Origin of the sequence: Paenibacillus hunanensis, from assembly GCF_014645615.1 — a bacterium.
GTDB classification, from domain to species: Bacteria; Bacillota; Bacilli; order Paenibacillales; family Paenibacillaceae; genus Saccharibacillus; species Saccharibacillus hunanensis.
Window position 1 is genome coordinate 230,686 of sequence record NZ_BMMB01000006.1, and the last position, 115,343, is coordinate 346,028.

Annotated in this window: 86 protein-coding genes, 2 pseudogenes, 2 riboswitches and 1 other annotated feature (2 of these 91 only partly in view); of the genes and pseudogenes, 72 read left to right on the forward strand and 16 right to left on the reverse strand. The window is 47.5% G+C overall.

The window, feature by feature from the left end:
• Window positions 1–971, reverse strand: the 5' portion of a protein-coding gene (locus IEX62_RS14605) for an FAD-dependent monooxygenase (protein ID WP_188776274.1). It extends 244 nt beyond the left edge of the window; 971 of the gene's 1,215 nt are visible here — the first part of the coding sequence; its start codon is at window positions 969–971; its stop codon lies off the left edge, out of view.
• A 245-nt stretch (window positions 972–1,216) separates the two neighbouring features.
• Between IEX62_RS14605 and IEX62_RS14610 the strand changes: the two genes are divergently transcribed.
• From IEX62_RS14610 to IEX62_RS23815, 9 genes and pseudogenes are all read left to right on the forward strand, one after another.
• Window positions 1,217–1,636 carry a GrpB family protein gene (locus IEX62_RS14610; protein ID WP_373289139.1) on the forward strand — a complete coding sequence of 140 codons (420 nt, stop codon included), beginning with the start codon at window positions 1,217–1,219 and terminating at the stop codon, window positions 1,634–1,636.
• A 180-nt stretch (window positions 1,637–1,816) separates the two neighbouring features.
• Window positions 1,817–2,167, forward strand: a complete 351-nt coding sequence (locus IEX62_RS14615) for a hypothetical protein (RefSeq protein ID WP_188776275.1) — start codon at window positions 1,817–1,819, stop codon at window positions 2,165–2,167.
• Window positions 2,164–2,556, forward strand: a complete 393-nt coding sequence (locus IEX62_RS14620; protein WP_188776276.1) for an oxidoreductase — start codon at window positions 2,164–2,166, stop codon at window positions 2,554–2,556. The genes IEX62_RS14615 and IEX62_RS14620 overlap by 4 nt, the downstream gene beginning before the upstream one ends.
• A gap of 148 nt (window positions 2,557–2,704) precedes the next feature.
• Entirely contained in the window at window positions 2,705–3,151 is a 447-nt protein-coding gene (locus IEX62_RS14625; protein WP_188776277.1) for a hypothetical protein, read from the forward strand.
• Window positions 3,152–3,175: 24 nt separating this feature from the next.
• Entirely contained in the window at window positions 3,176–3,865 is a 690-nt protein-coding gene (locus IEX62_RS14630) for a hypothetical protein (RefSeq protein ID WP_188776278.1), read from the forward strand.
• Between the two features lie 158 nt (window positions 3,866–4,023).
• Window positions 4,024–4,464 carry a hypothetical protein gene (locus IEX62_RS14635; protein ID WP_188776279.1) on the forward strand — a complete coding sequence of 147 codons (441 nt, stop codon included), beginning with the start codon at window positions 4,024–4,026 and terminating at the stop codon, window positions 4,462–4,464.
• Window positions 4,465–4,617: 153 nt separating this feature from the next.
• Entirely contained in the window at window positions 4,618–5,046 is a 429-nt protein-coding gene (locus tag IEX62_RS14640; RefSeq protein WP_188776280.1) for an NUDIX hydrolase, read from the forward strand.
• Between the two features lie 11 nt (window positions 5,047–5,057).
• Window positions 5,058–5,488: pseudogene (locus tag IEX62_RS14645) on the forward strand (NUDIX hydrolase).
• A 20-nt stretch (window positions 5,489–5,508) separates the two neighbouring features.
• Window positions 5,509–5,676 (forward strand): annotated as a pseudogene (locus tag IEX62_RS23815) (CPCC family cysteine-rich protein); the annotation flags it as partial.
• Window positions 5,677–6,382: 706 nt separating this feature from the next.
• Here the strand turns inward: IEX62_RS23815 and IEX62_RS14655 are convergent.
• Window positions 6,383–6,670 (reverse strand): SDR family NAD(P)-dependent oxidoreductase, encoded by a 288-nt coding sequence (locus tag IEX62_RS14655; RefSeq protein WP_229685807.1) that lies wholly within the window; start codon window positions 6,668–6,670, stop codon window positions 6,383–6,385.
• 242 nt (window positions 6,671–6,912) lie between these two features.
• Window positions 6,913–7,293: a winged helix-turn-helix transcriptional regulator gene (locus tag IEX62_RS14660; RefSeq protein WP_229685809.1), complete on the reverse strand. Its 381-nt coding sequence runs from the start codon at window positions 7,291–7,293 to the stop codon at window positions 6,913–6,915.
• A gap of 318 nt (window positions 7,294–7,611) precedes the next feature.
• On the opposite strand from IEX62_RS14660, the gene IEX62_RS14665 reads away from it, so the two are divergent.
• The 3 genes from IEX62_RS14665 to IEX62_RS14675 all read left to right on the forward strand — a co-directional run bounded on the left by IEX62_RS14665 (window position 7,612) and on the right by IEX62_RS14675 (window position 10,186).
• Window positions 7,612–8,163, forward strand: coding sequence for an NAD(P)H-dependent oxidoreductase (locus IEX62_RS14665; RefSeq protein WP_188776283.1), 552 nt, complete (start codon window positions 7,612–7,614; stop codon window positions 8,161–8,163).
• Between the two features lie 287 nt (window positions 8,164–8,450).
• Window positions 8,451–8,972, forward strand: a complete 522-nt coding sequence (locus tag IEX62_RS14670; protein WP_188776284.1) for a hypothetical protein — start codon at window positions 8,451–8,453, stop codon at window positions 8,970–8,972.
• 284 nt (window positions 8,973–9,256) lie between these two features.
• Window positions 9,257–10,186 carry a VanZ family protein gene (locus IEX62_RS14675; RefSeq protein ID WP_229685811.1) on the forward strand — a complete coding sequence of 310 codons (930 nt, stop codon included), beginning with the start codon at window positions 9,257–9,259 and terminating at the stop codon, window positions 10,184–10,186.
• A 230-nt stretch (window positions 10,187–10,416) separates the two neighbouring features.
• On the opposite strand, the gene IEX62_RS14680 is transcribed toward IEX62_RS14675, so the two are convergent.
• Window positions 10,417–11,313, reverse strand: a complete 897-nt coding sequence (locus IEX62_RS14680) for a sulfurtransferase (RefSeq protein ID WP_188776285.1) — start codon at window positions 11,311–11,313, stop codon at window positions 10,417–10,419.
• A gap of 597 nt (window positions 11,314–11,910) precedes the next feature.
• Between IEX62_RS14680 and IEX62_RS14685 the strand changes: the two genes are divergently transcribed.
• Together IEX62_RS14685 and IEX62_RS14690 are read left to right on the forward strand one after the other, a co-directional pair.
• Entirely contained in the window at window positions 11,911–13,542 is a 1,632-nt protein-coding gene (locus IEX62_RS14685; RefSeq protein WP_188776286.1) for a hypothetical protein, read from the forward strand.
• 80 nt (window positions 13,543–13,622) lie between these two features.
• Window positions 13,623–14,228, forward strand: a complete 606-nt coding sequence (locus tag IEX62_RS14690) for a restriction endonuclease (protein WP_229685813.1) — start codon at window positions 13,623–13,625, stop codon at window positions 14,226–14,228.
• Window positions 14,229–14,331: 103 nt separating this feature from the next.
• Here the strand turns inward: IEX62_RS14690 and IEX62_RS14695 are convergent, their stop codons facing one another.
• Window positions 14,332–15,522: a macrolide family glycosyltransferase gene (locus tag IEX62_RS14695; protein WP_188776287.1), complete on the reverse strand. Its 1,191-nt coding sequence runs from the start codon at window positions 15,520–15,522 to the stop codon at window positions 14,332–14,334.
• 250 nt (window positions 15,523–15,772) lie between these two features.
• Here IEX62_RS14695 and IEX62_RS14700 point away from each other — a divergent pair, with 250 nt between their 5' ends.
• Together IEX62_RS14700 and IEX62_RS14705 are read left to right on the forward strand one after the other, a co-directional pair.
• Window positions 15,773–16,765, forward strand: a complete 993-nt coding sequence (locus tag IEX62_RS14700; RefSeq protein WP_188776288.1) for an ABC transporter substrate-binding protein — start codon at window positions 15,773–15,775, stop codon at window positions 16,763–16,765.
• Window positions 16,762–18,810 carry an iron ABC transporter permease gene (locus tag IEX62_RS14705; protein ID WP_188776289.1) on the forward strand — a complete coding sequence of 683 codons (2,049 nt, stop codon included), beginning with the start codon at window positions 16,762–16,764 and terminating at the stop codon, window positions 18,808–18,810. The genes IEX62_RS14700 and IEX62_RS14705 overlap by 4 nt, the downstream gene beginning before the upstream one ends.
• Window positions 18,811–19,026: 216 nt before the next feature.
• Here the strand turns inward: IEX62_RS14705 and IEX62_RS14710 are convergent, their stop codons facing one another.
• The 3 genes from IEX62_RS14710 to IEX62_RS14720 all read right to left on the reverse strand — a co-directional run bounded on the left by IEX62_RS14710 (window position 19,027) and on the right by IEX62_RS14720 (window position 21,073).
• On the reverse strand, window positions 19,027–20,031 hold the full coding sequence (locus IEX62_RS14710) for a DMT family transporter (protein ID WP_188776290.1): 1,005 nt from the start codon (window positions 20,029–20,031) through the stop codon (window positions 19,027–19,029).
• A gap of 82 nt (window positions 20,032–20,113) precedes the next feature.
• Window positions 20,114–20,815, reverse strand: coding sequence for a response regulator transcription factor (locus tag IEX62_RS14715; protein ID WP_188776291.1), 702 nt, complete (start codon window positions 20,813–20,815; stop codon window positions 20,114–20,116).
• A 24-nt stretch (window positions 20,816–20,839) separates the two neighbouring features.
• Complete coding sequence (locus IEX62_RS14720; RefSeq protein WP_188776292.1) at window positions 20,840–21,073, reverse strand: hypothetical protein; 234 nt, start codon at window positions 21,071–21,073, stop codon at window positions 20,840–20,842.
• Window positions 21,074–21,393: 320 nt separating this feature from the next.
• Between IEX62_RS14720 and IEX62_RS14725 the strand changes: the two genes are divergently transcribed.
• The 3 genes from IEX62_RS14725 to sdaAA all read left to right on the forward strand — a co-directional run bounded on the left by IEX62_RS14725 (window position 21,394) and on the right by sdaAA (window position 26,198).
• On the forward strand, window positions 21,394–24,201 hold the full coding sequence (locus IEX62_RS14725; RefSeq protein WP_188776293.1) for an ATP-binding protein: 2,808 nt from the start codon (window positions 21,394–21,396) through the stop codon (window positions 24,199–24,201).
• Window positions 24,202–24,309: 108 nt separating this feature from the next.
• Window positions 24,310–24,420, forward strand: a riboswitch (glycine riboswitch).
• 3 nt (window positions 24,421–24,423) lie between these two features.
• Window positions 24,424–24,504, forward strand: a riboswitch (glycine riboswitch).
• 120 nt (window positions 24,505–24,624) lie between these two features.
• Entirely contained in the window at window positions 24,625–25,290 is a 666-nt protein-coding gene (gene sdaAB, locus IEX62_RS14730) for an L-serine ammonia-lyase, iron-sulfur-dependent subunit beta (protein WP_188776294.1), read from the forward strand.
• A gap of 14 nt (window positions 25,291–25,304) precedes the next feature.
• Window positions 25,305–26,198, forward strand: a complete 894-nt coding sequence (gene sdaAA / locus IEX62_RS14735; protein ID WP_188776295.1) for an L-serine ammonia-lyase, iron-sulfur-dependent, subunit alpha — start codon at window positions 25,305–25,307, stop codon at window positions 26,196–26,198.
• A 145-nt stretch (window positions 26,199–26,343) separates the two neighbouring features.
• Here the strand turns inward: sdaAA and IEX62_RS14740 are convergent, their stop codons facing one another.
• Entirely contained in the window at window positions 26,344–28,431 is a 2,088-nt protein-coding gene (locus tag IEX62_RS14740) for a glycoside hydrolase family 31 protein (RefSeq protein ID WP_188776296.1), read from the reverse strand.
• 172 nt (window positions 28,432–28,603) lie between these two features.
• Here IEX62_RS14740 and IEX62_RS14745 point away from each other — a divergent pair, with 172 nt between their 5' ends.
• On the forward strand, window positions 28,604–29,704 hold the full coding sequence (locus IEX62_RS14745) for a helix-turn-helix domain-containing protein (RefSeq protein WP_188776297.1): 1,101 nt from the start codon (window positions 28,604–28,606) through the stop codon (window positions 29,702–29,704).
• A 307-nt stretch (window positions 29,705–30,011) separates the two neighbouring features.
• On the opposite strand, the gene IEX62_RS14750 is transcribed toward IEX62_RS14745, so the two are convergent.
• The 5 genes from IEX62_RS14750 to IEX62_RS14770 form a co-directional block, all read right to left on the reverse strand.
• On the reverse strand, window positions 30,012–30,986 hold the full coding sequence (locus IEX62_RS14750) for a ring-cleaving dioxygenase (RefSeq protein ID WP_188776450.1): 975 nt from the start codon (window positions 30,984–30,986) through the stop codon (window positions 30,012–30,014).
• Window positions 30,987–31,410: 424 nt separating this feature from the next.
• Window positions 31,411–34,110: a right-handed parallel beta-helix repeat-containing protein gene (locus tag IEX62_RS14755; RefSeq protein ID WP_188776298.1), complete on the reverse strand. Its 2,700-nt coding sequence runs from the start codon at window positions 34,108–34,110 to the stop codon at window positions 31,411–31,413.
• A 446-nt stretch (window positions 34,111–34,556) separates the two neighbouring features.
• On the reverse strand, window positions 34,557–36,815 hold the full coding sequence (locus IEX62_RS14760) for a right-handed parallel beta-helix repeat-containing protein (RefSeq protein ID WP_188776299.1): 2,259 nt from the start codon (window positions 36,813–36,815) through the stop codon (window positions 34,557–34,559).
• Between the two features lie 328 nt (window positions 36,816–37,143).
• Window positions 37,144–39,453 carry a right-handed parallel beta-helix repeat-containing protein gene (locus tag IEX62_RS14765; protein ID WP_188776300.1) on the reverse strand — a complete coding sequence of 770 codons (2,310 nt, stop codon included), beginning with the start codon at window positions 39,451–39,453 and terminating at the stop codon, window positions 37,144–37,146.
• Between the two features lie 1,087 nt (window positions 39,454–40,540).
• Entirely contained in the window at window positions 40,541–41,614 is a 1,074-nt protein-coding gene (locus IEX62_RS14770) for a M42 family metallopeptidase (RefSeq protein WP_188776301.1), read from the reverse strand.
• Between the two features lie 451 nt (window positions 41,615–42,065).
• Between IEX62_RS14770 and IEX62_RS14775 the strand changes: the two genes are divergently transcribed.
• The 13 genes from IEX62_RS14775 to IEX62_RS14835 all read left to right on the forward strand — a co-directional run bounded on the left by IEX62_RS14775 (window position 42,066) and on the right by IEX62_RS14835 (window position 54,717).
• Entirely contained in the window at window positions 42,066–43,025 is a 960-nt protein-coding gene (locus tag IEX62_RS14775) for an AAA family ATPase (protein WP_188776302.1), read from the forward strand.
• A gap of 4 nt (window positions 43,026–43,029) precedes the next feature.
• Window positions 43,030–44,289, forward strand: a complete 1,260-nt coding sequence (locus IEX62_RS14780) for a DUF58 domain-containing protein (protein ID WP_188776303.1) — start codon at window positions 43,030–43,032, stop codon at window positions 44,287–44,289.
• A complete protein-coding gene (locus IEX62_RS14785) occupies window positions 44,286–46,508 on the forward strand; it encodes a DUF4129 domain-containing transglutaminase family protein (protein WP_188776304.1) in 2,223 nt (740 codons plus the stop codon). The genes IEX62_RS14780 and IEX62_RS14785 overlap by 4 nt, the downstream gene beginning before the upstream one ends.
• A 162-nt stretch (window positions 46,509–46,670) precedes the next feature.
• Window positions 46,671–47,198, forward strand: coding sequence for a YqeG family HAD IIIA-type phosphatase (locus IEX62_RS14790; protein ID WP_188776305.1), 528 nt, complete (start codon window positions 46,671–46,673; stop codon window positions 47,196–47,198).
• Entirely contained in the window at window positions 47,195–48,322 is a 1,128-nt protein-coding gene (yqeH, locus tag IEX62_RS14795) for a ribosome biogenesis GTPase YqeH (protein WP_188776306.1), read from the forward strand. The genes IEX62_RS14790 and yqeH overlap by 4 nt, the downstream gene beginning before the upstream one ends.
• Before the next feature lie 106 nt (window positions 48,323–48,428).
• Window positions 48,429–49,295 (forward strand): shikimate dehydrogenase, encoded by an 867-nt coding sequence (gene aroE / locus IEX62_RS14800; RefSeq protein WP_188776307.1) that lies wholly within the window; start codon window positions 48,429–48,431, stop codon window positions 49,293–49,295.
• A 29-nt stretch (window positions 49,296–49,324) separates the two neighbouring features.
• Entirely contained in the window at window positions 49,325–49,621 is a 297-nt protein-coding gene (yhbY, locus tag IEX62_RS14805; RefSeq protein WP_188776308.1) for a ribosome assembly RNA-binding protein YhbY, read from the forward strand.
• Window positions 49,622–49,722: 101 nt separating this feature from the next.
• On the forward strand, window positions 49,723–50,316 hold the full coding sequence (nadD, locus tag IEX62_RS14810; protein ID WP_188776309.1) for a nicotinate-nucleotide adenylyltransferase: 594 nt from the start codon (window positions 49,723–49,725) through the stop codon (window positions 50,314–50,316).
• Window positions 50,297–50,881: a bis(5'-nucleosyl)-tetraphosphatase (symmetrical) YqeK gene (yqeK, locus tag IEX62_RS14815; RefSeq protein ID WP_188776310.1), complete on the forward strand. Its 585-nt coding sequence runs from the start codon at window positions 50,297–50,299 to the stop codon at window positions 50,879–50,881. Before nadD ends, yqeK begins: the two co-directional genes overlap by 20 nt.
• A complete protein-coding gene (rsfS, locus tag IEX62_RS14820) occupies window positions 50,882–51,229 on the forward strand; it encodes a ribosome silencing factor (protein WP_188776311.1) in 348 nt (115 codons plus the stop codon). It abuts the gene before it with no gap.
• Complete coding sequence (locus IEX62_RS14825) at window positions 51,226–52,167, forward strand: CvfB family protein (protein ID WP_188776312.1); 942 nt, start codon at window positions 51,226–51,228, stop codon at window positions 52,165–52,167. The genes rsfS and IEX62_RS14825 overlap by 4 nt, the downstream gene beginning before the upstream one ends.
• 204 nt (window positions 52,168–52,371) lie before the next feature.
• Window positions 52,372–53,103 carry a class I SAM-dependent DNA methyltransferase gene (locus IEX62_RS14830; protein WP_188776451.1) on the forward strand — a complete coding sequence of 244 codons (732 nt, stop codon included), beginning with the start codon at window positions 52,372–52,374 and terminating at the stop codon, window positions 53,101–53,103.
• Window positions 53,104–53,604: 501 nt separating this feature from the next.
• On the forward strand, window positions 53,605–54,717 hold the full coding sequence (locus IEX62_RS14835) for a GGDEF domain-containing protein (protein WP_188776313.1): 1,113 nt from the start codon (window positions 53,605–53,607) through the stop codon (window positions 54,715–54,717).
• 275 nt (window positions 54,718–54,992) lie between these two features.
• Here IEX62_RS14835 and IEX62_RS14840 read toward each other — a convergent pair whose 3' ends face one another.
• The gene (locus IEX62_RS14840; protein WP_188776314.1) at window positions 54,993–57,083 is read right to left on the reverse strand and encodes a molybdopterin-containing oxidoreductase family protein; all 2,091 of its coding nucleotides are present in this window, start codon (window positions 57,081–57,083) and stop codon (window positions 54,993–54,995) included.
• 382 nt (window positions 57,084–57,465) lie between these two features.
• Between IEX62_RS14840 and IEX62_RS14845 the strand changes: the two genes are divergently transcribed.
• The 8 genes from IEX62_RS14845 to holA all read left to right on the forward strand — a co-directional run bounded on the left by IEX62_RS14845 (window position 57,466) and on the right by holA (window position 69,835).
• Window positions 57,466–58,365 carry a DUF4097 family beta strand repeat-containing protein gene (locus tag IEX62_RS14845; protein WP_188776315.1) on the forward strand — a complete coding sequence of 300 codons (900 nt, stop codon included), beginning with the start codon at window positions 57,466–57,468 and terminating at the stop codon, window positions 58,363–58,365.
• Between the two features lie 102 nt (window positions 58,366–58,467).
• Window positions 58,468–58,734: a binding site (T-box leader), on the forward strand.
• Window positions 58,735–58,846: 112 nt separating this feature from the next.
• On the forward strand, window positions 58,847–61,291 hold the full coding sequence (leuS, locus tag IEX62_RS14850) for a leucine--tRNA ligase (protein ID WP_188776316.1): 2,445 nt from the start codon (window positions 58,847–58,849) through the stop codon (window positions 61,289–61,291).
• A 265-nt stretch (window positions 61,292–61,556) separates the two neighbouring features.
• Window positions 61,557–62,285, forward strand: a complete 729-nt coding sequence (locus tag IEX62_RS23820) for a helix-hairpin-helix domain-containing protein (RefSeq protein ID WP_229685815.1) — start codon at window positions 61,557–61,559, stop codon at window positions 62,283–62,285.
• A 20-nt stretch (window positions 62,286–62,305) separates the two neighbouring features.
• Complete coding sequence (locus tag IEX62_RS14860; RefSeq protein ID WP_188776317.1) at window positions 62,306–62,812, forward strand: deoxycytidylate deaminase; 507 nt, start codon at window positions 62,306–62,308, stop codon at window positions 62,810–62,812.
• A gap of 434 nt (window positions 62,813–63,246) precedes the next feature.
• Window positions 63,247–66,114 carry a ComEC/Rec2 family competence protein gene (locus IEX62_RS14865; RefSeq protein WP_188776318.1) on the forward strand — a complete coding sequence of 956 codons (2,868 nt, stop codon included), beginning with the start codon at window positions 63,247–63,249 and terminating at the stop codon, window positions 66,112–66,114.
• A gap of 523 nt (window positions 66,115–66,637) precedes the next feature.
• Window positions 66,638–67,186 (forward strand): RNA polymerase sigma factor, encoded by a 549-nt coding sequence (locus IEX62_RS14870; protein ID WP_188776319.1) that lies wholly within the window; start codon window positions 66,638–66,640, stop codon window positions 67,184–67,186.
• A complete protein-coding gene (locus IEX62_RS14875; RefSeq protein ID WP_188776320.1) occupies window positions 67,183–68,556 on the forward strand; it encodes a hypothetical protein in 1,374 nt (457 codons plus the stop codon). The genes IEX62_RS14870 and IEX62_RS14875 overlap by 4 nt, the downstream gene beginning before the upstream one ends.
• Before the next feature lie 259 nt (window positions 68,557–68,815).
• Window positions 68,816–69,835 (forward strand): DNA polymerase III subunit delta, encoded by a 1,020-nt coding sequence (gene holA / locus IEX62_RS14880; RefSeq protein ID WP_188776321.1) that lies wholly within the window; start codon window positions 68,816–68,818, stop codon window positions 69,833–69,835.
• A gap of 567 nt (window positions 69,836–70,402) precedes the next feature.
• Here the strand turns inward: holA and rpsT are convergent.
• Window positions 70,403–70,675, reverse strand: a complete 273-nt coding sequence (rpsT, locus tag IEX62_RS14885) for a 30S ribosomal protein S20 (protein WP_188776322.1) — start codon at window positions 70,673–70,675, stop codon at window positions 70,403–70,405.
• 309 nt (window positions 70,676–70,984) lie between these two features.
• Here rpsT and IEX62_RS14890 point away from each other — a divergent pair, with 309 nt between their 5' ends.
• The 31 genes from IEX62_RS14890 to IEX62_RS15040 all read left to right on the forward strand — a co-directional run.
• Window positions 70,985–71,434 (forward strand): GNAT family N-acetyltransferase, encoded by a 450-nt coding sequence (locus tag IEX62_RS14890; protein ID WP_188776323.1) that lies wholly within the window; start codon window positions 70,985–70,987, stop codon window positions 71,432–71,434.
• A 169-nt stretch (window positions 71,435–71,603) separates the two neighbouring features.
• Window positions 71,604–73,418: a translation elongation factor 4 gene (lepA, locus tag IEX62_RS14895; RefSeq protein ID WP_188776324.1), complete on the forward strand. Its 1,815-nt coding sequence runs from the start codon at window positions 71,604–71,606 to the stop codon at window positions 73,416–73,418.
• Between the two features lie 489 nt (window positions 73,419–73,907).
• Window positions 73,908–75,089 (forward strand): radical SAM family heme chaperone HemW, encoded by a 1,182-nt coding sequence (gene hemW / locus IEX62_RS14900; protein ID WP_188776325.1) that lies wholly within the window; start codon window positions 73,908–73,910, stop codon window positions 75,087–75,089.
• A gap of 1,297 nt (window positions 75,090–76,386) precedes the next feature.
• A complete protein-coding gene (locus tag IEX62_RS14905) occupies window positions 76,387–76,857 on the forward strand; it encodes an N-acetyltransferase (RefSeq protein ID WP_188776326.1) in 471 nt (156 codons plus the stop codon).
• 355 nt (window positions 76,858–77,212) lie between these two features.
• Entirely contained in the window at window positions 77,213–77,770 is a 558-nt protein-coding gene (locus tag IEX62_RS14910; protein ID WP_188776327.1) for a MarR family winged helix-turn-helix transcriptional regulator, read from the forward strand.
• Between the two features lie 91 nt (window positions 77,771–77,861).
• The gene (locus IEX62_RS14915) at window positions 77,862–79,058 is read left to right on the forward strand and encodes an MFS transporter (protein ID WP_188776328.1); all 1,197 of its coding nucleotides are present in this window, start codon (window positions 77,862–77,864) and stop codon (window positions 79,056–79,058) included.
• 268 nt (window positions 79,059–79,326) lie between these two features.
• On the forward strand, window positions 79,327–80,358 hold the full coding sequence (gene hrcA / locus IEX62_RS14920; RefSeq protein WP_188776329.1) for a heat-inducible transcriptional repressor HrcA: 1,032 nt from the start codon (window positions 79,327–79,329) through the stop codon (window positions 80,356–80,358).
• Between the two features lie 171 nt (window positions 80,359–80,529).
• Window positions 80,530–81,129, forward strand: coding sequence for a nucleotide exchange factor GrpE (gene grpE / locus IEX62_RS14925; RefSeq protein ID WP_188776330.1), 600 nt, complete (start codon window positions 80,530–80,532; stop codon window positions 81,127–81,129).
• Window positions 81,130–81,223: 94 nt separating this feature from the next.
• Window positions 81,224–83,059, forward strand: coding sequence for a molecular chaperone DnaK (dnaK, locus tag IEX62_RS14930; protein ID WP_188776331.1), 1,836 nt, complete (start codon window positions 81,224–81,226; stop codon window positions 83,057–83,059).
• Between the two features lie 259 nt (window positions 83,060–83,318).
• Entirely contained in the window at window positions 83,319–84,437 is a 1,119-nt protein-coding gene (gene dnaJ / locus IEX62_RS14935) for a molecular chaperone DnaJ (protein ID WP_188776332.1), read from the forward strand.
• 320 nt (window positions 84,438–84,757) lie between these two features.
• Window positions 84,758–85,735 carry a 50S ribosomal protein L11 methyltransferase gene (gene prmA / locus IEX62_RS14940; RefSeq protein ID WP_188776333.1) on the forward strand — a complete coding sequence of 326 codons (978 nt, stop codon included), beginning with the start codon at window positions 84,758–84,760 and terminating at the stop codon, window positions 85,733–85,735.
• A gap of 2 nt (window positions 85,736–85,737) precedes the next feature.
• Window positions 85,738–86,421 (forward strand): site-2 protease family protein, encoded by a 684-nt coding sequence (locus IEX62_RS14945; protein ID WP_188776334.1) that lies wholly within the window; start codon window positions 85,738–85,740, stop codon window positions 86,419–86,421.
• 439 nt (window positions 86,422–86,860) lie between these two features.
• Entirely contained in the window at window positions 86,861–87,424 is a 564-nt protein-coding gene (ahpC, locus tag IEX62_RS14950) for an alkyl hydroperoxide reductase subunit C (protein ID WP_188776335.1), read from the forward strand.
• A 63-nt stretch (window positions 87,425–87,487) separates the two neighbouring features.
• The gene (gene ahpF / locus IEX62_RS14955; RefSeq protein WP_188776336.1) at window positions 87,488–89,017 is read left to right on the forward strand and encodes an alkyl hydroperoxide reductase subunit F; all 1,530 of its coding nucleotides are present in this window, start codon (window positions 87,488–87,490) and stop codon (window positions 89,015–89,017) included.
• 147 nt (window positions 89,018–89,164) lie between these two features.
• Window positions 89,165–89,659 carry a hypothetical protein gene (locus tag IEX62_RS14960; protein WP_188776337.1) on the forward strand — a complete coding sequence of 165 codons (495 nt, stop codon included), beginning with the start codon at window positions 89,165–89,167 and terminating at the stop codon, window positions 89,657–89,659.
• A 14-nt stretch (window positions 89,660–89,673) separates the two neighbouring features.
• Window positions 89,674–89,886 (forward strand): hypothetical protein, encoded by a 213-nt coding sequence (locus IEX62_RS14965; RefSeq protein ID WP_188776338.1) that lies wholly within the window; start codon window positions 89,674–89,676, stop codon window positions 89,884–89,886.
• A gap of 371 nt (window positions 89,887–90,257) precedes the next feature.
• Window positions 90,258–91,034 carry a 16S rRNA (uracil(1498)-N(3))-methyltransferase gene (locus IEX62_RS14970; protein WP_188776339.1) on the forward strand — a complete coding sequence of 259 codons (777 nt, stop codon included), beginning with the start codon at window positions 90,258–90,260 and terminating at the stop codon, window positions 91,032–91,034.
• Window positions 91,035–91,037: 3 nt separating this feature from the next.
• On the forward strand, window positions 91,038–92,381 hold the full coding sequence (gene mtaB / locus IEX62_RS14975; RefSeq protein ID WP_188776340.1) for a tRNA (N(6)-L-threonylcarbamoyladenosine(37)-C(2))-methylthiotransferase MtaB: 1,344 nt from the start codon (window positions 91,038–91,040) through the stop codon (window positions 92,379–92,381).
• Window positions 92,382–92,776: 395 nt separating this feature from the next.
• Window positions 92,777–94,144 carry a class I SAM-dependent rRNA methyltransferase gene (locus tag IEX62_RS14980; RefSeq protein ID WP_188776341.1) on the forward strand — a complete coding sequence of 456 codons (1,368 nt, stop codon included), beginning with the start codon at window positions 92,777–92,779 and terminating at the stop codon, window positions 94,142–94,144.
• Between the two features lie 296 nt (window positions 94,145–94,440).
• Entirely contained in the window at window positions 94,441–97,995 is a 3,555-nt protein-coding gene (addB, locus tag IEX62_RS14985; protein ID WP_188776342.1) for a helicase-exonuclease AddAB subunit AddB, read from the forward strand.
• Window positions 97,982–102,397 carry a helicase-exonuclease AddAB subunit AddA gene (gene addA, locus IEX62_RS14990; protein ID WP_188776343.1) on the forward strand — a complete coding sequence of 1,472 codons (4,416 nt, stop codon included), beginning with the start codon at window positions 97,982–97,984 and terminating at the stop codon, window positions 102,395–102,397. Before addB ends, addA begins: the two co-directional genes overlap by 14 nt.
• Window positions 102,398–102,677: 280 nt before the next feature.
• Window positions 102,678–103,877, forward strand: coding sequence for an exonuclease SbcCD subunit D (locus tag IEX62_RS14995; protein WP_188776344.1), 1,200 nt, complete (start codon window positions 102,678–102,680; stop codon window positions 103,875–103,877).
• Window positions 103,878–103,889: 12 nt separating this feature from the next.
• Window positions 103,890–107,366, forward strand: a complete 3,477-nt coding sequence (locus tag IEX62_RS15000; protein ID WP_188776345.1) for an AAA family ATPase — start codon at window positions 103,890–103,892, stop codon at window positions 107,364–107,366.
• 103 nt (window positions 107,367–107,469) lie between these two features.
• Entirely contained in the window at window positions 107,470–107,838 is a 369-nt protein-coding gene (locus IEX62_RS15005) for a histidine triad nucleotide-binding protein (RefSeq protein WP_188776346.1), read from the forward strand.
• A 322-nt stretch (window positions 107,839–108,160) separates the two neighbouring features.
• On the forward strand, window positions 108,161–108,334 hold the full coding sequence (rpsU, locus tag IEX62_RS15010; protein WP_005547957.1) for a 30S ribosomal protein S21: 174 nt from the start codon (window positions 108,161–108,163) through the stop codon (window positions 108,332–108,334).
• A 15-nt stretch (window positions 108,335–108,349) separates the two neighbouring features.
• The gene (locus tag IEX62_RS15015) at window positions 108,350–108,793 is read left to right on the forward strand and encodes a GatB/YqeY domain-containing protein (RefSeq protein WP_188776347.1); all 444 of its coding nucleotides are present in this window, start codon (window positions 108,350–108,352) and stop codon (window positions 108,791–108,793) included.
• Window positions 108,794–109,136: 343 nt separating this feature from the next.
• Window positions 109,137–109,976 carry an NfeD family protein gene (locus tag IEX62_RS15020; RefSeq protein WP_188776348.1) on the forward strand — a complete coding sequence of 280 codons (840 nt, stop codon included), beginning with the start codon at window positions 109,137–109,139 and terminating at the stop codon, window positions 109,974–109,976.
• 240 nt (window positions 109,977–110,216) lie between these two features.
• On the forward strand, window positions 110,217–111,221 hold the full coding sequence (floA, locus tag IEX62_RS15025) for a flotillin-like protein FloA (RefSeq protein WP_188776349.1): 1,005 nt from the start codon (window positions 110,217–110,219) through the stop codon (window positions 111,219–111,221).
• Between the two features lie 12 nt (window positions 111,222–111,233).
• Complete coding sequence (locus tag IEX62_RS15030) at window positions 111,234–111,899, forward strand: hypothetical protein (RefSeq protein ID WP_188776350.1); 666 nt, start codon at window positions 111,234–111,236, stop codon at window positions 111,897–111,899.
• A 182-nt stretch (window positions 111,900–112,081) separates the two neighbouring features.
• Window positions 112,082–113,053: a PhoH family protein gene (locus IEX62_RS15035; protein ID WP_188776351.1), complete on the forward strand. Its 972-nt coding sequence runs from the start codon at window positions 112,082–112,084 to the stop codon at window positions 113,051–113,053.
• 65 nt (window positions 113,054–113,118) lie between these two features.
• On the forward strand, window positions 113,119–115,343 hold the 5' portion of the coding sequence (locus IEX62_RS15040) for an HD family phosphohydrolase (RefSeq protein ID WP_188776352.1). 22 nt of this gene lie beyond the right edge of the window; only the first 2,225 of its 2,247 coding nucleotides appear in the window; its start codon is at window positions 113,119–113,121; its stop codon lies beyond the right edge, outside the window.

Below are 115,343 nucleotides of genomic sequence, written 5' to 3' on the forward strand. Positions count from 1 at the left end.
CTATCCACTACATTAGATTCTGCTTGCGACAGAAAGGCTGCTAGTACATAACCACCGATCAATGCCAGAGACGAGCCGCCACCACCGATTGGCGTTACACACCATGCCGCATCTCCTGTCACACATACTCTACCTTCCGAATACGTAGACATCTTAATCTGTGTTAAATAATCAAAATACACATCTTTCGATGTAGCAAATCCCTCAATGACTCGCTTATCCTGCCAGCCAGCACCTGTGAAAATCACTTTTAACTCCGCAAGTGCCTGCTCGGTAGGAAGGGATGCCAGATTGTGCTTATTATCCTTAAAGGCAAGCATCGCACGAATCGTTCCCTGATTATCTGGACGAAGCGAGATTTGACGGCCGCCTGTTGCGGTATACCAGCGCCACCAGCGATCGTCGCCAGCTTCGCGTTCAATCGTTCCATATGCAATATTTAGACCAAGCTCGTTACGTGCGACGCGGTCGCCAAACACCTGATCTCGTGTGCGAGAACGAATGCCTTCGGCGATGATGAGCAGATCATACGTCTCCGTTTGCCCGGAGTGTAGCTGGATATCTACATGATCTGTACCATTAGATACATGCTCAATCCAATCGCCATAACGAATGTCGATCGTGGATGGTAGTGCTTCAAGTACGATACGTGCCAGATCACCACGCAGAATCTCCAGCTCTGCGGTCATACCGTCGGAATCCTCTACTGGAAAAGCACCGACAACCTGCCCTTTTTCGTTAATAAATGCAGTACCTTCCTCGGTCGTCGTCTGCTGGCGAACCTGATCTTCCAGTCCCATCTTCTGTAGAACTTCGCGTGCGATGCCGCGTACATCGACATTTTGCCCACCATCTCTGAATGCGCTAGCACGCTCGATGATCGAGACCTCCCAGCCAGCCTTGCTCAGCCAGAACGCAGTGCTAAGTCCGGCAATACTTGCACCTGATATAAGTGCTTTTCGAACGTTCATGCTTTTGCTCCTCTCAGCACCTGATTGTGCCTATATAGATCTGATCAATATAGATAAGAAAACTCGTCAATCCTTTATATGGATGATGATGAATTAGGGTTGATTACAATTACCCGATGCGACTAAGTCGAAGCAGTAATACGCTAGTATGCGAAGTGGAAGGATGGAATTTGGGTGTTTTACTCTTTTGGAAAATGAAGTAAAGTTGTACAGAAGAAGTGTAGATAGAAAAGGGAGGGATTGGCATGCAAATTCGTTTATCCGACTACACGGCAGATTGGATACGAATGTATGACGAAGAAATAACTATATTGAAGCAAATCTATGGGGACGAGATTATTCAATATGAGCATTTTGGAAGCACATCTGTGCCAGGATTAAAAGCAAAGCCAATCATTGATATTATTTGTATCGTGCATGATACGACAAGAATCGATAGCTTCAATGATACGATGACAGCACTGGGCTACAAGGTAGCAGGAGAATATGGGATACCTGGCAGACGCTTATTTAGCAAAGGTGGAGAGAATCGTACACATCATATTCATATGTATCCATTCGCTCATCCAGAGATCAAGCGGCATTTAGTATTTCGCGATTACCTGAGAGTTCATCCTGATGAAGCGCAGCGGTATGCCAGGCTAAAGGAACAGCTTGCTCAGTAATTTGATAATACGGGAGACTATAGTGTAGCCAAAACTCCTTTTATAAAAGAGATGGAGAGAAAGGCGTTGCAATGGTATGAAGCACGTGGTAAAGATCCTTCGTTATGAAAAGCAAGCTTGTTAGCAACTTAAAGCTAATACTATGCGTCAGTATGTTGAATAACAGAAAGGGAGTGAACGATGGAAAAGATAGCTATTGATTCCTTAACTGGATTAATCGATTACATAGTGGAGCATGATTTGGATGATACAAGTAAGAGTCAGCTACGAGAGTTGGAAAATACAGTTGGTTTACATTTCTCGTTGGGGATGTACATACGTAATCATTATGAGCTTTCAGATCCGCACCAAGTTCCCAATTTGCTATCAGAATTTAAAATAAGCTGGATAGAGAGTAGGGTTGAACAATCGGATGGGAGCTATAAAGATGCACTAGATACGTATGAGTTTTGGTATGAGCACAGACCACTAGACGATGAAATATCGGGTCATATTGCAGAAAAGATATGGAGGAAGGTACGAGCAGAATGAACCATGTGCATCAATTTCAGGTGAAACGCTTACAGCCAAGCCCTGATTCCAACCATTATCCGTTTGGAGACAAAAGTGAATCTTTTATGGATGTGCTTATAGATGGGCGATCGATGTACGATATGCTAAAACAACATGATAGGATTCCATGCTTTGGCTGGGGCAATCATGAATTTCAGCAACAAAATATCGATTACTTTTTACTTGAAGACATGCATCCCTATTTGTATTATCGCTATCCGCTAATGGTATGCTCATGGTGCGGCGATGAAGATTGCGGCTTTATTTCGGTATTTGTGGAGCGCACAGGAGATTTGGTGACGTGGCAGGATTTTAAAATGGAGCCAGATGATCGTTCTCTTGCACTGGGGCCATTTACTTTTACATGAGACGAATACGAGCGTGAACTACGCAATACGTATACGGAAAATGAGCGGAGTCGTTAATGTCCGTCTCATACACTGCCAGTAACGTAGAGTTCGATTACTATTTTTATACATAGTAATGATAGATCGAAACAGAAAAGGGGCTCTAATTATGAATCATTTTAAACTAGGTATAGCGCTGATTGTAATGATCCTGCTATGCTCCTGTCAGGTAAGTGCTCAACCTAATGTGCAGGTAAATGGCTTACACGCCAAAAATTCGGCACTTGAGCTTACGATCGCGAGCTATTTTCAAACTTTTAATGAAATTAATCAATGGAGTACATTTGCTACAGATGACTTTGTTAAACGAGTGTATGAGTGGTGTTCCGGTGATCGCAGTGGGAATAAAAGCATCGCCGAAATGAAAAAGATATACGCACATATTAGTGAAAATACTTTGGATCTTGTTGCATGTACGATTGACGAGATCGATGAAGTGAGTGATACAGAGGTTCATATCTATGTGACAAGAAAGTGGGAAAATGAGGAAACGGATCAAACAGCGTATTCGATCATCAAGGTAAATGGAGAATGGAAGTTTGATAATCGATTTTAGCGAGTAGAAAAGGGAGGAATCAGCATGAATTTATTCCCTATGCAACAACCTATAATGCAGGAACAGCATGGCATCGCACCTCAAATACATACGACATTAGGCACCATTCAACTGTCCGTCTCGTTATCCGAGCAGTCGCTTCATCCTGATCGGAGCTATACGTTAAAGAACGATACGCTGTTGTATGTATACCATCAGGATACGCTGGAATGCGAGCTGATTCTTTGTCAGCTTAATCCTGAATTACCTGAAGGGATGAGTGTAGAAGCGTGCTGGGCAGCCGTATTTCGAATAAAGCCAAAGCTAGACGGAGCTATACCCGAGTGTACATTTGCTGCTAACTGGCAGGAGGGATATACATGGACAGACTACGGCTCAGATACAGGGCAAAATTTAGAAGCTGCTCAGTATAGTAACGAAGTATATCGACTGCATCTGGGTACACAGGATCGGGATATGCTAATGCTGCGGCGCGATCAGGGTGATGGTGTGCCGTTGTTGTTTGGTCAAGATATGCACGGTATAAGTAATACAGATAGCAAAGTGTGGAGCTCCAAGTATGGTTTACAGGTTCCGATGACGACAATTGCTGCTGGAGAGCTATGTCAGATTCATTTTGTAGTGGCATGGAGTAGGATGGTCGAAGACGATGCATCGACATGGTTTGCTGTGGATCAGTTGACGGAAAGTATAGTAGAGGCGGCTGGTTTGTAGGTTCCATCGATGTTTTGACAGTATAGCTTGCTTGGGTTTGTACATCGTGTAAAGTGAAATTTTTATTCGATTTCTGGTAGATGAGGAAAAAAATCAAAATTACAATTGAAAAGTAGAGATTGTCTGAAATTGCTGGATTGTGAGGGGAAAGCTTGCTAATGATTATGAAATGGAACCCGTGCTGGTATGGGCTGGATCAGTCGATCATTGTAGGTGACACGGATCTATTTTATTTACAAAAGGAAGAACATTCCTTTGCTAATGGAGCGCTGTCGATAGAAGATGAAGAAGTGAAAGCTATAATTTTGCAGATTACTCATCCCATTTTAGGTCAAATCAAGGGTGTATTAACGCAGGAATTAGACTATTCTATCTTTCTGGATGATGGAGAAATAGTGATCGTCAATGCCGAGGAAGAGCCTGGGAAGGTCTATAATCAGCATCTTAATATAAACGATTGGTGTATGGAAGTAGACTTGCAGATTTTGAAGAAAACAGGGTTGACTTCGTATGAGCGGATCAGTCAACTAACAGACTTTGAAAAAGTAGAAAAGAAACGAATGAGAGAGGCGAAATATAGAGAGCTGCTAGGGATTTGATCTGGAGCTAGCCTTTATAGTGGGATATGGTCAATCTTTTTATGTTTAGAAGCATAGGACGACTCCAATAGATCCCAATTTCAAAACAGTATCAAAGATTTGAAAGCTATATTTAACCATATGAATACATACAAATTAAAGGAGCACAAAATCATGATCAGAGTTAACGTAGTTTATTCCTTCATTACCGATGCAAACCAAGCTAAAGTCTTAGCTGTTCGCAACATAGACCCTGCTGGTGACCGCTGGTCTTTGCCGGGTGGAGCGGTGGAGGATCATGAGTCTCTGGAGCAAGCAGCAATTCGAGAAGCGAAAGAAGAGACCGGACTGGATATTCAAGTTCATGGAATCGTAGCGATCCAAGAACGCGTCTTTGTGGAAAAGCAAGAGCATGTGTTGTTTTTTACGTTTAAGGGTGAGATTGTCGGCGGTGTGGAAGAATTGGTGCGAGCGGATGAGATCGCAGAGATTGCATGGTTGGATATCGCGCAGGCGGAACAATTGATGCCTTATTATGAAGATGGGTTACGGGGATTCATAGCTGGAGATGGAGTGATGTATCATAATCAAGGTCGAAACTAAGGAGATTATATATGAACACACCAAAGGATATTGTTTCTGCCGCAGCTATTGTGATTAACGAACACAATGAATTACTGTTTATTCGCGGACCCCAGCGGGGATGGGAAATGCCGGGCGGACAGGTTGAAGAGGGAGAATCATTGAGTGAGGCGGTGATCAGAGAAACAAAGGAAGAATCTGGAGTCGAGATTGAGATTGTGCGCTTTTGCGGGATTTTTCAAAATGTTAGCCGCTCGATTTGTAATACGTTATTTTTGGAAAAACCTGTAGGTGGGCAACTGATGGCTACATCAGAAAGTTTGGAATCGCGCTTTTCCCGATAGAAGAAGCATTATCGAAAGTGCAATGGCAAAACTTCCGAGAACGCATTGAATATTGTCTCAAACCGGAGACGCAGCCTTTTTGTATCGAGTTTATGGATTGGATCGCGTCAGATTTTTGAACAAGGAGTGAACTACAACGATGTATGTATGTCCGTGTTGTGGATATAGGACTCTTGATGAGGAACCTCCAGGATCTTTTTTTATTTGTGCTATTTGTTATTGGGAAGACGATTACTTACAGTATTATGACGTGGATTTTGAAGGCGGCGCGAACCATTTCTCACTTCGGCAAGCACAGTCTTCTTTTAAAAAACATCAATATAAATTGATAAATGAAATTGCTACATATGAATATGTAGGTGCCCGCGATATTACGAATATAAGAAGAGTTCCTATGATAGAAATGTATACATTATTCAAAGCGATGGATGCGCCTCTAAACAAATTGCTTGACCTATACTCCGGGTTCCTTATCAGTAAGGAAGATAGTGAACTTGTATATAGCTATGAGGATATTGTTAATGTATATATCAACAGTGATGACTGGCATCGATACATTTACTTAAAAGAAGGCGAAAAAGGAATAGGGAATCCATTAGATCTAAAGCAAGAATTGCAACAGATAGAAAAACAATTTATAGAGAAATTAGAAGAAAAGCATACTGGTATTTGAATGTTATTCATAACATTTGCACTATAGTATATGACGTTGATAACCTTTCTGTATAAAGGGAGAGTGTATACTATAAACCTTATTAACCCAACAGCAGAGGAGAACGGAATGGACGGATCAAAAGAGCTTCGACTATTTACACGAATTGTGTTTTTATTAATGCCAACAATTGTGACGACGATGCTATAGATTGGATTTTTCCCCTATACAGGTCTGGGAAGAATCATAACGATTCTTTACGTTTTGGCGAATATTGTTATTGTTGGTATCTCTATGTTGATCACGTACCGAAAAAATTGGATCATTACTATAAGCTCATGTGGATGTATATGCTGTTGTTTCATTGAGCAGAGATAAGGATACAGGTGATGAGTTTGCCTTTTTTCTTCGCAACCCTTTGTTTGGCAACGAGCTGTACCAGCTCTAATGAACGGAATACATTCTTTTCAAAAATTTGACGTAGATTCTCGACTGGTAGTTCAGCGAGTGGCCCGCCCTGTCCAATCGCAGCATTGGCAACAAATACATCAATGTCATATTTATCTACCTGAGCACAATCCAGCGGATTGTTCACATCCAGCTTGAACACCTCGATATTTAAACCCTGTTCCTTAGCATAATCCTGCAACGGTGGAGCCTGAGAGATCGTTTCAACGGTAGCAATAACCTAATGCCCTTTTTGTGCAAGTCCAATGGCAGTGCCTTTTCCGAGTCTGGTTCCTGCACCTGTGATGGAAATGGTCTTTTCCCTAGCATGTCGTTATACTCCTGTTCGTTGATCATTCTCATTCCTGTTCGTGCTGCATTTACCCGGACAGGAAAAACGTCAATCATGACAGAGCAGTACACGTCGACTACCTGCTGATTGATTTAGTAGGAAATGGAGGCACGAGAGGCATCCGACTCGTTTTCCAATAATTCAATCTCCTCACCGGCTTGCTGACGCATATGGATATTTTCCGTCCCCCATGCGCACATGACCTCCACAATGCGGATGGCGGTGACGCCATATGGAGTCAGACTGTATTCGACGCGTGGCGGCATTTGCTCATATACTTTGCGCTCCACCAGACCATCGCTTTCCAGCTCGCGTAGCTGCTGAATGAGTACTTTTTGCGAAATGCCTGTGATACTGCGTTCTAGCTGACTGGTTCGTTTGACACCGGTCATGAGCAGACAGATAATTAGGGCTTTCCATTTGCCGCCGATAATCTCCAATGTAGCTTCAATGCCCAGATTGTATTGTTTCATAATCTCATTCCTTTTCATTTCAGTTTGCCAATATATTGTCGTAAGGATAGATGCATGTGGATGTATGGAAAAGATAATTCTGACGTTATGAATAGACAATTGATTCTACGTCTGTTCAATGTACATAATTCCATTACCTTAAACCTTTATTCTGGCACAGACGATGATTAACGTCCAGTACATACCTTCAGGTAAGTATCTTACTTCATTGTGTGTATTTTCATCCTGAACGGACGGTAGCATAATGAGGATATTCCGAAAAGCAGGAAGATATATATACCCCATGACCATTACAGAGACGGCGAAGGAGAATAGAATATGAGCAAAACACTAGTTATACTGGCACATCCGAATTTGGAAGTATCGCGGGTCAATCGTCGCTGGCAGCAGGAATTGTTGCAGCATCCACAGGAGATTACCTTGCATGAATTATACAAAGAATATCCTGATTGGCAGATCGACGTAGCCCGCGAACAGCAATTGCTGGAGCAATACGACCATATCATTTTACAATTTCCACTATACTGGTATAGCTATCCGCCACTGCTGAAAAAATGGATGGATGAAGTATTCGCTTACGGCTGGGCATACGGATCGACAGGAGATCGTTTGAAAGGTAAATATTTCAGTGTCGCTATGTCCATCGGCAATCATGAAATTAACTATTTGCCGGGTGGGTCTGTTCAGTTTACGGTAGAGCAAATTCTCGCTCCATTTAAAGCAAGTCTGCATCATGTCGGCGCGATCGGGCTTCCGCATTTTGCTTTTTACGGTGCTTCGTTTCAGGCGACGGATGAGCAGGTGGAGGAGAGTGCGGGGGAGTATGTGGAGTATATTTTGCAGAACGCTTATGCGGTTGAACAGAAATAAGCGTATCAGCTGAGGGAAGGAAGAAGGTAGATAACGTATTGATCATATGATGTACGTTTATATGGATCGATGAAAATCAACAGCACTACTATCCCGTATATGGGTAGTAGTGCTGTTGATTTTATATCCATTTATTCCTAAAAATATTACATTAAACGTGTTCGTAATTCATTGATTCATGTACAAAAGCAAACCTAAAACGGGAATACATGAGGAAAGAGGTGCAAGACGAACACGCAAGCATGATAAGCGCTAACGATTCTAACAAATGAAAGTGAGGAACAATAATGAAATCATTCAAACCGCTGGTGAAGCTCTCCTCTATGCTAGCTCTGACTGTAGGTGTATCGTTGGCGCTATCTGCTTCTACTGCAGCGACTGCTTTTGCGGACAGTGCTGCAAGCGGTATACAGCCGAATGCAAGCAGTATACAGGGCGCGCTGATCACGATTCCCGAACCACCACAGCCGGGCGATCCTGTTCCGAATCTACCTTATTATGTTCTTGCTAGCTTTAATGCCGAATCTACACCTCGTTCGACGATCAGCTTTGGTGCAGAAGGCATTACAGATGTCCAATTCACAGCATTCCCATTTCCAGGGCAAAATAAACAAATCGTCGTGTTCAGTCTGGAAGCCGAAACTGAGCACGGCTGGGAATCGGTATATGTAGCTACGTTCCAACCAAGTTCCAAAGTGCAAAAGCAAGCGATGAAATTACCTCGAAATGATTACAAGAAATTCCGTATTTTCATTTCAAGTAATAATCCGAACTATGCTGTATTGGGCTATAAACAATGGAGTAGCTGAGTAAGAGATGGCAGGGTATGTACACTCATTTGATACGATATGCGGATGAAGAGACAAACCAAATAACGACAAAACGAACAATAAGAAAATAGATAATGAGACAATGAATAATGAAAGGATTGGTCAAGCTATACGATCAATCCCTTTTTGCTATGCGATGATTCGCTTTTACTTTTGGGATAGCGTACTTCCTAACTGGATTCCAGTATATGGATACAAAAAGGATAAACAATCCGTCTTACTATATACAGACTGTTCAAACGCTTTTACTAAAGGAGATCATCATGTCAAAACAACGCAAGCTTCTTTTCACCGTAGCTATTATCTATACGCTTCTGATTTTGTATTTTATGTTTTTTGCTTTTGGGCGGGGCGATTCTGCATCCGATCAGTATAAGTTTATTTTTGTACCTGATAACTTTTTGAAATTGCCGAATCCCTGGGAACTGTTGCGTCCGACGGTAATGGATGTGGTCAGTCTGGGGAATATGGCGGCATTCATCCCTTTTGGCATATTCATTCCATTGTTATATCGGACGACATTTGTGCGATTCATTGTAGGATTTCTAGTATCCATCCTTTTGCTGGAAACGATACAAGCTTTGACTCTACGGGGAAGCTTTGATATAGACGATGTGTTAAAAAATACATCTGGTGCAGTCATTGGTTTCGCAGCTTACCGCATAGGAAGTCGTGCCAAAAACATTTGGCGAAGTGTAGTGTCTATAGGTATTTCGATTGTTATTCTATTGATTATGACATGGGGAGTTGGCGCTGGCATTGATAAAGCCCTCGCTACATCTCCGGGGCCATTTGTGGCTTTGAACGATTGGAAAACCAGCAGCGGAGTCACATCGAAAACGGCAGAATTGCTGCCTTTTCAAGTAGACGGTCAAGAAGTAACGCCTCAATTTAACCTATACGATGCGAGTGATAAGAAATCAGAGACATATAGCTACAAATTGGATGGCAAAATCGCTTATTTTTATATGCAATATGGCATTCCCGATCAAGGCGACTTTCAAGGCAGCATTAGCTTATACGTAGATGGGCGAAAAGTTTTAACCAACTCTCAACAATATCAAGGGTATGGACCGGAGGCATTTGAGTGGCATTTTGAAGAAGGCACAGCCAACGAGATCACGATTAAGATAGAAGGAAACGAGAAAGTATGGGATGTTGGGTATCGGGAGATGAAGCATCTTTGGGAATGAGGTTAAATGAAATGGAAAAGAAGCGGCTCAAAGCGTTGGTTTTGGCTTGGAGTCGCTTCTTTTTTGTTGATGTAAGAGATTGTTGTTTGATTTAGCATTTTTTAAGATCAAAAGGATGGAAGAAAATAGGGATACTGTATCAAGTAAATGAGGTGATAGCGAGAATAGATGATATACAGAGAAAAATAAGAAGCCAGTATCAACTATGGGCTTCTCTATTGCTAATCACTTTATTTTTCCTCACCCGTCGCAATCACATGCTCCTCATAACTAATCCAATCACTCCAGCTCCCCGGATACAGCTTCACGTTCTCATATCCGATCTGCTTCAGCGCCACCACATTCGGACACGCCGACACACCAGACCCGCAATACACAATAATCTCCGCATCCCGATCCAGTCCAGCAAAATGTTCTTCCAGCTGCTCTGCCGACTTCAACGTTCCTGCTTCCGTCAACACATCCTGCCAGAAGAAATTCACTGCGCCTGGAATATGCCCTGCCTTCGAGTCCATTGTTTCTTCCAGTCCCAGATACCGACTATGTGCACGCGAGTCGATCAGTACTGTCTTAGGAGCACCTGCATTCGCCCCATCCACATCGTCCGTAGCAGAAGTACGCTTATCCGACAAACGCCCCGATACCTGCCGTACATACTCCACATCCGCCACCATCTGCGGCTGTGGACGCGCTTCGAACGTCTTCGGTACGACAACAGGCTGTTCATCTGTTACCGGGAAGCCTGCTTGCTGCCAGGCGCTGAAATCCTGCTCCAGTATGTACACCTGTGTATGTCCCATGTACGTCAGCATCCACCACATTCGTGCTGCATACATGCCTTTGTTATCATCATAAATGACGATCCGATCGTCCTGGCTGATGCCAGCGCGACCGAAGGTTTTGGCGATGTGTTCGGGATCTGGTAGCGGGTGACGTCCGCCGTGCGTGCTGCCTGGTGCGGATAGGTCTTCTTTCAGATCCATATAGATCGCACGAGGGATGTGAGACTCGTTATATTGTTGGCGACCTTTCTCTGGAGCGTCCAGCCAGAAGCGGCAGTCTGCGACGATGAGATCGGGCTCGTACAGACGAGCGAGCAGCCATTTAATCGATACCGTGTTTTGCATAGGTGAAGCTCCTTCCGATATGTAGGATAGAATCGTAAAATATCTCAAACGAATACATACAGCTATAACCCAGGCCTTAGCCAAAAGCTACAGCCAGGAGAATACAGGCTCTATCTGCTAGAGCCCTATATGTCCTTTATCTTACACCCGAATCCTGTTAATAATCCAGAACGGAAGTACAAAAGGCGGCTATGTCACTCTTAAAATCGTTCTCTGTTCCGTTGTGATTCACAATGTCCTCCATTACAATAGGTGCAAAGTAGTTATATGGACATAGCTTGCGGAGCAGGAAGCACGCCTGACGCAGGCTACAGGTACGATGAAGCGCTGCATGATGAATTAAACCAGAAATAGAAGCCAAACTGATATTTTTTCACGCTAGCGGGAACGGTATGTACCTCTTGTACAGACAAGTATTTGGTTCATGGAGTAGACAAGTATTCGATTTATGAAGTAGACGATTCTATTAACAATCTTCACCATGCTCAGACTTCACCATATTCAGAGCTGACGTCGTTTGATCTCGATCTATCCGTATCCAAAGCCTACATGATAGCTTATTGTACAGCGATGTTCCAAAATAAGGAGGCAACTGCGATGAATACACAACATTTCGAAAAGCTAAAATTAGCCGCTATCCAACATAAATTGCCTGCCGATAGTCTCATTGCGGATTGGCTGGAGCGTCAACCGGAGGAATATGGGGATGAATGGGTGCTGTATTGCGCTGGTGATCTGGAGCTGGATGTGCTGAATCTGGACAATCCTTTGCAAGATCACTGGTCAACCGGGGATGAAGACGGTGAAGCTGGAGGGAGCGACACCATTTTACTCATTGTGGTGGAAGGTGATTTGAAGGTGAATCGCCTGATTGCCAATGAGGAGACGGACGGAGCGACCGGGCTGATTGTGCTTGGCGATGTATCATGTCCGTATCTGTTACTTGGTGGGCAAGAGGTGTATGTAACCGGGAACTTGCATGCCGAGCAGCTGCTATGGGGCGATTACAATCACGGTTTGCTGATCGTACGCGGAGAGCTAACGGGCGGTTTGCTGTTACAGACGGATCAGTATGCAGTACAGGTGCGCGGGGAACAACGTATGGAGCTATGCTGGGAAAGCATGGAATCTCCCGATGCATGGGCGGGGGTGAATCGCTTTGATGCGTTTGATCAAGAATGTATTATTGACGACGATGAGCCATTTTTGTGGCGTAAGCAGATGATGCGTATGATTTTAAACGGGAAGCCTGTGCTGCGTCAGCCTTATTTGCATCCGCTGGCTATCCCTCAGGTTCCATTCCTATTTGAAAATACAGAGATTAATCCGGTGAATATTCGCCGCACCACACATGCTTCCTTGCTCTGTATGCGTCATCCCGAAGATACAGCGCCATGCTATGAATTTTGGATGGATCGGATATTTATTCGAGCGGTCGCCTATGGACAGGAGAAGGAGGAAGGCTGTTTTCAGGGCGTGTATATTCAAGATGATGATTGTCACGCACTGCTGATCCGCAGTGAGCCGGTGGAGCAGAGTCGTGATATTTTACCGGGCGTTTTATCGGGTGATTCTACATATCTATGGCAGGTTTCGATCAAGTTCCGCTATCTCGAAGGTAACGATACAGAGTGGCATACACTTAATCGACATGCTCCGCAAAACTTTGTGCAGCTATGTCAGAAGGGCTGGAACGGGCTGTTGCATGCTACCTCCAATTATGAGTATGCGCGTACACTGATTGAGCCTAAGGAAATTCGTGAGCTGCTGGCATTGCCGCTCGTGCAGCCATATGATGACTTTTACGATGATGAGCATCAAGGGTTGTGGCTGAACGATCTGTTTATCGCGTTTAGACAGCATGGCGCCTTGTTCCACGGTGAGCCACAAATGCCGCTCATTCGAGTCGGTCGTGAATATGAGGATGAGCACGGTAATCGATTGCACGAAAATTATTTCTATTCGATCTCCGTTCATGCTGATGGAAGCGAAAGTGTACTCATCGGCTATAAGTCAGACGAGGACAATGATTCGCGTACCCATGTTAGCTATACCGGCGATGTGCAGCTGCATTATGCTGTGCCATTATTTCAAAAGGCGGTAAAATTGCTGCACCAATACAATTCCTATTTGCTGACAGGAGAAGCGCCAACGGGTGCAGAGGACTTCGCCCTACAATACTGGCGTGAACAGGGATTAATTGATAATATTTCTTCGAGTAGCTACTGAGTGACTAACTGGTATCTATTAAAATATAATGACTCCTAGCTAATCGACAGGACAAGGCAGACAGAGAGGATACAGGCAGCATGGCACAGGTGATGGATGGGATGAATCAACAATGGGTAGCGTGGGGCATGGGTACGCTGCTCGTTTTATTTTTACTATGGCTGGGCATACGAGCGTTCAAGCGCTACCGTATGCGATTACGGCGTGCACGGCTCGATCCTCGCAAAATGACCATTGCCGATATCGACGATATGGAAGGTGCTGAATTTGAACGTTATTTGCACCGACTATTTAGCGAGCTTGGTTATGACGATGCAGAGAAGACGAAGGATAGCAGTGACTTTGGCGCAGACCTTATTTTTACGGATCGGCTTGGTGTACGCAATGTACTGCAAGCGAAGCGATATGGTGCCACTCAGGCCATCGGACTGGATGCTGTACAGGAGGTTTACGGCTCTATGCGCTACTATGACGCAGAGCGCTGTATCGTACTCACGTCAGCAGCACGCTTTACCAATTCATGCATTACCCTGGCAGGTGTCAATGAAGTGAAGCTACTGGGGCGAGATGATCTGCTATTCATTATTCGCTGCTTCAAAGCAGGCAAATATGAGCAAGCGCTGGATCTAATCGAAAGCGAAGCAGAGCTAGTCACTTCGCCGTGGCAACAGGATGAGAAGCGGTAGCATCGATCATAGGATGTGACCGATTGATCGTAGTGAATTGGGTAGCGAATTAGTTGGAAAAAGGACAACGCCGACTCATAGGCGTTGTCCTTTGTTTAAGGGACTATTGTACAGATCGGTTGCTCAAAAATTCATCAATGCGCTGGATCGCCTCCGCCGGACCACCGGATTGCTGGAAGCTGGCATTGATTTTTTGGACATTTTCTTTATACATCGGATTCGACAATACCTCATCTACTGCGATTCGGAGTGATTCTACATTAATCTGATCTTTGGTGATGCGATACCCTGCTTCCAGCTCGACCAATCGCTGTGCGACCATGGGCTGATCCTTATCCTGAGGTAGAACGACTAGCGGCACATTAAAATGAATCGCTTCGTTGACGCTGTTCATGCCGCCATGGGTGATCGTAACAGCCGCATGCTGTAATACGTTTAACTGTGGCACATAGGGTGCAATTATGAAGTGATCTGGTGCTGGCTTGAGCTTGGACAGATCAGCCTTTTCACCAGCCGCAATGACTACAATTCCTTCAAAATCGGCAAATGCTTCGATACACGTATTGAAAAAATCCTCCACCTCATGCAGCACGGTACCCATGGATATATATAGCACCTGCCGATCTTCTAAGCGCTCCAGTGGGAAATCCGAATAACCTGCGCGTGCTGGAAAGCTTGGGCCGATAAAGATGCTGGTATCGTCGAACATATCGCTGCGCGGCTGAAAATATTTACTTGTATAAACAACGGTCATCGATGCGATATTATTCATAAACTGTAGCTGCTCTTTAGGTGACACGCCATACTTTTGCTGCATCAATGCGAGTGAATCCTTCATCTGCTGATCCGGTTCAAAGAATGATGCACCCTTATCCTGAAGAATCTTTTCAGCCATCGCATTATTCGGTATGAGGAAGGAAGCAGAGGAGCAGATCCCTGGTACATTCAGATATTCACTTACAAGCTCTCCAGCTCCAAATTTATCAAAAATGATCACGTCGAAATGGATCGTTTGCTTCAATTGCTCCACAATTTCCAGAATAGCGAGCGAGCTCTGCATATGTAACCTTAAAAATTCCTGGATGCCTTCCATAGCTCCAACATTGATTTTAGCCATACGAATCCAATCGGTGTGCAGATGGACAGTCGCTCCAACTGCTTCTACGCGCTCCCTGTAATGCTCGGTCGTAATATAGTGAACCTGATCGCCGCGCTCGGTATACGCCTGAACGAAGCCGAGGGTGGGATTGACATGGCCTTCCGCTGGAAAACTGACGAATAAAATAGTAAGCATACTGTACCACTCCCATTTTTTATAGTTGAAGCCACCTAGCTGTGATGATACGAGCTATATAGAATACGAAATGAAATGCACCTTCATTTATACACTTAAATTGGAATAAAAATCAACTTGATACATAAATAGGTCATTCACAGTCTTCTTTTGGCAATTCCGATTGACAAAGTTGCAAATGAACTTCATAATGCTTTATTGATAATGATTATCATTGTCTAACTAAATTTACATAACAGGGAGCGTACATATGAAGAGAGCATGGGGTTATTTTATGCTGCCACTAGCGTTTATGCTAGTACTGGCAGGTTGCGGTACAGCAAGTAATTCAGCACAAAATGGTTCATCTGCAACGACGACAAACGAAAATACAGCATCTCCAATTACATTGAAGGATAGTCATGGCGAGGTGAAGCTGAACCAGCCTGCTAAGCGTGTTATTGTACTGGAGTGGACATTTACTGAGGATCTGATCGCGCTGGGTGTACAGCCGATTGGTAATGCGGACAATGAAGGCTACAAGCAGTGGGTAACCTCTGAAGCGGCGTTGGATGGAAGCGTAACGGATGTAGGTACACGCTCCGAGCCGAATCTGGAAGCGATCGCTGCGCTCAAGCCCGATTTGATCATTAAAACATCGGATAATATCCCGGAAGTCTATGATCAACTTAAAGCAATCGCGCCAACGCTGGAATTCGATATGTATAAAGGCAATGGCTATGACTACGACCGTATGGTAGAGGTATTCAATGAGGTTGCCAAAGCAGTTGGTAAGGAAGATCAGGCGAAGCAGGTGCTGACTGATCTGGATACACACTATGATCAAGCGAAGGAAAAACTGAAGGCAGCAGGCAAGGAAGGTATGCACTATGCACTAACGCAAGCCTTCACTTCACAAAATGCGGCAAGTCTGCGCATGTTCACTGACAATTCGGTTGTAGTCGGTACACTGGACAAGATCGGTATGGTCAATGATTGGAAGTCAGATCAAACGGATAAGTATGGCTTTACGACTGTGGGTATTGAATCCCTGTCCAAGGTTAACGATAGCAGTCTGCTGTATATTGTACAGCCCGATGACGATGTATTCGGCGCACCGATGAAAAATAATTCGGTATGGAATCAGCTGAATTTTGTTAAGGAAAAACGTACGTATCCACTGGATGGTTCGACATGGACGTTTGGTGGCCCGATTTCTTCTAAAGTCCTGGTGGATCAGGTCGTTGGAGCAGTTACCAAATGAGTTCTGTTTTACGAGTTCAATCACAGCAACACTGGCGTGTATTAAGCATTTATGGGGGCGGCATTGCCGCTCTCATCGTGCTTTTTTTTGTAAGCTTATGTTATGGGGAAGCGGAGATTCCACTGCGTACCGTTGTCGCAGCGCTAACCGGGCGTGAGCAGACATTAGAGCACAGTATGGTGTGGGACTTGCGTATGCCACGTACGATGATCGGGATCCTATCGGGTGGAGCGCTTGCTGTAGCAGGTGCGTTATTGCAAACGATCACACGTAATCCGCTGGCGGCATCGGATACGCTAGGTATTAATGCAGGAGCGTATTTTGTCGTTGTGCTTGGGACGGTTCTGTTTCCTTCACTGCTGCATCAATCGCCTTTTCTATTTGCAGCATTGGGCGGCTTGCTGGCGGCAGGGATTGCGTATGTAATGGGTGGTGGACGGACATCGAGTCCAATTCGACTGGCGTTGTCCGGGATGGTCGTATCGATGCTGCTCGGTTCATTTACGAGTGCATTACATATCTTTTTTGCTTTTGAAACGCAGGGGTTATTCCTGTGGGGTTCAGGCTCACTGGTACAGAATGATTGGAGTGGTGTGCATTATGCGTGGCCATGGATCACGGGTATTGCATTGATTGCCCTGCTATTTTCGCGGCAATGGGATGTGCTGGATCTGGATGAATCGACAGCCTCCTCATTGGGACAAAAGGTCGCGCTCACACGCGCTGGCGGTCTGCTGGTTGCGGTACTGCTGGCGGCGATGATCGTCAGCGTCGTGGGGCCGATCGGATTTGTCGGTCTGGTTGTGCCGCATCTTGTGAGATTGAGCGGCCTTCGTGCTCATCGCTGGTTGCTGCCAGCCACCTTTTTATGGGGAGCGGCTCTGCTAACGGGAGCCGATGTGCTTGCCAAAATGGTGCACAACTCCAGTATGGAGCTGCAAACTGGAGCGGTGATGGCGATCATTGGTGCACCGTGGCTGATCTGGCTTGTCATGACACGTATGAAGGCAAGCGGAGCCGCCGCTGCATCATCCATTCAGACAGGGCGAACGCTTCGCCGTGTGCCTTTTCCCGTACTGGCAGCCGTATTTATCGTTCTCACATTGCTTGTAGTGATCGGCAGTACGATGTTTGGTGGGATGCGTATTCCGCCAGCGGAGCTGTTGTCTTCACTGTTTGGCTCGGATGGGTTGTATTCTGCGCTGATCCAGCTACGCATTCCACGTACACTCGTAGCTGCTGGAGCAGGAGCGGCACTGGCGATTAGCGGAACGTTAATTCAATTAGCAGTACGCAATCCGCTGGCTGATGCCTCGATTGTAGGGGTCACATCCGGTGCTGGCTTTGGAGCGATGCTTATTATTATCATGCTGCCCGGGTTGCCCGTCTACTGGATGCCGCTTGCTGCGATGATTGGAGCCGCGGTAGCGGCGGTACTAATCTTTGCGCTCTCATGGAAAAAGGGGCTGAATCCATCGTCTGTTATATTGATGGGGATTGCGATCTCGGCGATTGCTGGCGCAGGGATTCAGATTCTGATTGTACGTGGCGCATTATGGAACAATATGGGCTACATCTGGCTAACAGGTAGTACGTATGCACGTACATGGGAGCAGGTATGGACGATCGGCATCTTTTTATTCATTTTGCTGCCGATTGCCTGGTGGCTGGCAAGACGCTTTGAATTGCTTGTATTTGATGATCAGAGTGCAGGCGGATTCGGATTGTCTGTGCGCCGTACACGTTTGTTATCGATGACGATCGGTGTTTTGCTGGCGGCAGGTGCTGTTGCGTGTGTAGGAACAGTCGGCTTTATTGGCTTGATTGCACCGCATATGGTGCGCCTGCTGACCGGGCATCATTTGCGTCAGTCGATGCTTCTGTCTGCCTTAACCGGTGCGCTGATGCTTGTGCTGGCAGATACGATTGGACGCACGGTCATGGCACCTGCTGAAGTGCCTTCGGGTCTATTGATCGCACTGATCGGTACACCATACTTCCTGTATTTGATGTACCGCTCTAACTGGCATCGACCGCTCAAATGATCGTTCGTTGATGACTGCACCCTCTATGCTCTAACATTCAACAAAAAGCTTCCCAACCGCGAGGATCAGCGGAGAGGGAAGCTTTTTGCTGTGAACGTTTATTTTGCTATAAAACTGAAATGATGTTTTGAATAGGATGTTTTTAAATAGTAGGAAACAATCTACTATCTGCTAATTTCTTTAATACAACAAACGCTCTGAAAACACGCTACATTCCTACTTTTTATCCGCCTGTGTGTGCAGACGCGCAGTGGAGGTGGAAGTGGATGAGGAGGAATCATCGCCAGCTTCATGCTCTGGCGCCATAATATCCGGTGGCACCAGCGTTTTTTCCTTTTCATTACCAAATCGGATAAATACCCAGACCCCGATCAGGATCAATGTGCCGGCTCCTAGCTGTATACCTGTAAGTGCTTCGCCAAGCAGCCAGAAGGCGAGCAGCGATGAAAATACCGGCTCACCAAGCACAGCCATCGATACAGCACCAGCATTCATATATTTGAGCAGCCAGTTGAACAGATAATGTCCGAATAGGGTAGGCACGAGCGCGAGTAGCCAGAATACGCCCCAATCACGGGCTTCATATCCGGTAAATGGAATGCCCTGCGCAATATTGTAGAACGCTAACACGGTTGCCGCCATGAAAAATACCCAGAAGTTATAGACGAGTGCGTCCATATGCGAACGAACCTGCTTGCTAATCAGCATATGTACAGCAACTGCAATCGTACCAAAAAAGGACAGCATATCGCCTTGAAAAGCAGTGCCTGACACGCTAAAGTCACCCCAGCCGATCGCGACCGAGCCAATAACCGCAAGCGCCATTCCGATGATCATATAACGATTCGTCCGTGTTTTGAATAAAAAATACGATCCGATCACAACCATAATCGGCTCCAGTGTCAAAATAACGGTCGAACTGGCAACCGTAGTGAGACGTAGCGAGCCCATCCAGAATAGAAAATGCAGTGCCAGCATCAGTCCTGATAGGGCTAGCATCAGCCAGACACGCGGTGGGATATGGAGCAGCGCACGATAATGTCGCAGCGCTAACGGTAGCAATAACAGATCAGTAAAGTAAAGGCGATACATCGCAATGACCGATACATTAGCATCCGACCAGCGGATAAAGATGGATGAGAAGGAAATGGCGATAATACCGATCACATAGAGGACTTCCAGCGGAATCCAATGCTCACGGGTAGAGATGGTTGATTTCATTCGTTTGCTCTCCTATGTCAGACTGGGGCTATTCATAATACGAGGGTGATCATGGTGATCACCCTGCGCATCGACAGATTTCTTATTCAGCAACCTGTACATATTTATATCCAGTACCCCATACCGTTAAAATATGCTCTGGATTTTTCGGGTCACGCTCGATTTTTTTACGCAGATTAGAAATGTGTACATCGATCGTACGATCCAGGTACGCGCGATCGCCGCCTTTGATCCGATCCATCAGCTCATTGCGCGTAAATACTTTACCCGGTGCATTATGAAGCTCTTTCATAATAGCAAACTCGATCTGCGTCACCTCGACCTCCTGATCATCGACAAACAGGCTATGGCGATAATCATTGACCGAGATCCGATTCTGGGTGTTGCTTGCCGATAGACTATAACCGTTCATCCGATGCAGCTCACTACGCCGGAGCAGTGCCTTGATCCGTGCATCCAGCTCCTTTAAGCTAAATGGCTTGCATAGAAAATCATCTGCACCGTTATCGAGCGCTTTTAGACGTTCATTTAACATCGTATTCGCCGATATCATGAGTACAGGCACCGTCGATTGCTTGCGAATCTCCTGCACCAGCTCACTGCCGCTCAGATCAGGCAGCATCAGGTCGGTCACGATAATGTCAGGGTTGTATTCGTCTAGCAGTGCCAGCGCTTCGACAGCATCATGAATTAGTTTGGTATCGTAGCCTTCTTCCTTGAGGAAAAAGGCGATCATATCGGCTAAGCTTTTCTCATCTTCGATCAATAACACTTTCGTAGGCATTGCTGTCACTCTCCTGTTTGGAAATTAGGGCTGCATCAGCCAACCGCCATCGTATGACGTTGCGATGTTAAAATTACGATAGAAGTAATCTTTTTTCGCCCGGGATGCGAATCTTGGGGTGTCAAAGTGCGACAGGCTCACATGCAACGCAGGAGAATGCTCTTGCGTCTGCGGCAGTCGGTACGTTTTTAGCTTTTCCTCGTTGCCTGGTGCGGCAAGGATACAGACAGGCTTCGCAAACCATGATCGTCTATTCACGCATATGTACATAAGACTAGTGGATGGTTCGATGTCCTGGAGGGAAGCTCTTTATGATTCTCGGATCATGTATTTGCAGGTATAATGAAATTGTCGTATTATCTTAATTCCTTAGTCATTTTGAATCTATACGCCTGCCTGCTGGTAAATACGCATATATTGTACCACTGATAGACGATATGGGGGATATGGAATATTTTTAACAACACAATGAAACCGTCGCTATCGCCGTCTGAACTATTAAGAAATGGGATCAAGTATGCTATGAATGCCGAATCGTTTTGGGTAGCTGCTGTCCGTGAAGGAAAGGGCCGTTGGTTATGAAACACAAATTATTACATTTGTTCCAGTCTCCGTGGATCGGTACAGTCATTCTGATCATCGCGGGAATCATGCTCAACGGATGGGTATTAAACCTTTCGTTTGCGCTTATATTTTTGTTTGGCAGCGCAACGATTTTGATTATTTTACGACTGTATGGTGTTTCGTTTGCCGTGCCTGCCATGCTGCTCATTGATTTGCCCCTACTGTGGTATCATTCGTATACGCAGGCCCTTGTGGTTCACACTTTTGAAATTATATTTGTCGCCATTGGACTACGATATTTTCGGAACAGCATGCTATTAAAGCTAGATATCTTATTCTGGGTCACGATTGCGCTACCGATCTACTATATGATGAACCAGCTGGTGTATCATGTAGAAGTCAATTCTAGCCTAATTTGGTTACTTCTGATTAACCGTCTACTTAATGGTATCGTAAATGCACTGATTGCGTCCACTATTGTCGGTTTTTTGCTCAAGCGTGTGCCGATCGGTAAGCGACCAACCTATATCATTTCGATACGAAGTGTTATTTTTAAATATTTATTAGTGCTGATTATGGCGAGCTCGATTCTGATTTTATTCGTCAATGGTAGCCAGCAATTTCATGATGTCGTCTTTTGGGGCTCTACGAATTTGGAGCGCTCCTCGCGAATCTATATTGATCGGCTAGAGGAGATCAATGAAAATACGGTCAACACACGCAAGCTGATGCAGGAGTATAAGCAGGATTTTACGGTAGATTCTATTTTGCTGAATCCACAGGATCAGGTGCTCGTGTCTACCTTTAGCCAGGGTGAGGATGGGCGCTTTGTGAAGGGTGGAGCGCGATACGAGCAGAACCTATTACTCGATTACTCCAGTGTGAAGGTGTATGAGCAGTATCCGCTTCAAACGAAGTATTTACTGGAGCGCTGGGAGCAGTCTAGCTTTGTGCTGCATACGACCTTACAGAATGGCAATAAGCTAATTATGGTATTGCCTTTTTCATATTATTTGTATCCAATGTATAACTTCTATCTGGAAACGATGATCCGAATGCTAATTATTATCTTTATCGCCGCATTGCTGGCACAGCTGATCAGTCGCACGCTTGCCCGTCCGCTGCAAAAGCTCATTGACGCTTCGGATCATATCTCCAGTCGTCTGGGTGGGAGTGAGCGTGTACGCTGGCCGCAAAGCTACATTTATGAGATTGGTCAGCTCATTCATAATTTCCAGAGCATGGTGGACACGCTGGAAACGCAATTTGTGCAGATTAAGAAGGACAAGGAGCTACTGGAAATTCGCGTGGTCGAGCGTACCTTCGATCTGGCAGAAAGTCAGGCGCAGAAGCGAGCGATTTTGCGGCTTGCAGTGGATGGCATCATTGCCACTGATAGTCAGCTACGCATTACAGAAATGAATCCAGCAGCAGAGCAGATGCTGCAATGTGAGCTGACCGAGGTGACTGGAATGCCATTATCCCAATTTATTCAGATTGACGAGCATTCGGCAGGTGGACAGGGTAGCACGGTGATCGGCAGACGTACAGATGGTAGTACATTCCGTGCGGAGCTGATGCGCAGTGAGATTCTGAATGAAGGTCGAGCGATGCATACGTTCTTTGTCCATGATTTGACCGAGCAGGAGCAGGCGCAGAAAAAGTATAACGAGCATGAGCGTCAGGTGAAGCAATTGACGGATCGTTTGCTAGAAGAGCAGGTTGCAGTAGAGAAGCAGAAGCAAATCACCGGGAATCTGCTGCAAAATGTGCAGGAGGGCATCGTGATCGGGGATGTGCAGGGCAGCATCTTATTTATTAATCCGACGATGCAGATTCTGTTTCAGCTAGAGGATTATACCGAACGCCCGGTATCGGAGCTATTGGAGCAGGTGCAGGCACAACTAGAGCCGGATGCCGTTTCATTATATGATCGTTTACAGCGTTATTTTGACGGGCAGGAGGATTGGGAGCAGGATCATATCATTATAAGCAAGAGCGGTCTGTTATTAAGTGTTCGGATGACACCGCTGGATGATCTACAAACGAATGTGAGTAAGGGCTTTCTGCTCACCTTCCGTGATTGCACTGAGGAACGCCGAATGAAGCAACTGCAAAATGAATTGATTGCGGTCGTATCGCATGAGCTTCGTACCCCCTTATCAGCGATTATGGGCTATATCGAGATGCTATCGATGTATGAGGATATTCCGGCTGATAAGCGGCGTGAGTTTATGAACACGATTCAGTTTGAAGGGACGCGGCTGTCCAGATTGCTGGATGATTTTCTGGATAGTCAGCGTATTGATGCTGGACGTGTCGATTATATGATGGGGCGTATTCGTTTGAATGAGCTGCTACAGGTCGTTTGCTTCCAGTGGGATATTCAGCAGCGCGATCGTCTGCGTCTGACGACACCGGAGCATGAGCTATATATTGTTGGCGATCATAATCGAATGATTCAGGTCATCAGTAATCTGATCGGCAATGCATTGAAGTATTCACCCGGTGACTCGGCAGTAGACATTCGTCTGCTGGAGCAGGAGGGTCGCGTCTTGATTGAGATTGAGGATTATGGCATCGGCATTGCCGAGCAGGATCAACCGCGTATTTTCCAGAAGTTCTTCCGTTCTGGTGTGGCGGAGGCAAGGCGAATCGGTGGCACAGGTCTCGGCTTGTATATTGCCCAGCGAATTATCGATGCGCATCATGGCAGATTAAGCTTTGTGTCTGAGCTTGGAAAGGGCTCTATCTTTACGATTGAATTGCCTGTGGCAGGAGAGCCGGAAGCACCGGAAGCGCATGATCCGATTCGTCCATAGTCTTCGTTTAGCAGTAAGGATTGACAGCTTATAGCCACTGCATTAAGCTAGGAGTGATTGAAAACATGTTCGGGAAACGGCAATGCTCCCGCGCATCATACGACGCGGATGAATAGAGCGGGAGAGTCTGCGGACGAATGTGGTCCGCCACCGAAGGAGCAAGCTGCCGGATGCCAGCCGTCAGTTAATCTCTCAGGTAACAGGAACCGCTTTGGGACGCAACTCTGGAGAGAGCGTAATAGCCACCCAAGGGGTATCGACGAGATTGATTTTCGTCCAAACTCTCAGGTAACGAGGACAGAGCATACAGGCCATGCAGGCTGTATTCTGTCCTTTTTTGGCGCGTGCTTTCAGGCAGGCATTGCCTACGGATAGAACAGCAGCATCTGCTCATACTATGCAGCAGCGGAAAAGGGGAAGCGTATGCGTTTTAAAAATGTATTTAATATTATCGGTCCATCGATGGTTGGCCCATCCAGCTCACATACGGCAGGAGCGGCACGGTTAGGTAGAGCGGCTCGTCAGTTGCTTGGTGAACTGCCAGAGCATGCGGACATTATTTTATATGGTTCTTTTGCAGAAACGTACTGGGGACATGGAACCGATCTGGCGCTGGTAGGCGGTCTGCTGGATTACAGTACAGATGATCCGCGTTTACCTGATGCAGCCGAGATTGCGGATGAACAGGGGATGACGATTCAGTTTGAAAAAGGGTCAGGTAATTACCCGCATCCGAACTTTGTACGTCTGCGGCTAAAATGTGGGGAACAGCAGGCTGAGCTAGCTGGCGCTTCGATCGGGGGCGGCAATATTGAGATTCATGAGCTGAATGGCTTTGATGTGAAAGGCTCAGGTCAGTATCCAACGCTTGTCGTTGAGCATATGGACAGTAAGGGTGTGCTGGCAGATATTACGCGCACGCTTAGTGAGGGTGAACTGAATATCGGCTTTATGGATGTGGATCGCAAATCGCGTAGCGGTGAAGCGATGACCTTGATCGAGCTGGATGGAATACCATCTGCGGCGGTACTGAAGCAGATTGAAGCATTAACTCATGTGACACGCGCCGTTGTGATTGATCTGGATTAGAAAGGAGGGATACGATGCAATTTCGTACATTACAGGATATTGTTCGTTTATGTGAAGAAAGACAATGCTCGATTGCAGAGCTGATGATCGTGGAGCAGGTCAAGGAAACCGGTGTATCGCGAGAGCAGGTTGTCGAGCAGATGACCTCGTATTATGAGGTGATGAAGGAAGCGGTGCATCGTGGTATTCATGAGGATACCGTATCACGCAGCAGCTTGACGGGTGGCGATGCGCGCCGTGTGTATGATTATCTGAATGGAGGCGAGACCGCCGCAGGCAGTCATTCTACACGTGCGATGTCGTATGCACTGGCAGTATCGGAGGTGAATGCGTCGATGGGACGGATTATCGCTACGCCAACAGCAGGCTCGTGTGGGATCATTCCAGGTGTGTTCGTAAGTACACAGGAGCGATTCAGCTGGAGCGATGAGCAGATGGTGCTCGGTCTGTTCGCAGCCGGTGCAATCGGCTACGTGATTGCCAACAATTCCTCGATCTCTGGAGCTGAAGGTGGGTGTCAGGCAGAGGTGGGCTCTGCGATTGGGATGGCGGCAGGTGCAGTGGTTGAGCTGCGTGACGGTACCCCGCAGCAGGCGATGCATGCGGTAGGTCTTGCACTCAAAAACACATTGGGTCTGATCTGTGATCCGGTTGCTGGTCTGGTAGAGATTCCATGTATCGTCCGTAACGGATTAGGTGCAGTGAATGCACTGGCCGCCGCTGATATGGCGCTAGCAGGAGTGCGTAGCGCAATTCCATCGGATGAGGTCGTTGATGTGATGCTACAGGTGGGTCGCACGATGCCAAGTGAGCATCGCGAGACAGCACGTGGTGGTCTTGCCCAGACACCAACCGGACGTAAAATCACGGAGGAGCTTCGCCGTCGACGTGAGAATCAGGGTAGCTAAGTAAAGGATCGGTATATCGATATGCAAAAGGGACTGTCTGCGGACAGTCCCTTTTTTGTGCGGTGCTGGGATTTCACATATATACCGTAGCGTAGCTGAGATCAATTAATTAATGAAGCCGTACTGCTGTAAGCTTTCTTTCATTTTAATACCCTGCCGATTGCAGTGATGTCAGTGTATCGCTGAATGCCTGACGCCACGCAGCCGCTTCAGACTGACGAATATAGACAGGGGTAATGTGAAGCGGCGCTTCGGCGGTAATCGTCTGTCCACCCGTATGCACGGTGCCACTCCATGCATCTGTCCAATCTGTTCCTTTCGGCAAATAAACCGAGCGTGTACGCTGATCCTGCTCCAGAATAGGTGCAACCAGTAGATGTGGCCCGAACATATACGTATCCTCTACGAGCCATGAAGCCGCATCATGTGGGAAGTCATAAAATAATGGTCGGATGACGGGTGATCCCTTCTCATGAGCATCCTGCATTCGTTCCGTAATATACGGACGCAGTGCTTCACGTAGCTGCATATAACGGCTCAAAATACCATACGCCTCCTCACCAAAGCTCCATACTTCATTATCCGCACCGCTAAAGCACATTCCACCTCCGCTGGGGCCAATTGGGCCGGATTGTGGATGACGATCACCGTGTAAACGGAACACCGGACAAAATACACCAAACTGGAACCAGCGAATGAGACATTCACGGAAGGATGGATTGGCTGGATCGCCGCCATGAAAGCCACCAATATCGGTCGTCCACCACGGAATACCCGCGATCCCCATATTCAATCCAATCGCCAGCTGATTCCGCATCGAAGCAAAGCTGGAATCGATATCGCCTGACCAGACGAGTGCGCCGTATCGCTGACTGCCTGCCCATGCTGCGCGCACGAGGTTGATGATCTGCTCCTGGTTTTCCGATTTCATCCCATCGTAAAAGGTTTGGGAATACATCGCCGGATACTTGTTACCAACCTGCAAATTACTGCCTTCGTAATAACGATAATTATCAAAATCATACACCGTATACTCGGGCTCCGCCTCATCCAGCCAGAAGATCCGAATGCCTTTGTCGTAATAGTTCTGCTTCACCTTGTCCCACACATAGGCACGCGCCTTCGGATTGGTGGCATCAAAGAAAACAGTGCTACCGTAAAATTCCATCGTCACATAGACACCACGCTCGGTACGCACAAGCAAGCCCTGCTCACGCATCTCGTCAAAGTTCTCGCTCGTCTTATCAATGGTAGGCCATACCGATACCATGAGCTCGATGCCCATATCCTTGAGCTCACGTACCATCCCTTCTGGATCAGGCCAGTATTCGGGATCAAAGCGGAAGTCGCCTTGCTTGGTCCAATGAAAAAAGTCGACTACAATCACATCGATCGGCAGCTCGCGTCGTTTGTACTCGCGTGCGATATGTAGCAGCTCCTCCTGTGTGCGGTAGCGGAGCTTACATTGCCAGAAGCCCATTCCGTAATCCGGCATCATCGGCACCTTCCCGGTGGCATCAGCATAGCGCTCCACGATAGCAGCAGGAGTATCGCCTGCGGTAATCCAGTAATCTAATTGCTTGGTCGAGAGAGCGTGCCATTCCGTACGATTTTTACCAAAGGTCACTTCGCCAATCGCTGGATTATTCCATAGAAATCCGTAGCCCCGACTGGATAGTGCAAAGGGAACGCTTGCCTGTGAATTACGATGAGCTAGCTCCAGCGTACAATGCTTCACATTTAAAATATCCTGCTGATATTGTCCCATCCCATAGATACGTTCATCATCAGCCGCTTCAAAGCGCATCGTCAGACTGTAGTCGCCTCCAACGAGCGGCTTGAATTCGCGAGCAGCAATGCGTAGCGCACTGTTAAAATGAGTACGACTGCGAAAATGAGTCTCTTCGTCCGTTTCCTTCGGTGTCGACTGATGCGAGCGATTATATTCCTCCAGCAAAATCTCACCCTCACGATTCAAAAAGGTCAGCTTACCGTTCGGATCAAGCACCGCTGTAATATTGCCGTTGGTCAAATAGGCAAAGCCGCTCGGCTTCACTCGCACGTTTGCCGTGGATACTTCCTCTGTGGGCAGATCCAGCAGTGCCCCAGCCTCAGCCTGTAGCTGAGGATACATCGTAGAGCGCACACGAATACTATCCTGTAGCCAGGGCTCGACGACCAGATACTCATTTGCATATTCAAAGATCAAACGGTTCGATTCAGCATGGATCATAGATAAGCCTCCTGTTAGTTGCCGCAAAGTGGTCAATAGTGTGGGTATAGAATCATTTAAATGTACAAAACGAATACGTCCAGCAGGAATAGACATGAATATAGAGAAAGTATAAAGCGTTTACATAGTTGTCAAAACCGTTAAAATCGTAATCCTGGTGGTGAAAAACGATATGAACATATGGAAAGCTAAAGTATCTCAGCCTGTATCGTATTTTAAATGCGGTCAATTCGTCTGTGAGGATCAGTGGTATCATGAACGACTACGATTGGAACAGGATTATGAGGTCATTATCGGCATTCGTGGCTATCTGCATATTCAAGTGGAGGAGCAGCGCTATACGGTCGGGCCGGGAGAGGTATTATTTTATCAGCCCGGTCAGCTTCATTATGGCTTCGCTCCTTCTGAGGAAGGGAGTTCATTTTACTGGCTACATTTCTTTTATGATGGTGGAGAGAATATGGAGGTGCAGGAGGTGTTTGAGCTACTGGATCGGCAGCAAGGGGCTGCAAAAGAAGTGGCGGCAGGCGAGAACGAGAAGATACGAAGGGCAATAAATGTAACAACGCCGACAAATATAAACAACTCGACAAGGGCGATAGAAACAGTAGAAGCGTTAGGGGCTAACTCCCATACAAGCCAAATACAGCCGCTGGCAGATAGTGTGCTGCTGCCGCCCTTCTTCAAGCTGGTTCAGCCAGATAAGGTATATGTGCAATGTCAGCAGCTACTCGATATCGCTCATTCGGACTACTATAGTCATCTGGCGGCGGATTATATGACGACCAGTCTGCTGATCGAGCTAACGAGGCAATTTATCGGTAGTCTATCCGAACGAACACAGGCAAATACTGTTGATCGACGGTTTCGGCAATTGCTGGAATGGATTCGTCTTCGTATTATGAACAATCCCAGCGTGCAGGATGTGGCTGTTCAGTTTGGCTGTACGCCGGATCATCTGACCCGTCAATTTCGCAAAAAGCTCGGTATGAGCACATTACGCTATATGAATACCGTCAAAATCGAGCGTGCCAAGGAGCTATTGCTGCATTCAGATGCAAGCATCAAGCAGATCGCATATATGCTTCATTTTCAGGATGATAAATACTTTATGAAGCTGTTCAAGCAGCAGGAGGGTCTTACGCCCAGCCAGTATCGAGATGCGTATCCTAATACGTATATGAACACCAACTCGCTTGACCCGGATATTTCATTACCCGCCCATCTGGCGGATAAAAATCCAACATACAAAGGCAGTCGTCCTTATGGATAACAAGAAACGAGATGATTTAAGAAACAAGGCTATTTAAGAAACAAGAATATTCGGATCATACGATTAGATAAAGCCATTAAGCGAACCTAGGTAGCAACTACTGTTATACAGAGGCTGCTTAGGTTCAACATGCAAAAGCGATGACTTACGCGCTTTACAGATCGGCGCCATTCTTGGCAATGGATTGTTAATCTGTTTTACCTTTTTCAATGAATAACTAGAGCATGGAGTGGAACATACCAAAATCCCCTTCACTCCGCAGAATGAAGGGGATCAGCAATCATATTATATTCGTTACTCGCAATGATTAATCGTTCAACACCAGTGGACGAAGCTTCGCTTCGATATCTGCACGGCGTCCTTCCAGAAATGGTGGCAGAGATAGGGTTTCGCCGAGTGAATCCATCGATTCATCCACATCGAATCCCGGTGTGTCGGTCGATAGCTCAAACAAAATGCCGTTCGGCTCACGGAAGTACAGAGCGCGGAAGTAGTGACGATCGACTTTACCCGAGTTTGGAATACCAAGTCCAGTCAGGCGATTTGCCCATACGTCATATTCTGCTTCGTTCGGAACACGGAAAGCGACATGGTGCACGCCGCCACGACCTAGACGTGCTACAGGTAGCTCTGGACGCGTCTCGATATGCACCTCAGCACCTGCGCCACCTTCACCAGTCGCATAGACCTCGATATCGGCATGCTGCTCACCAGCAAGCGATGGATACGAGCCGACGCGACGGAAGCCAAGCACCTCTGTCAGAATCATCACGGTAGCGTCTGGCTTTGCGACTGTTAATGTGACAGGGCCCAGTCCAAGAATACCGTATTCAACTGGAACATCGGAGCCATTCCAGGCTGTACCGGGTGCAACACCCTGTTCATTATTATCTGCAACAAGAATAATACGGGTACCTTCAAAATCCTGAAAAGCGAGCGTATCACGACCAGCGCGTTGCTTGATCTCTTCATGGCTCACATTCAGCTCGTCAAAGCGATCCGACCAGTATTGTAGTGCTGCTGTGCTCGCAACACGAAGCGAGGACGCGGAGATGCTGGATACGCCCGGATAGCTTGGGCCGATATGCGGAATATCGAAAAAGGTCAGCTCTGTACCGGGAGAAGCGACCGCATCACCATAGAACAGGTGATAGGAGGTGGTATCATCCTGATTAACGCCCTTTTTCACAAGACGCATACCGAGCACTTTAGTATAAAATTCGAAGTTTTTCTCTGCTTTGCCAGTCATAATCGATACATGGTGAATACCTTTGAGTTCCATCATTATCATCCTTTCGGAAATAAAATGCTTCATATTCTTTTATCAGATATACATAACGTTCATTCACATTTAAACAGTAGATACGATATTTTGAAGTATTAAATCTTTAATTTAAGATAATTATAACATAGTCATTATAAAATGCAATAGTTAGTGTTAAAAGTATAGTAACATTCTTCTTCCATATCATAAAATCAAGCTTTGCTCGGACACGAAGGACAAGATGAGTCTACTGATCTTGTCGAGGTAGCTGTTTTGCACAACGATGTATGAAACCTGCTATAGATTCTTTGGGTGAGCATAGAAGAGGGAGAATGACATACCAAAATCCCCTGTCTGTAAAGGTAGACAGGGGATTTGAAATAAACGGTATAATCGCATATAAGCAAGTTCCTAATGCTAGGCTGTTACATCGATCGTCCTCTTAATGATTGGACAGACCGCGTGTTTCTTCGCGTGTGAGTACCCGCGTGCGGAATTCATCCTTTTGTAAGCCAATTTTCGGGAAGACTTCATTCAGATCAGGGAACTTCGCCAAAATTTTGGCATTGTCGGTTCGCAGATCCATTTTGCTATAGTCATAGAAGTCTGCATCGCTAACACTATTAATCGAATCGTTATTAGCTACCTTCACATCGCCAACCTTAGGTACAACGACATCCGGTGTATTCACCAGCATATTGTCTGTCATTTTCGTACCATTCGGATATTCAGGGTGCCAGCTTGGGTCCAGAATGCTACCCCACAGGTCATGATCATAGCCATACGTATCCTGTAGCACTTTGCCGTAATTTGCCCACGGATTGCTCGTTGGATTCATTTCGCGTAGCTGATCTGCGAAAATACTGTTCACACCATGACTTTTGCTATCTCCACGCTGGTCGACCTGAATCATATTGGAATCGATCACCAGATTGTTGGTCGCAATATTATCATGACCATTTAGCAAAATTCCTTTGGTGGAGCCTTGAATAATATTGTAATGATAGTTGTCGCCACTATCCGCACCATCGGAATAGAAGCCGTTGGAGCGCTTGTTATGGTGGATAAAGTTATAACGCAGCACATTACCATACGATGCCCAGTCCTGAGCGGTATAGAATGCACCGGTATCACCTTCGATCAAGGAAGTATTATGCACTTCATTATATTCAAAGGTCAGATTATTGCTGTACACATAGCGTACCGCATCCTTGGGCACATCATGGAGCAGGTTGTGATCAAAAAGAATACCTACCGAGTCACGCACCAGAATCGGCTCCAGATGCGTAAGCTCACCCACATTATGAATATGGTTGTTGGTCACACGGCTGTTCGCTGGCGTTAGCTTTTTACGATCACCTGCACTATTCATACTAATACCAAAGCCGCCTGTTTCGTAAATATCATTGCTCTGGAACAGATTATTTTTGCCGCCTACATCGAGTACACCGCCGTTACCCAGATTGCGCAGCGTATTACCGGCGAGTGTAACATGGTCGGTGTTCTTCAGCTCGATACCGTTACCCATGCTGCCCTCGATCGTAAAGCCAAGGAGCTGCACATTCGATACGTTGTTAAGGGAAACGACTGGAGTTTCGTTATCTGCGATAATCATGTTCAAATCTTTGAGATTGCCCTTTGGATAGTAGTACAGCTTTTTATCTTTAAAATCGAGGGCCCATTCGCCCGGTTGATCGATCTCGTCCAGATAATTGAGCGCCTGCCATTCCTCTGTACCTGTACCGATGCGATACGGTGCACGTATTTTAGCGAGATAACCGGAATCGTACACATCCTCACTAACGGAACTGGTAGAGCTGTACACGTCATCCTGTACGGAGTCGTATGCATCTTTCGTAACCGATGGATTGGTGCTGGACTCTTCCATAGCTTCGGTTTTAGAAGAGGAGGTACTGGATACCTCTGCGCCTTTATCGGTTAATTTGACGGGCGTATTGTCCTCGACATCCTTTTCAGGGGAGGAAGGCTTCGTTTCCAGCAGGGAATCATCGCTCTGTTCTTCCTTGAGCGTCATCGTCTGTGCAGCACCGCCATCCTTATACACAAGATAGGATTTACTGGATGTATCGTTATCATGCAGTGCATCGTCCTCAGAAGCAGGTGTCGTCTGCGCAGTTAACGATTGATCCGTTTGTCCTGACTTGGCTGCGCTCGTGCTGGAGCGATAATCCTCGACCGCTTTACTCCATTTCGAGCCCATACCGCCATCAGGAATGTCCTTGAGTGTGATCACATGATGCTTGGTATCCACATCCTGAACTGAACTTGTGATCGGACTCCATACCGTGCGCCAGAAGCCTTTCAGGTATAGAGGGTGCCCTGATTCCAGGGACTTTTTCCAGCGTTCAGCGCGATTGGTACCATCCAGATCAAGCGTATCGGTCGTATCTCCATTTTCCGGAATCCCACCTTCGCCGTAATAAAAGGACTTGGCATCGGCAGAGCCATTCGCTGTCGTCCAGCCTTTACGGTGCTTGTTCACAGACTCGTCTGGATTGGGCCATTGCGAGATCGGCTGACGTACACCGTCTGCGATCAGATCAATAATGCCCCATTGCTCGGTGAAGGATGTACCTCCTGCAAAATGATGAATATGCTGCAAGCCCAGCTTTTGCACATCCAGCTCGTATAGATCACTCGCCTTCACATCAGGATGAACGCGGGCAGCGGCATCCTTACTCAGCGGTTTCCAATCCGATGTATTAATATGCACGCCATTGGTCAGTGTCACCTGCTCGCCTGAATACGAACGATAGATGATCGGTTTATCTGCTGCGCCTGAATCCTGTGCAGTTAGCTCGAAGTTAGACAGCTCATATTCGCCGCCCTTTACCCATACCGTTACACCACCAGCAGGTAAGTCATCATGTAGCGCACGAATCGCATCACGCGCAGCGGTTAGTGTAGCGAAGGGCTTGCTTTTGCTGCCATCACCACTACTATCGCTAGCCGAAGCATCCACATACAGATTCAGCCCGGTCTTGACGGTGGCTCCGCTATCCAGTGTGACCACTTCACGGTTGTTCACCTGATCGGCAGCCGCATAAGGGGCAGGCTGAATCAGTGTCGTGCCAAGTGCTACGATCGTAGTCAGTGATATCATTTTTTGCAGCTTATTCATACGTATGATTTCCCTCCATTCTCTGTACATGCAAGTTGCCCGGGATGTGTTCAACCGGTCATTTTACAAGCTCATGCCATGATATGGCGAAACGTTAACTCACCTCCTTCACAAAGTTATCTAGCAAGCAGTTGTTTGAAGCCACTGTCAGGCTAACCGCTCCTTTAATACGCTTTACCGACTCATCGGTAAGGAGTATATGCCGTATCATAAATTATTTTGAAAAAATTAGCAAAAGTAAACTTAATTAAATAATAATTGTAAAATATGTTTCATAATATTCATTCATTGGTTGCTTTTTTGTAACTATTTCAGCATAGCCTGCAAAAGTTTGTCAAGTTTGGGTGAAAAAAGGGCTATCTCGCTCCTGCAAAAGATATACATTGCAGGTAGCAGCAGATAGCCCTTTTTTGCCACATTAAAGATATACATCGTCTAACAGACCTTTAATTGCTCGTACTTGCATGATTGCGAAGTGCATCATATTCATTGCGCTTGAGTGGCTGTACACGATACGGGTCTTTATACAGACCGATTTCAGTAATAACGCGATTGAGTGAAGGGAACTTCTTCAGAATCGCATTATTATTGGTACGCAGATCCAGATTGCTGTAATTGTAAAAGCCTGCTGCCTGGATCGTTTTGATCGTCGTATTGCCTGTAGCAGACGTGTCGCCCTTTTTCGGTAGAGCGATCGTCGCTTGTCCGATAATCACATTATTATTAAGCTTGCTGCCGTTAGGGTATTGTGGCTTCCAGCCAGCACTTAGCACATGACTCCATAGATTGCCGGTTAAGCCATATTGCTTGGCAAGCTGTTCTCCATACGTTTTCCATGCACCGGACATCGGGTTCAGAGCGCGTAGACGCTTGGCGTATTCGCTGTTTAGCCCGTAGTTCAGCGAGCTGGAGCGATCGTTAATTTCCATCGTACCGATATTAATGAGCAGATTGCCTGTGGCCACATTATGATGCCCATTTTCGATAATAAAAGCGCGCTTCGTATCCTGAATAATATTGTTCTGATACGTATTGCCGCTACTACCGCCATCGGCGTAAAAGCCGTTTGAGCGCTGATTGTGGTGAATCAGATTGTAGCGCAGTACATTGCCATATGAGCCCCAATCCTGTGCAGTATAAAAGGCTCCGGTATCCCCTTCGACCAGCCCGGTATTATGCACTTCATTGTATTCAAACAGCAGCTTATTGCTAAATGTATATCGAATCGCATCCTTTGGTACATCATGCAGCAGATTATGATCGATTCGCATGCCAACCGATTCGCGAATGATCAACGGCTCCAGATGGATAAGGATGCCTGTATTATAGATATGATTATTCGTAATCCGGGTGTTGGATGATTCCAGCTTCGCGCGATTGCCCGCATTACTTACACTGATGCCAAAGCTACCGGTATCATAAATATCATTACTTTGAATCATATTTTGCGAGCCACCGATATCGGTAATGCCGCCATTACTCACATTACGTATCGTCAATCCAGCAAGTGTAATATGATTGGTGTTTTGCATGGTGATGCCATTGCCCATCCCATTTTTAAATTCAAAGCCAATCAGCTTCATGTAAGAGGCACCGTTAATTCGCACGATTGGATCGGTATTGTCAGCGATCACGGTTTGCGACTGATTTAATGGGCGAGAAGGGTAGTAATACAGCTTGCCATCCTTGAAGTCGAGCGCCCATTCCCCCGGCTGATCAATCTCCTCCAGTAGATTCAATAGTCTCCATTCTTCACTACCATCTCCAACACGATACGGATTATGGTTCGTCGCATCTTCAGCAAAGGCACTGAATTTGGATCCGATCCCGCCTTTTGGTGTTTTGGATAGCTCGATCGAGCGCGAGGCGGCTTGAATCTGCTGAATACGAATCGTCACCGGACTCCATACAGTACGCCAGAAGCCCTGCAAATACACATCATGCCCGCTTTTGATCGCCTGTTCCCAGCGCATCATTCGGCTGGCAGCACCTGTGTTTTGGCTTTGCTTCGGATCATAGAAGAAGGAGCGTGCATTCAAAATGCCGGATGCGACCGCCCAGCCGGGTCGTGTACCCTGGCTCGCATCATCGCGATTCGGCCATTGCGAGATCGGCTGCATCGTATCATTCACAATCAGCTGTAAAATGCCCCACTGCTCGGTAAACGAATCACCGCCAGTAAAGCCGTTAATATTGCGGAAGCCGAGCTTGCGCACATCCAGCTCTACAAGCTGATCCGGCTTAATCGCGGGATTCACACGACTGCGTGCCTGTGCATCGAGTGGCTGCCAATCGGCTGGATTGACCGTTTTTCCGTTGGTCAGACTGACCTTTTCACCTGAAAACGAGCGATAGATGATGGGTGAGCTGGCTGTGCCGGAATCTGCTGCTGTCCATTCCAGCGTAGAGGCAAGAGTGTATTCGCCACCTTTGACCCAGACCGTAATCCCACCCTGAGGCAGAGGACGCTGTAGCTCACGAATATAATCACGTGCTGCTTCAATCGTCGTAAACGGGTGCTGCTTGCTGCCATTTTGCCCATTTGCAGTAGCGGCACCATCCACGTATACATTGACTGGCGTTTGCGGATCAGGGCCGCTATCGAGTGAGCCGAGTCGACTATCCGACCATCCAAAACGCCAGAGTGGAAATGTCAGCAACAGAACCAGACCGGCTGCCAGTAGGATATAGCGAATATTTTTCACCTCTAATGCCTGACCTCCCTACATCGTTGTGTACATCCAGTATAGGAAGGACGAAGTAGAAGTGTCAATTTTATGGAAATGAAAAAGAATAGAAAGGGTAAGCAAAAAAACAGCACTATCCGGCAGAGATTGCCTGAATAGTGCTGTAAAGATGCGTCAATCGGGGTGAAAAGGAGAAAAGGGTGGGTGTTCTTCATTGCGTTGTGGCTATTATGCGAAGATAGCAATTCATGGTCATTATCATCCCAAATCAAGGTATCTGAAATCAAGGTGTCAAAAACCAAAGTGCCTGAAATCAACGCAGAGGGTGCAACTGCTACAGCATGGATTAGTGGTTAGTCAAGCCGCCAGTTTCAGCACGAGTGACGACACGAATACGATAAGCATCCTGCTGTAGACCGATTTGTGGGAAGATACTATTCAGATTCGGAAAGCTAGCAAGAATCTGAGCGTTGTTTGTACGCATATCCATTTTGTTGTAGTTGTAGAAGCTAGCTGCTGTCACACTATCCAGCACCGTATTATTGCTAACGGTATAGTTACCGTATTTAGGCTTGATAATAGTGCCTACCTGAACGAGTGCATTGTTCATAATCGCAGAGCCGTTAGAATATTCAGGGCGCCAGTTCGGATCAAGAATATCCGACCACAGATTATCGGTGTAGCCATATTTCGCTTTCAGCGTGGCTGCATAAGCAAGCCATGCGCCAGACGTTAGATTTTTGGAGCGAAGTGTATCGGCAAAGGTGCTATCTACGCCGTAGCTTTTGGAAACAGCGAGCGATTGATCCTTCGTGTCACTACGGTTTTCGATCCGTACGCTGTTGGAAGCGACAACGACGTTATTTTTAGCGATATTATGGTGTCCATTGAGCTGTAAGGCACGATCAGAACCTTGAATAATATTGTTGTAGTAGTTATCGCCTGCATCACTGCCATCAGCATAGAAGCCATTGGAGCGACGGTTGTGGTGAATGAAGTTGTAGCGTAGATCATTACCATAGGAAGACCAGTCCTGTGCGGTATAGAAGGCACCGGTATCGGTTTCTTCCAGGGCGGTATTGTGTACCTCGTTAAATTCAAATGTTAGATTGTTATTGCGTTCATAACGAATAGCATCGCGCGGTACGTCATGAATGAGGTTGTGATCGACCCATACGCCAACCGAATCACGAATAACGATTCCTGCCAGATGGGCATGCTCGCCAATATTATGAATATGGTTATTCGTAATACGTGTATTGGCACTGGTCAGTGTATCGCGGTCGCCTTGATTACCAATACTAATACCGAAGCCGCCTGTATCGTAAATATCATTACTTTTGATCATATTAGAGTAGCCACCTGTGTCGATAATACCGCCGTTTCCTACATTGAGTACGGTATTGCCAGCAATCGTAATATGGTGACTATTTTGCATGTCGATCCCGTTACCCATACTGTCTTCCACCTGGAAGCCGAAGAACGAGATATACGAAGCGTTCGTCAATTTCACAACAGCACTTGTTTTGTCAGCAATCTCGACATCCTTATCCATCATGCCATTTCCACTTTTAGGGTAGTAATAGATTTTACCGTCCTTAAAATCAAGTGCCCATTCGCCAGGCTGATCGATCTCGTCCAGCATATTCAGTGCGCGCCATTCTTCTTTACCACTACCGACGCGATAAACCGGATTGGAGCCGATGATCTGCTTGCTGAACTTGTCACCCATGCCGCCGGAAGGCATATCAAGCAACGTAATGCTGTTACTACCTGTATTGATACTCTGCACCTTGCTCATGACAGGTGCCCAGGCGGTTCTCCAGAAACCTTGTAAATACAGATCATGGCCGTCAGCGATGCTTTTCTGCCAGCGCTGAGCACGATTCGTACCGTCTGCATTCAGTGCATCTGCTGTATCACCATCAGCGGGTATGCCGCCTGTACCATAATAGAAGGAACTTGCATCCGCCGAGCCGTTGGCAGTTGTCCAGCCTGTACGGTTATTACCAGCTGTTTCATCTGCATTCGGCCATTGAGACACCGGCTGACGCTCGTGATCGACGATCAGATCGATAATCCCCCATTTATCTGAAAAGGAAGTACCACCTGGATACTCGTTAATATTGCTCAAGCCGAGTGCTTTAGCATCCAGCTCTACCAGATTGGAAGCACTGACTTTAGGATTTACACGTTTTTGAGCGTCCGCGCTTAGCGGCTGCCACAGGGACGGGTCAACACTGACACCGTTGGAGAGAATAACCTTTTCCCCTGGATACGTACGGTAGACGATCGTTTTGCCGGCAGAACCAGAATCAGAAGCATTCAGCTCAAAAGTATAAGGGAACTTGTACGTTCCTGCTTTGACCCAGACGGTAATTCCGCCTGTTGGTAAGGCTCCATTTTTAGCGCGAATGGCATCACGTACCTGAGTCATTGTTTTGTAAGGTGCATCTTTGGAACCATCGCCGCCCGTGGCAACAGAACCGTCAACATACAGGTTGAGTCCTGTATTGGTAGTAGGACCGCTGCTAAGTGTAGTTACGACACTGCCATCGGCAAGCTTATCTGCCTTTGCAGGAGCAGGTGACCATATGCCTCCGGTCACGAGCAAGCTTGCCACGGCAAGCGCCATGACTGATTTTTTTACGAACATTATAAATACTCCCTTTCTAATGGTCATTTCTTACACACTGTATGGGTTAGTTCGATGCATCTCCGTTTACTATTGAAATGAGTAGTCTTTATGTGCTAGTTATTTTGTCGGATAGTTTGATGAAATTATTAATATTTATAGATAAAAATGGGTAATTAAAAACAAAAAACGACGATTTTCGCACGATTTCATACAAAAAGTTAAGAAAGTATAAAGAATGAATCCTGGAACGGCTAAATGACGAGTCATAATTAGCTGGAATAGAAGGAAAATCGAGGAGAGAGGAACAAATAGCGGATATATGAGTATAAAGATATAGATGGTATCGATGATGCAGGAGAAAGTAGAGCTTCTGCTGGTATATAAAAGTTACGACTGCCCGTTCACAAAGGATACGGGCAGCGCGAGACTGAAGACTGACAGGGCTGCAAAATGAAAATAACGCGGAGAAAGCAAGAGCAAGCTGTTAATGAATAACGACTCGCGGAGGTGGCTGCACCCGAGTAGAAAGATCATGGATTGAAGGAATAATGGAGGTAAGATAAGGAGCAGTGCTTGCTGGTCATAAGTGTTAATGAATTATTTTCTCTGGGGACATGATTCAGTATAGTACAGCCACAAGCAGGATGTAATCGCCAAAAATTCTTATTTGCAATATCAATATTAGAGTTAATTAATGTAAAAATAGGTAATGTTATAGCCCGTACTTCCTATTGCTACAATCGTTGATGTAGTGAGGCTATGGATACATGCAGGAACGATATATTATTCATTAGTAAAGATGATATTGTGTATCGGTTATGATAAAATGAACCACTCTGTACTGTAGCAGAGCTACCAGACGAGCAAGGTATGGAGAAAAGGTTACAATTTTTTAAAAAAATGTTCGGTTTGCCCCGGTATGACGGGATTGAAGCAGGCAACTGACGGGTTATACATTAATAACACACTGCTCATCAGTAACATTTTGTAGCGGAATGAATTAGGGTATGCTGGTAGCTGGGCTAGCGAGGGATATAAAAAAAAAGCGACCTTACCGCTCGCTGTATACTATACAGAGAACGATATAGGCCGCAGGTCGTGCTACTCAGGCACGCTCGATCAGCGTGCGATACGTCGAAGCATTCATGCCCTTGACGAGCTTGATCAGCAGCTCCTTAGCTGCATCATAATCGTCCGTATGAATGATCGAAGAGGAGGTATGGATGTATCTGCCGCAAATGCCGATAACACTGGAAGGAATTCCGATTCCACTCAGGTGTACGGCGCCGGCATCTGTACCGCCTTGAGAAATGTAATATTGTACCGGAATCTTGTTGGTGCTGGCGGTATCCTGAATGTATTCAACCATGCCGCGATGAGTGAACATTGTTGGATCATAGATACGCAATAGTGCTCCTTTACCGATGTGACCGAATGCATTACGATCACCTGTCATGTCGTTAGCTGCACTACAATCCAGACCGAAGAAGATATCTGGCTGAATGAGCTGTGTTGCTGTACGTGCTCCACGCAAGCCCAGTTCCTCCTGAACGGTAGCGCCAGAATAGACGGTGCCTCCCAGTGGCTGCTTGTGCAGTGCCTCCAGCAGCTCTATGGCAAGACCAACACCATAGCGATTGTCCCAGGCTTTGGCCATAATCTTTTTCGGATTCGCCATCGGTGTGAATTCGCACACCGGTACGATTTGAAGACCTGTACGAATGCCCATCGCTTCTGCTTCAGCACGATCATCAGCACCGATATCGATGTACATGTTACGAATATCGACTGCTTTGCTGCGTTCTTCCTGACTCAGCAAATGAACAGGCGTTGAGCCGACTACCCCTGTAATTGTTCCTTGATCGGTAACAATATGGAGCCTCTGTGCCAGCACAACCTGGTTAGACCAGCCACCGAGTGGCTGAAAGCGTACAAGCCCCTGATCCGTAATGCCTGACACCATAAAGCCAACTTCATCAAAGTGTCCGGCAACCATGATTTTCGGACCTGCCTCATCACCACGAATCACACCAAACAGGCTTCCGAGCCGATCCTGTACAAACTCGCTCGTATACGCCGACATTTTCTCTTTGACCAGCTCGCGAAGCTCGCGCTCAAAGCCAGATACAGCAGGAAATTCGGTTAATTGCTTAAATAGCTCAAGAGTTTGTTCATTCATAAGAAAGCATGCTCCTTTATCGTAAAATAACTTATCATAGTATGCCCCGACTGCTCGCAAAAGTCCACTATTTGACCACTGTTCAGATCAAAGAGTGCCCAATCATCCTACGATAAATCATAGCTTATTATGTAACTGTGCCTGTTTCATGTAAAAGTGACTCTGTTGTACGGTTCATGTACAATAACAGAAGCGGCTGCCACGGCTAGACTTTATAGAAGCAGCGTCGTATAGCTGCACAGTGCTCTATAAGAATTAGCGTGAGACAGGACATCAAAGCAGGCAAAGGATGCGCTAGCGAATGATCCAAAAGGGAGCAATCCTTCGTATCCTGTGTTAAAATCAGCACACGCTTTGCAAGCGGAACCTCCAGATGGTAGCGAACCGCAAGCCGCACGAGCGGCCATAACGACAATGGAAAGACGAACCCGAGGTAGGAGGTTTTTTATATATGCCAGTACGTAAAGAATCCATGCAAATTATCGCAGATATCCGATCCAATCTGGAATCCTGCATTCTTGGAAAATCCTTTGAGATCGAGCTGCTGCTCACCGCGTTGCTCGCGGGTGGTCATGTCCTGATCGAGGATGTGCCCGGAACCGGTAAAACACAAATGATCAAAGCACTTGCCAAATCAATGAGCGGTCAATATCGCCGGATTCAATGTAATCCCGATTTGCTGCCAAGTGATATTACAGGTGTATCGATCTTTCATCCGAAGGATGAGCAATTTTATTTCCGTCCAGGGCCAGTAATGACGAATATCTTGCTTGCAGACGAGATCAACCGTGCTACGACCAAGACGCAATCGGCATTGCTGGAAGTGATGGAGGAGCGCAATGTGACGGTCGATGGCGAGACACATCCACTGCCCCATCCATTTATGCTGTGTGCTACACAGAACCCGATTGATTTTGAAGGCACCTATATGCTGCCAGAAGCGCAGCTGGATCGTTTTATGATGAAGATTACGATCGGCTATCCAGACGAGCAGACGGAGAAGAATCTGCTACGTCAGCAGGGAACGACTGGACAACCGGTAGAACGCTTAACCCCGGTGACTGATATGCAAAGCATCGCTGATATTCAGCAGGAGATTCGCTCCGTGCATATGGATGAATCGGTTAGCGATTATCTGGTCAGTATTATTCGCGCTACACGCGATCATCGCTCGGTGCTGCTCGGAGCAAGTCCGCGTGCTACGCTGTCATTTATGATGGCGGTGAAGGCATACGCGCTCATTCATGAGCGTGATTATGTGTTGCCGGATGATGTGAAGCGTCTAGCGCCGTATACGATTGCGCACCGCATACTGGCACGTCCAGAAGCACGTATGGAGCGCATGAGTGCAGAGCGAATCATGCAGCAGATTTTGGAGCAGGTTACCGCGCCGGTATCCATAGGACAATAACATTATGAGAGCCTTATTTTCGTACTTGCGGCTGAATATGAAGTTGCAGCGTCAGCCCTCCAAGCTGTGGCTCGTGCTCATCGTCTGGTTAGGTTGCCTGTTCTATGTACTGTTTCAGGGTGGGAAAACATCGGTCATGCTGTTTTCCATGGTTACGCTTCTGGCAATTTACTTGATCATCGGTGGCTTCCGCGGCGTTGGACGTGCTCGTGGAAGCCGGAAGCTGTCTATTGAAGGCGATGAGGGCAGCGCGATTCATGCTGGTGATCAGGTGCAGGTGAAGCTAAATGTCACGATTCCAGGCTTTTTGCCACTGCCGTATGTGATTGTACGGGAGACGCTGAAGCGACATAACGGCGAATCATGGTCTTTTGAAGAAAGTTTAATGCCGAGCATGCGCGGACGTGGAGAGCTGTTATTCCAGACTCCACCGCTGGAGCGCGGACGGTATCGCTTCTATAGTACAGAATGTATTAGTGAGGATATTTTTGGACTGCTAGAAAATCGCGGTACATTCAGTGCACCCGGTGAATTCATGGTGCTACCGCGTACGATATTTATTCCGTACTGGGAAATGGGCTCGCGTCATTCCAGACTCGGCGGTCAGCAGACATCTCAGATGCTGTCGCGTCCAGAAACGAATCAGATTAACGGTGTGCGTGACTATGTGTACGGTGATCGCATCTCACGGATTCACTGGAATGCAACCGCCCGTACCGGTGTATGGAAGTCGAAGGAATTCGAGCACGAATCCCTGCCGAAAACGATTCTTGTACTTGATGCTACGGCTGCCCATTACGAATCAATGGAGCATTTTGAGCTAGCCGTGTCGGTCACAGCCTCGATGCTGGAGTACGGTATTCGTGAGCGAATGGGCATGGGACTATTCACGATTGGGGCGCGTACGGAAGCTTTTGTACCGTCTGATCTGTCTAGCGAATGGCATCGTATGCAGCTTCATCTGGTCGACATTATGGCAGATGGACAGGATGGACTGTTAAAAGGCTTGGAGCAAGGGGCACGTAGTTTCCCTTCAGGCTCGCTGTTTGTGCTGATCAGCCCGCTGAGCGGAGAAAAGGCATGGGAAGTATTCCAGTTTGCACGGATGCGGCAGATGCTGCCGGTTCAGCTGTTGATTGAAGATCAGCAGCAGGAGCATCTTTCCCAGCATTGGACGCTCGATTCCAGTGCACGGGGTGCGGTCTGTTATCCGCTCAGTCAGCTTGATCAGCTGCCGACTGTATTAGGGGGGAGAGCCCAATGAAGAAATGGTGGAGCGAAATTTGCGGCTCCTGGTATTACTCATTATGTCTGCTATGGGTTTTAATTATCGCCTATCAATGGATTCAATATGCAGATGGGATATGGTACAGCGAAACGACGATGTTTGTACTCGGCACGATGATCGCTGTAGCCGTGATCGATATCATTTTGCCTTTTAACGCATGGTACAGGCTACTCATTAAGCTGGTAGCCGTCATTGCGGTCGTCTATTACGCGATGCACACGCATGGTTTGTTCACATGGAGTCTGTTCCAGTCGCTATCCGACAATATGGAGGAGTTCATTAGTACACTGCGCACGTACATCTGGTTTATCGTTGCCGCATGGATGCTGCTGGAAGTGTCTGCGCGAATCGGTACGTCACGACGAGCGATTATTATGTTTGTCGGTACGAATATTGTGGCGCTGGCGATTCTGGATTCCTTCACAAAAACAGCACTGTGGGAAGAGGTTGCATGGGTTGTTTTTGCAGGTATGGGCTGGCTGGTCAGCAATCACTTTCGTTATTTTCAGGAGCGATTCCCGCGAGGGTGGAAGCATCTACGCCGTTATCCGCTCAAAATCATGTTCAATATCGCAGTGATTTTCTCGATCATTTTACTGGCAGGGATCAATATGCCAGAGGTGCAGCCCACGTTAAAGGACCCGTATACCGCCTGGAAAAACTGGCATGGTGAATCGGTCATTACCGTGAATGGATCGAATGGAATGGATGGTCAGGGCGCATCCTCCGGTTATAGTCGCGAGGATTCCAATCTGGGCGGCGGCTTTAACTTTGACTATACGCCGGTAATGTCGGTTAGCACGACGAGCCGTAGTTACTGGCGCGGTGAAACGAGGCTCGCTTACTCCGGTAAAGGCTGGATTGATCGCTCTAGCAGTAGCTGGCGTGATCTGGAGCCGATTCAGGCGGATGAGAAGCTGTCGATGGATGAAGAGCCATCGACGATCGAAACGCGTACGGTCAAACAGCAGGTGAAGATGCTGAGTGATAAAGGAACGAATTATCCCGTACTCTTCGGTGCATATACGATCTCACGCATCGAAAGTGTAAATGGAAAGAATGATACAGATCAGCTCGATTGGCGCAGTAATTCCGGTGAGGTTCACTGGAGTCAGACGCGGCAAAATCACAATTTCCCAGAATCGTACTCGCTGATCTCCAGCGTACCGGTCGTTCCGGTTGCCGAGCTGGAGAAGAAGACCTACAGTGAGCTATATGATGGCAAGTCGCTTGAGCCTTATTTGCAAATGCCGACAGACTTTCCGCAGCGCGTGAAAAATCTGGCGCGCGAGGTGACCGCTTCGGCGACGACACCGTATCGCAAGATCGAGCTGCTGCAATCGTATTTAAAAAATAATTATACGTATACGAATAATCCAGATCTGTCGCGTAAAAAGAGTAGCGACTTTGTCGATAGCTTCTTGTTTGAGATCAAAGAAGGCTATTGTGATTACTATTCTACGGCGATGGTTATGATGGCGCGCTCGCTGGATATTCCGGCACGCTGGGTTAAGGGCTATGCGCCTGGACAGGCAAATGGCTATGTGACAAGTGATTATTTCCCAGAAGGTGCGACAGAGTATATGGTAACGAATGCAGATGCGCACTCATGGGCAGAGATTTATTTTGCAGGCTATGGCTGGATTCCGATTGAAGCGACACCGGGCTTTGACATGCCGCTGCTGACGGAAGCCGTTCAAGCTCCAGCGCAGACTGAGCAAACACCTCAGCCTGAGGAGCAACAGCAAGAGCCAGAGCAGGAGCAGGCTGAAACGCCTGTACAAGCAACAGAGAACGGCGCACCACCTGCTGTGATCTGGACAGCAAGCTTGCTCGTAGCCGCATGGGTTGTTTTTATCGCGTTCCGTTATCGTCGTAAGCTGCATGCGGCTTATGTGCGGATGCGTTACGGTGAAGCCCATACGCCTCAGCAGAAAATGATGGTCGAAGCCAAGCGCTGGCTGGCATGGATGAAGCGACACGGCTTGAATCGGGAGTCACATGAGACGCTACGAGAATCGGTCGATCGCTGGCAGGAGCTCAAGCCAGAGCTACGACCTGCACTCGGGCCGTTACTGCAATTGTTCGAACGAGCGAAGTATAGCCCGAACGTAGTGACCGAGGAAGAATATGTAACGATGAAGCAGTATGTGCAGGATTTACGAAAATTGTGGCGCAACACGTCCACAAAGTAGTATAATGATTCAGGTATGCACAGACTGGAAAAATAAAGCTTTAATCGTTTGCAAATAAAGCTTCATAAGCTCGTAAATAGCGCCGCTTTTGCGGCGTTTCTTTTTGTCAGAGTGGTTAAATTTATGGTATAGTTTGTCGTATGAAATCGAGGTGAATATAGCTTGTTTGAAATGCTCATTCCGAAATTGCGTGTAAACACGGTCTACGATATCGACCTGGAAAAGCTGTATGCAGAAGGGTACAGAGGGATTATTACCGATCTGGATAACACACTGGTAGGCGCGAAGGCGCCGGATGCTACACCGGAATTAATCGAATGGTTCGCCAAAGTCAAGAAGTATGGCTTCGAGCTGATTATCGTTTCCAATAATAATATGAACAGGGTATCCCTGTTTGCGACTCCGCTGGATATCAAGTTTGTGCATGCTGCACGCAAGCCTTCCAATGCGCCATTTCGTAAGGCGATGAAGCTGATGAACTGTCGTGATGATCAGACGATCGTTGTGGGCGATCAGTTGCTGACCGATGTATACGGTGGCAACCGTCTCGGCCTGTTCACGGTGCTTGTGCTTCCGATTGCGCTGGATGATGAAGGCTGGCGGACCCGATTTAACCGTCAGGTGGAACGGCTGGCAAGGCTAAGACTTCGTAAAAAGGGCCTATGGGCCGAGGAGGAACGCAATAAATGACTGAACAAAGCGGCTTGACCGCTGGAACCAAATGCAGCGGCTGTGGTATCGTGCTGCAAACTGAATCAACAGATCTGCCGGGCTATATTCCGGCGCAGGCGCTGGAGCGTACACCACTGCTTTGCCAGCGCTGCTTCCGTATACGGAATTACAACGAATCGTCGACAGTAACGGTTGACCAGAGCGAATTCCTACGCCTGCTGAGTCAGGTGGGAGACAAGGATGCGCTGGTGATCCATATTGTCGACCTGTTCGATTTTCACGGTAGTGTGATCTCGGGACTGCAACGTTTTGTTGGTAACAACCCGGTTATTCTTGCAGTCAACAAAACCGATCTGCTGCCGAAGGTAACCAACTGGAACAAAATTCGCAACTGGGTACAAAAGGAAGCGAAGGAGCTTGGGCTGAAGGTAGAAGATATTATTCTATGTAGTGCCAAGCAAAATCAAGGTTTTGACCGTTTGCTAGAGGTAGTCGGCTTCATGCGTGGTAAACGTGACGTGTACGTGGTCGGTGCAACCAATGTCGGCAAGTCGACACTGATTAATCGTCTGATTACGGATTATAGCGATCTGGAGGAAGAACTGACGGTTTCTCGTTATCCAGGTACAACGCTGGATACGGTTAGCATTCCGCTGGATGACGGTCACTCGATTATCGATACACCGGGAATCGTGTATGAATCTCGTTATACCGAGCTGGTGAACAAGCAGGATCTGGCTGCATTGATGCCAGACAAGCCACTCAAGCCAGCTGTATATCAACTGAATGCGGGTCAGACGCTCTTTTTCGGAGCGATGGCACGATTTGATTTTATTGAAGGCGAACGCCAGTCGTTCACTTGCTATATTAACAATCGCTTGAATATTCACCGTACAAAGCTGGATCGTGCAGATGAATTGTTCGAACAGCATGGCGGCGAAATGCTTGCTCCACCAACGAAGGAGAATCTGGCTGAATTGCCAGCATGGACACGTCATGAGCTGCGCGTGCCTAAGGGTAAGTCGCTGGATGTGTTCATCTCGGGTCTGGGCTGGATTAAGGTCAATAGTGATCAGGGTGCGCTTGTCGCTGTCCACCTGCCTAAAGGTGTTAAGGTGATGCTGCGTCCATCGCTGATCTAATCAAAATATCGGGATGCGATCATCGTTGTAGTGATGATAATGATCGACATCCCGTTACTCCTTTCCGATACAGCAGTCCTGTATCGTTATTACAGATCAGGAGGCGATGATGATGACGAATCATCCGCATATTCATGCCCCGTTGCTGCTGGGCGTTATGGGCGATCCGATTGCCCATTCCAAATCACCTGCGATGCATAATATTGCTCTGGAAGCTGCTGCATTGCCAGGTATGTATGTACCACTGCATGTGAAGCCAGAGCATCTTGCTGAGGCAGTTACCGGTGCGCGTGCACTTGGCTTTAGCGGCTTTAATGTAACGATTCCACATAAGGTGGCGATTATGGAGCTGCTGGATGAGCTGGATGAATCCGCTGTGCAATGTGGTGCTGTGAACACGGTCGTAATCCGCGATGGACGTACAAAGGGCTACAATACCGATGGAATCGGCTATGTGCGCTCACTGAAGGAAGAAGCAGGCGAGCTATCTGGCAAGCGGGTTACCGTACTGGGTGCTGGCGGCGCAGCACGCGGGATCATTTATGCGCTGCTCAAAGAAGGGATCGCGTCGGTAACGGTTTTGAATCGGACGGTGAGTAAGGCAGACGAGCTACTGAACATTTTACAAAATGGACAGACAGCGATGAAGTCGGCTACGTTCGATGAGCTTCAAGCCTGCCTGGCTGAAACCGATATACTCATTAATACGACCTCTGTCGGAATGCACCCGGATATGGAAGCGACGCCTGTGGAAGCTTCGCTCATTCCCGAGGGTATTATCGTCAGTGATCTGATCTATAATCCACTGGAGACGCGCCTGCTTCGCGACGCGAAAGCACGTGGCTGTAAGGTTGTGGGCGGTCTGGGTATGTTCGTCTATCAGGGCGCGTACGCTTTTGAATATTGGACTGGAATCGATGCTCCGGTATCATTGATGCACAGCGCGGTGCTGGAAGCATTCAATCATGAATAACATTAATTACGAATAGTAAGGGGATACCTATGTTAACTGGAAAACAAAAACGTTACCTGCGTAGTCAGGCACACCATCTGGACCCGATTTTCCAAATCGGTAAAGGTGGCATGAACGAAGGCATTATTCGCCATGTGGTGGATGCGATCGAGACGCGCGAGCTGATGAAAATCTCGGTACTGAACAACTGTCTGGAAGAGCCGAAGGAACTGGCACAGGAGCTAGCAGAAGGCGCTGGTGCAGAGCTGGTACAGGTTATCGGACGTACAATCGTACTGTATAAGGAATCGAAGGATCACAAACAAATCGAGCTACCACGCGCGTAAGCGTACTGGCTAGCTTTACAACGGATGCCACAGGCTGAGGCCAACAGATGAATCGCCTTAGCCTGTGGCAATATGATTACAAATGATGCGGTGGTGGATTCATGAAAGTCGGTATTATGGGAGGCACCTTTGATCCGGTGCATATCGGTCATATGCTGGCAGCGGAGGCTGCGCTGGAAGGATGTAAGCTGGATGAAGTATGGTTTATGCCATCTCACATTCCTCCGCATAAGCACGCTGCTGGTGCTTCCGGTGAACAGCGTCTGGAAATGGTAGCACGCGCCATCGGCACGAATCCTGCGTTTCGTACGCTGGATATCGAGCTGGAGCGTGGCGGCGTATCCTACACCATTGAAACGATCCGTGCATTACAGGAGCGATATGGAGAGCATGAATTCTTTTTCATTATCGGCGCTGATATGGTGAACTCGCTGACTGAATGGCATGGGATTGAGGAGCTAGCACAGCGTTTAACTTTTGTAGGCGTAGGGCGACCTGGCTCGGTTATTGACAAGTCGAAAATGCCTGCCTATTTACAGCCGCGTGTAGAGCTCGTCAATATGCCTCAGGTTGATATCTCATCCACCGATATTCGTGAACGATTGCAAAACGGTCAAACGATCCGTTATATGGTTCATGATCATGTGTATGAATATATTAAGGGGAGCGGAATCTATGAAGCTGACACGCGATGAACTGATTCAATCGGTATCCGCCCAAATGCCGGAGAAGCGCTGGCGCCATACCGAGGGTGTAATGCAATCGGCGGTGCTGCTGGCGAAGCGTTATGGAGCAGATCCGGTCAAAGCAGAGCTAGCGGCGATCCTGCACGATGTAGCCAAGTACTGGCCAAGTGAGCGTCAGGAGCAGCTGCTGCGTGATAAAGGGCTGAATGATGAACTGCTGCTCTATGACAAGCCACTCTGGCATGCCGAGATCGGTGCGTATGTGGCAGAAGCCGAATATGGCATCGAGGACGAGGAAATACTGAATGCAATTCGTTACCATACATCCGGCAGAGTCGGCATGACCCTGCTGGAGAAAATTATTTGTCTGGCGGACTATATTGAACCAGGACGTGATTTCCCTGGTGTTGATCATATTCGTCGCCTGGCGGAGACGAGTGTAGAAGCGGCACTGGTCGCGGGCTTTGACTCGACGATCAATCTGCTTGTCGCTCGCCGACAGATCATTTACCCGTTAACCGTATTATCCAGAAATGATCTGGTCAAACAACTTGAATTAGAGGGGGAACTCTAAATGTCATTAAACCCGGAACAAGTCATGCAAATGGCTGTAGACGCAGCTGAAAGTATAAAAGCACACGATCTCGTTGTACTCGATCTGAAAGGACTTTCACTCGTAGCAGATTATTTTGTGATCTGCCATGGTAATTCCGATACACAGGTACAATCGATCGCTAGTGAGGTACGCAAGCGCGCTCACGAATCCAACGTCCACATCCGTGGTCTGGAAGGCATGAACGCTGCACGCTGGGTGCTGATCGACCTTGGAGATGTCGTTGTACACATTTTCCACCGCGATGAGCGCGAATATTACAATATTGAACGTCTCTGGTCTGATGCTAAAGTGGTGGAAAACGTATGAGTTTTGAAGCAGGTACGATTATCCCGCTGAAGATCGGACGCGAGGTATCGCCGTATGGCTTCTTCCTGACGGATGGAGAACAGGAAGTGCTGATGCACTATAGTGAGATCGTTGGTAAGATCAAGGTTGGCGAAACGGTGGAAGCATTTATTTTCCACGATACGGAAGACCGCCTTGCCGCAACGATGAAAAAGCCTTTGCTCACACTGGGTGAGCTGGCTAAACTGAAAATTGCTGATCTGCATCCGCGTCTGGGTGCTTTTCTGGAAATGGGTCTCGGTCGCCAGCTATTGTTGCCGATGAGCGAGTTACCTGAAAAGCCAGAGCTACGTCCGCAAATCGGTGATGATGTATATGTTGTCCTGCAACATGATCGTCAGGGTCGTCTACTTGCAAAGCTGGCAGGCGAAGAAGAACTGGCTGAGCATGTATTCCACGCGCCGTCCAGCTGGATGAACGAATGGGTCGATGCGCTTGTGTACAAGCCGCTGCAAATGGGTAGCTTTGTCCTGATCGAAGGCGGCGTGCTTGGATTCGGCGCGATCGGTCTGATTCATCAGAATGAGCGTAGCCGTATGCTGCGTCTTGGTGAAAAGGTCAGCGTACGTGTTACTCAGGTACGTGAGGACGGACGTGTGAATCTGTCGATGCTGCAACGTAAAGAGGTCGGTCGTGATCAGGATGCGGAGCGTCTGCTCGCATTTATCAACGAGCGTGAAGATAAAGCAATGCCTTATTCGGATCGTACCCAACCGGATGTGATCAAGCAGCGCTTCGGAATCAGTAAAGCGGCGTTCAAGCGTGCGCTTGGTAAGCTGATGAAGGAAGGCGTAGTCGTACAGGATCAAAACTGGACACGCCTTGCAACACACGCCAATGCTACGGCATCGGACATCAAGCCACAAACGGACGAAACGAATACAGACGAACAAGCCTGATTATTCAGAGTATGTCATCGTATTGAATAGATTCAAATCATAGATTGAAGTTAAACGGAAAGGCAAGAACGGCTTAGGTTGCGTTCCTGCCTTTCTGTTTTTATATGCTGAGTGGATTGAATATCGACAGCGCCATAACGGCACTAGGGAAGGACGGTTGAAGCAGTGTCATATCGCAAGTTTGCTTATGTATACGATGAATTAATGGATGATATGCCGTATCCAGATTGGCTACGCTTTGTACGAGAGGTATGGGACAAGTATGGTATGCCGCGTCAGGTTGCTGAGCTAGGCTGCGGAACAGGTAGCATTACCATTCCGCTGGTGAATGCAGGCTTCCGTATAAGCGGCATCGATCTATCCTCCGATATGCTATCCATTGCACGCGATAAAATGGAATCGACTCCACAGGGGCATCGATTATTTCAGGACGGACAGGTACAATGGATCTGTCAAAATATGACCGATTGGGAGCTACCTGAGCAGGTCGATAGCGTGATCTCCTTCTGCGATTGCGTAAATTATCTTACCGAGCCGGAGGATGTCATCCGTACATTTCAGGCCACCCATCGCGGATTAAAGCCGGGCGGTACGTTTATTTTTGATGTGCACCATCCGAATACGCTTCGCCGTTATGACGAGGAGCAGCCCTTCATGCTGGATGATCGCTCGGTATCGTATTTGTGGACCTGTGAATATGATGCGGTTCGCACCGAAATTGAGCACCATCTGACGATTTTCGCTCGTGTAGAGGACGCGCAAAACTCGATGTATGAGCGATTTGAAGAGGTTCATGTGCAGCGCTCGTACGAACAGGAGTGGCTGAGTACCGAGCTGTACAAGGCAGGCTTTCGGGATGTGAAGTGCTATGCTGATTTTACATGGAATGAGCCGGGAGAGGAAGCTGCACGCCTGTTTTTTGTAGCAGTGAAATAAGCTGTTTTTATTGTGAGAGCGAGCTTATAGAAGCAAGCACAGAACGCAAGACCGGGAACGATGCCTCAAGACCGACCTTTAAGCCGGGATACGCCTTCTTTTACCTGTTCAAAGTATCCCGGCTTAACCGGAGGTCTTTGGCATGTTGCCGGGCTGGAGTGGATGGACTTCCACCCGACGCCTGTAGCTATCCTGCTTTTGACGCCGCATAACATTATCATCATCAAACTCAATCCGCTGCTTAAATCTGTACAGGCATATAACCAGTCACCGTACATCCTATACCGCTATATCGTATGAATCAAGTATACCTTCCAGCTCAAAGCCAGACTTTTTCATACGTCAATCTTTAATTTGAAATAGATCAACCGATATAGTGGAGTATACATACTTTATATTTAGATGATAAATTTAAATTACCATCAAGATACACTGTCATTCATCTGCAATTTGGGATCGCTCAGAAATTGCATTCTACTATAACGAATAGGATGGACATGCATGCATACGATTATTCAAACGTTATTTAATAACTTAACCTTCCTCACCACAGCTTTGTTTTTTGGTAATTTGATTCTAAAGCTGGTGGATCGGAAGTTTGGTAAAACAAAATGGGCAACGCCTCTGACTGGAGGTTTATTTAGCGGATTGATCGGAGTCGCGATGATGACTTATTTTTCGATCAATATCCATAGCGGTGGTAACTCGCTCATTGTTGATTTTAGACAGCTGGCGATATTGTTCTCCGTTTATTATGGAGGAGGCTGGGCAGGCTTGATTGCAGCAGCGATTATGGGTGTGTATCGGCTATTTATCGGATCATTTGAATTTAGCTCGTGGATTGGTCTGGCGAATATTATGTTTACGTATATACTTGCTGCCACAATGATGCGTTATGGGAAGCGCGTCTCGTTATGGGTATGGGTGCGCGCACTGGTTGGAGCATTATTGATGTATCTGATCGCGATAACGATTGTTGGAGCGCTGTTACGAGCGTATACACTACATGCGCTATTTGGCTTGTTTTTCATGATGGCAGGGATGTTTGCGTATTATATTCTCTGGTATTTGCGGAGAGCGGATGATAATCTGGTCGTGATGCGTGATGCAGCGAATCATGATTTTTTAACAAAGCTGTATAATCCACGTGCGTTTGATCGAATGTTTATGCTGACAACGGCGCAGGCAGAGGAACGGGAAGAATCATTTGCGTTGCTCGTTGTAGACATTGATCATTTTAAGCATGTGAATGATCAGTATGGGCATTTGAATGGAGATATTGTACTGGTTCAGGTTGCACAATTGCTTAACGATACGGTGCGACAGCACGGGTATTGTGCACGTAAGGGCGGCGAGGAATTTGCAGCTATTTTGAATCTGAGTACACAGTATGATGCGCTTCAGATGGCTGAGCAGGTACGTGAACGAATTGATCAGCATGTATTCCGGCTGGATGGTGGGCATCAGATTCATTTAACCGTGTCGATCGGCGTTAGCTTATATCCGCAGCATGTACCGCATCAGATGTTTCATGAGGCGGATAAGGCGCTCTATTATGCAAAGGAGCATGGGCGTAATCGAGTCTGCTTATCCACCGATTTGAAGGCGGTATGATGTAGGGGAGAACTGAGTTTAAAATGTAGTGCGTTTGTTTGCAGCATGAACGACTATAGTTGTAGCGTAAATAATTACAAAAGCAGGCACCTTTCTATGAGTTAAGAAAGATGCCTGCTTTTTGTTTTATATTGATCGATAGATAAGTGGATAGATAAAATGAATGCTGATCATAATAAAGCTATAGATTGTACCGTGACATAAGCGATGGAATGCTCCCATTTTCAATCGGCGCTATTTCCTTATCAATTGCCTGCATCGATCTCCAGCATAGTTTACAACGCCGTAGAGGCTTCGATTGCAGTGTCTGCCACTACATCATGACGCTTCTGTACCTGCACGCGACTGGAAAAGAAAGTTGCACCGCCACCCATATCGGACAGGCGATCTGGAGTGAGCGCATTGACCAGATGGGTAGGCTGATAATCACTTGTATCTGCCCATAGCCCCTGACTAACAACCACGCCTGGCAACACGGTTTCTCCAACCGCTGCCATGAGCTCGCAGGAGCCGTTATGATTGGAAATGATGACCCAGTCTCCATCTACAATTCCATGGCGCTCTGCATCGACGGTGTTCATATACAGACGGGGTGCCTTTTCCATACCGGCATGCTTGGCATTATTAGAGAAGGTGGAATTCAGATAGTTATGAGCTGGGCCAGGAATGTATAAATAGCCGTCATCATCCTGCTCTTTGAGCGGTACATATGTTGGCAGCGGGGGTAGCCCCATTTGTTCCAGTGTGCTGGAATACAGCTCGACCTTGCCGCTTGGCGTATCCAGACGATCTGGATAGATGTACGGACGATGTGCTTTGATATATTTGTGCTCTAACAAGCCTTCGTAGCTAATATTTTGCAAGCCTGGGTTGGCTGGATGATCGAGTGCCTGTCGAATCAATTGTTCATCACTATCCTGTAGAGCTTGCTCCTCATAGCCCATGGCAGCAGCGAGCAGGCGGAATACCTCGGTATTCGACTTGCTTTCTCCGTACGTCTCAATAACAGGCTCTGCAATCTGCATGTACAGATGCCAGTAGGAGGTATAGAAATCATGATTCTCGAATGCCGATGTAGCGGGCAATATGATGTCTGCGTATGCAGCTGTTTCGGTCAGGAACAGATCATGCACAACGGTAAATAGATCTTCACGAGCTAACCCTTCACGTACTTGACCTGCCTTTGGCGCTACGACTGCTGGATTGCTGCTGTACACATATAGCGAATGAACAGGCTGCTCCTTCATCGCCAGTATACGTCCAAGCTGATTCATATTGAATGAGCGAGTATTACGTTTAACAAGCAGATCAGGACGCTGCAAAGCTTCGCTGTTAAAGGACAGATACGCAGAGTTAGAGCGAATCGCGCCTCCGCCAGCAACGAGCCATTGTCCGGTTAACACCGACAGACAGGTGATCGCACGCGTGTTCATACCGCCATTATCATGATGCTGGAGACCATTACCGATGCGAATAAGTGCAGGTGTCGTTTCATGATACATACGCGCGAGCTTGTACAGATCATCTACCGGCACGCCTGTAATCGCAGCTACGGTAGCCGGGTCATAGGCTTTTACATGCTGGCGCAGCTCTTCATGACCGAGCGTATGCTGCTGTAAAAAGTTCTCATCTACCCGATTCTCTGCAAATAAAATATGCATTAATCCGAGTGCCAGTGCGGTATCTGTGCCTGGTAGCACTGGAATAAACCAGTCAGCAAGACGTCCCGTCTGATTTTTATGAGCGTCGATCACGATGATTTTCGCACCTTGCTTGCGAGCCTGCTGGGCAAGCGTAATCTGGTGCATATTCGTACTTACTGCATTAATTCCCCAGAAAATAAACAGCTTCGTATGCACCGTATCCTCTGGATCAGCACCAATACTACCGCCAACCGTATGCTTAAAGCCAGCACCACCTGCTGCCGTACAGATCGTACGTTCAAGCTGGCTGGAGCCCATACGATGAAAGAAACGGCGATCCATGCCCTCTGCGTTAATATTGCCCATATTACCGTAGAAGCTATACGGCAGTATACTTTCCGGTCCATGCTCGGCAATGAGCGCTTTCCAGCGGCTTGTGATCGTTTCGATCGCTTCATCCCAGCTAATCTGCTCGAACTGGCGACTGCCTTTAGGGCCAACACGCTTGAGTGGATGGGTTAATCTTTTCTCATCATAAATGCGTTCAGCCATATGGCGAACCTTATTGCATATATTGCCACGTGTGACCGGATGCTCCGGGTCACCAGCGATTTTTACAATTTTACCTTGCTCCTTATGAACCAGCAGACCACACTGATCCGGGCAATCCAGCGAGCAGACCGTTTTAAAAATACCGTCTGGCTGTTCTGTATATGTCGACATCAACGTCGCTCCTTTCCTTCGTGCCATCCTGCATTTTTACATAATGATAGACTGTTCCTCTTTATTGCACAACGGACTTGGGATAAATTTTAATAAATTGTTGGACATGATCGTGCAGAGTATAGACTTCCATACCTCTCAATACGAGCTATGGGAATAAACTGTAAAATGAATCCAAACTCATGTACACTGATAATAAATCAAGCCTTACTCTGGAGCATTATCAACCGTCAATGATGCTGTGAAGTCAGTCGTGCACATCTGGATAGCAGGTAAAGAACAGGTAGCGATAATGGAATAGGCATGACCGTCAGGTGAATGAGATGTACAGTTCCGCCGAATCGTGTGCGAGAAGCACACACTGAAAAGGGGATGACTAACGTTGAAGCTCAACAAATATGCGTCACTCACGATTATGGTTGCGGTCATGATGTTCATTGCGGTATTAGCCTATAATCGTTTATCAGGCTCAGGTCATGCAGAAGCACAGGCTGAGGGACAAAAGGCATTATCTGCTACAGGAATTACCAATCTGGACATCGAGACGACAGCAGACGATATTGAGGTTGTGCCTGGTGATCAGGATCAGATTGTGGCTTTGCTGGATGGAGACGGCTCTAAGAACGGATATACATTTGATGTTGTACAGGATGGACAGACGGCTCGGATTAATCTGAATGGGGCAAGTAGCCTTTTTAATTTTCAAATGTGGGATGAGGGCACTACCTTAAAGGTTACCGTTCCACAAAAGGATTGGGATCAACTGACCGTTAAAACATCGTCAGGCGACATTACACTAAGCGATCTGAAGGCCCGCACACTGGATGTACAATCCAGCTCGGGTGATCAGCATCTGAATGGCTTACAGATTAGCGATCAAGCCACAGTAAGCTCAAGCAGTGGCGATATTACTGCTCGCACGAACACGATCAATCACGCCACATGGGAAACGACAAGTGGGGATATCGACTCGGAGCAGCTGGATGGACAGCAAGCTCAAATGCAGACGTCCTCCGGCGATATTCGTTATGTTCAGAGTAAGCTAGCGCCTGATGTTCAACTAACTACATCCAGTGGCGATGTGGATGCGAAGCTGACCGGTGATACCAACGCCTTGCAGATTGAATCGAATAGTAGCTCTGGCACGCCGGATATCGATATTGACGGCATGCAGCTTCAGGATCGCTCGGATGGTAGCACTCTAGGTACAAAAGGGCAGGGCGAAGCAAAGTATCATTTGAAGATCGATACAAGCTCTGGGGACGTAGAGGTATCCGAATAAGCTAGAAAGCAATCTAGTCACATTTCTTCCATTGACTTTAATCGTTAACTTTTTTACAATAAAAACATTGTTACAACCGGGCAAGCCATGTCTGGACATACGTAATACTCAGTGAAAAGGAATAGTAGTACCAGTAAGCATTGATAGAGAGTCGGCGGGTGGTGAAAGCCGATATGATACGGGTACGAACTCGCCTTGGAGATATGTGGCAAGAATGACGATACGCATGCTGTATACTTATGCAGGCATGCAGTCCATCTGAACCGCATCGGCTTCCTGCCGTTATCAGGCAAACTAAGTGAGTGAATGGTGAAGCATACCTGTTCGCTAACTAGGGTGGTACCGCGAGAACAGCCTCTCGTCCCTAGCGATTTTATACGCTGGGGATGAGGGGCTTTTTTATGGCTTACGCACCGTGCGTATACGGTATTCAGGGTCGCCGTAACGACCATACTTACATTAATTTGAAGGAGGAACATGTATGACAACAGATAATCATGCAGCTCCGCAGGGCTATCGCCCGCAGGAGATTGAACCCAAGTGGCAAGGCTATTGGGATGAGAACAAAACATTCAAAACCGAGGACGAGACGAGTAAGCCCAAGTTTTATGCACTCGATATGTTCCCGTATCCTTCAGGCGCAGGTCTGCACGTAGGTCATCCAGAGGGCTACACGGCTACGGATATCGTTTCCCGTTACAAACGGATGAAGGGCTTCAACGTGCTGCATCCAATGGGCTGGGACGCATTCGGTCTGCCGGCCGAGCAATATGCGATTGATAAGGGTGGTCACCCACGTGACTTTACTCAGCAAAATGTCGACAACTTCCGTCGTCAGATCAAATCCCTCGGCTTCTCCTATGATTGGGATCGTGAGATTAGCACGACAGACCCGGATTATTATAAATGGACACAGTGGATTTTCCTGCAATTGTACAAAAAAGGTCTGGCTTACATCGCGGAAATCCCAGTGAACTGGTGCCCTGCACTGGGTACCGTACTGGCAAACGAAGAAGTCATCGATGGCAAAAGTGAGCGTGGTGGACACCCGGTTATCCGTCGTCCAATGCGTCAATGGATGCTGAAAATTACCGAATATGCAGATCGCCTGCTGGATGATCTGGAAGAGCTGGATTGGGCAGAAAGCATCAAGGATATGCAGCGCAACTGGATCGGCAAATCGACAGGTGCAGAAGTGACCTTTGATATCGAAGGCAGTGACGAGCAGATTCGTGTGTTCACTACACGTCCAGACACATTGTTCGGTGCGACATACTGCGTACTGGCACCTGAGCATGCGCTGGTTGAGAAAATTGTAACAGCAGATCAGCAGGAAGCGATTAAGGCATATCAGGAGAAAGCTTCGCACAAGAGCGATCTGGAGCGTACCGATCTGAACAAAGATAAAACAGGGGTATTCACAGGCGCCTATGCGATCAATCCGGTGAACGGCGAGAAGCTGCCAATCTGGATCGCTGACTATGTACTGGCTGCCTATGGTACAGGCGCAATTATGGCGGTTCCGGGTCATGATACACGTGACTGGGAGTTTGCACAGAAGTTCGAGTTGCCGATCATCGAAGTGGTTGAAGGCGGCGATGTGACGAAGGAAGCTTATACTGGCGAAGGCAAGCATGTGAATTCCGGTATGCTGGATGGCATGACGACTGAGCAAGCGATTCCAGCTATTATCGAATGGCTGGAGCAGCAAGGTAAAGGCGAAGGCAAAACGACCTATCGTCTGCGCGACTGGCTGTTCAGCCGTCAGCGTTACTGGGGCGAGCCGATTCCAATTTTGCATCTGGAAGACGGCACAATCAAGCCTGTTCCAGAAGAAAGCCTGCCATTACTGTTGCCTGATCTGGACGAAATTAAGCCTTCCGGTACAGGTGAATCACCACTGGCTAACGCAACCGACTGGGTGAACACCATCGATCCAGAAACCGGTATGAAGGCACGTCGTGAGACGAACACGATGCCACAATGGGCGGGTAGCTGCTGGTATTACCTACGCTATATCGATCCGAAGAACGATCAGGAGCTGTGCTCTAAAGAGAAGCTGGACTACTGGCTGCCTGTCGATCTGTATATCGGTGGTGCAGAGCACGCGGTGCTTCACTTGCTGTATGCTCGCTTCTGGCACAAAGTGTTGTACGATATCGGTGTAGTGCATACGAAGGAGCCATTCCACAAGCTGGTCAACCAGGGTATGATCCTCGGTACAAACAATGAGAAAATGAGTAAATCTCGCGGTAACGTCATCAACCCGGATGATATCGTCAATGAATATGGTGCAGATACACTGCGTCTGTATGAAATGTTCATGGGCCCATTGGAGGCGACCAAGCCATGGAATGAAAATGGCGTGGAAGGGATGTACCGCTTCCTTGGACGTGTATGGCGTCTGTTCGTTAGCGAAGACGGTAGCCTGAATCCGAAAATTGTCGACAATGGTGGCGATGATGCGTTCAAACGCACATGGCACAAAACGATCAAAAAAGTCAGCGAAGATATGGACGCATTGCGCTTCAATACAGCGATCAGCCAGCTTATGATCTTTACTAACGACGCGTACAAGGCAGAAGAGCTGCCGCGTCAGGCGATGGAGAACTTTGTTCAGTTGTTGTCTCCACTGGCACCGCATATTGCAGAAGAGCTGTGGGCACGTCTCGGTCACGAAGGCGGTATTACGTATCAAGAGTGGCCAACGCATGACGAAGCGTGGACAACAGAATCCGAAGTCGAGATCGTTATTCAAATTACAGGCAAAATCGTACAGCGTGCTAACGTGGCTAAAGATATGGATGCCAAAGCGTTGGAAGAGTTTGCATTGTCACTGGAAACGGTACAAAAAGCAATCGAAGGTAAAACGGTTCGTAAGGTCGTTGCCGTACCAGGTAAGCTGGTAAACATCGTTGCGAACTAAAGGTTAAAGTGAATTTAGAGGAATAAAGCTTCATTTCAAAGGTACTGTAACAGGTATTCCTTTTTTACGATTCTTCATAATCGCATAAATAAAGCACGCTAAAGTGAAAGCACCACTTGACGCTCCGACTATCTAATGATGGTCGGGGCGTTGTTTTGTCTAGAGGAGCATATTCACATCGCTACAGGATAGAAGCATAGAAGCCCATTCATTATGTTTAGCATGGAAAGGATAATTTATTTCTAATTACATAGGAGGTTAAAGTATGAAACGAGGCATCGTAGTAAGTATGGCAGTATTAGCAGCACTTGGAGCTGGATTGATCATCGCAGGGCTAGTTAGTGCACCAGAGAAGGAAGCACAGTGGCAGTCGTGGAATGATCGCGCCGCCTTATCAGTACAGGAATCCGTGCAGGAAAATGAAGCCGCCACGCAGAACAATCTACATAGCAAGCAAACGGATACTTCTAAATTGGCTACAGATCAGACAGCGGTAGACTTCACAGGAAGTAAACAAACAGAAAATAGTCAGGACATTTCATTACAAGGACAAGCGGGATCCAGTACGGGCACTGCATCAGGTGTAAAGGAAAACGCTGAAGTACTAACAACAGAAGCCAATCCAAATACCACATCTGCATCAGCTACAGATCAACTGACGAGCAATCCAAGCTTAACTAACCAGGAAGCCGCTAATGGTGATATGATAGATCATAATGAACATAGGTCAGCCACCAATCCGTCGGCTGATATGGCCCATACAACGATTACTAGCGAGTCTCGTGCCTCGCAGGTTCAGGATGGCAGGATTAGCATCAATAATGCAGGGCTTGCAGAACTGACCGAGCTACCAGGCATCGGTGAGAAAAAGGCACAGGCAATTATCGATTATCGACGTACCCATGGTCCATTCCGGGATGTGAATGAATTGGATCGTGTAAAGGGGATTGGCAGTAAGATGCTTACCAAAATGCTGCCATATGTAAAGCTGTAATTACCAGGGGGGAAGCAAAATTGCGCAAAGATTGGGACACTTATTTTATGGATATCGCACATATGGTATCTACTCGTTCACGTTGCCCAAGAAGGCATGTGGGCGCTGTACTGGTGCAGGGCAAAAAGCTGCTTGGTACAGCCTATAATGGTGCGCCGATGGGTGTACCCGACTGCTCCGAAGCAGGCTGTATGATCTCGGAAGCAGTGGAGATTGTACGTGTCGATGGCGTAGAAACAATGGTGAAAAAGCAGCGCTGTATCCGTACCATTCACGCTGAACAGAACCTGCTATTATTTACCGATCGTGCTGATCGCGAGGGCTCTACCGTCTATGTGACAGACGAGCCCTGCTGGACATGTGCGAATATGCTTGCCAATAGTGGTGTGGTGGAGATCGTTTATCATCGTAGCTATCTGAAAGATACGGATAAGGTACATGAGATGATGGGACAAAAGGGAATCATTTTCCGTCAGCTACAAGCATACGAGCCGCCACGCGAGACAGTTGCATATGAGATTCCGTAATGAAGGCTTAGATGATATAAAGCTGAACTGTATATGAACGATATCAATAATGGAAGAACCGTTATTTCAATATGCTATTCGTGTGCTACGAGGCACCGATTGCGCAGAAATGACGGTTTTTTTATTTTTCTTGCCTGTCTGCTGACAAACTCATATGTATACCTATCCAAACTGGAGGCTAATATCGCCTATTCCTTCTGGTGTAATCATAAAGGAACCACACCTGTCCCATATAAGTTTAGCTTGAACATTCGAACTGCTCATGTATTCCTAACGAATTACAACGAATCGCAATGAATGACGATTCAATGGCAATGCCGAGAAAAGCCACTTGATTACAACACTCAATACGGACAAATGGAAAGGAACACATTCACAATGCACAGTATATATCGAATCGAAAAGGATAACTTCACCTCAGCGAGTGTACCATTATGACGATGATGCAAACACGTCCACTTGTTGTTCTATGTATAGCATGGATGGCAGGCAATGCCTGTGCAGCTTTATTGCCAGGCAGCACATTCTGGTTGGTCTGGTGGGGACTGATCATTTTGACCGGATTAGGTATAACGACGATATGGTTAGCGATGCGTACTCAACGAAAAGCTTCTTTTACTGGAACGCCTGCCATTAAGATGCGCGCTATACTTCTTGTTATGGCGGTTTTTATCCTCGCAGCTGCCTACTGGCATTGGAACGATGCACGCAATATCAGTCAGCTTCCCACTATTCTTTATGAGTCTAACGCTGATCTGATCGGGCAGCAAATAGAAGCCACAGGTGTAATTGCAGGTCATATCGATATCGATGGAGATCGGGTTCGCTTTCCGTTAGAGGTGTATCGATTACAGCCATTTGAATCGGCAGTAGCGGAAGACGCTACGACCCATTCACTCGATCATAGCGAAGCATCCATTAGTTTACCTGAGCGCGAAATGGTTATGATTCAACTCAAGCTAGCACACAAAGAAGAACTCCAGCGAGTGTATGCATGGCAGCGTGGAGACCAGATTGCTGTAAAGGGAAGCTGGAAAGAGCCGGGAGTAGCGCGTAACTTTGGGACGTTCGATTATGCGCAATATTTGCGTAAGCAGCATATTCACTGGATGCTGGAAGCAGGTGGAGCCGATTCGTTACGCGCAGAGGAGTTATCCTTGTCACTATGGTCGAAGACAAAAGGGATGCTACTAAGCTGGAATGATCATGTACGCAAGCAGTTAGGCGAGCAGATCGCACAAATCTTTTGGACAGCAGATCAAGGCTATATGAAGGGTCTGCTCATTGGAGATACCGATGATATTGATCCCGAGTCATTTGCCGCCTTTTCACGACTTGGCTTGACTCATATTTTAGCAATCTCTGGTTTGCATATTGCGATCTATGTCGGGCTGTTGTTATGGTTACTGCGAAGAATTGGGCTAACGAAGGAAAGTGCATGTCTAATCGTCATGATAGTATTGCCATTCTATGTCCTATTAACAGGGGCTTCTCCGTCTGCCATTCGTGCCGGATTAATGGGCATGATTGGGTTATATCTGGCAAGTCGTGGGCTGTTAAAGGATGGATTACATATTTTATGCCTGGTGGGCTGGATGATGCTTGTGTATGAGCCATATTATTTGCTGGATGTGAGCTTTCAGTTATCCTTTGCTGTAACGGCTGGGCTGATTATTTATGTCCCACTACTAAGTGCATTACTTGTAAAGCTACCTGCTCGTATTCGTTCAGCTATTGCGATGACGCTGGTAGCGCAGTTTATTTCGTTTCCATTGACGATTTATTATTTTAATCAGTTTTCTTTGCTGTCTTTTCTCGCTAACTTTCTGCTTGTGCCGGTATCAGGCTTACTGGTTCTACCCATCGGGTCGTTAGCGCTTGTTCTGAGTTATGTGTGGCTACCTGCTGGTGTATGGCTGGGAAGCTGTGTGTCATGGCTCAATACATGTTGCTTCTGGTTAGTCGATCTATTGGATGCACTGCCAGGCATGTTCACAATCTGGGCATCGCCCGGTCTTTGGTTGATGCTCAGCTATTATGGTTTGTTATATGCGGCACTGCGATGGATGCGAGATATACAGCAATGGTTGGAACAGCATAGGGATGATCCGATGTATGCTTCTCCATCCAAAAGCCTGCGTACTGCTACATTCCAGTCTCTTTCTACCACTGCTCATATGACTCAGATGCCGTCGGATCAGCCAGCGATCTCATTTTGGAAATTATATATTAGACGTGGATTGCATTGGCGGATCGGTTGGACGCGGCATCGATTAGTATTGCTGCCTGTGATGTTAATAGGGATTATTCTATTACTGGGGAGCTGGTATTATTCACCGCATTATGGCAGAGACGGGATAGTACAGTTTCTAGATATCGGACAAGGTGATAGTATTCTGATCACGACACCAGCAGGCAAGCATATTTTGGTGGATGGCGGTGGGACAGTGAATTTTCAGCAATCGGGTCAGGAATGGCGGCATCGTAAGCAACCATATGAAGTGGGCAATAAGCTACTTGTGCCTTTGCTGAAAAAGCGCGGAGTACACGAGCTTGATGCGGTGATCGCCACGCACTGGGATCAGGATCATGTAGGTGGACTGCAAGCCGTTATCGAGTCGATACCTGTGCGTCAATTTTTATTCAATGGAACGATGCCAGACAATCACCAACGGGATGAGATGATTCGGCTGCTATTAGACAAAAAGATTCCGATGTACGCGCCTGTAGCAGGGATGAGCATGCAGCCAGATTCAGCCACCCGTCTCGACTTTTTAGCACCGGCTGCGTCCTCTTCGCAATCGGCAGCATGGACGAGTCCTACAGCGATAACAAAAGGTAATGGAGCGGCTACTATGACTCAGCAGCAAGCTATGTTAGCTGCTCCATTACCTGTGCGTGAGAACCAGAATCTGTACTCGCTAGTATTTATGCTTACGTTGAATGGAAGTCATATGCTATTCACTGGAGATGCTGATACAACTGAGGAGCAATCGATCTTAAATGAATTACAGCTGCCCACCTTAGCAATGCCGATCGATGTATTAAAAGTTGGACATCATGGCAGCAAAACTTCTACTTCAGCCGAGTGGCTTACCTATTGGAAGCCACAGCTATCTGTGATCTCAGCAGGTGTGAATAATCGCTATGGTCATCCCAAGCAGGAGGTACTGGATCGTCTAGCTGCTGTACACTCAACAATTGCACGCACAGATCAGCAAGGCGAGATTCAGATTCGTATTGATGCTTCAGGACATATGAGTGTGCGCTCTATGCTTGAGGGAAAGATGCCAGCTCAATAAATTTTTCGATTTACCTTATTTTATTGCACGTATTTTGTTTTGTTGTGTGCGTACTCAATTGCAATTTTACAAAATGTGTTTATAGCGATAAAAGTATGTTTACCGTAATAAACGTATCCCTATAGCAATACACGATATCGATAGTGTGTAAGATGAATACGGACATGGAAACCAGGTCATGAATATAGTTCAATATCGGATATGAATCGATAACAATATACAAAACAACCACATAACGCGTGCGTATAATAGAAGCAAGCGAGCCAGAAGATGACGGATACCGCGGATTTTGGTATCCTAAGTACAGCTATGAGTTGTTTTCGCATATGATCCGGCTCGATGTCGCCCGCAGAGTAGTCCAAAAGCATCCCGGATTCGTATGATTTCTACATAGGGTAAGTGTTTGTAAAGCTTTTTACTGCACTTTCCGAATTTAAGCAACAAAATGAAATTAATTTAACAAACACTGCAACAATCGGGACGTGTCTTGCGTCTAGAAGTTGTAAGGAGAGGGGGATCCTCCGTGGTGGAGCAGGGACTCATCAAGGCCGCCCAAGAGGGAGACCGAGATGCTCTAATCACCCTATTAAGAGAGATAGAACATCATGTGTACAAAACAGCTTACTACATTTTGAACAATGAACAAGATGCTCTGGATGCGGCTCAGGAAGCGTTAATTCGCATCTATACCAAAATTGGTTCCTACGAAGAAAAAGCTCAATTTAAGACCTGGGTGCAGCGGATCGTTACGAACATCTGTATTGATAAATTCCGTCGCAATAAACCGACGGTTTCGATTGAGGAGCACGAGATGGTGTTTGAAGGTCACGATGATGTGGAGCACGAGGTGATGCGGGCATATACCTCCAGTGATGTAAGGGAGGCTATTAACCAGCTACCTGAGCACCATCGCACCGTGATTGTACTGCGCTATATTCAGGATCTTTCCTACAATGAAATCGCGGACTGCCTGGATTTACCTTTAAACACAGTCAAATCGTATTTATTTCGCGCCCGCCAACAACTACAAAGTCTGCTAGCAGACTATGAGAAAGGAGGATTGATTGGATGAAACGTGAAGTAGCGGAAGAATGGATGAGCCGCTATTTGGACGGGGACTTGAATGGAGAAGATACCAAGGAGTTGTTCCGCTATATGGATGAGCACCCGGATGCAGCCGAAACTTTTCGCATCATGACCGCATTATCGCTGCGTCTGGAAAAGCTGCCGGATGTAAAGCCGAGATACAGCCTTGTCGATGCCATCTTGCCTCAGCTGGATGAGCTGGATGCTCAGCGCCGTACGGATAGTGCAGCTGAGATCGGCATCATGGAGCGGCAGAAGCCTGAGGTTGATGAAGTGGCTGAACGTCGCCGTCAGCGTGGTAACTGGCGTGATCGACTGCCTGTGCGCACGATCGGGGGGATCGTCGCAGCAGGTGTTGTGCTCGGTATTTCCATCGCCAGCTATGAGCCTAAGACGCTTACTGACGCAGGGCCGGAAGTTTCGCCTTATCGTTATAACGAGACAGGCAGCATCGGTCAAAAAGATAGCCCAACTACGAATCCTGAACAAAGTTCTTCACCTAAAGCTTCGGACCCTACCGGCAAGTCGCAGGATACCAAAAAAGACCCGTCCAATGCAACGGACGCAGAAAGTTCATCCAATGAGCCTTCTGACGGAAACAAATCGACAGATACTCCTAGCACTGATAGCACCAAATCGAATCAGCAGCAGGAGAACAGTACGAAGACGACTCCTCCGAAAAGTGAGTCGAACAGTAGTGATACTAAGCAGCAAGCACCAGCTTCGGGTAATCGTGGCGGTGTTCCATCAACGACGGATAGCGGCAAGTCTACTACAGACAAGGGAAATACAGCGGGTACTACTCCAGAGAAGCAGACAGATACAGGATCTTCTGCTGCCAACTCGGGTACGGATGGTTCAGACAAAGCACGCTCGTTGACTACACAGCAATCGGAATCCGGTACAAATAACCCTGAATCTACAGATTCAGGTATAGCAACTGGCTCTACCGATTCTGCGACACTGGCACCGCCAGAAGGTCAATCGAATCAGCTTGCACCGGAAACTACACCACCAGCTTCTGGAACAGGCACACCATCAACGGATTCACCATCCACTCCAGGCTCGACGGGTACGAATAGTACAGGCGCTGGCTCAGCAAGTGTGAACTCGGCGAAGACAGAGCAGGAATGGAAATCACCGTCTCAGGATTACACTGTAGTTCTGACAACGAACAACACGCTTCGTCTGGATAGTATTGCTGCCGATAACGTTAATGGTCGTAGTGTCGTATCTTCTATCCCGTTAAAGGGAACGTGGATCGCTGGCAAATGGTCTGACGACGGCAAGGAATTTACGTATCAAGTGAACGAAAATGGCATTAATAAAACGTACAAGATTACAGTGGGCAACTAAGCTTCGCAGTGCTTAGGTGTTCCAGGGAACCTGTAACGGTATGGAAACGAATGAACGTGTTTGAAGCCAGAGCAACAGAGCAGCACCAGTGACTGTGTGTTTCTGGCATCCGGTTCATCCAACAAAATACAGCGAATTGCTGAAGCAGAGGACTTTCTGAGTGAACTCACTTAGGAAGTCCTCTGCTGTTCGTTGCGCTACTGTTCGGCTTCTCTATTTTCCGTTACAATGAATATATTGAAGTCAGGAGGAACACGGTATGGATTTAAAAGCAGCCAGTAAGGAGATTCAAAATAACAATCCCGCGCCGATCTATGTATGCTATGGCGCAGAAAAATACAGAATTAATGAATTTGTCGACTTTGCGATTCAACATCTGATCGAACCGGAGCATCGCGACTTTGCCCTTGCGCGTTACGATTTGTCGGAGACGCCGCTGGAGACAGTGCTGGAAGATGCAGAAGAGATTCCGTTTATGGTGCCACGTAAGGTCATTATTATCCGCGATTCCTCTGTACTGGCAGCAGGTAAGGATAATGGGAAAATCGAGCATCGTACAGAAGCACTGCTACGTTATATGGAGGAACCGGTCGATTATTCCATTTTATTATTCTGGGTCAATGCGGAGAAGCTGGACGAGCGGAAGAAGGTTGTAAAGGCACTAAAAAATAAAGCCTGTCTACTTCCTTTCCAGCCGATGAATGCAGATGAGCTGTTAGCATGGCTGATTCGTCATGCCAAAAAGCAGGAATGTGAGTGCTCCAAATCGGCAGCAGAGGCGCTTGTACAGGCGGCAGGTACGACGCTGGGCATTTTATCCGCAGAGATGGATAAGCTCTGTCTGCATGCCGGACGTGGCGGTACAATCACAGAGCAGGATGTTGAAAAGCTCGTTGCACGCAGCACCGAACAAAATGTATTCATTCTGGTCGAACAGATTGCGGCAGTACGATTAGAAAAAGCCCTAACGATCTTTTACGATCTGCTCAAGCAGCGCGAGGAACCGATCAAAATTGCAGCGCTCATCGCCAGGCAATTCCGTATTATGCTACAGGTGAAGGAGCTGGCAGGTCAGAACTATTCCCAGCAGCAGATCGCTTCACAGCTAAGTCTGCATCCGTATGCAGTTAAAATTGCCGGCGAGCAAGCACGCCGATTCGAGGCAACAAAGCTACGCTCGATTCTTGCGCATCTGGCACGCTTGGATTACCAGATGAAGACGGGAGCCATCGATAAGGTGCTGGGCTTGGAAATGTTTTTGCTTCGTCTTGGAGCATAAGAGGCGTAAACAGATCGTGATATACTGCATAAATAAATAGATCTGTTAGACAATCATTCAAAGTTATATGTAGGCGGGATAGCTAGGTACGTAGACAGCATGGTTGATGATGTTATTTTATCAATAGATATCAAGAGATTCTGTATAAATAAAAATGCCTGTATCGTAGAGAATGCACGAGTAGGATCATCGTGGTGTTATCTACTTTGCAGGCTTTTTGCTTCGTCTTGCCAGCTTCATTGCTTTTAGGACATAAAATAATAAGGCTGTTCGTTAAAATGATGATGAAACATTACACGATAACACATGAATTACGCTTGACTGGAAAGTGCATCTAGTTTCTTAGCCAGACGGTAAAACAGCGAATACTCGAAATAGAGGGCGAGAAAAGGTAAGGAGTAGAAAATAAATGATTGAAATGCGACTGCGAGTGAAATGCTGTAACTGCTGCTTTAGCACCCTCAGTCTAGTATCAAACGATATATTCTATATGTATGCACAAATGTATATACACAAAATAAACCCCTCACCGGCAGAGCCGATCAGGGGTTTATGGAAAAAGCAGCATTACGCTTGGCTGGAAAGTGCATTCAGTTTCTTAGCCAGACGGGATTTTTTACGGGCTGCTGCGTTTTTGTGGATGTGACCTTTAGTTACAGCTTTATCCAGGCTTTTGGAAGCAGCAGCAACTGCTGTTTTAGCAGCATCAACATCGCTATTCACGAGTGCAGAATCAGCAGCTTTTACGCTAGTACGCAGAGCGGACTTTTGAGCTGCGTTCAGCGCACGACGCTTTTCGCTAGTTTTCACACGTTTTACCGCGGATTTAATGTTAGGCATTACATTCACCTCCTGTAAAGCATATACGAATCATCGTTAAGACTCACAACTCTAAATATATTATCATGTTATATTCACTTTTGCAATATAAATTGCTGTTCGTTTCTACTTAGAAGCTTCAAAGGCTTTAATTGCGCATCGTAGCGCAGATGGATATATAATTCGATTGCGCTTTATGTTGTATTTGCAACAAAATTGACATAAGATAATATTATTTATAGATTGCTATATTTACAATATTTCTAGATTTCTATATTTGTGATGATAGGTCAGTATTGTATAGCTCATGAATATGAAAGGAAGAATAGGATGAATCCAACAACTGGAACTGAATTGAAGCATGTGACTACGATCGAACAGCTTGAGCTTATAAAAGATATTCGAACGCGTGTGTTTGTTGACGAACAGGGAGTACCGCTGGAGGATGAATTTGATGCTCATGATCATCTGGATGCAGACTGTACCCATATTCTTGTTTATTATAACGGACAGCCTGCCGGTACAGGGCGCTGGCGTCTCGTAGATGGTACGGCGAAGCTGGAACGCATTTGCCTGTTACCTGAGTTTCGCCAATATGGACTAGGACGGATTCTGATTGGTGGACTGGAGCAGCTGGCAGTAGAGCAAGGGCTACGGCACTTTCAGCTACACGGGCAGACCCAGGCGGCACCATTTTATGAAAAGCTAGGCTATCGCATCTTTTCTGTTCCTTTTATGGAGGATGGAATTGAGCATGTGTGGATGATTCGTGAGGTGTAATTCGGCTTTTTAAGCAATAGCGAGCATGAACGACTATATTTCCTTCTTCTAATGGGATTGCTGGGTCAACGACCAACTGCTATAATGAATTGATTAATGGGAATGGTTAACCTTTCACACAGGACCGGACCATCAGCATTATATTTCAGGCTTATGTTGGGGGTAAGGCATGACTGATATTTCAGCAAGACAGAAGAAGATCCGCAATTTCTCGATTATTGCGCATATTGACCACGGGAAGTCTACACTGGCTGACCGCATTCTAGAGTACACAGGGGCGCTCACTTCACGTGAGATGCAGGAACAGGTACTCGATCAGATGGAGCTCGAACGTGAGCGCGGAATTACAATTAAACTACAGGCGGTTCGTTTGACATACAAAGCCGATGATGGTGAGGAGTATCTGCTCAATCTGATCGATACACCAGGACACGTCGACTTTACGTATGAAGTCTCTCGAAGTCTGGCAGCCTGCGAAGGTGCATTACTCGTTGTCGATGCGGCACAGGGTATTGAAGCACAGACACTGGCTAACGTGTATCTGGCACTGGATAACAATCTGGAGATTTTGCCAGTTATCAACAAAATCGACCTGCCAAGTGCTGATCCTGAACGGGTGAAGCAAGAGGTAGAGGATGTTATCGGTCTGGATGCAAGCGAAGCCGTGCTCGCATCTGCCAAAGCAGGGATTGGGATTAAGGAAATTCTGGAGCAGGTCGTACAAAAGGTACCTGCACCAACAGGTGATCCTTCCAATCCACTGAAAGCGCTGATCTTTGACTCGCATTATGATCCATACAAGGGTGTTATTATCTACTCCCGAATCGTGGACGGCAAGATCAAAGCAGGCTCCAAAATCAAAATGATGGCAACAGGTAAAGAATTCGAGGTTATCGAGGTCGGTGCCTTCATGCCGCGTATGACCATCGTGGATGAGCTGAATGTAGGCGATGTTGGTTTTATCGTTGCCGGTATCAAAACCGTTGGCGATACGCGTGTCGGTGATACCATCACAGATGCGAAAAGACCAACAGCTGAGCCACTGCCGGGTTATCGCAAAATTAACCCGATGGTGTATTGCGGTCTGTATCCGATCGAATCATCGGATTATATTGACCTGCGTGAAGCACTGGAAAAGCTACAGCTGAATGATGCTTCGCTCAGCTTTGAGCCAGAATCATCCAGTGCACTCGGATTTGGTTTCCGTTGTGGATTCCTCGGACTCCTCCATATGGACGTGATCCAGGAGCGGATTGAGCGTGAGTTCAATATCCCGCTGATCACAACGGCACCAAGCGTTATTTACCATGTTACACTGACCAATGGCGAGAAGGTTGTTATTGATAATCCTTCAAACTATCCTGAAGTTGGACGTATCGAGTATGTAGAGGAGCCATACGTGAAGGCTTCGATCATCGTACCGAACGACTATGTAGGAACAGTAATGGAGCTATGTCAGGGTAAACGTGGCGAGTTCATCAACATGGAGTATCTGGATACAACGCGTGTAACGATCACGTACCAGGTTCCATTGTCCGAGATCGTTTACGATTTCTTCGATCAACTCAAATCCAGCACCAAAGGATATGCTTCGTTTGACTATGAGCTATCCGGTTATCGTCGCTCGAATCTGGCGAAAATGGACATCTTGCTTAATGGTGAACAGGTGGATGCATTGTCCTTTATCGTTCACCGTGATCGTGCGTATCATCGCGGACGCATCATCTGTGAGAAGCTGCGCGAGCTGATTCCACGTCAAATGTTCGAAATTCCGATCCAGGCATCGGTAGGTACAAAGGTAGTTGCCCGTGAAACGGTTAAAGCGATGCGTAAAAACGTCCTTGCCAAGTGTTACGGCGGTGACATCTCCCGTAAGCGTAAGCTGCTGGAGAAGCAAAAAGAAGGTAAAAAGCGTATGAAGCAGGTTGGTAACGTTGAGGTGCCGCAGGAAGCATTTATGGCTGTACTGCGTATCGACGAATAGAGCGTTATAGCTTGATCCATGATGTTCTCATAACGGTTTGATCTGAGTCATCCAGTTGAATCTTTACAGGGTACAGGTTGTATCCGATAAAGATTCATTTGCTGGAAGTGACATCTGTTCGTGGTTCATTCGCGAGCAGAGAATTCATGAAGTTATACCTGATCCGTTGGACATGTGCTAGGGATCAGATGTTAAGATGGAGGGCGCAGGGGAAGGCTCGGATAAGAGCTTTCCCTTTTGTCCATTTATCGTTGGTATGTTGCAGAGGATAACGGTGTAGTAGGCGATTATGGGACTGGACGGTACACAACGATAAACGATAGAGGTTTTTATGGGAATGCTGGGCTACTTGCCGAAGAAATGAATGTAAGGAATCAAATGAATATAAGTAATCAAAGGATAGAACTGAAAGACGAGCGTAGAGTTGAGCACGAATAATCTCTGGCTATAAGCTGGATTCACAATAGACTGACGGGGAGGACACCGGTCATGAATCAACTGATAAATACAGACGCGCCCCGTGCAATATATGTACACATTCCGTTTTGCACGAACAAGTGCTTTTACTGTGACTTTAACTCTTACGTTCTAAAGGATCAGCCGGTAATGGACTATTTGCGGGCGTTAGATCGTGAGATGGAATATACGGTGGCACAGAAGCCACCGGGCGTAATTGATACCATCTTTGTAGGTGGAGGTACGCCTACTGTATTAAAAAATGAAGAAATGGAATATTTCCTGCAAAGCTTGCGTCGTCATTTCCCGAACTGGGCGGACGATATCGAGTTCACCATGGAGGCTAATCCGGGCACAACAGATGCAGATAAGCTGGCTATTATGAAGGCGGGCGGCGTCAACCGCGTGAGCTTCGGCGTACAAGCCTTTCAAAATGAGCTTCTCACAGGCATCGGACGTATCCATAATACCGACGATGTGTACCGTAGCCTTGAAAATGCACGTAAAGTAGGCTTGACCAATCTGTCGATCGACCTGATGTTTGGACTGCCTAATCAGACGCTGGATATGCTTTCTTATAGCGTAGACCGCGCGCTAGAGCTAGATCTGCCGCATTATTCGATCTATAGCTTAAAAGTAGAAGAGAACACCCTGTTCCATACCTTATTCCAGAAAAATCAGCTCCCTCTGCCAGACGAGGAAGTAGAGCTGGGCATGTACCTGCTGTTGATGGACAAAATGAAGGCAGCTGGCTACGAGCAATATGAGATTAGTAACTTTGCTAAGCCTGGCTTCGGTAGCCGTCACAATATGACGTACTGGCGCAATGAGGACTATTACGGTCTGGGCGCTGGTGCACACGGCTATGTAGACGGCAAACGCCACATCAACATCAAAGGCGTAAACCCATACAACGAAGCCGCAGCGAACGGCTTACCTCGACTCGACGCATCCGAGATCGATCGCGATGAAGCGATGGAAGACTTCATGATGGTCGGCTTACGTATGCTAGAGGGCGTGTCCAAATCACGCTTTGCGAAGCAATTTGACGGACAGCAACTGGATGACGTCTTCCACAAGCAAATCACGCGTTTATTACGTGATGACTTGCTGGAACCAACTGAAGCCGGTTACCGTCTAAGCGAAAAAGGTCTACTATTCGGTAACGATGTATTCGCCGAATTCGTAGGTAGTCTCGTACAGGAGCACGCTTGAGCAGATTGATGCAATGATGAGGGTAAGAGGCAAGAGAGCTGGGCGTACTGACTGATCGCATAAGTATAGCTAGCATCCAGCATTATGAAATAGATGCTACTGTACAATAGGATAGTTTATTGCTGAAGGTAAGACCATTTTACAAAAAATCACCAAAGTAATATGTACAAGCAATGATGTAAAGGCGTTGTTCCTTATATAGGAGCAACGCTTTTTTATATGTGGTCATATAAATTCTTACGATCTATGATGGTAATGCTATCAAAAAATGAAGGAAGACGCATTACTTCGTAAGGATGATATACATACGGCTCGATCACTTACTTGGTGCAATCACTTCAATTTTTATCAATGTATCATTATAGATAGCTAGGACTTCATCGGATACCATATTTCGAAATAAATGTACAAAGAATGATTAATAATCAACCATCAAATCTAACCTCAAAGCCATGTAGAGTTTGCATCACAATAAATAGTTACTATTGAACAATAAATTATATTATGCCTTAGCAATCTGAAAGCGATGCGGAAGATGCGGAATTACAATTCTTCTTTCAATCTACCGATAAAAGAAATTGTCGAGACTTCATAAATAAATTTAAGATATTCGTTAGCTTATTCAATTAAACGAATCATCTAAAGAATATCTTAGAACTCATAAACGAGCTTATAAGCTATAAAAATATACAAAGCTCCTAAAGATGAAGCTTTAAATGTATTTATTTTAAATACGAATGATGCAACAAGCACAGAACGAAGGCAAGGAAATAAGGGAAAAGGACGATTTATAATGTTAGTGGTCTCCTAACACGCGGTGCAATGAAGAATGATTTTTGCGAAGCAAAATATCTTACTGCTTCAGAGGAGCGGAAATCTTCATGCATTCCCCAGTCCACCCTAAGATTACAATCTACGCATACCATTAACAAATTGCTCGCTGTATAAAATACACTCTAATCTGCATGAAATAGCCACTTCACACCTGCAAATCAACTGAAAAAACACTTCCGAAAAGAATATAAAAAAACTATATTTTCCCCATATACCGCGCGGTTCCAGCTGTAAAAAATTCAAACAAAAATTTAACGTATTTTTTTCCGAAAACCCTATTGAATTTTCATTTGCCTTGTTGTATATTTATACGTATTCATTTAACAATGATATGACATTGTCGGTTATTCAATTCATCTGGAGTTTACAAAATTAACATTGCACAAATAAACGAAGAGGTAGACGGAGCCCTGAACATACCCTAGGACTGATCCGCAACGCCGCAACGAGGAGGCACGTATTCATGTATGCTGTAGTCACTTGCAGAGCAGCTGTACCCGAAGATGTAGAAGCATTGTATCAATTAATCGCAGGTTATGCTGAGCGAGGTATCATGTTGCCGCGTTCCCGTGAGGCGCTGCATCGGCAGCTAGAGCATTTTGTTGTGGCAGAGATTGATGGTGAGCTGGTAGGCTGTGGCTCGCTATGCAAGCTTGGAGAAGAACTGGTCGAGATTCGCTCGCTGGGTATTTCTGAAGGTCATAAAGGGCAGGGAATTGGCTCTAAGCTCGTCGATACATTAATCGAGCATGCAGCGAAGCGCAAATTGCGTAAAGTGATGGCGCTGACGTACGAAGTATCCTTTTTCAAAAAGAACGGCTTTGAAGTGGTTGAGACAAGCATTTTCCCTGAGAAGGTATGGGCGGATTGCCGTCATTGTCCAAAGCAGGATCGTTGCGATGAGATCGCTGTGTTGAAGGTACTGGATATTTAAGTCTGAAATGAATCCGTTAGCGTTGATCATGCAGAATAAAGGGAATCAGCTGGCAATAGCATCTGCCTGTATAGGTGGATAGGCTGTAAAGCTACTGAATGTACACGAATCCTCTTTTCTATGTGGTCATCTATATATGAGAATAAAGTCGATTGCCTGCTATAAAAGGGGCAATCGACTTTTTGTATGACGGGACAGAGATCAAGCAGTGTTTCGCAGGGATCAAGCAGGGATTAAAAAGTGTATCAAAAACAGCATCAACCACATAATATATAATATCCACACTTGCAAAATAAAATCTAAACCCTATAATATGGTTAGATAATCTAATCATATATACAAAGGATGAGTTCTAATGGTTCGCAAGCATATTAACTATGGCACGACATCTGATCCATCGCTGCCGCGACTTGGAAGTGAACCGTATAATGAGCTATGCCAGCAAACTGCCGCAACGCACACGTCGGTTGCAGCTGCTCAGCTTGGTCTATTGATGTTATGGAATAGCGATCATGTATTAGATGTGATGGATGATGCGCTCGCGCCATACGACATTAGTGAGAGCAAGCTGGATGTGTTGTTGCTGATTCGATTGCATGAAGGTCAGCGCGATGTGACTGCATCGGAGCTTGCCCAGCGATTGGGGATACGCAAGGCGTCGGCGACTATTTTGTTAAATGGACTGGAGAAGAAGGGCTGGATTTACCGTCAGCCAAGTCAGCACGATGGACGCAAAAGCTATATTCATTTAACCACAGCCGGCAAGCAGCTACTGGATAATGTGTTACCTGAGTTCTGGCAAGCGTGCGCTTCATTAGTCGACGGATTGGATGAACAGGAACGCCAACTGCTGCATAAGCTGATGCTCAAATTCAAAAAACAGATCGAAAATCGGTTAGGCTCAGGTCGATGAGTAGCCGATTTTCGAATCGTCTTTCTATGGAAACGATATTTTTTTGTGTAAATGATTAGATTATCTAACTAAATTGAAGAGGAGAATGGATATGTCGATAGTTCGTGATGGGGTTATTCTCAATGAAACGCAGTACAGATGGAGAACATGGCTGCTCGCCTGGAGCGGTCTGATTGTGATGTGCAGCTTGTATATGACAATTCCACTGAGTACGTTATTTGCATCGCAGTTCCACGTGTCTGCTTCTATGGCTGCTCTGAGTAGTAGTGTATTTTCAATTTGCTTTGCCTGTGGTTGTCTCCTGTACGGAGCGATTGCTGATAAATACGGTCGTAAACGCGTGATGCTGGTCGGTATGCTAGGTCTGGCTTTATCTACGCTTGCGGCAAGCCTGGTGCAGCAGTTTCCGCTATTCATTGTATTACGAGCGCTGCAAGGCTTAACCGCGTCTACGTTTTCTCCAGTTGTTCTTGCCTACATTGTAGCGATGTTCCCTTCGCAGCGTCGCGTGACAGCGATTGGTTTTGTCAGTACCGGATTTTTGCTGGCAGGTATTGTAGGTCAGGTCGTTGCTGGATATATCGGTACACATGATGATTGGCATCATTTATTTTTGCTGTTTGGCTGTCTGTATATCGTAACTGCCCTATTGCTCTGGAGCTTTTTGCCGGGCGATACGGCTGGACAGCCAGAGCTGAATCTGTATGTGTATATGAAGCAAATCAAGCATGTTATTTTGCAAAAAAATGTAGTGCTGAGCTATGTGGTCGCGTTTGTACTGCTAAATTCTTTTATCGTGATGTATGCCGTATTGAATCATCAGCTGCAAAGTGCTGCTTACGGGCTAGATGAGCAGTCGATATTGTGGATTCGAATTGCCGGTATCGCTGGTATGATCTGTGCACCGCTGGCTGGAATCCTTTCGCAGAAAAGAAGCTCACGCTTTACAGTGCTGCTCGGATTGACGGTAAGCCTGCTCAGTCTTGTAGTGATGGCAGTTTCGGTAGCCTTGCCGCTTCTCGTACTGTTCAGTATATGCGCTGTGGCGGGTATCGCGATTAGTGTACCTGCACTCGTATCAATCGTAGGACAGCTAGGGTCACAGCAGCGCGGTATTGCTGTCTCATTGTATACATTTGTGCTATTTGTTGGGACGGCATTTGCTCCATTTTTGTCGATGCAATTCATCTCGCTGCACAGTCATATGCTGGCATTGGGTGGCAATGCATTACTGCTATTGCCTGCGCTGCTGGCGACGCTTGGTATGCGTCTGCCGAAGCAGGGATAAATACAGTCTATGACAACTATGTGAGCAGGTAGATGAATTTCAAATCGAACACGGTAAAAATACCAAACCGACTTGACAATAAAGACGTCGATTTGGTATTTTTGTATTAACCGTTAGCACTCAACTCGAACGAGTGCTAACGAAAAAGAGGTTGTGTTTTATTTTAAATGCTACTGCCGTATACAGACCGAGCATTTATCGGACAGACGATCCGCAATAGAAGGCTGTAGGATCGTTGTTTGCAAGGCACTCAAAGGGAGGGAGCCTCATGTTAACCGAGCGTCAACAAATGATTCTGAATGCAATCGTGGATGATTATATTCGTTCGGCAGAGCCTGTCGGATCCCGTAGCATCTCCAAGCGTGGCGATGTCAACTATAGCCCGGCAACGATTCGAAATGAGATGGCTGATCTGGAGGAGCTAGGGTTTCTGGAGCAACCACACACATCCGCTGGGCGTATTCCTTCTACCAAAGGGTATCGTTATTATGTTGATCATCTTTCTCCGGTGCAATCGGTGAATCCTGCTGAGGTGAAGGAACTGAAACGCTTTTTCACCGAGCAGCTGAGCGCTGCCGAGCAGATGATGCAGCATGCCGCTATGGTATTATCCCATGTGACGAATTATACGTCGATTTTGCTAGGCCCCGAGGTGTTCCATACCTCGCTACGCCATTTTCAGCTACTGCCGCTGGAGGATCAGAGCGCGATTGCAATTATGGTCACAAGCACAGGTCAGGTGGAAAATCGCAAAATCCGTATTCCGGATCATGTGTCTGCTTCCGAACTGGAGCAGACGGTTAATCTGCTGAATAGCCGATTGATTGGAGTACCGTTATACAAACTCAAAACACGTATTTTCTCTGAAATTAGTGAAGAAATGCAGCGTCATCTTGAGCATTATGAAGAGATGATGGCTGCGTTAGATGGCGCATTCGGTCAGGAGCAGGAACAGAAGATTTTCCTGAGCGGTGCGACCAATATGTTGATTCAGCCAGAATTCCGGGATATGGATAAGGTGAAAAGTATTCTTGACCTGCTGGAGGAGACGCCAACGCTGACCCGGTTAATGACGGAGGCAGCAGCTCCACAGGGAATACAGGTGCGGATCGGTGCAGAGAATGCGCATGAAGCATTTGAAAATTGCAGTTTGATCACTGCCACCTATGAGCTGGATGGCGAATCACTCGGTACTATTGGTATACTAGGACCGACGCGAATGGAATATGCACGTGTGATGGGTATCCTGAATATGCTATCGCATGATATGACTCGTATTCTGAAGCAATGGTATCGTTAATTCATTGTTCTCTCTAAAATGTAGCCCTATTCGCTGATTGGATCGACCCGTAGTTGCGGTAATGATTATTTTGACAGCGTCCCACTGTGCTTTATAGCCATCCAGTAAACGGGGAGGGAAGAGCACAGTGGTGGACGTGACGATGCATCTATTTTAAGGAGGTGAACAATCTTGAATAAAGAGCAATCCTTTCAAGAAAACAATAACGCCGAGGAGCAGATTCCGGTGCAAGAAACTGAAGCTGCAGAAGCGGTAGCCAATAACGAGCAGACAGAAGCTGGTGGCGAGACAGCCGAGCCAACGATGGAGCAAGTCGTTAGCAAGGACGAGTTGGATCGCGCTCAGGCACATGCCGAGGAGCAAACCCAGCGCCTTTTGCGTGCGCAGGCGGACTTTGATAACTTCCGTCGCCGTACACAGAAGGAAAAAGAAGATCTGGCGAAATATGCATCCGCGCAGCTCATCACCGAGCTGATCCCGGTTATCGATAATTTTGAACGTGCGATGGCGACCAAGCCGGAGCATCCAGAGCTGGAGTCCTTTTCCAAAGGCGTGGATATGATCTTCCGTCAGCTGTCTGATGTGCTGAAAAATGCAGGTCTGACAACGATGGAAACGGTAGGTCAGCCGTTCAACCCAGAATTCCATCAAGCCGTTATGCAGGTGGAATCGGAGGAGTACGAAGAGGGTATTATTGTGGAAGAGCTGCAAAAGGGCTATGTGCTGAAAGACAAAGTACTGCGTCCAGCTATGGTTAAAGTTAGCGGCTAGTCTGCGCTAAATGATCCACAATAGCAATCATGTAGCAAGTGAATGACGACTATAAATGATTAATAACTTTACATTATGAGGAGGATATTTAAGGATGAGCAGAGTAATTGGTATCGACTTAGGTACAACGAATTCATGTGTAGCAGTAATGGAGGGCGGCGAGGCTGTCGTTATCCCTAACCCGGAAGGCGCTCGTACAACCCCTTCGGTTGTAGGCTTCAAAAAAGACGGCGAGCGTATCGTTGGTGAAACAGCGAAGCGTCAATCGATCACGAACCCGGATCGTACAATCAGCTCGATCAAGCGTCACATCGGTACAGACTACAAAGTACAAATCGACGATAAAAACTACAGCCCACAGGAAATCTCCGCGATGATCCTGCAAAAGCTGAAATCCGATGCAGAAGCTTACCTCGGTCAAACAGTAACACAGGCCGTTATTACGGTTCCTGCTTACTTCAACGACAGTCAGCGTCAAGCAACGAAAGATGCTGGTAAAATCGCAGGTCTGGAAGTACTGCGTATTGTCAACGAGCCAACAGCAGCAGCACTGGCATACGGTCTGGAGAAATCCGAAGATCAAACGATCCTCGTATATGACCTGGGTGGCGGTACATTTGACGTATCGATCCTTGAGCTGGGCGATGGCTTCTTCGAAGTTAAAGCAACTAGCGGTGACAACCACCTCGGTGGTGACGACTTTGACCAGGTGATCATCGATTACCTCGTAAGTGAATTCAAAAAAGATCAGGGCGTAGACCTGAGCAAAGATAAAGCAGCTGTACAACGTCTAAAAGACGCAGCTGAAAAAGCGAAAAAAGAACTGTCCGGCGTGATGACAACAACAATCTCCCTGCCGTTCATCACTGTTGTTGACGGCGTACCTCAGCACCTTGAGGTCAATCTGACTCGTGCGAAGTTCGAAGAGCTGTCCGCTGATCTGGTAGAGCGTACACTGGCGCCGACTCGTCGTGCTATTCAAGACTCCGGTCTGAGTGCAAGCGAGATCGACAAAATCGTTCTGGTTGGTGGTTCCACTCGTATTCCAGCGGTACAGGAAGCGATCAAAAAGCTGACTGGTAAAGAGCCTCACAAAGGCGTTAACCCGGACGAAGTTGTAGCACTGGGCGCTGCGGTTCAAGCGGGCGTACTGACGGGTGATGTTAAAGACGTGGTTCTGCTCGACGTAACTCCACTGTCCCTCGGTATCGAGACAGCAGGTGGCGTATTCACAAAAATGATCGAGCGCAACACAACAATCCCTACAAGCAAATCCCAGGTGTTCTCCACTTATGCGGATAACCAGCCTAGCGTAGAAATTCACGTCCTGCAAGGTGAGCGTGAAATGGCTGCTGGCAACAAAACACTGGGTCGCTTCATGCTGGGCGATATCCCTGCTGCACCACGTGGCGTACCACAAATCGAAGTTACTTTCGACATCGATGCGAACGGTATCGTTAATGTATCCGCAACAGATAAAGGTACAGGTAAGAGCCAGAAGATCACGATCACTTCCTCGAGCGGTCTGAGCGATGAAGAAGTAGAACGCATGATGAAGGACGCTGAGCTGCACGCAGAGGAAGACCGTAAGCGTAAAGAAACGGTTGAAGTGAAAAACAGTGCGGATCAACTGATCTATCAAGTGGAAAAAACGATCAAGGATCTGGGCGAAAAAGCAGATGCAGGCGAAGTCGAAAAAGCAAATGCTGCAAAAGACAAGCTGAAAGCTACACTGGAAGGCGAAGATGTAGAAGCGATCAAAGCAGCTACAGAAGAGCTGAACACCGTAGCACAGGCGCTGGCAGTGAAGCTGTATGAGCAATCCGCAGCAGAAGGTCAGGCAGCAGGTGGCGCAGAGCAAGGCGCTCCGAAAAACGACAACGTTGTAGACGCTGAATACGAAGTAGTCGACGAAGACAAAAAAGACTAATCCATCATTGGATGATGTAAACTTTTAGAACTGGGAAGGTCAAAGCCGGGGCATCCCGTGCTTTGACTTTCATTTTTTATGTCCACATGGTATAACGGCATAGTGGGTCATACGATCGGAGCTAGATATGCTCATGCTGCATAGTGTCGCAGGGCATACAGGCATCGTTGAAGCACGGAACCAAAAAATGAAGCATGCTGACGCAATGACAGAAGTTTAGTACAGTCGTCAGCGCGAATGAGCGAGTGGAGGTGGACCAATGGCAGATAAACGCGACTATTATGAGGTGCTTGGCTTAGGCAAAGATGCCTCTGAGGATGAGATTAAAAAGGCGTACCGCAAGCTGGCACGCCAGTATCACCCGGACGTGAACAAGGCAGACGATGCGGAAGCCAAGTTTAAAGAAGTGAAGGAAGCGTATGATGTACTCAGCGATTCGTCCAAACGCGCCCAGTATGATCAGTATGGACATATTGATCCGAATCAAGGCGGCTTCGGCGGCGGTGGATTCTCGGGTGGTGGCTTTGGTGATATTTTCGATATGTTCTTTGGCGGTAACGGCAGACAACGTAATCCGAATGCACCGCAGCGCGGTAATGATCTACAGTACACGATGACGCTGGAGTTCAAGGAAGCGGTCTTCGGTAAAGAAACAGATATCACGATTAACCGTACGGAAAATTGTGATGTGTGTAACGGTAGCGGTGCTAAACCAGGCACACAGCCGAAAACATGTACAGTTTGTCACGGTTCAGGTCAGGAAGAAGTGGTGCAAAATACACCATTTGGCCGTATGGTGAATCGTCGCAGCTGTTCCAACTGTGGTGGTACAGGTACGATCATTGAGGAAAAATGCGGCAACTGTAGCGGCTCAGGTCGCGTGAAAAAGCAACGCAAAATCCATATCCGTATTCCAGCAGGTGTGGACGATGGTTCGCAAATGCGCGTAAACGGCGAAGGTGAAGGTGGTATGCGCGGAGGCCCTCCAGGCGATCTGTACATCGTATTCCGTGTGAAGGATCATGATTTCTTCCAGCGTGAGGACGATGATATTTACTGTGAGATTCCGCTTACGTTTACTCAGGCAGCGCTTGGTGATGAGATCGAAGTGCCAACCCTGACGGAAAAGGTGAAAATTAAAGTTCCGGCAGGTACGCAAACCGGTACGTATTTCCGCCTGAAAGGAAAAGGGGTTCCGCGTCTGCGTGGTACAGGTCAGGGCGACCAGCATATCAAGGTCGTTGTCGTGACTCCAAGCAATCTGACGGACGATCAGAAAGATCTGCTGCGTCAATTCGGTTCATTAAGCGGCGAGCATACGCATGAGAATGAGCAATCGTTCTTTGACCGTGTAAAGCGCGCATTTCGCGGAGATTAATTGACTTGCGGTAGTGGATGGCGAATGTAGAAACCATTCATTTCACATAAAGACTGGAGCAGCCCGGTTCTGGCATAGAGCCGGGCTTTGCTCTGTGATGGGAAACGATCAATAGAAACGTAAACTGAGGGCTATTATGCTTCGTAGACTCATGATCTTATGGCAGGAGTATATCGATAGATGAATGAAGGCGTTAGCTACGCATTCGTACGTTAGCGATAGAAGGCTTTGAACTGTGATACGTATGTGTAGTACAATGAAGCGTAATGCAAACCGGGCGGATCGATGATCGCCCGACAATGATCAGGGGGAATGTAATCATGTTATGGCATGAATTAACGATACATACAACCGAGCAGGCGGTGGAGATGATCTCCAATTTCCTGCATGAAGCAGGTGCAGGTGGTGTAACGATTGAAGAATCGGGCACACTGAATAAAGAGCGCGACACGTCCTATGGACAATGGTATGAGCTGCCACTGAACGATATTCCAGAAGGCGAAGCGGTCATTCAGGGCTATTTTGCTGAGGAAACAAATATGACGGCACTATCGGAAGAGGTGGCAGGTCGTATCGCTCAGCTCAAGGAATTTGGCATAGATGCAGGTGCAGCTGAGATGTCGGTTCGCACAGTGGATGAGGAAGATTGGGCAGATGCATGGAAAAAGTATTTCAAGCCACTGCGTGTATCCAAACGTCTGACAATCAAGCCAACCTGGGAGGACTACACACCGGAGAGCGAGCAGGAGCAGATTATCGAGCTTGATCCGGGGATGGCATTCGGTACAGGTACGCATCCAACGACCTCGCTCTGCCTGCGTACACTGGAAACGGTCATTCATGGCGGCGAGGAAGTGATCGACGTGGGGACAGGCTCTGGTATTCTGGCAATCGGTGCGATCAAGCTGGGTGCGAAAAGCGTACTGGCACTTGACCTTGATCCAGTGGCGGTATCCAGCGCACGCGAAAATACCAAGCTCAACGGCTTGAGTGAACTGATCCATGTGCATGAAAGTGATCTGCTGTCGGTATTGAAGGCAGATGGTCAGGAAGCTTCCAATGAACTGAATGTAACGCTGCCAGTGCAGGTAGTCGTAGCGAATATTCTGGCAGAGATTATTCTGCTGTTTATCGACGATGTATACAATGCACTTCGTCCAGGCGGCGTGTATATCGCTTCCGGTATTTATAAAAACAAAGAGGATGCAGTACGTGAGGCACTGGAGGCTGCTGGCTTCGAGATCGAGGGTGCGCATCGCGATGAAGACTGGATCGCTTTCGTGGCGAGAAAGAGGTAAGTATGGATTTTTTGAATCAGGTTTTATTCGTTCGACTTGATGTATTGCCATTTTATGTGCTGGCGCTTGTGATTGGCTTTACCGTGCATGAGTTCTCCCATGCTTATTTTGCCAATAAGTTCGGTGATCCTACAGCTAAAATGCTCGGTCGAGTCACGCTGAATCCAGCGGCACATATCGATATTCTCGGTATGATTCTGCTGCTTATTGCTGGCTTTGGTTGGGCACGTCCTGTACCGGTGAACCGCGCTAACTTTGATCGTCCGCGTCTGATGAGTATGGTTGTATCTGCGGCAGGTCCGGTTAGCAATCTGTTGATCGCGCTCGTCACAGCGGTAATCTACTATGCGCTCAATTACTTTGGCGTGATTGGCTCCTTTGCGAACAATCGGATCGATATCGCCATTTATACGTTTGTGCAGTATATGATTCTGATGAACTGCTTCCTGTTCATTTTCAACCTGATTCCGTTGCCACCGCTGGATGGTTACCGAATTGTGAGTGAGCTGCTGCCACCGCGTATTAGCGCGAAGCTGCATGGGTTTGAGCAGTGGGCATTTCTGTTATTCTTGCTAATCGTATTCCTGCCGCCACTGAAAATGTACACGATTCAGCCATTATATGAGCTGGCAGGCACGTTATCCGGCAGCTTCTATAGTCTCGGCAATCTGCTATTTGGCGGCTGATTCATCGCACAGCAGAGAACGATATTATTGTATTATCCCAAAAAATACCAAACAATCTTGATTGTTGGTTCAAAGCCGATATTTGCAGTCATGCTGAATATCGGCTTTATTCGTTCTTCATGAAGTTCATGAAGCGCTGACGCACCGTTGTAGTTGAGCGATTTCTTTTATAATGTAAACGCTTTAAAATTAAAAAGGGCAAATATGAACAATTATTGAACTTTTCGTACGATAAACGTTATAAGAAAATGGATAAAAACGTCGGATATCAGGGTAATGAGGAAAGAGAACAAAGGCTTCTCCATGAAGATTAAGTGAAGTCGGCCGCATCGCTTGACAGCAACTATCGTCTAGTATGATAATGGTTCTCAGATTATAATTATTCTAATTACACGTTAGAGTAATTAAAAAATCATTGGATATAGGGAGGAATTTTATTATGTCTCTGATCGGTAAAAAGGTAGAAGCGTTTAACGCAAAAGCATTTCACAACGGTGAATTCATCGATGTATCTGAACAAAACTTCCAAGGTAAATGGAGCGTAGTATGCTTCTATCCAGCGGATTTCACATTCGTATGCCCAACTGAGCTGGGTGACCTGCAAGATCAATACGCTACACTGAAAAGCCTGGGTGCTGAAGTATACTCCGTATCGACAGACACTCACTTCACGCATAAAGCATGGCATGATCATTCCGACGTGATCGGTAAAATCGAATACACAATGATCGGCGATCCATCCCAACGTATCTCTCGTCTGTTTGAAGTTCTGGACGAAGAAGAAGGTCTGGCACAACGCGGTACATTCATCATCGATCCAGACGGTATCGTACAAACGGTTGAAATCAACGCTGACGGTATTGGTCGCGACGCAAGCACACTGGTTGACAAAATCAAAGCTGCTCAATACGTTCGCAACAATCCAGGCGAGGTTTGCCCTGCAAAATGGAAAGAAGGCGCTGAAACATTGAAACCAAGCCTTGATCTGGTTGGTAAAATCTAAACGATTCGTTACGATAAATTTAAGCTAAACGTCACTCACGTTTACGTGTAAGGAGTATGAACAATGGCATTAGATGCAGAAATGAAAGTCCAATTGTCGCAATACCTGCAATTGCTGGAGAGCGACATCGTTCTGAAGGTTAGCGCTGGCGATGACAAAGCATCTCAGGAAACGCTGGAACTGCTGGATGAGCTGGCTGCCATTTCCTCGCGCATCACGGTCGAAAAAGCAACCCTCGAACGCACACCAAGCTTTAGCGTAAATCGTGGACAGGAGGACACCGGTGTTGTATTTGCCGGTGTTCCACTTGGACACGAGTTCACTTCGCTTATCATGGCGCTGCTACAGGTAAGCGGCCGTGCGCCTAAGGTAGATGACAGTCTGATCGCTCAAGCCAAAGCGGTTCAAGGTCAATACAATTTTGAATCGTATGTTAGCCTGACCTGCCACAACTGTCCAGATGTGGTACAGGCGCTGAACATTCTGAGTGTACTGAATCCGAACATCCGTCATACGATGATCGAAGGCGGCGCATTCAAGCATGAGATCGATAGCAAAAACATCATGGCCGTGCCTACGGTGTTCCTGAACGGTGAGCCGTTCGGTAATGGTCGTATGTCCCTGCAAGATATTCTGAGCAAGCTGGGTGCAGGTCCGAATGCGGATGAACTCGCTAGCAAGGAAGCGTATGATGTGCTTGTCGTTGGTGGCGGCCCTTCCGGTGCCAGCGCAGCGATCTATGCCGCTCGTAAAGGTATCCGTACAGGTCTTGTAGCTGAACGCTTCGGCGGACAGATTATGGATACTGTTGGTATCGAGAACTTTGTCAGCGTGAAATATACAGAGGGTCCTAAGCTTGCAGCTAGCCTCGAAGAGCATGTGAAGGAATATGGCGTAGACATTATGCCATCCCAACGTGCGAAGCGTCTGGCTAAAAACGATCTCGTTGAAGTCGAGCTGGAAAATGGCGCAGTACTGAAAAGTAAAACCGTTATCCTGTCGACGGGTGCACGCTGGCGTAATATCGGCGTACCAGGTGAAGAGGAGTTCAAAAACAAAGGTGTTGCCTACTGCCCACACTGTGATGGCCCTCTCTTTGAAGGCAAGCGTGTAGCGGTAATCGGTGGTGGTAACTCTGGTGTTGAGGCTGCCATTGACCTTGCTGGTATCGTGAAGCATGTGACGGTGATTGAGTTCGGTAGCGAGCTGAAAGCCGATTCCGTATTGCAAGAGCGTCTGTACGGCCTGCCTAACGTAACAGTTGTCAAAAATGCACAAACAAAAGAAATCACAGGTACGGATACCGTCAACGGTATTACGTATGTAGATCGTGATTCGCTGGAAGTGCATCATGTAGAGCTGGAAGGTGTATTCGTTCAGATCGGTCTGGTGCCTAACACCGATTGGCTGAAAGACTCGCTCGATCTGACTCGCATGGGTGAGATTGTTACAGACAAGCATGGTGCAACGAGCCTGCCAGGCGTATTCGCCGCTGGCGACTGCACAGACAGTGCATACAAGCAAATCATCATTTCGATGGGTTCCGGAGCAACAGCTGCACTGGGCGCATTTGATTATATGATTCGCAACTGATTGAGTGTAAAGTGATACTTGAATGCAAGCCCTTTTTCAACTGATCTATAGTCAGATTGAGGAAGGGCTTGTTTTAGTTAATGGGTTTTGATTATGATATAATGTTAAAAGGTTTGAGTAATGCTATGCGCGTAAGAGGTGGATTTCTTGGCATGGATATTGGAACATAAAGATGGAACCATATTAAAGGCAGAATTTTTCCCTTTAACTAGGAATGATATTCCCAAAATATCAAGTTCGATAGGCTGGGAGCGAAATTTCAGTTGGAAGCAGTATTTATCTGCTGGTTCGCCTTATAAAGCATTTAAGTTACAAGATGAATCCGGTACAATTCATGGTTGTATTGCCTATGTAAAAGATTATAAAAATTTGTTTGTAGAAGTGGCATTGGTTGAAAAGTCGCCTATGCACCGAGTGAAAGATGATTATGTGAATATAGGTAAAGTACTATTTGCTCATGCATACAAAGAAAGTTTTGAATCCGATTTTGACGGTTATGTTGTATTGACGCCTAAGAGTAAGCTTATTACATATTATGAAGAAGTTTATCGCGCTACATTTATTGGGAAAATCAATAATTATCCGAGATACTTGCTTGACCCAGCTATAGGGAAGTCTTTAATTATGTTATACTTCAGATAAAGGATGTGATGCTTATGTCGTACCAATCTAAGGCTAAACGTGCAATGGATTTGGTAAAACGTAAACGGAGCACTACATTGCAAACCAATCAATATATACCTGCTCGTTCTTCCCAAATCGATCGAGAATTTTTAACTATTCATGCGCCTTTGTCCAAGACTGGCGCTGAAGAAGTCGGTGCGTATATTCAAAAGTTACGAGAACAAAAGAAAAAAACAATGGTTTGACCAGAAGTTGATCGTGAAGCTCGTTTACGTTAAAAGCATTGTCCCTATGGCGACAATGCTTTATTTTTACATTAGCAGCGAAAGCTTGTCAGGTTCGTTTTATATATTGTCAAACGATCATGTAACATGTACATACAATGCGCTTATCCCTGTACAAATTGCGCCAAAACTCTAGCCCTCGCTGGCTAAAAGTTGTATGATAGGATTTCAGGGTTCATGTTCCAACGGGTAATCAGTAGCGTTATTTTTAGGAAGTCCGGCTGGTTCACACGGTCGGGCTATTTGAATGCGACGCGTAGGTCTGGTAGCCTTGGAGTAGAAATAGATGCAGGAATAGCGTGTTGATCCTATGCATAGAAAGTGGATGAGTGATGCAGCGATATTTTGTACCGGCAGCGCAGTTTAGTGAGCATAGCGTAACGATCACTGGTGAAGATGCCCGGCATATTATAAAGGTAATGCGTTCGGAGGAAGGTGACGAGCTGATCGCCTGTGACGGAGAACAGCTTGATGTACTTGCTGCGATTGAAAGTATGACAGACGGGGTTGTAACAGCACGGATCGTAGAGCGACTGGAGCAATTGTCCGAAGCGAAGGTGCATGTGACGATCGCGCAAAGCTTACCGAAGGGCGATAAGATGGAGACGGTCATTCAGAAATGCACCGAGCTGGGCGCAGCTGCTTTTGTTCCCTTTTTATCGGCACGTACGGTTGTGCAGTATGATTCGCGTAAAGAAGAGAAGCGCTTGCAGCGTTGGAGCAAGATCGCCAAGGAAGCGGCAGAGCAAAGTCATCGGAGCCGTATTCCGGTGATCCAGCATCCGCTGAGCTGGAAGCAGTTGCTTGCTTCGCTTGAAGCGTACGATCTCATCTGTTTTTGTTACGAAAAGGAAGATGGAAGTCAGCTTCGCGATGTGGTGCAGCCGTTTGCGGCTAGTCTGGCTCAGCGCCAGCAGAGCGAGCAGCCTGCACGCGTACTTATTGTAGTCGGACCGGAAGGCGGCTTTACCGAGCAAGAAGTGGAGACAGCAGAGCAGCATGGTGCTGTATCGACCGGGCTGGGACGACGTATTTTGCGTACGGAAACCGCCGCGATGACAGCACTTGCTTGTATCCTGTATGAAACCGGAGAAATGGGAGGAATTTGAATTATGCCATCTGTAGCATTTTATACTCTGGGCTGCAAAGTAAACTTTTACGATACAGAGGCCATGTGGCAGCTGTTTAAAAATGAAGGCTATGAGCAGGTTGATTTTGAAGAAAAAACAGCTGATGTGTACGTGATCAACACCTGTACGGTGACGAACACAGGCGACAAAAAGAGCCGTCAGATTATCCGCCGTGCGGTACGCCGTAATCCGGATGCAATCATCGCGGTAACGGGCTGCTATGCACAGACATCGCCAGCTGAGATTCTGGATATCGAGGGCGTTGATCTGGTTGTAGGTACACAGGATCGTGAGAAGCTAATGGAGCATATCCATACGCTGCAATCCGAGCGTCAGCCGATCAATGCGGTGCGTAATATTATGAAAACACGTGAGTTTGAGGAGCTGGATGTACCGGACTTTGCGAATCATACACGTGCCTTTTTGAAAATTCAGGAGGGCTGCAACAACTTCTGCACCTTCTGCATCATTCCGTGGTCACGGGGTCTGTCCCGTAGCCGTGCAGCAAGCAGTGTTATTGCCCAGGCGCATCAGCTCGTAGCTGCTGGATACAAGGAGATCGTACTCACAGGTATTCATACCGGTGGCTATGGCGATGACTTGGAGGATTATGATCTGGCTGACCTGCTGTGGGATCTGGACAAGGTTGAAGGTCTAGAGCGTATCCGTATCAGCTCTATCGAAGCAAGTCAGATTACAGACAAAGTGCTGGATGTACTGAACCGTTCGTCCAAAATGTGCCGTCACTTCCACATCCCGCTGCAAGCTGGTGATGATACTGTGCTCAAGCGTATGCGCCGTAAATATACCGTTGCGGAATACGCGGAAAAGATTCGTCGTATCCGTCAATCGATGCCAGACGTTGCCATTACCACAGACGTAATCGTCGGCTTCCCAGGCGAAACAGATGAAATGTTCCAAAACGGCTACAACATGATGAAATCGATCGGCTTCTCTGAAATGCACGTATTCCCATACTCCAAGCGTACAGGCACACCAGCCGCACGTATGGAGGATCAGGTGGATGATGAAGTGAAGCACGCACGCGTGCATCAGCTGATCGATCTGTCTGAGCAAATGCAGCTGTCCTATGCTGAGAAATTTGTCGGTCATGTGCTGGATATCATTCCAGAAAATAACGACAAGGGCGTATTCGGCGAAGGTATGATCGGTGGTTATAGCGATAACTATCTGCAAATCGCCTTTGAAGGTTCGGAAGAACTCGTAGGTAAGCTGTGCCGCGTGAAGCTTGTTGAGCCAGGTGCGAATACATCTAAAGGCCAGCTTGTTCGTGTACTGGAGCAGGAGCCAAGTCAGCTTGCTTAAAGCGATGAGGCGCTGTGCTTAGAACATAACATATAGTAGAACAGTGCTGGTGAAAATAGCTTTTGCTATTTGGAAATCAAGCAATTTGGTGAGAATAAGGATATGCGTTCAGATGGATTGGGTGTATAAACTCATTCGTACTGTTTTTCAAATGAGAAGTTGTTTATAGATCAAGCTTCATAATAATATTCAGCAGGATTTCATTTTGCATAACTGGCGAGATGCCGGAGCCGCAAGGTGAAATCCTTTGTTTTGCCGTGAAATGTAGATCGCGAAGCATATCTGGTATGAATCGCTTGAAATGTAGTAGACATTTATCAATATATGATCAAGCAACAGTAGCAGGATCGGTATTTGACTGCATTGGGATGTACGTATAAAAGGAGTGAGCCATCGTGGCAACGGTTATTTTACAACAGAAACGTAAAAAAAGAGTAGAGCAAGGACATCCGTGGGTGTTTGACGGGGAAATTGCTACAGTAGAGGGCGAGCCGCAAGCAGGCGAGGTTGTACAGGTGATGAATCATCAGCGTAAGTTCCTCGCTACAGGTTATTACAACCCGGCATCGAAAATTACAGTTCGTATTATTTCCAGACAGCCGGTGATCGAGATGGATCAGGCGTTTTTTGCCGAGCGATTCCGCTGGTGTGTACAGCATCGGGAGCGCTTTTTGCCTGAGGAGCGTGCTTATCGTCTAGTGTATGGTGAGGCTGACTTTTTACCTGGCTTGATTGTGGATCGTTTTGACGATGTACTCGTTGTCCAGCTGCTCACGCTCGGTATGGATCAGCGTCGCCAGCAGATTATCGATGCACTGGTTGAAGTGATTCAGCCAAAAGGCATCTATGAGCGTAGCGATGTATCCGTTCGTAAGCTGGAAGGGCTGGAGGAAACGACAGGCGTACTGTATGGTGAATGTCCACGTCATGTGACCGTGCAGGAAAATGGCTTGTGGATCAAGGTCGATATCGAGCAAGGTCAGAAGACCGGTTATTTCTTCGATCAACGCGAAAATCGTGCCTCGATCGCTCCGCTGATGCTCGGCTGGGGTGAACGTAGCGGCATTACATTGCAATCGGTCACACAGGATGGCGAAACGGTGCAGGCTCCCGTGAATCGTAAAGGCAATGTGGTGGAATTCCCATACTGGGATGGAGCAACGGTGCTAGAATGCTTCTCGCATACAGGTAGCTTCACGCTCAATGCATGCAAATACGGTGCGAAAAAGGTAACCTGTTTGGATATTTCTGCACATGCGATCGAAAGCGCTGAAGAAAATGTACGTCTGAACGGGTTTGAGGATCGGGTAGAATTTGTCGTAGCCGATGCATTTGACTACCTGCGCAGCAATGCCAAGGGACTGGAAGAGCGCCGCAACCGCGCCGAAGGCGGTAAGCACGATACATCTGTACCGATGACCGCAGGCGGTGGACGTAGCTGGGATGTTGTGATTCTCGATCCACCTGCATTTGCCAAAACGAAAAATGCAGTTCCTGGTGCCGTACGTGGCTACAAGGATATTAACCTGCACGGTATGAAGCTCGTGAATGAAGGCGGCTATCTCGTAACTGCAAGCTGCTCGTATCATATGAAGCCCGAGCTATTCCTGGAAACGATTCAGGAAGCCGCTCAGGATGCAGGCAAGGTGCTGCGTCTGGTAGAGTGGAGAGCGGCAGGTAAGGATCATCCGCAAATTCTCGGCGTAACCGAAGGACATTATCTTAAATTTGCGATCTTTGAAGTGCGTAGCGCTTCGTTTTAATAGATAAAGCAGTGTTCTGCCGGAGCATTATTCATTCAGTAAGCCTTATAGTATAATTATAGTTATGGTGAGGAGTCCCCTCCGCCTGTCGTACCGCATTGTACGCCTGAGGCGGTGGGGATTTCCTTGTTTACGGGTATACTATACAGGAAGATAAGCACAGCGGAATGATAACGACATAGCCGTAGTATTGAAATCCAACACATAGTACGATAAAGTGGAAAGATAAGAACATTTGTTCTATAAAAGGAATGTAAGTGAAGAGAGATATTTTACAGACCAAAGGGGATATGCATATGCCTCTCAAGTTTATGATTGGCCGCTCGGGCAGCGGAAAAACAACAACGATTATTAATCGAGTAATCGATAAAATTGCAGCGGAGCCGACAGGCGCACCGCTATTTATTATTGTGCCAGAACAGGCATCCTTTCAGACGGAGCATGCGCTTATTCGAACCGAGCGTGTACGCGGCAATATGCGTGCAAGCGCATTTGGCTTTCGACGGTTGGCACAGCTTGTACTGCGTGAGGTCGGCGGTTCGGCTCGAATCGTGATTGCAGATGAAGGCAAAAAGATGCTGTTATACAAGCTCCTTCAGCAGCAGCAATCACAGCTCAAGCTATTTGGACGCTCTGGTGAGCAGTTTGGCTTTATTAGTCAGCTGAGCGAGCTGTATAGCGAATTTAAGCATTATTCGCTCACAGCCGAGCAGTTAGAGGGTTATGTGCAGCAATCGGTAGCAGGCGTTTCACCACTTTTGACAGACAAGCTACATGATTTGCAGCATATTTATCGTCAGTACGAATATGGATTATCGCAGTTATATATCGACCGCGATGATACGCTTAATGATCTGGCAGAAGCGATTCCACGCTCAGAGATGCTGAACGGAGCAGAGGTCTGGATTGATGGCTTTCACAGCTTTACGCCACAGGAATATAGAGTCATCATGGCACTGCTGGACAAGGTAGATGGTGTGACGGTGTCGCTGACACTGGATCGTCCGTACTGGGATGAGCAGCCACCCGAGATGGAGCTGTTTTATCAGCAAGCGGTTGCTTGTCGACGTCTGTATCAATTTGCAGAAGCGCTTGGTCATGCCGATCCTCAGGCGGTAGAGAATCTGTCGCCTGCACATGAGGATGTCCCTGTCCGCTTTGCGCATAGTCCGCTACTTGCCCATCTGGAAAAGGGCTATCGTACGCGCAGTCTGTGGAAGGGTAGTCGTCTACAACAGGGTACAGCGGATGAGCTATCTGTACATTGTGCCCCTGATCGTCGTACAGAAATCGAGGGCGCACTACGTGAAATGGTGAAGCTAGCGCGTGAGCAGGGAGCAAGATGGCGAGAAATGGCTATCTTTGTGCGTAATCTGGATGATTATGAGCATCTGATTGCACCGCTAATGGAAGATTATAATATTCCTTATTTCTTAGATAAACGACGTGGTATTTTGCATCATCCGCTAGCTGAGCTCATGCGTGCTGCACTTGATGTGGTGCAGTATAACTGGCGCTATGAGGATGTATTTCGCTGTATTAAGACCGGATTGCTCGTTACACTGGATGATGAAGTAACCGCAGATGATCTGGATCGCCTTGAAAATGTCGTGCTCGCCTGTGGTATTCATGGATATCGCTGGACAGATGGACGTGAATGGAGAGGGATTCCAAGTCTGTCACTGGAAGCAGAGGAGACAGAGAACGGTCAGCCGAGCGAGCGCGATATGATGCAAGCGCAGCAGATTGAAAAGGTACGCCGTAGAGTCGCCGCGCCGCTACAGCGTCTGGAGAAAAAGCTCAAAAAGGCAAGACATGCGACCGAGATGTGTATCGCTCTGTATGAGCTGCTGGAAGAGCTGGAGGTCGCCGATAAGCTGGAGCAGTGGAGTGCTGAAGCGGCTGCGAGTGGGCAACCACTGCGCGCACGCGAGCATATTCAGATTCATGGCGGCATTATCGAGCTGATGGAGCAAATGGTCGATATTATGGCGGAGGATGAGCTCCAGCTGGAAACCTTTGCTGGATTGCTGGAAACGGGTCTTGCGGGATTGCGACTTGGAGTTGTACCACCAGCGATCGATCAAGTGCTGATCGGTTCACTGGATCGTACACGCCCACTGGATATTAAATATGCATTTGTGCTTGGTATCAATGATGGCATTGTGCCGTCCGTATTTCCGGATCAGGGCATTTTGAATGAAGCCGAACGACTGAATCTGACAGATAGCGGACTGGAGCTTGCGCCAGGCATTACGCGTCGTCAATTGGATGAGCAATTTATTATTTATCATGCACTAACGGTCGCGAGTGATCGATTGTGGATTAGCTATGCGATGAGCGATGAGGAAGGTCGAGGCTTGATTGCTTCCGAGGTGATCACGACCGTCAAAGCACTCTTCCCTGGCTTGCGTGAGCAATCGCTCAGTATAACGGCTGATGTACGTCAGGCACCTGAACAGCAATTACAGCTCATTGGACGTCCGGGCGTGACACTGCCTCATCTGATTGGACAGCTGCGTGAATGGAGTCGTGGCACGAATATACCTGTGTTATGGTGGCATGTGCTGCGCTGGTATGATGCGAATGAAGCATGGAAGCCACAGCTGCATCGATTGGTAGGCTCGCTATTTTATAAAAATATCGGTCAGCGCTTGAGCGAGGAAACGAGTCAGCGTCTGTATGGTCGTGTGCTACGCACGAGCGTATCCGGTATGGAGCAATTCGTATCCTGTCCGTTTGCTCATTTTGCAGCGCGTGGCTTGAAGTTACGCGAACGACAGGAATACCGCCTGAAAGCGCCGGATATCGGTCAGCTGTTCCATGCCTCGCTCACAACGCTGGCACAGGATTTGAAGGAGCAGGGGCGCAACTGGGGTGATCTGACACCTGAGGAATGTGTGCAGGTAGCCGAAGCCGCAGTAGATAAGCATACACCACGCTTACAGGGTGAGATTTTGCTAAGCTCGCGGCGGTATGGCTATATTACGCGTAAGCTGCGCGATATCGTGAGCCGTGCTTCGGTCATTATTGGTGAGCAGTCACGACGTGGACAGTTTGAGCCGCTGTTTTTGGAGCTGGCATTCGGACCGGACGGTAACTGGCCTGCATTGCGATTTACTTTAGATAATGGATACACGATGGAAATTGTTGGACGCATTGACCGTGTGGATGTAGCGGAAGGTGATGGCAATCTACTCATTCGCATTATCGATTATAAATCAAGCTCGACCGATCTGAAGCTGCATGAGGTGTATTATGGTCTGGCACTACAGATGCTCACGTATCTGGATGTACTGCTCACCCATGCAGAAGAGAAACTCGGACAGAAAGCCGATCCAGCGGGCGCTCTGTATTTCCATGTACACAATCCAATGCTACAATCGGGCAATCGTCTGAGCATGGAGCAGTCGCGTCAGGAGCTGCTCAAGCGTTTTAAAATGAAAGGTCTACTTGTTGCAGACCGTGATGTGATCGGTAAAATGGACAGCACGCTGGAAAAAGGACATTCTGCGATATTGCCTGTTGCAGTGAAGGCAGATGGTGGCTTTTACAGCAGCTCAGCAGTCGCTTCACCAGAGCAATGGCAGGAGCTACTGACGAATGTACGACAAACGGCACGGCAGATCGGTGAAGGCATTACAGGCGGTGTAACTCAGATTGAGCCTTATCGCATTGATCAGGAGAAGGCATGCACATTCTGTGCGTACAAGTCGGTCTGTCAATTTGATGAGAGTATCAAGGGCAACGCCTACAATATGCTGAGAAAACCAAACAAAAACGAAACATGGGAGCTGCTGCAAAGTCAGCAAAACCCGCAGGAGGGAGAGAGCGGACATGAACGATCATGATCGTGAACAGCAACCATTACAGAGCGGACAGGGCGATCATGCCGATTCTGCGGGCTTTAGCGATGCTGGCAGCCAATCTTTGCATCAGGAGCGCTCCCATGCCTTACAACAGCTGGTCATTCCAAGACCGGAGGATAGTACATGGACAGAGGATCAATGGAGGGCAGTGTCGCTGCGTGGTGACAATTTGCTCGTAGCCGCCGCTGCGGGTTCAGGTAAAACGGCAGTACTGGTTGAGCGCATCATTCGTCAGGTGACGGATTCAGACCATCCACTGGATGTGGATCGGATGCTGGTGGCTACGTTTACGAAGGCGGCAGCGACCGAGATGCGTCAACGGATACGGGCAGCGCTTGATCGCGAGGTGCTGAATCGACCGAATGATGAACGTCTGCGCAGACAGCTCGCACTACTCGGTCAAGCATCGATCACAACGCTGCACTCCTTTTGTATGGAGGTCATTCAGCGTTATTATGCGATGATTCCGCTTGATCCCGGCTTCCGCATTGCGAATGAAAATGAATGCGCCATGATGCGTGAGGAATTGCTGGAGGAATTATTCGAGGATAAATATACAGAGGAAGAAGAACGCGATAATAAGCAGTTTCATCGCTTGATCAACTGGTTTGGTGGCGAGCGTAGCGACGAAGCGGCAATGCAGCTTGTAGAGCGTTTGTATCATTTTGCACGCAGTCATCCGTGGCCTGAGCACTGGCTACGGGAAACGGCGCGGTCTTTTCAAGTGCAGGATGCCGCGCAGCTGGAGCAGTCCGTCTGGGTGGAGCAGATTGTGAATGATCTGCATATGGCACTGGAGGGACTGGAGGCGCTGGTGCAGCAGGCAATCGAGACTGCGCTACAGCCAGGTGGTCCCGCCGCTTATGCGGAGACGCTACGCGGTGATCTGGAGCTTGTTCATCATCTACAGGATGCAGTCGTCTTGAAGCCGTGGAGCGAGCTATATCCAGCATTTCAGCAGATTGCATTTGGCAAGCTCAAGTCTGTGCGTAAGGATGATGCACTGGATGTACAGCTACAGGAGACGGTCAAGCAGCTTCGTGACACGGTTAAAAAGTCACTGACAGAGCTGGGGAATCTATTTTTCGGTCGTACTGCGGATGAGTTTGCACAGGAGCTGCGTGAATCGGCACCGCTAATGGAGGAGCTATCCGAGCTGGTGATTCGCTTTAGCGAGCGTTATCAGCAGGAGAAGCAACGTCGTGGCTGGGTAGACTTTTCTGATCTGGAGCATTATGCGCTACAGGTGCTACGTGATCCGTCCTCTACGCCAGAGCAGCTTGTGCCTTCGGCAGCGGCACTGGAATATCGTGCACGCTTTGATGAAGTGATGCTGGATGAGTATCAGGATACGAACTCGGTACAGGAGCAACTGGTACAGCTCATTTCACGTGAGCAGCCGGGCAATCGATTTATGGTTGGTGATGTGAAGCAAAGTATTTATCGCTTCCGCCTTGCCGAGCCAGGACTATTTTTACAAAAGTATCATCATTATCGTGATGATTGGAGCGGTGACGGACGCCGAATCGACCTGTCACGAAACTTCCGTAGTCGGACGCAGGTTGTGGATGCGGTGAATATGCTATTTCGTCAGCTGATGAATGAAAAGGTTGCCGAGATTGTGTATGACGAGCGTGCGGAGCTGGTAGCAGGTGCGCAATATCCAGACGGTTATGAAGCGGATTATGAGCCAGAATTCTGGCTGCTTGAGCGTGGTGGCAATGGTGCAAGCGCAGATGAGGAAGCCATCGATAGCGATAATATAACGGGTGGTGACGAGGCAGAGCTGGAATCTGCACGTTTGGAAGCCCAGGCGATCATTACGCGCGTGAGAGAAATGATCTCTCCAGATGGCAAGCCGCTGATGATTTATGATAAAGCGATCGATGGACTGCGTCCGGCAGAATATCGCGACATGGTTATTTTGCTGCGTTCTACGGCGGTATGGGCACCGCTTATGCTGGACGAGCTGAAGTTAGCTGGTATTCCAGCCTATAGCGATGTGGAGCAGGGTTATTTTGAAGCGGTTGAGGTTGATGTGATGCTTTCACTGCTGGAGATTATCGATAATCCACAGCAGGATATTCCGTTTGCCTCTGTATTGCGCTCGCCCATTGTTGGCTTGAATGAGGATGAGCTTGCTCAGGTAAGACTGGCGCGGAAGCAGGTGACCTTCTACGAGGCGATGACGCCCCTGCTAGAAGCCACATCAACAGCATCACCATCAGAAGCATCCGATACAATGGTTCAGCCTACTACAGATAGTAGCGAAATGGCTCCAGAGCGTGCGCAGCCAGCCGATGAATGGCAATATGCCGCCAGCTTAACCGATAAGCTGCGCCGCTTCCATGAGCAGCTTCTTAGCTGGCGTGCCGAAGCGCGCGAAGGCGAGCTGGGTAGCCTGATCTGGCGCATTTATCGCGAGACAGGCTATATGGACTGGCTAGGTGGATTGCCAGGCGGTGTGCAGCGCCAGCATCATTTACGTATATTGTATGAACGGGCGTTGCAGTTCGAACGTAGTGGTTCATCACAGGGGTTATTCCGCTTCCTGCGCTTTATTCGTCGTCTCAAGGATACGGGCGGCGATCTTGGCTCGGTATCGGGTGGAGCTGAGGAAAATGCGATTCGGATTATGACGATTCACAAAAGTAAAGGGCTGGAGTTCCCGGTCGTCTTTCTGGCGGGCATGTCCAAATTGTTTAATATGCAGGATCTGAATGCACCGTTCCTGATGCATAAGGAGCTGGGCTTTGGGCCGAAGTTTGTAGATGAGGATACACGGGTGAGCTATCCAACTTTACCGAATCTGGCGATCCGTCGTCGTGCGATGAAGGAGCTACTGGCAGAAGAGCTACGTGTGCTATATGTCGCATTAACTCGTCCACGCGATAAGCTGATCATGCTGGCGACGGTCAAGGATCTAGATAAACGTATTGCGGCCTGGAGTCAGGTGCAGTCTCATCCAGCGCTAGAGCTGCCTGATTATGTACTTGCTCGTGCGCGTAGTTATATCGACTGGTTAGGCCCGGCATTTATGCGCCATCGGGTGGCACGTGTATTCCGTGAGCGTAATGAAGCAGCAACCGCACCTTATGCAGCAGTGCTAGCTGATGATCCAGCAGCATGGCAGGTGCATATTCTCGATACTCGTCAACTAATAGACACGTTGGATGCAGATGAGCAGACGGCTGTAGAGCCGCGTCAAGATGATCCTAAATGGCAAGCGATGAAGGCAGGAAAGGCTCCACAATGGCACGATATTATTGTCGCTGCACTGGAACAGGAGCAAAGCGATCAGCAATCGGCTGCTATAACGGACATGAATGGCGAAAATTCTCATGCCAAGCATAATCTAACTTCAGCAATGGAGTCTCTGGAGCCGCTAGCTACGCCTACTAACGCTGCTGAGCAGACTAAGGATATCGATACTACAGCTATTGATGCTAAGACGCATGCCCAGCATGTACACATTAATGAAGCAGACTGGCATCGGCTGGATGAACAGGAACGGCAAGCCGCCGAGGCGATTGATACCCGTCTCAGCTGGACATATCCATATGAACAGGCTGCACATATTGCTGCTAAAACGACGGTGAGTGAGCTAAAACAGCAGCTGGTATCGGATGAGATACCGGATGCTGATCTATGGGAAGGGATCTGGGATTTGAACCCTCAGCTGCAAGCTTATATTGATCGGCAAAAGCAGCATGAAGCTGCTGGCGAAGGCGTAGCGACGAATACATCGCTTTTAGCGGAGCTTTCTTCGCAAACATCCTCGGCAAATCTGTCTGGTGATGCATCATCGAGTACTTCTGATCGTCACCGAAATAGTCTTAAGCTGGAGCGCCCCTCCTTTATGGAGAAAAAAGGGCTAACCGGCGCCGAGCGTGGAACGGCCTACCATATGGTGATGCAGCGTGTGCCCCTACAAGCAGGCGAGGTGACGACCTTGCTTGTTGAGGAAACGAAGCAGCGTCTGGTAGACCAGCAGATTTTACGACAAGCCGAGGCAGATAGTGTACAACCAGATGAAGTAGCTGGATTTTTCCAGACTGAGCTCGGTCAGCGTCTCATGAACGCCTCCTGGCTTCGACGTGAGCTGGCATTCAGCCATGCGCTGCCTGTTAATGAGCATGGTGATCTGATGCTGACACAGGGTATTATCGATTGTCTGTTCCGTGAGGGAGAGCGCACGATTCTAGTCGATTACAAAACAGATCGTGTTCTTCCACATGAAGGTGGACTTGAAGCCTTGAAGGAGCGTTATCGTATCCAGCTGGAGCTGTATGCACAGGCTGTACAGCAAGCATTTGGCTGGAAGGTCGATGAGCTATGGCTGTACTTTTTTGACGGTAAGTATGAGGTTCGTGTAGATGGATAAATAGACTGGAAGCTTAGCATTCTAATGATCATCGAATCGCACAAGTTTAATTCTCTAAATGCTGAATAGTATAGAGTTCCCCATAGATCGATGCCCAGATGGATCGAGGTACTCTTTACATGCGGTTCGGCTGATCGTTAGTTCTGTGTTGTTCGTTATGATTGGCGACTGAATAAGCCCGATCTAGCGCAAAACAATACAGCGATAACTCCATATGCTCTATACAAAATAAGAACAGAAAATAATACACCGCAATTATGAAAGATAAAGGGGGAGTTCTGTGCGTATTTTACATACCGCAGACTGGCATTTTGGCAAAACGCTGGAAGGGCGTAGCCGGATGGAGGAGCAGGCAGCATTTGTTGATGAATTGGTACGGCTCGCAGATGAGCAGCAGGCGGATCTCATTTTAATGGCTGGCGATGTGTATGATTCAGTCAATCCTCCAGCGATAGCAGAGCAGCTTTTTTATGAAGCGACTGCACGATTAACGGAAAAGGGTAGACCGCTCATCGTTATTGCAGGTAACCACGATCAGCCCGAGCGAATTTCGTCCGCTTCTCCGCTCGTGCGTGGACGTGGGATTCATTTGCTTGGTGTGCCAGAAGCGGCAGGTCTGAATATCTATGTTCCACGTACAGAGGAGACGGCGATCATTGCGCCATTATCCTATCCGTCTGAAGCACGTTTGAATGAACTATTAACTGAGGAAAATGAAGAGAATGCGGTTCGCCGTGCCTATAGCGAGCGGGTTGGACGTCTGATGCGCCAGCTTGGCGCTGGCTTTCGTCAGGATACTGTAAATCTGGCGATGAGCCATATTTATGTACTCGGTGGTGTAGAGACCGATTCGGAGCGACCGATTCAGGTAGGCGGAGCGTATACAGTTGATCCGTCGGCACTGGATACAGGCGCGCAATATACGGCGCTCGGACACTTGCATCGCGCACAGGCGGTCAAAGGAAATGGCATGATCCGCTATAGTGGCTCGCCGCTTGCGTATAGCTTTTCCGAAGCAGGACAGGCGAAGTCGGTTACAATGCTGGATATCACGCCAGGACAGGCACCGCAAATGGAAGAGGTATTTCTGACGAGCGGAAGACCACTTGTCCGCTGGAAGGCGAAAAATGGACTGACTGAGGTATATCAGTGGCTGGAAGAGGGGCGTGATCCGAACGCCTTTATCGATCTGGAAATCTCGCTGGTTGAGGCGCTATCGATGAGCGATATTCAAACGCTTCGCAAAGCTTGCGGTGGCATCGTGAATATTCGTCCGGTATATGCGCAAATGGAAACACAGGAGCAGCTTAGTGAGCGAGCGCAATTGCCTGTACACGAGCTATTCCGTAAGTTTTATGAGCGTCAAACCGGCGGTGCTGTGCCTGAGGATCGGTTAATTGAGCTTTTTCTAGAACTGATCGACGGTGAGGACACGATTGCAGCCTCAGATTCGAGTGTACATCATGATTTTGAAGGATAAGGAAGTGCAGCCATGAAGCCCATAATGTTAAAGCTATCCGGTCTGCAAAGCTATCGTGAGCAGCAGGAGATTGATTTTACCGAGCTATGTGAAACGGGTCTGTTTGGTATTTTCGGACCGACAGGCAGCGGAAAATCAACGGTTCTGGACGCGATCACACTGGCGCTGTATGGCAAGGTGGAGCGTGCGCAGAACGGAACACAGGGGATATTGAACCATTCAGAGGACGCGGTATTTGTCTCGTTCTCATTTGAGCTATTATCCGATGCAGGGCCACAGAGGTATCGGGTGGAGCGTAGATTTAAACGTACAGGTGATCATACAGTCAGCAACAGCATGAGTCGTTTTATTTGCTGTGAGGCGGATGGCGATAAGGTGATCGCGGATAAGCTTGGCGATGTCACCCGCTGTGTAGAGGAATATATCGGACTGAAAATGGACGATTTTACCCGTGCAGTTGTATTGCCACAGGGGAAGTTCGCTGAATTTTTATCGCTTAAAGGCAGTGATCGCAGACAGATGCTGCAACGGCTATTCCATCTGGAGCGGTACGGTGATCGACTGATGCAGAAACTAAGCCAGCGTGTGAAGGAAACGGATCACCAGCTGGAGCGCTTCGCTTCGGAGCAAACCGGACTTGGCGATGCCTCCGCAGATGCGGTGAAGCAGGCGAAGGAGCATCTGTCAGAGGTCACACGAGAAGCAGAGCGTGTTCGTGCGCGCCTGCTCGAAATGAATACGCAGGTGGAGCAACTGGGCAAGGTACGCGAGCTACTGCGTGAGCGTGATCTATTGCATACACGTCAGGAACAGCTTCGTGAGCACGAGCCAGCGATTCGTCAGCTGGAGCAGCAACTTGCAGATGCGGAATCAGCACGTACATTATTGCCACTACTGGATGCGTGGCAGGAGGTTCAGGCACAATCATTAGAAGCCGAGCAAAGTATGAAGCAACTCCAGCTCCAGCTAGCGCAAACGGAGCAGATGTACAAAGATGCTGCCGCTGGGGAAGAAAAAGCACGTCTGGAGCTGGCAGCCCATGAGCCGCGTCTGGTGCTTCGTCTGGAGCAGCTTCAGCAAGCGCTGGAATTGCAGCAGCAATGTGCCGAGCTAGAGCAATCCCAGCGGCAGCTGCATGAACGGCTAGAGCATATTGCCGCAGAGCTGGTACAGATACAACAGCAGGCAGAGACAGAACAGCGTATGCTAGGCAAGGCAGAGCATCGACGAGCCGAGCTGGAGCAGCAACTCAAGGAATGCGAGGTGCGAAGCAGTGATCGGCAAAAGCTCCAGTATGCCCAACAACGACTCAGTACGCTGGATGGATTGCGTACACGTCAAGCTGAGCTGGAGCAGGAGTACCGCGATTATGGGGCTGTCCATGAGCGCCATAATAAACAGTGGGAAGTCTTACAGCAGCAGTCTGCCCAATTCGCCTTACAGGAGCAGGAGCTGTATCGTCAGGCGGTTAGTGCGCATGCTAGACAGCAGGAGCAAGATCGCCTGCTGATCGGGGCGCGTGAGCAATTGGAACAATTGGAGCAGCAATATCAGCAGGCATCTCGCGCCGCAGAATCTCATCGTCTGGCTGCCATTCTGGCTACTGATTTGCAGGATGGACAGCCATGCGCGGTCTGCGGATCGGTGCATCATCCACAGCCAGCTGCTGCTATAGAGGAAGAGGAATCAGAGTTTTCCGATCTGAATGGACAGTTAAATAAGCTCAATCCACTACGTCAGCAAGCGATGCAATATGGTGAGCGGATACGTAATCACGGCTATGAGCTGGAGCGTATGATTGCTGATTGGGAATGGCAGCATGGACAGGAGGAAGCTGTCGCTGGAATGGCTGCATCTCAGGACAGGTCGGGCAATCCGTCTATTGATCAAACTGTTAGCCTGGCTGCGCTTGTTTTAACTACAGCTGATCAACAGGAGCTGGAGACAAGCTTACCTATCGCAGAGACATGGTTGTCGCAATATGGCGTAGCTGTACAGCAATTAGAACAGCAGCTAGAGCAGATCCGTCAGCAGCTACGAGCATGGCGTCAGGAGCAACGTGAATGGACACAGCGACATACCGCTGTACAGGCTGAGCGTCAAAGTGCACTTCGACTATTGGAGCAAGCAACAGCGCGCCTGGAGGCTGGACAACATGCTGTACAAACAGCACTAAATGACTGGCAGCAGACCTTTGAAGGACTATCGGAGCAGGAAGCGCGTGAGCGTTTTGCTGAACTGGCGAAGCGTGATGAGCAGGCAGATACAATTCGTACTGGCTTGGAAAAGAGTGTGCCTTACATCGAGGAACGTAAGCGCCAATTGCAGGAATGCGATCAGAAGCTTCATGCGCTGGAGCGACAGCAGATTCAGGAGCGTACTCGCTTTGAAGGCGAGGAACGTTTATTACAGGAGAAGCGTAGCCGTCTGGAACAATGGATTAGTGAGCAATCCGCAGAGGAGCTACTACGGCAGTCACAGGCAGAGCTGGAGCATTATCGGGAGCAGTCTGCTCAATGGGCGGGCAAGCTTCGGGATGCACAGCAACAGCAGCAGCAGGCTTCGCAGACCTATGCGCTGGCAACACAAGCTGCGCAATCGCTGGCAACACAGTCCGAGCAAGCGCGTTCGCGCTGGCAGGGAGCACTGAATGACTCTCGCTTTGACGATGAGCAGCAGGTGACTGCGGCGCGCATGGATGAACAACAGCAAGCACAGGGCCGTCAGCGAATCGAGCAACACCGAGAACAGCAAAGTGAGCTAACTGTCCGATTACGCGAGCTAGATGCTAAGCTGGATGGACAGCAGGTATCGGAGGAAGACTGGCTTCAACTACAGCAGAGCTGGCAGGAAGCTAGACAGGCAGACGAAGCCGCGTTAGAGCTACGCGCTCGTGCCACGCGCGATGTGGAGGATCTGGAGCAACGTCATATTCGCTGGCTAGAGCTGGAGCGGCAACGTGAGCAGCTGGCGATCGAGGCAGGGCATTTATCGAAGCTACAAGCGAGTATGCGCGGGAACGCCTTTGTCGAATATATTGCGGAAGAGCAACTGATGCAGGTCAGCCTGGCTGCTTCAGAGCGCCTTCGTTTTCTGACCCGTCAGCGTTATTCGTTAGAGGTCGATTCAGGTGGCGGCTTTGTCATTTGTGATAATGGCAATGGTGGTATTCGCCGTCCTGTATCGACATTATCCGGTGGCGAGACGTTCCTTACCTCATTGTCGCTAGCACTTGCGCTGTCTGCACAAATTCAGCTACGTGGCAAATATCCGCTACAGTTCTTTTTCCTGGATGAAGGATTTGGTACACTGGACCCCGAACTTCTGGATACAGTAGTTACGTCGCTGGAGAAGCTGCACACCGACCGTCTTGCTGTCGGCATCATCAGTCACGTGCCAGAGCTGCGTATGCGCTTGCCGCGTAAGCTTGTGATTTTACCAGCAGAGCAAGCAGGTAAAGGCTCCCGCGTCGTATTGGAGAAAATGTAGCTGAACCGCCAGGTAGCCATACACAACCGATTCACTTTCATCATGTTACACTAATTATGATCTATTCATCTGTTCAAAGCCGTTACATGAAAGGGGAATTTCAATGTTTAAAGAGGATTGCTTATTTTGTAAAATCGTTGCAGGTACTATTCCGTGCAATAAAGTGTATGAGGACGAGCAGATTCTGGCGTTCCATGATATCGCTCCAGCTGCACCTGTACACGTATTAATTATTCCGAAAAAGCATATCGATTCGATGAATGAAGTAACTGCGGAGGATTTGCCACTGATCAGCGACATTCATCGTGTAGCGATAGAGCTTGCCAAGCAGCTTGGAGTCGCAGAATCCGGCTATCGCTTGATTAACAACTGTGGTCCAGATAGCGGACAGGCCGTACAGCATTTGCACTATCATCTGCTCGGTGGCGGCAAGCTTGGCGCACTAACGGGCATCTCCGATTCACATACTTGAGTAAATGATTCATTTTCAGACCGTCAATCAGTCATACACTGGGTATAATATAACTACGGAAAGCGCTGTGGCAGAAAGGAACTGGGAAAGATAGAGGGCATTTTGCAGCCGGATGAACAGAATAAGTACCCCGTTGCAGCAGACTCTAACAGATGGAAAAAGTACCCCAACCCAGCATTAGAGCCGTATTATGAGGACGTCCAGAAAAAAATGACTGGAAAAACCGTGATTTGGTTGACACTGGCTTCCGTTTTCACCTATAATGAAAGTTGATAAGCCGTGTTATTTTTCCGGACGGTCTGGTCGGAGGGAGGGAAAACTGGTGTCTGAAACGAAAGTTCGCAAAAACGAAACAATTGATGCAGCACTTCGTCGCTTCAAACGCTCCATCGCTAAAGATGGCGTTCTGGCTGAGGTGAAAAAACGCAAACATTATGAAAAGCCGAGCGTAAAGCGTAAGAAAAAATCTGAGGCTGCGCGCAAGAGAAAGTTTTAGGAGGATTTATCCGTTATGAGTCTTAGCGAACGATTGAACGAGGATATGAAGCAAGCTATGAGGGATAAGGACAAGTTCAAATTGTCCACGATCCGCATGGTACGTTCCACAATTCAAAATCAAGTGATTGATTTGAAGCGTGACCTGAACGATGAGGAAGTGCTTGATATTCTTAGCCGTGAGATCAAACAGCGCAAAGATGCCCTCCAAGAATTTGAAAAAGCAGGTCGTGACGACCTGACAACCAACCTTAGTGCGGAAATTGAGATCATTTCGCAGTATCTGCCTGCCCAGCTTTCTGAAGAAGAAATTAAAGTCATTGTACAGCAGACCATCCTGGAGACCGGTGCTTCTTCAAAAGCCGATATGGGAAAAGTAATGAGCGCCTTGATGCCTAAGGTCAAAGGTCGCGCAGACGGAAAAGTTGTGAACCAAGCGGTTCAACAGCTTCTGCAATAAACAAATTCAAAAGCTCCTTCTTTACTTTGTAAAGAAGGAGCTTTTTTCTTTCTACCGTAGCTTACTCTATTTTATCATTCTTAAACATCGAAACATCCAAATCTCCACACATTGTTTTAGGATATAAACAGTTGGGAAGGTTAACTTAAATGGAAGGATGCTAACGTGAACAAATATGCAAATGATTACATTTTTGTGAAACGTAACGAGGGTTAACCACGTATAATAAGTATAAGCAAGCCCTGTCTGTGCCATACCGTTTCGACGGGGACGGTCATGTTGTGCATGGATAGATAGTGCATAGGGTGCATCATTATGGCTGAAAAGAAGGGAGCAAAAACGAATGAATAGGATCATCGACGGCTTAAGACGTCATCGTCGTCAGTCGTTTGGGGCATCGATACTGTCCATGCTGCTGGTCATTGTTTCGTTTGTACTTTCTGCGGCTCCGGTACATGCAGCAGCGCAGGCTGCGGCGGCAGAGCCAGGATTGGCTTCACAGATCGCTGCTTTTCTGACGAATCCGATTGTATCCACGATTTTACTGTTTATCGGTATTGCAGGGATCGCGATTGAAATTCTCATTCCGGGCGTTATCGCACCGGGTGCGATTGGGATTATTGCATTTGGACTTTTTTTCTTTGGTAGCTACATTGCGGGTTATTCCGGTTCAGAAACATGGATTTTGTTCGCGGTTGGTCTGTTGCTACTCGTGCTAGAGGTATTTATCCCAAGCTTTGGCATACTGGGTGTACTCGGCGCAGCAAGCTTGATTGCCGCGGTGATACGAGCAGCCTACGATACGTCGGATGCTATTCTGTCACTCGGTATCGCTTTTGTCACAGCTGCGATCTTCGTAGGCTTTGTCGCTTATGCACTTCGCAAACGAGGCGTATGGAACCGTTTTATTTTGAACGATCAGCTCACCTCTGATGAAAGCTATATGGAGAACCTGCAACGTGAGCAGCTGCTCGGTCTGGAAGGTAAAAGCCTGACGCCACTTCGCCCATCCGGTACGGTCATCATAGAAGGACGTCATATCGATGTCGTCACACAGGGTGGATACATCGAACGCGATCGTCCGATTCGTATTATTCGTATCGATGGCAGTCGTATTATTGTGGATGAATTACCAGAGCAACTGGAAAATGTACACCCAGGTACAACCAAGCCTGTTAGCTAATGCGTTAGCGAATTTGGATGAGAGTATAGCCTTGTAGGCAAATACGATCCCGTCGTACGATCCGGCACTATCTTTTCAGCTAGCTGCGATGTACCGGAGAGAAGCAGATGGAGCAAAGCATGCACTGACTTTGCTACAGAACGTCATTCATCTGCTACTCTTACATAACTACAACGGTCGATAACAGCCCTGAAGCCGGCGGTTTGACCCATTTTATCGAATAGGAGCGTGATTTCTCTAATGGCATCACCTATCGTAAGTATTATTTTTATCGTCGTCGTCGCAATTATTGTTCTGAGTGTGTTTTTCAGCTTCTTCCCGCTAGCACTGTGGATTTCCGCAGTCGCTTCTGGTGTCCGAGTCGGTATCATTACGCTCGTAGCGATGCGTCTGCGTCGCGTTACACCTTCTCGAATCGTGAATCCGCAGATTAAAGCACACAAAGCCGGTCTGGGTTTGAACCTGAACCAGCTGGAAAGTCACTATCTGGCAGGTGGTAATGTAGACCGCGTTGTTAACGCATTGATCGCGGCACAGCGTGCCAATATTCCGCTTGAATTTGAACGAGCAGCTGCGATTGACCTTGCGGGTCGTGACGTATTGCAGGCGGTACAGATGAGTGTTAACCCGAAAGTGATCGAAACTCCGATCGTTGCTGCGGTAGCGAAGGATGGTATCGAGGTTCGTGTTAAAGCGCGTGTTACCGTTCGTGCCAACATTGATCGACTCGTCGGTGGTGCGGGTGAGGAAACGATTATTGCCCGTGTTGGTGAAGGTATCGTTACAACGGTTGGTTCCAGTGATTCTCATAAGCAGGTGTTGGAAAATCCTGATCTGATCTCCCGTACCGTATTGCAAAAAGGTCTTGATTCCGGTACAGCCTTCGAAATTCTGTCGATCGATATCGCGGACGTAGATGTAGGTAAAAACATCGGTGCGATGCTGCAAACCGAGCAGGCAGAAGCCGATAAGCGTATCGCTCAGGCAAAAGCTGAGGAACGCCGTGCAATGGCAGTAGCGCAGGAGCAGGAGATGAAGGCGAAGGTCATCGAAATGAGAGCGCGTGTCGTCGAATCCGAATCCGATGTACCGCTGGCGATGGCGGAAGCGTTGCGTAATGGACAGATGGGCGTAATGGATTATATGAACCTGAAAAATATTGAAGCCGATACGCAAATGAGAGGCTCACTTGGCAAGGCTAATGATCCGAATCAGGGTGGGAATGACCAGCAACCACTGAAGTAAGGATGTGTTTCTATGGTTGATTTTATATTAAGGAATCTGTACATTATCGTCATTATCGCCTTTGCTATTTTTACAGCGATCAGTAGCCGCTCTGGCAAAAATAAGTCGCGTAATCCTCGTCAGGGCATGCCGACATTTGGTGGGGGTCCGGATACACCAGGTAGACGTATTCCGGGTTCTACACAAACGACGCAGGAGCGAGAGGAAGAAGCGCAGCGTCGTTATCGTGAGGCACAGCGCGAATTTGATCAGGGGCAGATGGGCAGAGGACCGGAAGAAGGCAGCTCACGCGATACGATGTCACAGGAGGGCACCTATCGTAGTGAAGGGCCGAATACAGCGTCTGATAGCGCCGAAGGCTCACGGATGGAGCCCGCTGCTGCGGAGACCGAAATGGGGCGTACTGCGGATCAGTATCGTAATGAGATGCAGAAGCGTTTGGATCAATTAACGAGCGGGATGAATGATCGTCTGGGTCGAATGGATCTGTCGCCTACGCCGTCATCTTCATCTATTGAAGTTACGGGCAATACCTCTTCCTCTACTGAGCTTCGTCTTGACCCTGCTCAGGCAGCACAGGGTGTGTTGTGGGCAGAGATTTTAAGTCCGCCGCGTTCTCGCCATGCGGGCAGCTTTGGACGTAAGACGAGCCGCGAGGGGCAGTCTACAGAAACATAAAAGAATGTTAAGCGATATACCCTAAGCTGGGTATAGATATAGTGTGGATTTGAAGCCGGTCTTGCAAAGGACCGGTTTCTTTATCCATTAGCCAAAAAATTTTGCATGAGCTTCGATACAATGGTAAAGTTTATGAGAAGGTACGACGACTATTATTCTACAACTGAGGAGATTGAGGCTATTTGTCAGAGCAAACGCAAAGCATCAGAATTCCCTTGCAAAACGTGGAAGAAGGACTGGCCCTGTTCGGTCCACAGGATCAGTTTCTAAAAATTATTGAACGTGAGACCGAGGCGAAAATCGGCAGTCGTGAAGCCGAAATTGCCATTCAGGGTCCCGCTGCGGTCGTAGACCAGATGCAGCAGCTGTTCGAGGTGCTGCTTGAGCTGGTTCGCAAAGGCTATGTACTGACCGAACGGGATATTTTATATGCAATTGAGCTAGCCAAGGATATGAGAGCGGATCAACTGCTTGACTTATATAAAGGAGAAATCACCCAGACGTTTCGTGGTAAGCCGATTCGCGTGAAGACGATTGGACAGAAGTATTATGTGTCCACGATCCAGAAGCGCGATATCGTGTTCGGTATTGGCCCTGCCGGTACAGGTAAAACGTATCTGGCGGTTGTGCTTGCAGTAGCGGCGCTCAAGGAAGGCAAAGTGAAGCGTATTATCCTGACGCGTCCGGCTGTTGAAGCGGGTGAAAGTCTGGGCTTCCTGCCAGGGGACTTGCAGGAAAAGGTAGACCCTTATCTGCGCCCATTGTATGATGCGCTCTATGACGTCATGGGGCAGGAGCAGACCGTGAAGGCATTAGAACGCGGTTTGATCGAGATTGCACCGCTTGCGTATATGCGCGGACGCACACTTGATGATTCATTTATTATTTTGGATGAGGCGCAAAACACAACGCCTGAGCAAATGAAGATGTTTCTAACGCGTCTTGGCTTTGGTTCCAAAATGGTCATCACGGGTGACGTGACTCAAATTGACCTACCACGCGGCAAAAAATCCGGGCTGGTTGAAGCGAGACTGGTGCTGGACGGAATTGCGGAGATCGGTTTTGTTACCTTTGCCGAGCAGGACGTTGTGCGGCATTCACTGGTACAAAAAATTATCGTTGCTTATGACAAAGCATCGGAGAATCTGGAATAGCAGATGGTCAGTGGAAAGGCAGCAACCGCACATTTTGAATATTCAGAAGTGAGAGGACTGTAAGTATGACATCCAAGGAACCGTCCAAGATCAATTCATTCTATTCCAGGCTGGCAGGATGGAAAACTGGCCGCGGAACAAAATATATCCTATTTGCGCTATTGCTGGTTATTTTCTATGCCAGCTTAGCGCCTAATTTGTTGCCACAGCGCTTCGATATTCATGTCGGTGCAGCAACCGACAAGGACATTATCGCTCCGACGCAGCTTCCGAACAATAAGGCGACCTTGCAAGCACAGGAGGAAGCGGCAGAGCGTGTTGAAGCGGTGTATAAGATCGTTTCCATGCACCGGGATACCGTGATTGCCCAGATGCTGGAGCGAATCGAGTCACTGAATCAGGATGACCAGATATCGAGCGCGGACAAAGCGCAAATTTACAGCCAGGAAATTCCTGATCGGATTCGTAATTCGGTTGCTAATTTTATACGTAACCAGCGTGAGAGTGACAATTACTCCTCGCAGCTACTGGATGAAATGCAGCGTACGATTTCCAATCAGACGTATAGTATACCGGAAGAAACCTTTCTGAAAATCCCACGTCTGTCTAATGCAGATGTACAGCAGATCAGTCAGGTGGCGACATCGATTGTATCGCGTCTGATGAGTGATCAGATTGCCGATGCCCAATCCGCACGAGCGCGTGTAGCCGAATTGGTAAATACAAGCTCGCTAGAAAGCCGTACCGCACGCGAGGTGGCGCAGGAGCTCATTCGTGGCGTACTCACAGCGAATAAGTTCTATGATGAAGAAGCGACCAAGGCGGCAAAGGTTGAAGCGCGTGAAAATACACCTGTTGTCTATGTGCAGCAGGGTGAAGTGATCGTGCCAGCCGGTCAGGTCATTACGCAGGATATGTATACCCTGCTGGATGAGAATAATTTGCTTAAAAATGAAGTGAATTACTGGCCACAACTTGGCTTATTCATGCTGTCGTTTCTGCTTACACTGGGCGTGTATTTGTTTATTCGTCAATCGGCTCAGCGCGGTATGCAATATAATAATGCCCAGCTCCTTATGCTGATTTTGATCTTTGTGATTACTGTGCTGGCTTTTCATCTGGTACGTATTTTGCAAATTGGCAATTCGCCTTATTTTGGCTATCTTGTACCAGCAGCGCTCGGTGCGATGCTGATTACGCTATTGCTGGATATTCATCTCGCCTATGTATGCTCGATCATTTTGAGCGTGCTGGCAAGCGTGATTTTGAATATGCGTCAGGGCGAAATGTTTGACTATCAGTTTGGGTTGTTTACGCTGGTTGTATCGTTTGCAGCGATTCATTCGATTCATCGTGCAAGTCAGCGCTCGACCATTTTGAAGGCGGGCATTATGACATGTCTGTTTGGCGCGATTTGCGTGCTGACGCTGGTGCTGCTGCATGATAATGAATGGACGCGTATGACGGTACTGTATGCACTGGGCTTTACCTTTGTAGGTGGCTTGCTAACAACGGTGCTTGTGCTCGGGCTGATGCCATTTTTCGAGACGACCTTTGGTATTTTGTCGGCACTGAAGCTGATCGAGCTGTCCAATCCGAACCATCCATTACTGCGCAAGCTACTGATCGAAACGCCAGGTACGTATCATCATAGCGTGATGGTGGGTAACTTGTCCGAGGCTGCGGCGGAGGCGATTGGTGCGAATGGATTGCTGTGTCGAGTCGGTTCATATTATCATGATATCGGGAAGACCAAGCGACCAGGCTATTTTATTGAAAATCAAAACCATATGGAAAATCCACATGACAGCATCGATCCGAAGCTGAGTAAATCGATCATCATTGCCCATGCGCGCGATGGCGTGGAAATGCAAAAGGAATATAAGCTACCGAAGCCGATTCGAGATATCGCTGAGCAGCATCACGGTACAACATTCCTGTACTTCTTTTATCAAAAGGCGCTCAAGCAGGCAGAGGAGCAGGGCGTAGAGCCAGACTTCACCGAAGAGGATTTCCGTTATGCCGGGCCGAAGGCGCAGACGAAGGAAGCGGCTGTTGTCGGTATTGCAGATAGCGTTGAAGCGGCTGTACGCTCGCTCAAGCAGCCAACCGTGGAGCAGGTCGAAACGATGATCGAGAAGATTATCAAGGGTCGTCTGGATGATCATCAGTTCAATGACTGTGATCTGACGATGAAGGAGCTGGATGTGATTGCTCAAACGCTGAAAGAAGCGGTTATGGGGATTTTCCATTCACGTATCGAGTATCCGGAAGATGTGAAGAAGCCGGA

What these genes read in the sequence shown, in the direction of transcription:
- IEX62_RS14610 (WP_373289139.1), top strand. Translation starts at nt 1,217, where the DNA reads ATGCAAATTCGTTTATCCGACTACACGGCAGATTGGATACGAATGTAT.
- IEX62_RS14615 (WP_188776275.1), top strand. Translation starts at nt 1,817, where the DNA reads ATGGAAAAGATAGCTATTGATTCCTTAACTGGATTAATCGATTACATA.
- IEX62_RS14620 (WP_188776276.1), top strand. Translation starts at nt 2,164, where the DNA reads ATGAACCATGTGCATCAATTTCAGGTGAAACGCTTACAGCCAAGCCCT.
- IEX62_RS14625 (WP_188776277.1), top strand. Translation starts at nt 2,705, where the DNA reads ATGAATCATTTTAAACTAGGTATAGCGCTGATTGTAATGATCCTGCTA.
- IEX62_RS14630 (WP_188776278.1), top strand. Translation starts at nt 3,176, where the DNA reads ATGAATTTATTCCCTATGCAACAACCTATAATGCAGGAACAGCATGGC.
- IEX62_RS14635 (WP_188776279.1), top strand. Translation starts at nt 4,024, where the DNA reads ATGATTATGAAATGGAACCCGTGCTGGTATGGGCTGGATCAGTCGATC.
- IEX62_RS14640 (WP_188776280.1), top strand. Translation starts at nt 4,618, where the DNA reads ATGATCAGAGTTAACGTAGTTTATTCCTTCATTACCGATGCAAACCAA.
- IEX62_RS14660 (WP_229685809.1), bottom strand. Translation starts at nt 7,293, where the DNA reads ATGAAACAATACAATCTGGGCATTGAAGCTACATTGGAGATTATCGGC.
- IEX62_RS14665 (WP_188776283.1), top strand. Translation starts at nt 7,612, where the DNA reads ATGAGCAAAACACTAGTTATACTGGCACATCCGAATTTGGAAGTATCG.
- IEX62_RS14670 (WP_188776284.1), top strand. Translation starts at nt 8,451, where the DNA reads ATGAAATCATTCAAACCGCTGGTGAAGCTCTCCTCTATGCTAGCTCTG.
- IEX62_RS14675 (WP_229685811.1), top strand. Translation starts at nt 9,257, where the DNA reads ATGTCAAAACAACGCAAGCTTCTTTTCACCGTAGCTATTATCTATACG.
- IEX62_RS14680 (WP_188776285.1), bottom strand. Translation starts at nt 11,313, where the DNA reads ATGCAAAACACGGTATCGATTAAATGGCTGCTCGCTCGTCTGTACGAG.
- IEX62_RS14685 (WP_188776286.1), top strand. Translation starts at nt 11,911, where the DNA reads ATGAATACACAACATTTCGAAAAGCTAAAATTAGCCGCTATCCAACAT.
- IEX62_RS14690 (WP_229685813.1), top strand. Translation starts at nt 13,623, where the DNA reads ATGGCACAGGTGATGGATGGGATGAATCAACAATGGGTAGCGTGGGGC.
- IEX62_RS14695 (WP_188776287.1), bottom strand. Translation starts at nt 15,522, where the DNA reads ATGCTTACTATTTTATTCGTCAGTTTTCCAGCGGAAGGCCATGTCAAT.
- IEX62_RS14700 (WP_188776288.1), top strand. Translation starts at nt 15,773, where the DNA reads ATGAAGAGAGCATGGGGTTATTTTATGCTGCCACTAGCGTTTATGCTA.
- IEX62_RS14705 (WP_188776289.1), top strand. Translation starts at nt 16,762, where the DNA reads ATGAGTTCTGTTTTACGAGTTCAATCACAGCAACACTGGCGTGTATTA.
- IEX62_RS14710 (WP_188776290.1), bottom strand. Translation starts at nt 20,031, where the DNA reads ATGAAATCAACCATCTCTACCCGTGAGCATTGGATTCCGCTGGAAGTC.
- IEX62_RS14715 (WP_188776291.1), bottom strand. Translation starts at nt 20,815, where the DNA reads ATGCCTACGAAAGTGTTATTGATCGAAGATGAGAAAAGCTTAGCCGAT.
- IEX62_RS14725 (WP_188776293.1), top strand. Translation starts at nt 21,394, where the DNA reads ATGAAACACAAATTATTACATTTGTTCCAGTCTCCGTGGATCGGTACA.
- sdaAB (WP_188776294.1), top strand. Translation starts at nt 24,625, where the DNA reads ATGCGTTTTAAAAATGTATTTAATATTATCGGTCCATCGATGGTTGGC.
- sdaAA (WP_188776295.1), top strand. Translation starts at nt 25,305, where the DNA reads ATGCAATTTCGTACATTACAGGATATTGTTCGTTTATGTGAAGAAAGA.
- IEX62_RS14740 (WP_188776296.1), bottom strand. Translation starts at nt 28,431, where the DNA reads ATGATCCATGCTGAATCGAACCGTTTGATCTTTGAATATGCAAATGAG.
- IEX62_RS14745 (WP_188776297.1), top strand. Translation starts at nt 28,604, where the DNA reads ATGAACATATGGAAAGCTAAAGTATCTCAGCCTGTATCGTATTTTAAA.
- IEX62_RS14750 (WP_188776450.1), bottom strand. Translation starts at nt 30,986, where the DNA reads ATGGAACTCAAAGGTATTCACCATGTATCGATTATGACTGGCAAAGCA.
- IEX62_RS14755 (WP_188776298.1), bottom strand. Translation starts at nt 34,110, where the DNA reads ATGAATAAGCTGCAAAAAATGATATCACTGACTACGATCGTAGCACTT.
- IEX62_RS14765 (WP_188776300.1), bottom strand. Translation starts at nt 39,453, where the DNA reads ATGTTCGTAAAAAAATCAGTCATGGCGCTTGCCGTGGCAAGCTTGCTC.
- IEX62_RS14770 (WP_188776301.1), bottom strand. Translation starts at nt 41,614, where the DNA reads ATGAATGAACAAACTCTTGAGCTATTTAAGCAATTAACCGAATTTCCT.
- IEX62_RS14775 (WP_188776302.1), top strand. Translation starts at nt 42,066, where the DNA reads ATGCCAGTACGTAAAGAATCCATGCAAATTATCGCAGATATCCGATCC.
- IEX62_RS14780 (WP_188776303.1), top strand. Translation starts at nt 43,030, where the DNA reads ATGAGAGCCTTATTTTCGTACTTGCGGCTGAATATGAAGTTGCAGCGT.
- IEX62_RS14785 (WP_188776304.1), top strand. Translation starts at nt 44,286, where the DNA reads ATGAAGAAATGGTGGAGCGAAATTTGCGGCTCCTGGTATTACTCATTA.
- yqeH (WP_188776306.1), top strand. Translation starts at nt 47,195, where the DNA reads ATGACTGAACAAAGCGGCTTGACCGCTGGAACCAAATGCAGCGGCTGT.
- aroE (WP_188776307.1), top strand. Translation starts at nt 48,429, where the DNA reads ATGATGATGACGAATCATCCGCATATTCATGCCCCGTTGCTGCTGGGC.
- yhbY (WP_188776308.1), top strand. Translation starts at nt 49,325, where the DNA reads ATGTTAACTGGAAAACAAAAACGTTACCTGCGTAGTCAGGCACACCAT.
- nadD (WP_188776309.1), top strand. Translation starts at nt 49,723, where the DNA reads ATGAAAGTCGGTATTATGGGAGGCACCTTTGATCCGGTGCATATCGGT.
- yqeK (WP_188776310.1), top strand. Translation starts at nt 50,297, where the DNA reads ATGAAGCTGACACGCGATGAACTGATTCAATCGGTATCCGCCCAAATG.
- rsfS (WP_188776311.1), top strand. Translation starts at nt 50,882, where the DNA reads ATGTCATTAAACCCGGAACAAGTCATGCAAATGGCTGTAGACGCAGCT.
- IEX62_RS14825 (WP_188776312.1), top strand. Translation starts at nt 51,226, where the DNA reads ATGAGTTTTGAAGCAGGTACGATTATCCCGCTGAAGATCGGACGCGAG.
- IEX62_RS14830 (WP_188776451.1), top strand. Translation starts at nt 52,372, where the DNA reads ATGGATGATATGCCGTATCCAGATTGGCTACGCTTTGTACGAGAGGTA.
- IEX62_RS14835 (WP_188776313.1), top strand. Translation starts at nt 53,605, where the DNA reads ATGCATACGATTATTCAAACGTTATTTAATAACTTAACCTTCCTCACC.
- IEX62_RS14840 (WP_188776314.1), bottom strand. Translation starts at nt 57,083, where the DNA reads ATGTCGACATATACAGAACAGCCAGACGGTATTTTTAAAACGGTCTGC.
- leuS (WP_188776316.1), top strand. Translation starts at nt 58,847, where the DNA reads ATGACAACAGATAATCATGCAGCTCCGCAGGGCTATCGCCCGCAGGAG.
- IEX62_RS23820 (WP_229685815.1), top strand. Translation starts at nt 61,557, where the DNA reads ATGAAACGAGGCATCGTAGTAAGTATGGCAGTATTAGCAGCACTTGGA.
- IEX62_RS14865 (WP_188776318.1), top strand. Translation starts at nt 63,247, where the DNA reads ATGACGATGATGCAAACACGTCCACTTGTTGTTCTATGTATAGCATGG.
- IEX62_RS14875 (WP_188776320.1), top strand. Translation starts at nt 67,183, where the DNA reads ATGAAACGTGAAGTAGCGGAAGAATGGATGAGCCGCTATTTGGACGGG.
- holA (WP_188776321.1), top strand. Translation starts at nt 68,816, where the DNA reads ATGGATTTAAAAGCAGCCAGTAAGGAGATTCAAAATAACAATCCCGCG.
- rpsT (WP_188776322.1), bottom strand. Translation starts at nt 70,675, where the DNA reads ATGCCTAACATTAAATCCGCGGTAAAACGTGTGAAAACTAGCGAAAAG.
- IEX62_RS14890 (WP_188776323.1), top strand. Translation starts at nt 70,985, where the DNA reads ATGAATCCAACAACTGGAACTGAATTGAAGCATGTGACTACGATCGAA.
- lepA (WP_188776324.1), top strand. Translation starts at nt 71,604, where the DNA reads ATGACTGATATTTCAGCAAGACAGAAGAAGATCCGCAATTTCTCGATT.
- hemW (WP_188776325.1), top strand. Translation starts at nt 73,908, where the DNA reads ATGAATCAACTGATAAATACAGACGCGCCCCGTGCAATATATGTACAC.
- IEX62_RS14905 (WP_188776326.1), top strand. Translation starts at nt 76,387, where the DNA reads ATGTATGCTGTAGTCACTTGCAGAGCAGCTGTACCCGAAGATGTAGAA.
- IEX62_RS14910 (WP_188776327.1), top strand. Translation starts at nt 77,213, where the DNA reads ATGGTTCGCAAGCATATTAACTATGGCACGACATCTGATCCATCGCTG.
- IEX62_RS14915 (WP_188776328.1), top strand. Translation starts at nt 77,862, where the DNA reads ATGTCGATAGTTCGTGATGGGGTTATTCTCAATGAAACGCAGTACAGA.
- hrcA (WP_188776329.1), top strand. Translation starts at nt 79,327, where the DNA reads ATGTTAACCGAGCGTCAACAAATGATTCTGAATGCAATCGTGGATGAT.
- dnaK (WP_188776331.1), top strand. Translation starts at nt 81,224, where the DNA reads ATGAGCAGAGTAATTGGTATCGACTTAGGTACAACGAATTCATGTGTA.
- dnaJ (WP_188776332.1), top strand. Translation starts at nt 83,319, where the DNA reads ATGGCAGATAAACGCGACTATTATGAGGTGCTTGGCTTAGGCAAAGAT.
- prmA (WP_188776333.1), top strand. Translation starts at nt 84,758, where the DNA reads ATGTTATGGCATGAATTAACGATACATACAACCGAGCAGGCGGTGGAG.
- IEX62_RS14945 (WP_188776334.1), top strand. Translation starts at nt 85,738, where the DNA reads ATGGATTTTTTGAATCAGGTTTTATTCGTTCGACTTGATGTATTGCCA.
- ahpC (WP_188776335.1), top strand. Translation starts at nt 86,861, where the DNA reads ATGTCTCTGATCGGTAAAAAGGTAGAAGCGTTTAACGCAAAAGCATTT.
- ahpF (WP_188776336.1), top strand. Translation starts at nt 87,488, where the DNA reads ATGGCATTAGATGCAGAAATGAAAGTCCAATTGTCGCAATACCTGCAA.
- IEX62_RS14965 (WP_188776338.1), top strand. Translation starts at nt 89,674, where the DNA reads ATGTCGTACCAATCTAAGGCTAAACGTGCAATGGATTTGGTAAAACGT.
- IEX62_RS14970 (WP_188776339.1), top strand. Translation starts at nt 90,258, where the DNA reads ATGCAGCGATATTTTGTACCGGCAGCGCAGTTTAGTGAGCATAGCGTA.
- mtaB (WP_188776340.1), top strand. Translation starts at nt 91,038, where the DNA reads ATGCCATCTGTAGCATTTTATACTCTGGGCTGCAAAGTAAACTTTTAC.
- addB (WP_188776342.1), top strand. Translation starts at nt 94,441, where the DNA reads ATGCCTCTCAAGTTTATGATTGGCCGCTCGGGCAGCGGAAAAACAACA.
- addA (WP_188776343.1), top strand. Translation starts at nt 97,982, where the DNA reads ATGAACGATCATGATCGTGAACAGCAACCATTACAGAGCGGACAGGGC.
- IEX62_RS15000 (WP_188776345.1), top strand. Translation starts at nt 103,890, where the DNA reads ATGAAGCCCATAATGTTAAAGCTATCCGGTCTGCAAAGCTATCGTGAG.
- IEX62_RS15005 (WP_188776346.1), top strand. Translation starts at nt 107,470, where the DNA reads ATGTTTAAAGAGGATTGCTTATTTTGTAAAATCGTTGCAGGTACTATT.
- IEX62_RS15015 (WP_188776347.1), top strand. Translation starts at nt 108,350, where the DNA reads ATGAGTCTTAGCGAACGATTGAACGAGGATATGAAGCAAGCTATGAGG.
- IEX62_RS15020 (WP_188776348.1), top strand. Translation starts at nt 109,137, where the DNA reads ATGAATAGGATCATCGACGGCTTAAGACGTCATCGTCGTCAGTCGTTT.
- floA (WP_188776349.1), top strand. Translation starts at nt 110,217, where the DNA reads ATGGCATCACCTATCGTAAGTATTATTTTTATCGTCGTCGTCGCAATT.
- IEX62_RS15030 (WP_188776350.1), top strand. Translation starts at nt 111,234, where the DNA reads ATGGTTGATTTTATATTAAGGAATCTGTACATTATCGTCATTATCGCC.